We start from the raw sequence: 113,582 nt of genomic DNA on the forward strand, positions 1-113,582 counted from the left end.
AGAGGCCGTCCAGGAATTTTCGTACTGCCATGGGATGTCTTTCGGAAGTCGCTCGGTGTCCGGGAAGGAACGGCGGCCGCCCCAGAGGAAGCGGCCGCCGACAGGGCTTATTGCAGGGCGAGATAGCGATCGAGAATCGCGTTCGCTTCCGGGCTCGCGCCTTCGCGCCAGCCTTTCATCATCTCGAGACCGATGGTCTTCATCCTGGCGGTGACCTCTTCCGGCGCCTTGGCGGCAGACATGCCGTTATCCGTCAGCACCTTGATCTGGGCAGCGGTGGTCTCCGCGCTCATTTCCCAGCCGCGCAGTTCGGCTTTCTCGGCCGCGGCAAGGATGCCTGCCTGATCTTCAGCGGACAGGGCGGCGAAATACTTCTCGCTCACGATGACAGCGTTCTTGGAGAAGATCGCACCGGCATAGGTGAAGTTGGAGGTATTGTCCCATGCCTGGATGTCGATACCGGTCTGCGGCGAGGTGAACAGTGCCTCGATCAGGCCGGTGGAGAAGGCCTGCGGGATTTCCGCGAACGGCAGGATGGTGGCGTCGAAGCCGAGCATCTCACCCATCTTCTGGGTCGCCGTGGAATAGATCCGCAGCTTCTTGCCCGCGAAGTCGTCGACCTTGGTCACCGGGAACTTGGTGTAGAAGCCCTGACCCGGCCACGGTTGATAGAACAGCACCCGCATGCCGGCTTTCTTGAAGATGGCGTCGAAATATTCTTTCTGCAGGTCCTTCAGCAGCCACGCGGCGGCATAATCCGGCGCGATGAACGGCAGGCCGGCGAGGACATACATCGGGTCTTCGTTGCCATAGACGCCGAGGCGAATTTCGCCGATCGGAATCTGGCCGCGCTGCACGGCGGTCTTGATCGCGTCGAGCTTGATCAGGCTGTCATGCGAGTTCAGCTGGATATTGACCGACGTGCTGCCCTTGACGTCCTCGACGAACATCTTGAGGTTCTTGGTCAGGAAGTTGCTGTCCGGATAGCCGGACGCCATGATCCATTCCACCGCCTGGGCACTGCCCGCGGTCGCCAGCATTCCGACGCCCATCGCGGCGGAAGCCAAAAGTGTCTTCATTTTACCCATTTGCCACTCCTGTTCTTGTTTTTTTCAGGCGACCGAACACCGCCTGTAGAGGAAGACAGCGCTTAGCGAGCCATCCCCCGGGGAGAGGCCGCGCAATTCTGCGCCTGCCCCAAGCTTGCAAGAAGGAGTCCAGATTGGACGCCAACTTTATCGTTTCTATTCAGCTGGTTCGGAGATTTCTGCTCTGTCTCCATTGCGTATTCTTGCTTAGTTTCTATGCAATCAGCATACACATGTGATCGCAAACCGGGCAGGCCGTTATGTCAACCGGGCGCCCCGCCCCGCCATTCCGGCAGACCGTTACGTGCCCGCCAGTGATGCGCGATCTCGTCCCGCCGGGCGATCCAGACCCCATCCAGCCCGCTCAGATGCTTCAGAACCGTGTCCAGCCCGCCGATCCGGCCCGGGCGGCCGATGATCCTGAGATGCAGGCCGATGGTCATCATCTTCGGCGCCGTGGCGCCCTCCGCCCAGAGCCAGTCGATGGCATCGATGCAGTATTTCGCGAAATCGTCTCCATAGGTGAAACCGCCGCCACGCTGAAACCGCATGTCGTTGGTATCGAAGGCATAGGGCAGCACCACATGGGCGTGCCCGTCGACCTGCTGCACGAAGGGCAGATCGTCGTTATAGGCGTCGCTGTCATAGAGAAAGCCGCCCTCCTCGACCAGCAGGCGCCGTGTGTTGGGGCTTGAGGCGGACCGGGTGTGCCAGCCGACCGGTCGGACACCGGCGGCGGCCTCGATTTCGGTCACGCAGCGGGCGATGATCTCCCGCTCCTGCTGCTCGCTCATCCCCGCATGGCGTTCCCACAAGTAGGAATGGCATCCGATCTCGTGGCCCCGCTCCACCATGTCCTTCGCCATCCAGGGCGAGAGGGTCAGGGCCCGGGCGCAGCAGTTCATGTAGGCTTTCATGCCATAGCGGTCGAGCAGGTCCATGATGCGCCAGTAGCCGGCACGGGTGCCGTAGTCGAAATGGGTGTCCTTGCAGGGGTCGGGCGCTCCCTCGACCTCCTCGACGATCTCGTAGACAGCCTCGTTCCGCCCGTCGCCGAGGCTGACGGAATATTCCGCCCCCTCCTCGACATTCACCACAAGAGACACGGCAAGCCGCGCCCCGCCTGGCCATTCGGGATTCGGCGGGTTCTTGCCGTAGCCGAGGAAATCGCGAGTGCTCACCTCACGCATCCTCGCCCAGAATGAGCGTCCGCAGCCGCCGCGCCGCCGCCGGCACCGGGCCGATGATCGGACAGGGCGGGTTGCTGGCGGCAAGGGTCTTCGCTGCATCCGCCAGCGGGCCGCCGCCGATCACCACCGCGTCGACATCGCCCCGCGCCACCGCTTCGTCGATCATCTCCCGCAGGGTCTCGACCAGGGCGTCCGGCTCGTTCATCAGAACGTAGATATCCGTCGTCGTGGTCAGCAACGCCGACATCCGGTCCCGAACGCCATAGCGCACGGAGAGCGCGGTGATCGCATCGAACAGGTCCGGCGTCGGCGCCACGATGGCGAAATTGCCGATCGCCGCCGCTTCCAGCATGCCGCTTTCGGCGATACCGGCCACCGGGACCGGCAGCTTGGCCTTCAGTTCCTGCAGGGCCGGATCGCCGAAGGCGGCGACCATCACGCCATCCAGCGGATCGCGCCCCTTGTCGAACGCCTCTACCATCAGATCCGTCGCCAGCTTCAGCCCGGCATCGTCGGTGATGATCGGCGGCGCGCCGACATTGGTCATCTCCTCGACATACCAGTCCGGGCCGAGCACCTCGCGGGCGGCAACGGCCATGCGTTCGGTAACGCTGACCGTGGCATTCGGATTGATCAGAAGAAGCTTGTGTTTGTAGGGCATGGATTAATCCCGGGGCAGGAAGAATATGGTCCGGACGGGCACGCGTCATCGCTCAGCCCAACTCGAAACTGGTGACGCCATAGACCCGGCCGAGATCGATGTCGGGCGCCGGCCCGCGATACATCCGGGCGGTCTCGAAGACCGGCTCCAGCCCCAGCTCGCGGGCAAGCGCCACGGCGTCCGCAGTCGGTTCCGGCACGTCGAGGAAGATCTCGCCGCCCCCGGCGGCATCGATCGCAGCCACCGCAAGCTGCCGGGCAACGGCCGCGTCGTCGGCGAAGAGCGGCCCGATCTTGGCGCCGGACCGGCAGGGCCGGACCAGAACATAACCGGCAAGCACGCCCTCCCGCGTCGCGGCGATGCCGGCATGGCCCGGGGCCGGGATCCAGGCATCCAGAAAGCGGTCGCGCGGCGCCGGAAAAAATGTCCGGTCATAGGCCAGAAGTTCGTCGGAAACGGCGGTCAGGGGCTTCAGAAACGCCGCTTCCGGCACAGACAGCGCTTTCGGCACGCCGCCGAAGCGGATGTTCCGGTAGGCGTATTCGAAGCCGGACCGTTTGTAGTTCTCCTGCTCGGCGACCACGCCATCGAGGCCGACCGTGCGGGAGCCCGCATGCCCCATGCCGGCCTGCCAGAGTGCATAGCCATAGCCCTGCCCGCGAAAATCCGGATGGACGATGTAGAAACCGAGAAAGGCGAAGGCCGTATCGTAATTCACCACGGAAATGGACGCGATCATGCGGTCGCCGAGGAAACCGCCGATGAAGCCTTCCGGATCGACGGATGAGAAACAGGACGCATCCCGGTCGCCCGGATTCCAGCCTTCGGCGGCAGCCCAGCCGACCGCCTCCTCGATCTCGGCGCCGGTCATGGCGCGGATTGCGTAATCTGTTGCTTCCAAGGGCTGGGAACTCCCCTTCTTCAGGGTTTCGGGGCAGCAGCCGCGAAGGCACCGCCATAGGATTTCGGGCGCGGGCTCTCGTAGGCCAGGCGCTTGCAGGTCTTCAGGCCGAGCCCGACCAGTGCCTCGGCGAACTTCACCGCGGCCGCGACGCCGTCGATCACCGGCACGCCGGTTTCCTTCGTCAGCGCATCGGCGAGATCTGTCATGCCCGCGCAGCCGAGCAGGATGGCTTCGGCATGGTCCTCCTCAATGGCGGCGATCACCTCGGCGCGCACCCGGGCCGCAGCAGCGCCCCCCTCTTCCTCCAGTGCCAGCACCGGGATCTCGGCGGACCGGACCCGGCGGCACTGCCGTTCGAAACCGTACTTGAAGGCCAGCGCCTCGATGATCGGCACGGCCCGCGGCAAGGTGGTGACGACGGAAAACCCGTGCCCGACCATGGACGCTGCCGCCATGGCCGCCTCACAAGTGCCAATCACCGGAATCTCGAGCAGCTCACGGCAGGCTTCCAGCCCGGGATCGTCGAAACAGGCGATGACAAGCGCATCGGCACCGTCCGCCGCGCCCTTCCGGGCCTCATCCAGCAGGCCGGGCAGGCAGTAGGCCTCGTCGTAATGGCCCTCGATGCTGACCGGCCCGTCCAGCGGATTGACGGCAACGATCTCCGTGCCCGGCGCGGCGACGGCACACGCGGTCTCACGGATCTTGTCCGTCATGGAAGCGGTCGTGTTCGGATTGATGACGAGGATCTTCATGGCTCTGTCTACACCATACCATTACCCGGGAAGGAGCAAGCTTTCTCCGTTGATCCGCACAGATCCGCAACACTTTAGGATTGCACGACACGCTGGATCAGGAGCCTAACGCACGACACCTGTGCCGGGGACCGGGCGTAGACAGCCGGCGGCGCTTTCTGCGAAGATTGCCGCCCAATCAGCTCGCATCCAGCAGATTCAGTGTAATCGCGGCCGCCAGCCCCGCGCAGCCGCCGAAGGACCCGCAGCCGTGGTCACCAAGCCCGACGACACGCCCCAGCAAGAACCACAGCCCCCGGAATCCGCACAGACCGTTTTCGGCAGGTTCGCGACATATCTCGGCGTGCTTGGAAAACCCGTCACCGTCCCCTTCAGGGCGCTGCCGGGCAATGCGCGCGGCGCCATATGGGTCGCCATCGCCGCCCTGTTCTTCACCGGCATGGTGGCGCTGATCAAGTCGATCGGCGACACCATACCGGTGTTTGAAATCCTGCTGTTCCGGCAGATCGTGATGACCTGCACGGTGCTGCCGATCCTGATTTCCGGCTTCCCGGATATCCTGAAGACCCGCCATGTGGGGCTGCATATGACCCGCGTCGTGCTGGCCCTGATCGCCATGACCTGCGGTTTCACCGCCGTCGTTCATCTGCCGCTGGCGGAAGCCACCGCGCTCGGCTTCGCCAAAAGCCTGTTCGTGACCATCTTCGCCATGGTGGTGCTGGCGGAAATCGCCGGGCCGCGGCGCTGGTTCGCCGTCCTGATCGGCTTTGCCGGCGTGCTGGTGATGGTGCAGCCAGGCCCGGACGGCCTGAACATCTATTCGCTGATGGCCGTCATCGCCGCCGCTTCGGCGGCCGCCGTCATGGTCATCATCCGCAAGGTTTCCCAATTCGACCGCCCGGTGACCATTCTCAGCTATCAGGCCATCATGGTCGGTTTCCTGATGGTGCCGCCGGCGCTGTATTTCTGGGTCACGCCCAGCCTTACCGAATGGCTCATCATGGGCGCCATCGGCCTGTTCTCCGTCTGCGGCCAGCTCTGCAACATCCAGGGATTCAAGGAGGGGGAAGCCTCGGCCGTGGCCCCGATGGATTATATCCGGCTGGTCTTCGCCACGCTGATCGGCTTCCTGGTCTTTGCGGAAATCCCCGATCTCGAAACCACGATCGGCGCCGTCATCATCATTGCCACCTCGCTCTACACCGTGCGGGCGGAAAAGCGCGCGGCGACGGTCAAGAAATGACGTGCCGACACCGGCGGCAATCCGTCACCGGACAGCGTTGCATCCATCCGCGCACCACGGCTCAGTAGGTCAGGAAGATCCGCTCGATCTCCGCCGGATCCCTGGTGACGGTGAGCGCCAGGGACAGCAGGATGCGCGCCTTCTGCGGGTTGAGATTGTCCGCCGCCAGGAAACCGCATTCCTGGAGTTTCGTGCTCTTGAAGGTCCGCCCGCTGCCGGCCCGGCTCGACTGCACGACGGTGACGCCGCGGGATACCGCCTCGCGCAGCGCCGCTTCCTCTCCCGGGCTGCAGGATCCCGGGGGAAAACCGGCCGAGACGATGCCTGCCGCACCGGCATCGAGAAAGGCCCGGGCCGCCGTCCCGTCGGAATCGGCATAGGCATAGACGATATCGACCCGCGGCAGGGCCTCGATGCCGCGAATGTCGAACTCGGTATCCGGGGCATGCCTGCGCAACGGCTTGCGGTAGAAGACGACCGCATCCCCGTCGGCATGGCCGAGACAGCCGAAATCCGGTGAGCGGAAGGTCTGCATCCGGTAGTTGGAGGTTTTCGTCACCTCCCGGGCGCACTGGATTTCGTCATTCAGCAAAGTCATCACGCCCATGCCCCTGGCGTCAGGCGAGCCCGCCGTGCGGATTCCGTTCAGCAGGTTGAATCCGGCATCGCTGGAGAGCGCGCTCGACGGCCGCTGGGAGCCGACCATGACCACCGGAATATCCGCCTTCACCGTCAGATGCAGGGCATAGGCGGTCTCTTCCATGGAAGACGTGCCGTGGGTGACGACAATACCGTCCAGATCCGGGTCCTGCGCCAGCGCGTCGATCTTCAGCACCAGCTCGCGCCATTCGGCAAATCCGACCGCCGGGCTCGGGATCGCCCGGTACGGCACCGGCACGATGTCGGCCGCCCCATGCACTTCAGGGAACATGTCGATGATCTTGTCGACCCCGATCAGGGTCTTGGTGGCGCCGTAATCGAGGATGTCGAGCGAAGTCTTGCCGATAGAGGCGATGGTGCCGCCGGTTCCGATGACCGCGACCTTGGGCTTGCGCATGGTGGTCCCATCCGGAGTTGGAGAAGGAAGGAATTATTCCGCGGCGGACCTGACTCCACCGGCATTCTTGAAGATCTTGGAGCCCAACATCATGGCGTCACGCGCTGAGGATTCACAGCACACATTCGTCACGGTCCCCATGACCAAAAAGTATCGCGGACCCGCGCCGCCTGCAGCAAGCGGAGCTGACCCTATCCGGGCATGCCCAGCGCCAGCAGCGCGAGTGGCATGTCCGGGGCGGCAAGGCCAAAGAGCGCGGCAATGCGATCATCATCGAACCCGCCGACGATGCAGGCCGAGGCGCCAAGCGCAGCTGCCGCCAAGCCGCCGTTCTGCAGCACGCAACCGGCTTCCAGCCATAGGTACCGGTCGCAGCGCCCAGTCGGCGCTTGATCACCGAACGCCTCCCTCAGGGGCGCGAACCTGCCGGCGACGAGGATCACGGCGGGAGCGGCGGCGACCCACTCGGAGGGGCCGACACAGCAGGACTGGATTTGCCTGGGTGTCGTTTCGCCGCCCGGACATGCTGAAACAGTGCCGGATACGGAATCATATTCGTGACCCCCGTCCGAAATCCCGCTGCAGCCCTGCACAGCGACGCGCAGCTTCAACGTATGAAGGCCGCCTGCCGACGGAGCAGTCCGACGGCCTTCCGCGCCGGTCACTCTCTGCATTGCGCGAAGAATCTCGACAAGAATTTCCCGGTCCAGCGGAGCAGAGCCGGAGAATACCCGCCCGGAGCGGCGCTGCTGCAATGCATCCGCCAGGCTGAGGCTCAGTCCATCTGACATTCTTTCGTCCCTGCGTAGCCTCGGCCGGGGACCCGAGCGGGAACCCGGCGCAGCTGTTTGGTCAGACGGCGCCGAACACCTGCTTCACCGCCTTGACCGTGGCGCCGACGATGATGTCCGCCTCGTCCCGGGTCAGGCAGAGCGGCGGCGCGAAGCCGAGAATATCACCCTGCGGCATGGCCCGGGCGATCACGCCCTGATCCAAGAGGGCAGACGCCATGGCCGGGCCGATCTTGCGGGACGGGTCGAAGAAGCTGCGCGTCTCCTTGTCCTCGACAAACTCGACGGCGGCAATCAGCCCCTCGCCCCGGACATCGCCGACATGGGTGTGGGAGCCGAGCGCATCGGCAAGTGCCTTGTTGAAATAGGCCCCCATCTCCTTCGCATTGCCGACCAGGCCGAGCCGGTCGATCAGATCCAGGTTCGCGACACCGGCGGCGGCCCCGATCGGATGCGCCGAGTAGGTCCAGCCATGGCCGATCGGGCCAAGCTCGTCCGTGCCCTGCTCCAGCACCTTCCAGACCTTGTCCGAAATGATCGAGCCGGAGAGCGGTGCATAGGCCGAGGTCAGGCCCTTGGCGATGGTGATGATATCCGCCTCGATGCCGTAATGGTCGCAGCCCATCATCGAGCCGAGCCGGCCGAAGCCGGTCACAACCTCATCGGCGATCAGCAGGATATCGTGCTTCTTCAGGACGGCCTGGATCGCGGCCCAGTATCCGGCCGGCGGCGGCACGATGCCGCCGGTGCCGAGCAGCGGCTCACCGATGAAGGCGGCGATGGTGTCCGGGCCCTCGCGCTGGATCAGCGCTTCCAGCGCGGAGACGCACTGGGCGGTGAAGTCCGCTTCGCTCTGGGCAAGGTCCGGGCGGCGGAAATAATACGGGGCGTCGGTGTGGATGACCTGCGACAGCGGCAGGTCGAACTTCTTGTGGAACAGCTCAAGCCCGGTCAGCGAGCCGGTCACCAGCCCGGAGCCGTGATAGCCGCGCCAGCGCGAGATGATCTTCTTCTTTTCCGGCCGGCCGAGCACGTTGTTGTAGTACCAGACCAGCTTCACGTTGGTTTCGTTCGCGTCAGAGCCGCCAAGGCCGAAATAGACCTTCGACATGTTCGCCGGAGCCCGGTCGAGCACCATCTTGGACAGCGTGATCGAGGCCTCGGTGCCATGCCCGACATAGGAATGATAATAGGCCAGCTCCTTCGCCTGCGCCGCGATGGCCTCGGAGATCTCCGGACGGCCGTAGCCGACATTGACGCAATAGAGACCCGCGAACCCGTCCAGCATCTTCTTGCCGTCCCGGTCCTCGATATAGACGCCGGAGCCGCCGGTGATCACCCGGGTCGGGGTTTCGCCGCGGGCATGCTGGGCAAGATGGGTCGAGGGATGGAAGAAGTTTTCCCGGTCCCACTGACCGAGCTGGTCATTGGTAAGCATCGTCATTCCTTTCGTCTGCGCGCTGGTTGGAGCCGGATGGGCTCAGGGCGACTCAACAGGGAGCCTAGTGCCGGAGAACGCAGAGGGTCTGACTGAAGTGGATCGCTTTGGCAGAGGATTTTTCGGATGAAGGACACGCGCACCGGACGATTTACCTGCCGGTCAGTCACCGGCAAACAGCTCCACCGGAATGGCGGCGCCCGCCTTCACTTCCTTGGTGACGATATAGCTGTAATAGCGCTTCAGTCCGGCCTCGCTCTCCAGCAACCGGTCGATCAGCCGCTGGTAGGTGGTGACGCTGCCGGTCACGACCTGAAACAGGTAATCGAGCCCGCCGCCAAGGGCCCAGCAGCCGATGATTTCCGGCTCACCTCCGACAATTTCCTCGAACCGGGCGAAATCCTCGGTCCGATGATTCTCGAGCTCCGCCGTCACGAAGACGGTGACATGCTCGGCGAACAGCTCCAGCGCGATCCGCGCGCCGTAGCCCCGCACGATGCCCGCCGCCTCAAGCCGCTGCAGCCGCTCCCAGCACGGCGTGTTCGACAGGTTCACCCGCCGCGCCAGATCGGATTTCGAAATCCGGCCCTCTTCCTGAAGGATGGCAAGGATCCTCACATCCCGGGCATCGAGCTTCAGCGCCATGGTCAGGAGGCGATCCGGCTGCCGGCCCCGGCCTGAACCGCCAGGGCAACCACATGGGTGGCGATTGCCGTGTCCTGGGCGCCGGTGCCCGTCAGATCCGCAAAGGTGATGTCCGACGCCGATTTCCGGCCGGGCGCCTGCCCGGCGACAATGTCGCCCAGCTCCGGGAACACCTTGTCCGCATCGACCAAACCGGCCTCGATGGCGGCCCGCAGCTCGCCCTGGACCCGGCACTGGCTGAGCCGGTCCGGCACATAGGCATCCACCCGGCGGAACACCTTCGGATCGATCTCCACCTTGCCCGGCTGGTCCGATCCCATGGCGGTGATATGCAGCCCCGGATGCAGCCAGTCCGCCTGCAGGACCGGAGCCCGCGCCGGCGTGGTGGTGACAACGAGCTGGCTGTCGGCGACAAGCCGGGCGGGATCGGTCTCGACGCGGGCCTCGATGCCGAGCTTTTCCGCCAGATCGGCAGCGCATTTCTTCGCATGCGCCGGGTCCCGCCCCCAGACCAGCACCCGATTGAACGGGCGGACGAGATGCGCCGCCTCGATCTGCAGGCGGGCCTGCACGCCGGTGCCGAACACCCCGGCCGTGTGCACCTTGGGCGCCAGGTGCCGGGCGGCGACAGCGCCGGCGGCGGCGGTGCGAATATCCGTCAGATAGCCGTTATCCAGCAGCAGCGCATCCACAAGCCCGGTCTTGGCCGAGAACAGGATCATCAACCCGTTCAGGCTCGGCAGGCCCAGCGCCGGATTGTCGAAGAACCCCGGGCTGACCTTGATGGCAAACCCGTCGAAGCCCGGGATGTAGGCGGTTTTGACATCGACCTCGCCATTCGCCGCCGGGATCTCCATGGAAAGAATCGGCGGCATGACCACATCGCCGCTGGCCAATGCCCGGAAGGCGCTCTCGATGACATCGACAGTTTCCAGATCAAGCGTCGCCAGCGCACGCAGATCGGTTTCGGTGAGAATGCGGATATCAGGCATGGTAAGGCTTTCCTTCGAGCGTGAGATCACCAAGACGGACACTCCGCCCGGCCATGATATCCGCATGCATGTTCATATCCAGATTGCGCCCGGTAATGATCGTCGCCACGGGTCCCGTCACATCCGGCAGCTTGCCGGCCAGCAGGGCCGCCGCGCCGACGGCGGAGCCACCCTCGCAGACGATCCTGTCCTCGTAGTAATGGCATTGCATGGCCCGGTAAATCTCCGCTTCGCTGACCAGCACGGTATCGTCGATCAGCTCCCGGCATAGCGGCAGGGTCAGCCGGTTATCGATGCCGAGACCGCCGCCGAGGGAATCCGCCAGGCTCGGCACTTCCTCGACCGCGACATTCCGGCCCGCCTGCAGCGACTCATACATTGCCGCGCCCCGGTCCATGGAAATGCCAATCACCCGGATGCCCGGTTTGCGCGCCTTCGCCGCCAGCGCGATTCCGGCCGCCAGACCGCCACCGGACAGTGGGATCAGCAGGGTCTCAAGATCCGGGCGGCTGTCCAGCAGCTCCAGCCCGATGGTGCCCTGGCCCGCGATCACCAGCGGATCGTCGAAGGGCGGGATTTCGGCCAGCCCCTCCTCCGCGACAAGCCGCCGGCTCTCTTCAGCCGCCTCGTCCTGCGAATGACCGATGATCCGGACTTCCGCGCCCAGTGCGCGAATGCCCTCGACCTTGGCGTCCGGCACCAGCGCCGACATGCAAACCACCGCCCGCAACCCGCGTGCCATGGCGGCATAGGCGACGCCGCGCCCGTGATTGCCGGTCGAGCAGCAGGTCACGCCCGGGCAGTCGCCGGGCAGGATCGAGATTGCGTTGGCCGCACCGCGGATCTTGAAGGCGCCGATCGGCTGGGCGATCTCCAGCTTGAGCAACACTTCCGTCCCGGCCAGCGCGGAGAGAAAGGGCGACGGCACCAGCGGCGTTTCCAGCGCCGTGCCGGCAATCGCCTTGCGCGCCGCCGCGACAGTCTCAAGCGAGAGTTCTGCGGGCGATGTCGTCACGGGCAAATTTCCTTCGGTCTGAGGCGAGTTTGTTCTTTCTGTCCGGTTCAGCATCGGCCACATGTGACAGGAATTGTCAAACCGCCCCGATTGATGCTCAATCGCCGGACCCGCCGAATTCTATAACCCGATCAGTGGACTTCGCCCGATGCCCGACGTCAAACTCCCGTTTACCCGCGAAGAATATATCGAGCGGCTGGTCAAGGTCCGGACGGCGATGGCGAAAGCCGGAATCGAGGTCCTGTTCATCTCCGATCCGTCCAACATGGCCTGGCTGACCGGCTATGACGGCTGGTCGTTCTATGTGCATCAGGGCGTGATCGTCGGCCCCGAGGGAGAGCCCATCTTCTGGGGCCGGGGGATGGACGCCAAGGGCGCCATGCGCACCTGCTACATGACGGTGGACAATATCCGCGGCTATTCGGACGATTACGTCATGGCCGCCGACAGCCATGCGATGGAGGATCTCGCCACCGCGATCGCCGAACGAGGCTGGGGCAACCACACCCTCGGCGTCGAGATGGAAAACTACTACTACTCCGCCCGGGCCCACAGCGTGCTGTCGAAGAACCATGAAGGTGCCATTGAGGATGCCACCGGGCTGGTGAACTGGCAGCGCGGCGTAAAATCCGCGACGGAGCTGAAATACATGCGCCGGGCCGCCCATATCGTCGAGAAGATGCATGCGGCCATCTACGAGCTGATGCGCCCCGGCCTGCGCAAGAACGAGCTGGTGGCGGAGATTTACCGCACCGGCCTGATGGGCGGAGAGGATGACGAGGGCAGCTTCGGCGGGGACTACCCGGCCATCGTGCCGCTGCTGCCGACCGGCAAGGATGCCAGCGCGGCGCACCTGACCTGGGACGACACCGAGCTGGAGCCGGACCAGGCCACCTTCTTCGAGATCGCCGGCTGCTACCGGCATTATCACGCCCCGCTCTGCCGCACGATCCATCTCGGCACCCCGCCGATCGACATGCTGCGGGCCGAGGAAGTCGTGCTCGAGGGCATCACGGACGGCATCGAGGCCGCCCGCGCCGGCAACACGGCGGGAGACATTGCCCGCGCCTTCTACAAGGTGCTGGAGAAGCACGGGGTCAAGCGCGAGGGCCGCTGCGGCTATCCGATCGGGCTCAGCTATCCGCCGGACTGGGGCGAGCGCACCATGTCCATCCGGCCGAGCGACAATACCGTGCTGCTGCCGAACATGACCTTCCACTTCATGCCGGCGCTGTGGATGGATGACTGGGGGCTGGAGATCACCGAGACCCTGCGGATCACCGAGGCCGGCCCGGCGGAATGCCTGGCCAATGTCGAGCGCAAGCTGTTCGTGAAGGAATAAGGGCCGAAAATGCATCCGAGCCGCGAGACCACGCTCCAGATCCTGTCCGACCTGATCGGCTTCCCGACCGTTTCCGCCGACAGCAATCTGGCGCTGATCGACTATGCGGCGGACTATCTCGGCAGGCTCGGCGCCAGCGTGCATACATTCCGGGACCCGCACGGGACAAAGGCCAATCTCTTCGCCACCATCGGCCCGGAAGTGGATGGCGGCATCGTGCTGTCCGGTCACAGCGATGTGGTCCCGGTGACCGACCAGGCCTGGTCCAGCGATCCGTTCGACATGCGCACCGCGGACGGACGGGCCTACGGGCGCGGTACCTGCGACATGAAAGGCTTCATCGCGGCTTCACTGGCGATGGCACCGCACTATGCGAAAAGCGACCTTCGGCGCCCGGTGCATTTCGCCTTCACCTATGACGAGGAGGTCGGCTGTCTCGGCGCCCGGGCACTGATGCACGAACTTGCCCTGCTGCCATTCAAACCGGCGGTCTGCGTCATCGGCGAGCCGACGGAGATGCGGATCATCGAGGGCCACAAGGGCTGCTGCGAATATACCGTGACCTTCAGCGGGCTCGAGGGGCACGGCTCGCAACCGGATCTCGGTGTGAATGCCGTTGAATACGCGGTGCGCTATGTCACGAGGCTGATGGAGTTGCGGGAAGTTCTGAAAGGCCGGGCGCCCGGGGGATCGCGCTTCGATCCGCCCTGGACGAGCCTGCAGATCGGCCGCCTGTCAGGCGGTGTCGCCCACAATGTCATTCCAGGTCTGGCCCAGCTCGACTGGGAGATGCGCCCGGTGCAGAACGGCGACGCGGATTTCGTGAAGCGGGAAATCGCCGCCTATGTTAACGACGAATTGCTCCCGGCAATGCGGGCGGTCTCGAAGGATGCGGGTATCAGCACCGAGATCATCGGCGAAGTCGACGGGCTGGAGCCGGTCCCGGACAGCGAGGCCCTGAGGATCGTCGCCGAGCTGACCGGTGCGAACGGCGCGGATCTGGTGGCCTTCGGCACCGAGGCCGGCCTGTTCCAGAAACTTGGCATCTCCACCGTGGTCTGCGGTCCCGGCTCCATCGAGCAGGCCCACAAGCCGGATGAATACATCGCCCTCGACCAGATCGACCAGTGCCTCGTCATGCTGCATAAACTGACGGCCAAACTGACCGTGTGAGTCCAAAGACTCACAATCCCCGGCAGGTATCGACGCGCTCGATCATCGGCCGTCCTGTCCTTCACCGGCATCGTCGGAACTACCGCTGAGAGCAAAATAAGCGAGGCCCGCACCGGCCAGTGCGAGCAGCAGGGGTTTGGAGCGACCTATGGCCGGGGCCATGGTCAGCGCGGCGGAAACCGTATTCAGGCTCTGGCGCCGGATTTCCGCTTCGTGCCGGCGCTCATGGGCGCTGACCGCAGCCGTGACTGCCCAGACCAGAACCGCCAGGGCACCGGAGACGAGAACCAGGATGCCGAGCGCCGCCAGCAGGTCGAGGCGCTGGGCAAGCCAGATCCCGGCTGCGGCAACGGCGGCCCCGTAGGCGGTCAGGCCAAACAGGATGGCAAGACCGTAGAGGGCCGCGTTGCGCCGCGTCCGCGCCGCCAGCCGCCCGGTATTCCAGGCGGCAATGTTGGCGATGTGGGAGACGAGCCGGTCAAGCACGGTTAGCGCCGAACCAGATAGCCGACCGCGAGGCCGATACCGGCAGCGATTGCGAGCGAGCGGATCGGCCGGGCCCGGACATTGGTGCTCACACCCTCCTCTATCCGGTCCAGATCCTCCTTCACCCGCTTGGCGGCGGCGGAGGAATTCGCGGCGATCTTCGCGGCGGCATCGTCGCCACGCTGCTTCAGGTCACCGGCCTTGCTCTTGCCGAGGCCGGACACGCTGTCGGCCAGCGCGGAAAGATCGGCGCGGAGGGCAGCGAGCTGGGCTTCGATGTCGTCGGGTTTCGCAGCACTACCATTTGCTGCGGTCTTTGTCTGGGCGGTAGCCATGGTGATGTCCTTTGTTTTGGAGTGGGAGGCAGGGGCCGGCAAGCCGCCCCCTGGCATTCAGGTCATGAGAATGTCAGCTGCTAGCGAAGGATGATGGCGTCCGGCGCAATGCCGTAATCCTCATCCGAATAGGCCGGATGGGCTTCCAGCTGGGCCAGGGTGAAGGGCACGTGCACCTCGACCTCGCCGTCGGATTCGGCCTTCATCAGCTGGCCGGTACGGGACGCCAGCGCGATCGGCTTCTCGCCAAGGCCGAGGAAACCGCCAACATCCACGACATAGGCCTCGACGCGATCACCGGCACCACGCAGAACCTTGTCGATTTCGCCGATATCCTCGTTGTTCGCGCCATAGACGCGGGCACCGATAAGGTCTTCAGTCTCTACCTTTGCCGGATCGACCGCGACAAGAGTTTCGTCACCCCCGGTCAGTGAAACGATCGCGTCCTTGGAGTGCTTCTTGAAGGACGCGAAGCTCTCGTCGATCTTTTTCATGGTCGGAGCTGCGAAGCCAAGGGTGGCGTAATCATCGAAGGTGCTCCGATCGAAGTCCGGGGCCTTCTTCAGCTCTCCCTTGGTCGCGTTGGCCACAAGGCGACGGCTGTCATCATCCGGAATCCACTGCAGACGGCCGATATCGATCGCGACATCCTTCTCGCCGATGCCGAGCACGCCGCCGACACCGATCACGGCCGCCACGACATTGCCGCCGGTGGTCATGACCACGTCGTTGATATCGCCGATCGGCTCTGCATCCTTGGCCGTGGAGCTATAAACCGACTTGCCGATCAGCACGGAAGCCAGGATCTGGCCTGTCTGCGGCTTCAGGTAGGGTGTGGCTTCGGCCGCGCCGGATACGCTGGAATGCAGCACGAATACACCCGTGCCCTCGGTCGCGCCGGAACCGGCAGCGTTTGCGGTCATCAGGCCGCCGAGGGCAATGGTCGCGCTCAGTGCGGTCGTCGTAAGAAGCTTGCGGATCATGGTTGTTCTCCTCTTCACCTGAAGAATCCTGGAGGTCATTCCCAAGGAGCGACGGTCGTGCGCCGTCCTCAGCAAAGAAACGCGGCCACGCGACGGAAGTTCCAAAAAGATTTGTCGAATTCGGAAAAATCAAACAATTGGAATAAATCCACAAAGTATCACTCAATAGAAATGAAAGAGGGGCGATATAATATCGCCCCTCTTTCTCTATTTTGTTTCGGCAACATTTTATGAATCAGACTGCACACCCGAGCGTTCGCGCGACCGGCCCAGTACGAAGTCATAGACAAGCTTTGCGAAGACCGCGATCGGCGCAGCCAGAAAGGCGCCGGGCATGCCCCAGCACCAGGTCCAGAACAGCATGGAGACGAAAATCAGGATCGGATTGAGTGTCATTGTCCGCCCCATCACCACCGGCGTGACGGCATAGCATTCGACCGCATTGATCAGCGCAAAGGCGGCCGGCACGGACGCAATGGCAAGCCAGGTGTCGAAGCTCGCGAGCCCGGCGAGCGTCAGCACCACCAGCATGGCGAGCGGGCCGACGAACGGCAGGAAGTTCAGGAAGAAGGCAAGCAGCCCCCACATCACCGGGTTCGGCAGGCCGAGCAGCAGCATGGCCAGCGCGGTCAGGGCGCCGACACAGAGATTGATGGCCGTCAGCGCCCGCACATAGGTGGAGAATTTCTCCTGCACCGCGCTCATGAAGGCGACGAAGTCCGACCGGTTGTCGATCCGGCGGACGAATGACCGTGCCGCCCGGCGCCCCTGCGCCAGCAGCATGTAGAGCAGACCGAGCGTCATCACGATCTGCGCCATTGTCAGCCAGGTATAATTGGCCAGCTGCCGCAGGAATGACGGGCCCTCGACCACGACCGTGGCATTCTCTTTGCCGCCGCCGGAACCGTTCTCCGCCATGTCCTTGAGCTTTTCGGTCGCCTGCGAGGCTTCCTCGATGGACTGCCGCAATCCCCAGAACTCGCTTTCGAGCTTCCTGACGATCTCGGGCAATGCGTCGAGCCAGTACATGGCCGGGTCGGAAAGCTGGAACAGGGAGAGACCCGCAAAGCCGACAAGAGTCAGAACCACGACCAGGGCACCGCACCAGTCAGGCAGGCCGATCGCGCCTATGGTGCGGACGGCAGGGTAGAGAATGACCCCGAGGAACAGGGCCAGGAAGATCGGCAGGAAAAGCTCGGAGGCGACATAGAGCGCCGAGCCCGCCGCAAGCACGAACAGACCGATCACCGCATATGACTGGACATCACGCAGCCGCGCCCTCCGGCGGAGGGCGCGGCGTGCCGGCGAAACAGTCTCGGAGCGGTGCTTGTCGCGCGCCGCGTCGGCGGGTTCTGTCATATGCGCCAAGGGGCTAGACCCTGACCCCGGATGCACTGCGCGGGCCGGCGACCATCCAGATGATCAGGCCGATGACCGGCAGAACGATGATCAGCAGGGCCCAGAGCAGTTTATTGACGCCGGAGGCACCGCTGGAAAGCACCTGGATCACCGCATAGATATCGGCGATCAGAATGATCAGGGCGAAAAGCCCGGAAAAGAGGTCCATGGGTTCGACTCGCGTTGTTGACTCTGCCGGAACAACGCGCCGATGCCCGGATGGTTCCCCTGGATACCGACCACGGGTCCCGGGAACAGGCTCAGGTCACGGCGAAGAGCGCGATCTCCACGGCGGACGGAAGCCGGGCCCTAGTCCTTCTTCGACATCGCCTGTCCACAGCCTGTCGGCGGAACCACCGAACCCGTCCGATCAATACGGGCCAGTCCGGCATCGGACAAGACCGAGGCACGAACACCGCGCGTCAGCTTCCTGGAAAAGCGCTCTATGCCACACGGAACGTGACCTAGCCCTGGCGGACCGGGTTCTGACGGCAGGAAAACTGTCAAGAAACCACTCACGTAATAAAAAGCGTGGAATTAAAACTGAATTCACCCTCTTGGCTTGGCTATATTTTTCTTCAAAACGGACGGCCCAATACCTTTCCGCATTAACCGGTATTTCATAAATTATCGGTAAAATTTGATTTAGAAAGCAATCCGCCCCCTATCAATACCTCGGTCCATCCTAATTCAAATTCTGGAATCCCCGAACATGCTCAAGAACGTGAGAATCTCGACCAAGATGTATGGCGGATTTGCCATCATATTCGCCTTCCTCTTGCTAATTGCATTCACCGCCTGGACCAACATCAGCGATGCTGAGCGTGTGTTCAGCAGGTACCGGGCGATTGCCCTGCAGAGCAATCAGGCCGGCCGCGTCCAGGCGAACCTGCTGGAAGCGCGGCTCGCCGTGAGGAACTTCATCATTGACGGCAGTCCGAAAAGTATCGAGACGGTGAACACGCGGGTCGGCAAAACAGTCGCGCTCAAGGACGAATTCGAGAGCATGGTCGAGCGCCCGCAGAGGAAGGGCCTAATCGCCAGTTCAGCCGACTCTCTCAAGACGTACGCTGGATCTTTCGCCGAGGTGACCGACTTGCAGGCGGTGCGGAACGAGCTTGTCTTCGGCACGCTGGACGTGGTCGGGCCACAGATGGAGAAGAAACTGACCGCCATCATGCAAAGCGCTTATGAGGATCAGGATGCCAAGGCCGCTTTCCTTGCGGCGGTGGTGCAGCGGAACCTGCTGCTGATGCGGCTTTATGCCACCAAGTATTTGGTCACAAACGACAAGGCGGCTTTCGAGCGCGTGGTCAAGGAAAGCGCGGAGATGCAGAAGAACGACAAAGTTATGCTCGCGGAACTGCAAGATCCGACCCGCCGGGCATTGGCCGAGGAAGTGGACACCCTTCAGAAAACCTATGATACCGCGTTCAGGAAGGTCGACGAGACAATCACCGCTCGCAACGGCATCATCGAAGACAGACTCGATATGATCGGGCCAAAAGTTGCCCAGGACATGGAAGAGCTCAAGCTCGACATCAAGGCCGAGCAGGACACGCTGGGCCCCCAGGCAAGCGCCGACATGCAGAATGCGGTGACAACAACCGTCACCGTTTCGATCATCAGCCTCATTATCGGTGCCCTCGCCGCCTGGCTGATCAGCAACAGCATTTCGCGTCCGATCGTGATGATCACCGCCTCGATGAAGAATCTTGCCGAGGGCGACAAGGCGTCGGAAATCCCCGGACGGGACCATCGGGACGAGATCGGCGACATGGCGGCCGCCGTTCAGGTCTTCAAGGACAATATGATCGAGAACGATGAGCTGGCGGAGCGCGAGCTGGCGGCGGCGAAGGCCCGCGAGGAACGGGCGGGCGTCATCGAGAAACTGACGCAGGACTTCGATGCCGGTATTTCGGAACTACTGGGTGCCCTAACGTCGTCCGCGACCGAAATGGAAGCAACGGCAGGGTCCATGTCCCAGATTGCCGACCAGACCAACAGTCGCGCCTCGGCAGTCGCGGCGGCGGCCGAGCAGGCCTCCGCAAACGTGCAGACGGTTGCCACCGCCGCAGAGGAACTGTCCTCTTCGATCAGCGAGATCGGCCGGCAGGTTTCCCATTCATCCGAGACGTCAACTCGGGCGGTGAGTCAGGTCAACGCGACCAACGAACAGGTCAAGGGTCTGGCTAAAACAGCACAGCAAATCGGTGATGTGATCAACCTGATCTCGGACATCGCCGAACAGACCAATCTCCTGGCATTGAACGCGACGATTGAGGCGGCCCGCGCTGGAGAAGCCGGAAAGGGGTTTGCCGTGGTGGCCAGTGAAGTGAAGAATTTGGCAACCCAGACGGCGAAGGCGACCGAGGATATCTCGCGGCAGATCGGTGGAGTCCAGTCCGAGACGGATGCAGCCGTGAATGCCATGGAGGGCATCGCCGCAACGATCGGTGAGCTCAACGAGGTTGCGACGGCGATCGCCGCCGCCGTTGACGAGCAGGGTGCCGCCACGGGCGAGATCGCCAGAAACGTCGAAGAAGCCTCAGCCGGTACACGGGAAGTGACGACCAACATCACCGAGGTCACACAGGCAGCCAGCGAAACTGGCAGCGCAGCGTCCGAGGTAACCGGCGTGGCAGCCGAGCTGAACGTCAAGGCGGATCAGCTCCGGGCCCAGGTCGAGAAGTTCCTCACCGACGTCCGAGCTGCATAACATTCCACAATCAACAGCGGAGTCAGGCTTGCAACAAGCCTGACTCCGCTGGCTAGGATCGTCGTCGCACGCCCTACCCAGTGACAGAAACCTGAAAAGCATGAACCGAGGCGAGCAGATCACCCCGGTCGAGATCTGTTTTTCCGGCATGGATGGTCTAGAACTGGCCCGGCTCAGGTCACGGCGAAGAGCGCGATCTCCACGGCGGAAGGAAGCCGTGTGCCGGAGCCGAGAAAAAGCGTGCAGTTGACCCAGTCGTAACGCGGATCGCCAGTCTCCAGACGGGCCGAGGTCCGCATGTAATATTCCTCGGGATCGACGGGCTCACCCTCGGCCAGCCGCGCCAGGACCTCCGGCGGGCCGTGCCGGTAGCCCTGGTTCACCACCTCGATCAACGCGCCGTCCGGCGTCTCGAAGGCATAGCGGGCATCGAGCCAGGCGCAGCCATTGTCGTAAACGGTCTGCCAGTCCGCCCCGACGCCGAGGATGGTGCCGGCCAGCTCCGGCCCCTCGACGCGGCCGCCCGTGATCGGAATGATGCGCTTCTTGCCCGCCCGGCCCCGGCCAAGCTCCCGGACCGGACTCAGCTCCACCGTCAGCGTGCAGACCGGACGCAGGGCGGGCGCGGCGCGCATCTCAGGCGAACCCGAGCAGGCGGGCCGCGTTGCCCTTCAGGATATCGGGGCGGATCTCGTCCTTGATCTTGATCTGCTCGAAATCCGCAAGCCAGCGTTCCGGCGTGATCATTGGCCAGTCGGAGCCGAACAGGACCTTCTTCCGCAGGATCGAGTTGCAGTAGCGGACCAGGATTTCCGGGAAATATTTCGGGCTCCAGCCGGACAGGTCGATATAGACGTTCGGCTTGTGCTGGGCGACGGCCAGCGCCTCCTCCTGCCAGGGGAAGGACGGGTGCGCCAGAATGATCTTCAGATCCGGAAAATCGACAGCGACGTCATCCATGTACATCGGGTTGGAATATTTCAGCCGCATGCCGTTGCCGCCGGGCATGCCGGAGCCGACGCCGGTCTGTCCGGTATGGAAGAGCGCGATGCCACCCTCCTCCTCGATGGCCTCGTAGAGCGGATAGGCCATCCGGTCGTTCGGATAGAAGCCCTGCATGGTCGGATGGAACTTGAAACCCTTGATGCCGAAATCCCGGATCAGCCGGCGGGCCTCGCGCACGCCCATCTTGCCTTTCCACGGGTCGATGGAGGCGAAGGGGATGAGCACGTCGTCATTCTCCGCCGCGAGTTCGGCGACTTCCTCGTTCCTGTAGCGCCGGTAGCCGGTCTCGCGTTCCGCATCGACCGGGAAAATCACGGCGGCGATATTCTGCTCACGATAATGCTGCGCGGTCTCCGGCACGGTCGGCGGATGCTGCCAGGGCGCCCGGAAATACTGCGCCATGGTCGCCTGCAGATCGTCATATCCGTCATCCGTGTGGCAGCCGCACGGCTCCTCGGCATGGGTATGGATATCGATCGCCCGGACCTTGGAAATATCTACCATGTTCGTCTTCCTTCAGAGTGTCGTCACGGCTGCGTCGCCGTCGGAATAGAGCCGCTCAAGAAGCGCGGACCGGCGCTGCAGGACACGGCGGAAATTGAGGTTGCCCTTGGCGGTCATCTCCGCCTCCGGCATCGAAGCGGGTTCAGCCAGCACGATGGCCCGGCTGACACGTGTCGAGCTGCCGGAAAATTCCCGGTCCCGGACGGCAAGCCGGCGGTGGATATCGCCAAGCAGCAGCCTGTCGGTCAGCGCGCCGTCCGCCTCGTCCAGGGCGTAGCCCTCACGCTCCAGCTCGGCGAGATTGGGGAAGATCATCACCCCGATCTCGCCCCGGTCGGCACCGGTCACCACAAGGTCGGCCGCGAGTGGCGCGAGGCAGGACAATAGATCGAGCCTGAGCTGGGCGGCCCGGACCCAGGTCCCGGTCAGCAGCTTGAAATCCTCCGAGATCCGGCCATCGAACCGCAGACCCCGGTTTAAATCCTCGGGGTCGACGAAAATCATCGCATCCCCGGTGATCAGGAAGCCTTCCGCGTCGAACGCCTCCCGGGTCTTCTCCGGTGCCTCGAAATAGCCGGGCATGATGTTCGGCCCCTTGACCCTGACCTCGCAGCGCATATCCGGATCCGGAACCAGCTTCACCGTCACCCCGTTCAACGGCACGCCGACGACGCCGGAGCGTTCCGTCGGCTCCATCTGCATCAGCGCTGCGGGCGCGGTCTCCGTCAGGCCCCAGGACGAGGTGATCAGCGGGATCTCGCCCTTGACCTCGAAGGCCATGCGTTCAAGCCCCTCCCAGACCTCCTGCGGCAGGGACGCCCCGGCATAGAAGATCAGATCCAGCCCCTCGAAGAAGCGCCGACGCAGTGCCTTGTCGTCCGTCAGCGCGGAGACAAGCATGGAAAAGCCGACCGGCACGTTGAAGGAAAGCGTCCCCGGCATCAGCGAAAGGTTTTCGACCGTGCGGTCGAACAACCCCTTCACCGGCTTGCCGTCATCGATATAGAGACTGCCGCCATTGGCCAGCATCATGTTGAAATTGTGCGAGCCACCGAAGACATGGTTCCAGGGCAGCCAGTCGGTGATCCGCGGCGGCCGCTCGCGCAGGAACGGCAGGGCGTCGGCGATCTGGGTCTGGTTCGCGCACATCATCCGGTGGGTGGTGAGCACCCCCTTCGGCTCCGAGGTCGAACCCGAGGTCATCAGGATCTTGCCGACCGTATCCGGCGTGACGGCGGCAAAGGCCGCATCGACCTCCGTCCCGGCCCGCGCCTTCAGCAGATCGTCAAAAGCCGTGATATCGCTCCTTCCCCCGGTTCGGCTGGCAACAATCTCGATGCCGTCGAACATGTCCAGCGCCAAGGCTTCGGCATATTGACCCGCGTCAACGACATAGGCCATGCGCGGCCGGACCAGCTCGACCGCATGGCGGAGCCGGATATGGGCGCCGTGGACCAGGGAATATTGCTCCGCCACGGGAACAATCGGCGCGCCGATATATTGCCCGGCCAGGGCGAGCAGGCCATGATCCACACCGGCACCGGACAGCACGATGATCGGTGTTTCCGGTCCCATGCCGCGCGCCAGCAGCGCCGCCGCCAGGGCCCGGACCTTTTCCAGCACGACGGCAAAAGACTCTTCCCGCCACCCGGCGCCGCTGCGCTCGGCGAGGAAGACCCGGTCCGGCGCTTCGGCGGCCCAGCGATGCAGCCAGTCTCCGGTGCGTTCCACCACCGGGCCGAGCGGATAGGCCGAGCGCAGGATGATGCTGCCATCGGGACGATCCTCCCGTTCGGTGCGGTGGGGGCGGAAACTGGAAGTGCGCTTCATCCCGCCTGTCCTCCCGCCTGCCGGATGATCACCATCGCTTCGGCGACAATCGCCCGCATTTCCGGTGAGAGTCCGCGGAACATCTGCTCCTCGTGTCGCTCGACCGCCGCCATCGCCTTCTCGCAGAGCCGCCGCCCCGCCAGTGTGACGTTGAGGGCATAGGTCCGCCGGTCGGTCGGCACCCGCTCGCGGACGATCAGATCCCGGCCTTCCAGCGCGTCCACCAGCACGACGAGATTCGGCCGTTCGATATCCATCACCGCGGCAAGCTGGGACTGGCTGAGCCCCGGATTGTCCATGATCAGCACCAGGGCGGTGTAGGAGGTCATCCGGAGATCGAACGGGCGCAATGTCTCCGCCAGGTCCGCCTGGACGACATTGAAGGCCCGCTTCATCCGGTAGCCGAGGAAGCGCTGCAGCAGGATGTCGGACGCCCCGCCGTCGGCGGACGGGACCGTGCCGGCCTTCTCTGCTGGCGCCGTCATGCCGCGCCGCCGAATTTAGGCATCCGCTTCTCGAGGAACGCGGCCAGCCCCTCCACCGCGTCCGGGCTGGTCTGGGTCAGGGCCGCGCACAGGCTTTCGGTGAACAGCCCGTCCGCCTTGGACATGTCCTCGATCCGGCTCAGTGCCTGGATCATGATGTAATTTGACAGCGGCGCGTTCGAGGCGATTTTCGCCGCCAGATCCAGCGCCTGTCCCAAAGCCTCGCCCTCGCCCACCGCATAATGGGTCAGCCCGAGGGCCAGCCCCTCTTCCGCCGAATAACGCCGGCCGGTCAGCATCATCTCGATCATCCGGTCGGCACCGAGAATGCGCCCGACCCGGACGCTGGCGCCGCCACCGACGAAGATACCGCGCCGCCCTTCGGGAAGCTGGAAGATGGTCGAGGGCTCCGCCAGCCGGACATGGGTCGCGGTGGCGAGCTCGAGCCCGCCGCCGATCACCGCGCCGGACAGTGCAGAGACCACGGGCAGACCGCCGAACTGGATACGGTCCATCACCGCGTGCCAGCTGCGGGAATGCCGCATCGTCCCTTCCGCGTCCCGGGCCACATGCTCGCTGAGATCGAGACCGGAGCAGAAATGCCCCCCAGCTCCAGTCAGAACCACCGCCTTGATCTCCGGCGGCGGCGCAAGGAAAAAGGCGTCAATCGCCTGCAGCAGCGCGTCGCACATCGCATTGCGCTTGTCCGGCCGGTTCATGCTCAGGACGGCAATCTCGCCACGCGCTTCAATAGTCAGAACAGGGTCGCTCATGGGGATACCTCAGCGCTTCGGCAGCCGGACCGCGCCGTCGAGGCGGATGGTCGTGCCGTTCAGATAGGGATTTTCGACGATCTGCCCGGCGAGCAGGGCATATTCCTCCGGCGCGCCGAGGCGGGCCGGGAACGGGATGTTTTCGGCGATCTTCTTTGCCACCTCTTCCGGCAGGCCCTGCATCATCGGGGTCTGGAACAGGCCGGGTGCGATGGCGACGACACGGACGCCGAACTGGGCGAATTCCCGCGCCGCCGGCAGGCAGAGCGAGGCAATCGCCCCTTTCGACGCGGCATAAGCCGCCTGGCCAAGCTGGCCATCCTCAAATGCCACTGAGGACGTGTTGACGATCACCCCGCGCTCGCCGCCTTCCAGCACCGGCAGTTCGGCGATGTGCCGGGCGGCGTGGCTCATCACATTGTAGGTGCCGAACAGGTTGACCCGCAGCGTGCGCTCGAAGACGTCGATGGAAAGCTTGCCCTCGCGGCCGACGATACGCGCGGCCGTGCCGATCCCGGCGCAGTTCACGACAATGCGCGGGGCGGCGTCCAGTTCTTCGGCAATGCTGTCGATTGCGGCACCGACCGCGTCCGCCTCGCTGACATCGACCCGACGGAACAGACCGCCAATCTCTGCGGCGACTGCTTCTGCCCGTTCCGCATCGAAGTCGAGAATGGCGACCTTTGCCCCCTGCGCGGCCAGATGACGGGCCGTCGCCGCGCCAAGGCCACTGCCGCCGCCCGTCACAAGTGCCGTATTGCCTTTGATCAGCATGATGTGAATCCATGTCGATTGAGTGTGCGCATCGCTTTCGCTCCGCTCAGTAAAGAAGGAACAGCGTGATGGACGGGAACAGCACCAGAAGCACCACGCGGACAATGTCGGAAGTGACGAACCAGAGCACCGCCCTGTAGGTCTCGCTGATCGGCGTTTCCCGGTCCATCACGTTGATAATGAAGAGATTCATCCCCACCGGCGGGGTAATCAGCCCGACCTCGACCACGATCAGCACCAGAATGCCGAACCAGATCGCCATATGTTCCGGGCTCATGCCGAAATCGAGCAGGCTGACCACCGGAAAGAAGATCGGGATGGTCAGCAGGATCATCGACAGGCTGTCCATCAGGCAGCCGAAGACGAGATAGAACAGCAGGATCAGGGTCAGCACGGTCCAGGCGCTGAAACCCTGGCCGACGACCCAGGCCGAGAGCTCCTGCGGCACCTGGCTGAGGGCGAGGAAACCGTTATAGAGCGCGGCGCCGAGGATGATGAAGAAGATCATCGCGGTATTCTGTGCGGTGGCGATGATGCTTTCCTGCAAACGGCTCCAGCTCAGGGCGCGCCGGATGAGCGCGATGGCCCCCGTGCCCGCCGCACCGACCGCCGCGCCCTCCGTCGGCGTGAACCAGCCGAGATAGATGCCGCCGACGACGAGGCCGAAGACCAGCAGCACCGGCCAGACATCGACCAGCGCGCTGAACCGTTCGGCATAGGGAATGGGCTCCCGGGTGCCCGCCGCGTCCGGATGGCGCCGGACATAGAGCGAGATCGTGATCATGTACCCCGCCGCCGCCAGCAGGCCGGGAATGAAGGCGGCCGCGAACAGCTTGGCGATATTCTGCTCGGTCAGGATGGCGTAGATCACCAGGATCACGGAGGGCGGAATGAGGATGCCGAGGGTGCCGCCGGCGGCCAGCGTCGCGGTCGAGAAGCCGCCGGAATAGCCGTAGCGCCTCAGCTCCGGCAGGGCGACCTTGCTCATGGTGGCCGCGGTCGCCAGCGAGGAGCCGCAGATCGCGCCGAACCCGGCACAGGCCCCGACCGCCGCCATGGCGACGCCGCCGCGGCGATGGCCGAGCCAGCTTTCCGCCGCCTTGAACAGGGCGGTGGACATGCCGGACAGGGTGGCGAACTGGCCCATCAGCAGGAACATCGGGATGATGGTCAGCGAATAGCTGGAGAAGGTCGAATAGGTCTCCGACTTCAGCTTGGCCATGAACATGGCGCTGCCGCCGGTGGAGAAATACAGCCCGCCGATGCCGCACAGGAACATGGCGAGGCCGATCGGCACGCGCAGGAAAATCATGACAAGAAGGACAGGAAAGGACCAGAAACCGAGTTCGAGCGGGCTCACTGCTGCATGCTCCCCGACGTGAGGTCGTTCCGCCCGGTCAACAGCCCGGCAACCCTGACCCCGGCCGCGTAGAGCGCGATCACGCCGGCAATGACCGACGCCGCGAAACTCGCGGCATATGCCCACCAGACAGGAAACTGCAGAAGGAAAGTGGTCTCCCCGTTCCTATATTTGCCCTGGAGCCCGTCGAACAGGCGCCAGGCGATCAGCAGAACCACCAGTGTCAGGGCAACCTCCCAGACGGCGACGAGCACGCGGTTCACCGTTGCCGGAAGCTGGTCGGTGAAAATATCCACCGTGGCATGTCCGGCGCTGAGCTGGCAGATCGGCAGGAAGGCAAAAACCGCGAAGGCGATCCCGGCCTCGACGATTTCGAAATCCCCCGTCAATGCGGCAACGCCGCTGGCCAGAAGCGCTTCCGCGAGCCCGGGCGCCACATCGTTCAGCAGCACACTGTGGCCGAGCGTATTGAGCCCCCGGCCCAGCACGCTGATGCAGGTGATGGCGATCAGCGCCAGCAGAACAGCACCGCCGAGCAAGGCCATGAACCGTGCCAGCCGTGTCACGAGGGCAGCCATGGTTTCAACTCCGGAGTTGGAAAGGCGGGAGGAGCGCCCCGGACCGGTAAAGCGGCCCGGGGCAACGCGGCTATTGTGCCGTGTGTTTCTTGATCAGGGCGATGGCCTTGGCCCTGAGCCCGGTACCGTCGAGCCCCTTGCCGTCCATCTCCTTGATCCAGCTTTCGGTCACAGCCTCACCGGCCTTGCGCCACTCGGCCGTCTGCGCCGGGGTCAGATCGATGAGATTGTTCCCCTTCTCGATCGCCGCCTGCCGGGCCGGGCCGTCATCCCGCTGCATCTGGGCACCCGCGAAGGCGGAGAACTCGATGCCGGAATTCCTGTCGATGACGGCTTTCAGATCGTCCGGAAGCGCGCTGTACCGGTCCTTGTTCATGGCGAAGATGAAGGTGGTGGTATAGAGCGAGGCATCGCCGAAGCTGGTGTGGTTCTGCACCAGCTCGGGCACGCGCAGCGCACCGGTCACCTCCCATGGAATCACGGTGGCGTCGATCACCCCCTTGGAAAGCGCTTCCGGCACGGCCGGGACCGGCATGCCGATGGGCGTGGCGCCGAGCGCGGCGAACAGCATGTTGGTCACCCGCGTCGGCGCCCGCAGCTTGACCCCGTTCAGGTCTGCGACGGAGCTGATCGGCGCCTTGGAATGGATCAATCCGGGTCCATGCACCCAGAGCCCCAGCACCTTGAAGGCACTGAAGTCGCTGTCCATCATGGTTTCCTCGGCAAGCTCCCAATAGGCGCGCGAGGTGGCTTCCGCATTGGTCATGGTGAAGGGCAACTCGAAGACCTCGGTCTTCGCAAAGCGACCGGGCGTATAGCCGGAAACGGTCCAGATGATGTCGGCGATACCGTCGATGGCCTGGTCGATCAGCTCCGGCGGCTTGCCGCCGAGCTGCATGGCCGGAAAGCGCTGGATCTCGATGCGGCCGCCGGACTCCGCCTCGACCTTGTCTGCCCAGACATACAGGACGTTTTTCGGGACATTGGCCTGCGCCGGCAGGAACTGGTGCATGCGCAGGGTCACTTCCGCCGCGGCGGAGACGCCCACGCTGAGGGCAAGCACGGCAAGCGCCGTGGCCGCCCGTGTCAGGCTTACGCGAATTAAGGTCATGGTTTCCTCCCCAAATGACCGATGTCGGCGGAGGCTTTGCGCCTCTCTTCCGATTAATTATATAACATAACTATTTTATCTCGTAACTACTCTCATGCGCCGTCATCAGACCGGCAGAGCATGGACCGGCACAGCCTATCCGTTTTCTGAAAATTTATAAATTCCCCGAAAAGGCGCGTCTCGCCGCATGCCTCCCGGCAATATAGGCAAAGGCGATGGCCGGACCGAGATTGATGCCCGGTGCTGGATAGACCCCGCCCATGACCGATTGCATGTCGTTGCCGCAGGCATAGAATCCCGGGATAGGCTGGCCGTCCGCATCGACCAGGCGCGCGTCGGTGTCGGTCAGCAGCCCGGTGGCCGCGCCAATATCCCCCGGCCAGAGCCGGATGGCATAAAAGGGCGGAGTCCGAACCGGGCCGAGAGTTGGATTAGGGCAGTGGGAAGGATCACCGTTGGCCCGCTCATAGACTGTCGTGCCCCGGCCTAAATCGAGATCGATGCCGGTTTCGGCAAAGTGGTTCATGCGCGCAACGGTGTCGGCAAGGCCGGCACCATCGATGCCCAGTTTCTCCGCCAATTCCGACAATGTGTCCGCTTTCACCAGATATCCGTCGGCGAGGAACGGCGCCAGTCCCCGTCCGCCCGGCCGGACCATGCCGAGCCCGTATTTCCTGAGCCCGTCAGCGTCCGTGATCTGGTAAGCCGGGATGGTCGCGCCGCCTCGATTCGCGGCATACATCGCCACCACGAACTCATGATAGGAGCGGCTTTCATTGACGAAGCGCCGTCCGTCCCGGCCGACCGAGAAAATGCCGGGCTTGGACCGGTCGAGAACGAAATGCGGGAACACCGCCATGCTGCCGTCCCTGCGCTGGTGGCGCGACACCGGCGCCCAGAATACCGGCTGCTCCGCACCCTCCCCATACCGGGCACCGAGCCTGAGCGCGATATCATGCAGCGCGCCGGTATTGCCGGGGGCCGCCGGGCTGAATTCCGGCAGCGGTTCGGGCAGCATCTCCCGGCGCCGCTCCGGATGGCGGGCAAAGCCGCCGGATGCGAGGATGACCCCGCCCGACGCCTGCAGGCGCATCTCCCGGTCTCCGGTACGGACCGTCACGCTCGAAGAGCCCGCGTCGGCCGAGATACCGGTAACCTCGGCTTCCATCAGGATCGTCACGCCAAGATCCTGCAGGGTCTTCAGCAACCGGCCTGTCAGGGCATTCCCCATGACAAGCCGGGCGCCGCGCCCATGGCGCAGCCGGTCCAGCGCGTACCCGGCAATCAGGCGCAGGCCGTGGGCCAGGGATTTCAGGGATCGGGTCATCTTCAGCAGATGGCCGATATCGTCCCGGTCGACCATCATCCCGTCCAGGATCGTGAATTCCGGGATCGGCGGCCGCAACAGCACCAGAGCCTTCCCGAGCGTTCCGCCATCGAATGGCAGCGCTTCCAGCGCGCGGCCACCGGCAGCCGAGCCTTCCAGCTCAAAGAGATAATCCGGATGGAAGGGCCGGGCGCGAAACCGCACCGCCGTTTTTTCTTCCAGACAGCGGACCGCTTCCGGCCCGACGCGCAGGAACGTGTCCCGCATCGCCTTCGGTGCCCTGTTGCCCACGGCGGCATCGAGAAACGCGGCCGCCTGCTCCGGGCTGTCCTCTGCGCCAACCGTCGCGGCATGCCGGGTATTCGGAATCCAGACGGTGCCTGCGGACAGCGCCGAGGTGCCGCCGACATGGGCCGAGCGCTCGACCAGAACTGTCCGCGCGCCTTCCAGCGCGGCGAAGATTGCCGCCGCCATCCCGGCGGCCCCGCCACCGAGCACGATCACGTCCCACTCGGTCGATTGATGTTCTGCGTCCGCGAATTCCAGGTCGGTCATTGAGCGCGATCTTCCTGCTGGAGAGTGGGCCACGGGCCGATCATAGAAGTTCTCGACTCAAAACATGATTCAAAATTAGAAACTCTTTCCATTTTCTATCTTTACCGCTTTAATCTACCTCCACCGCCCCCGCTGACCGGAGAGATCCATTGAACGGAGATCAGTCGTGAGCAGCGCTCTTGAGCGCGGTCTCCGCATCCTGGAGCTGATGGTCACGCATCCGACCGGCCTGCCGGTGAGCAGGATCGCCGCCACGCTCGACATGCCTGTCTCCGGCGTCCACCGGCAACTGAAAGAGCTGGCCCGGCTCGGTTATGTCCGGCAGGTCCGGGACCAGGGCGACTATCTGCTCAGCGTCAAACTCTCCGCCCTCGGCCTCAGCTTTCTCGGCCGCTCCGGGGTGGCCGACATCGCCCAGCCGATCCTCGACCGGCTGGCATCCACCAGTGCCGAGCTGATCCGGCTTTCCGTCATCGACGGAGACCGGCTGGTATGGGTCGCTGTCGCACAGGGCGCGACCGGTGGCCTGCGCTACGACCCGGGGCGCGAGCAGGGCGTCGCGGTGCATCTCGCCAGCACCGCCGGCGGACAGGCCTGGCTTGCCAGCATGAGCGACAAGGAGGCTCTGGAACTGGTCCGCCGGCAGGGGCTGCGGCCGACCGAGTTTGAGCCGGGACCCGGAGCGCCGGCGACCCTGAAGGCTCTGCTCGCCGCCTTGAATGAGACCCGCGGCAAGGGGTATGCGCTTACCGTCAACAGCTACATGATCGGCATGGCCGCCATGGCAGTGCCGGTGCAGTCCGGCCCCGGCGGCCCCGTGGTCGGCTGCCTCTCGATTGCCGGCCCCTCCGTCCGGCTCGACCGGGAGCGTGTCGCAGCCCTGGCGCCGGTGCTGACCGAAGCAGCCATCGAGCTTTCCGCCGCCGCCGAGGCCTCGCACTTCTTCGGGCGGCTCGGCCGCACGGACAGCGGAACACCGGAGCGGCACAGCGCCATGTCGGGGAAGTCCGGCTGATGCGCGCCTATTCCCTCGGCTACCTGACCGGCAACGGCGTCGATCCGGTCACGGCCGTCACCATCGCTGCGGAACACGGCTATGACATGGTGAGCTTCCGCCTGCTGCCGGCGGGGCCGGGCGACACACTCTATCCGTTGCTTGAAGACGACACGCTGCTGCGCGAGGTGAAAGCCGCACTCCGGGACACCGGGGTCAGCATGGCCGACGCGGAGATGATCCGCCTGGGCGCAGAAACGACGATCGCGGACTTCACGCCCTTTCTCGACCGGATCGCCGCTCTCGGCGCGCGGCACGTTCTGGTCGCCGTCGACGATCCGGACCCGGTCCGGAGCCAGGACACCTACAGTGCGCTCTGCGCCCGCCTCGGCACCTACCGTCTGACCGCCGATCTCGAATTCATGCCCTGGACCGGCGTGAAGGATCTGGCGCATGCAAGACGCATGGTCGAGACCGCCGATCATCCCTCCGCCGCCGTGCTGTTCGACAGCCTGCATTTCGACCGCTGCGGCTCAACCCTGGAAGAGTTTGCGGATCTGCCGCCAAGCCTGATGAACTATGTGCAGATCTGCGACGGTCCCGTGCCCTATGACCCGTCGGACGCTGAGTTGATCAGGATCGCCCGGACCGTGCGGATGATCCCCGGAGAGGGCGGCATCGATCTCGCCTCCATCGCCGCGCTGGTGCCGAAGGACATGACGGTCAGCGTCGAGGTTCCGAACCATGCCTTGGCGGCATCCGTTGGCGCCTCCGAGGTCGCGCGGCGCGCATTGGAAGCAACGAAGACCCTGCTCGGCGACTGATGGCAGGAACAGCAAAACAATAAACCGAGGGAGTGAAACATCATGGCTTTGACCGGAAGCGCCTTTCTGGCGCTATGGCACGACATCGCCCCGCCATCCCAGACCGAATACATGGAATGGCACACCCGGGAGCATATGCCCGAGCGGCTGTCGATCCCGGGCTTCACCATCGGCAAGCGGCTGATCAATCACGATGTGCCGCGCTACCGCTACGGCACGGTCTATGGCGGTGAGAACGTCGAGGTGTTCCGCTCACCGGCCTATCTCGAACGGCTGAACAATCCGACCGACTGGTCCAACAAGGTGCAACCGACCTTCCGCAATTTCCTCCGTGTGGCCTGCGACCGGATCGCCTCCAGCGGCGTCGGTGACGGCGGTGCAATGGCCACCATCCGGCTCGATTTTGCGGATACGGGCGGACCGGAGAAGGTACAGGCCGGCGCGCAAGCCCTCGCCGATGCCCTGCTCGCGGTCACCGGCGCCTGCGGCGTGCATATCGGCCTCGCCCGGACCGAAGTCTCCGGTGTGAAGACCAGGGAGACCGAACTGCGCCCCGGCATGGCGGAGAAGGAATTCGACGTCGTCGTGCTGGTCGAGGGTAGCGGCGCGCCGGAACTCGAGGCTTCCGTCCCCGAATTCCAGGCTGTCATCGCCGCAAGCGGCATCGGCGTCAGCAGCCCGCAGACCATCGTCTACAACCTCGCCTATCAGCTGACCGCAGCCGATATGGCCGGTGCGGGAGCGGCACAATGAAAGTCCTGATCACGGGCGGCGGCGGGTTTCTCGGCGCCTGGCTCATCAAACGGCTGAACGCGCGCGGCATCGACGCCCGGGTGTTCGACCGCAAGCAAGACCGCTCCATCCTGCGGGAAATCATCGGCGACGCGGCTGACGGCATCGACTGGGTGACCGGCGACATTGCCGACACGGCGAGGGTCCGGGACGCGGCGCGGGGCTGCGATTTCGCGGTTCACCTCGCCGCCCTGCTGACCCCGGACTGCGCCGCCAATCCGGTGCTCGGCGCGCAGGTCAACCTGATCGGCACGCTGAACGTGTTCGAGGCGGCGAAGGCGGAAGACATGCGCGGCATCGCCTATGCCAGCAGCGCTTCGGCCCTGGCGCCGGACGATTGCGCGGATCTCAGCCCGATCACCCATTACGGCGCCTACAAGCTGGCCTGCGAGGGCTGTGCCCGGGCCTACTGGATCGAATCCGGCGTTTCCAGCATCGGTTTCCGCCCGGCCATCGTGTACGGCCCGGCCCGGGAAACAGGCATTTCCGCCGGTCCGTCGCTGGCCTGCCGCGAGGCGGCGGCAGGACGGCCCTACACGATTGGCTATTCCGGCGAAGCCGACCTGATCTTCGTCGACGATGTGGCGGCGCTCTGCGAGGCAGCGGCCCTGAAGCCGTTCGAGGGCGCCCATGTCATTACCCTGTCCGGCGAGCGGGCCGATGTCAGCGCCCTCGTCGAGGCGATCCACAATCAGGTGCCGGGCGCAAGAATTGACTGGGACGGCCCCCTCCTGCCGATTCCGCCAGACATGGAGCCTACTCCGACCGAGGATCTGCTTGGCCCGCTGCCGCGCACATCCCTGAAGGACGGCATCGCGCAGACCATCGCGCATTATCGGCCCGGACGAAACGCGTGACCGGCATGATACGCGACGGGCAAATCGCCCTGGTTCAGCGCTATTTCTCGGCCGTGGACGGCGAGGATCTGGAGCAGGTGCTTGCCACCCTGACGGAGGATTGCCGGTTCTCCGTCGAAACCCATGGCGTGGCCCTGACCGGCCATGCCGAGATCGGCGGGATGATGCGGCAGCTGTGGAGCTGCCACAAAGCCGTCCTGCATGACAGTTTCCACTATGTCTGCGACCCGGAGGGCGGCGCCATCGCCGCCCGGTTCCGGGTCGTCAACACGCTGCATGACGGAACGCTGGTCCAGAAATCGAACTGCAATTTCTTCACCATCAAGAACGGAAGGTTCGACACGGTTGCCGTCTACATGGCCGGAGAGAACACCCTCACCCGCGAGGCCTGACGGCCGTACGGGTGAAACAGCTGCCGAACCGGTCTTCCGGTCACTTCTTCAAGCGGAAACGCTGGATCTTGCCTGTCTGCGTCTTCGGCAATGCCTCGGTGAACACCACCGAGCGCGGATATTTGTAGGGCGCGATCATGGTCTTCACATGCGTCTTCAGCACCTCCGCCTCGGCATCGGACACTTCCACGCCGTCCGCCAGCACCACATGCGCCTCGACGATCTGGCCGCGCGCCTCGTCGGGCGCGCCGATCACGGCGCATTCGGCGACATGCGGGTGGGCGAGCAGGGCCGCCTCGACCTCGGGACCGGCGATGTTGTAGCCGGAGGAGACGATCATGTCGTCGTTGCGGGCGGCGAAGTGGAAATAGCCGTCCTCGTCCTGCACGAAGGTGTCGCCGGTGATGTTCCAGCCATTCCGGACATAGGCCCCCTGCCGGTCGTCGGCGAGATAGCGGCAACCGGTCGGCCCCTTGACGGCGAGCCGGCCGGGGGTGCCGCGCGGCACCTCCTGCATATCCACATCCACCACCATCGCCTCATAGCCGGAGACCGGCTTGCCGGTGCAGGCCGGCCGGGCGTCGCCGAAACGATTGGAGATGAAGATATGCAGCAGCTCCGTCGAGCCGATCCCGTCCAGCATCGGCTTGCCGGTCTTCTCCATCCACTCCTCGAAGACCGGCGCCGGCAGGGTCTCACCGGCGGACACGGCGCAGCGCAGGGACGAGAGATCCGCGCCCTCCTCCATGGCCCGGAGCATGACCCGGTAGGCGGTCGGCGCCGTGAAGCAGACCGTCGCCCTGTGGGTCTCGATGATCTCGATCATGTTCGGCGGCGCCGCGTTCTCCAGCAGCGTCGCCGTCGCCCCGAAGCGGAGCGGGAAAATCGCCAGGCCGCCCAGGCCGAAGGTGAAGGCGAGCGGCGGCGAGCCGACGAAAACATCGTCGGGCGTCACCTGGAGCACCTCGCGGGCATAGCCGTCGGCAACCATCAGCAGATCACGGTGGAAATGCATGGTCGCCTTCGGCGCCCCGGTGGTGCCCGACGTGAAGCCGAGCAGTGCGACATCGTCCCGGCCGGTCCGCACCGTCTCGAAACGCACCGGCTTGCCGAGGGCCGCCCGGTCGAGCTCCGCATCATGGTTGGCGGTGCCGTCGAAACCGATGACCGCCTTGAGAAACCGGCTCTGCTTGCCGCAGGCGACCAGCTCGTCCATCAGCCTTGTATCGCAGAGCGCGAGGGAGATTTCGGCCTTGTCGACGATGGCGGACAGCTCACCCGCGCGCAGCATCGGCATGGTGTTGACGACCACCGCGCCCGCCTTGGTGGCGGCGATCCAGCAGGCGACGAGGGCCGGGTTGTTGGCGGCGCGGATCAGTACCCGGTTGCCGGGCTGCACTCCGTAATCCTCGACCAGGGCATGGGCCAGCCGGTTGGTCCAGTCTGTGAGTTCCTTGTAGGTGCGCTGGCGGCCATTGCCGATCAGGGCGACATTGTCGCCGAACCCCTTGGCCACCATGTCGTCGGTCAGTGCCTTGCCGACATTCAGGAATTCGGGATAGGGAAAATCCTCGAGCAGAAAGTCCGGCTGCATCGCCTGCGGCGGCAGATTGTCCCGGGTGAAACTGTCGACATGTCCGCTCGGTCCCAGCATCGCCTCAACTCCCCAATGCCTGCCGGGCGATGACGATTTTCTGCACGTCGCTCGCCCCCTCGTAGATGCGGAGTGCCCTGATCTCGCGATAGAGGCTCTCCACGATACAGCCCTTGCGCACCCCGTCACCGCCATGCAGCTGCACCGCCTGGTCGATGATCTGCTGCGCCGTCTCGGTGGCATAGAGTTTCGCCATGGACGCCTCCCGGGTGACCCGCGGGGCGCCCATATCCTTGGTCCAGGCGGCGCGATAGATCAGCAAGGCCGCGGCATCGACGCCAAGCGCCATGTCGGCGAGATGGCCCTGCACCATCTGCAGCTCGGAAAGCGGGGCGCCGAACAGCTCGCGCTCCCTGACCCGTTTCAGACTCTCATCGAAGGCCCGGCGGGCGAAGCCGAGGGCGGCGGCACCGACCGTGGTACGGAAGATGTCGAGTACCGACATGGCGATGCGGAACCCGGCGCCCGGCGCGCCGATCATGGCTTCGGCAGGCAGCCGCATATCGGTGAAGGTCAGCCGCGCCAGGGGATGCGGGGCAATCACCTGCAGCCGCTCGGCGATTTCCAGCCCCGGTGTGTCGGCGGGCACGAGAAAGGCGGAAAGGCCCTTCGCCCCCTCGCCTTCGCCGGTGCGGGCGAAGATGGTGTAGAGATCGGCGATGCCGCCGTTGGAGATCCAGGTCTTCTCGCCGTTCAGGACGTAGCCAGTACCGTCCTTGCGGGCTTCCGTCGTGATATTGGCGACGTCGGAGCCGGAAGCGGGTTCGGTCAGGGCAAAGGCCGAGATTGCGGTGCCGGCCCGTGTGCGCCGCAGCCATTCCCGCTGCTCCGGCGTGCCGAACAGGGAAACCGCGCCCATGCCCAGCCCCTGCATGGCAAAGGCGAAATCGGCCAGACCGTCGTGACGGGCCAGGGTCTCGCGGATCAGGCAAAGCGAGCGGACGTCAAGCGTGGCCCCGTCATCCACACCGCTATGCACCAGCAGCCCGCCCTCGCCGAGAGCCCGGACCAGCGCCCGGCAGGCCGCGTCGACATCGCCATGATCGACCGGCAGGGAGGTGCCGCACCAATTCTCCAGCATACCGGCCAGCTCCCGGTGCCGATCCTCGAAAAACGGCCAGGAAAGGAAGCTCGTATCCGCCATCAGTTGCCCTCGAACAAAGGTTTTTCCTTGGCCACGAAAGCCTTGTATGCGCGCTCGAAATCCCGCGTCTGCATGCAGATCGCCTGCGCCTGCGCCTCGCTCTCGATGGCCTGCTCCAGCGACATGCTCCATTCCTGATTGAGCTGCGTCTTGGTGATGCCGTGGGCGAAGACCGGGCCGGCGACAAGGCGCCGGGCGAAGGCCATGGCTTCGGCTTCCAGCGTCTCCGGGCTGTGCAGTTTATTGAAATAACCCCAGGCCAGCCCCTCCTCCGCACTCATGGAGCGGCCGGTATAAAGCAGCTCGGCCGCCCGGCCCTGCCCGATGATGCGGGGCAGGATGGCGCAGGCGCCCATGTCGCAGCCGGCCAGACCGACCCGGGTGAAGAGAAAGGCGGTCTTGCTCTGCGGCGTGCCGAAGCGGATGTCGGAGGCCATGGCGATGATGGCCCCGGCACCGACGGAGATCCCGTCCACCGCCGCGATCACCGGCTTTCCGCAGCCGATCATCGCTTTCACCAGATCGCCGGTCATGCGGGTGAAGGCCAGCAAGCCCTTCATGTCCATGTCGACCAGCGGGCCGATGATGTCGTGCACGTCTCCGCCGGAGCAGAAATTGCCGCCGTTCGAGGCGAACACCACGGCGTCGACATCCTCCGCATAGGGCAGCGCCCGGAACATGTCCCGGAGTTCGGCATAGCTGTCGAAGGTGAGCGGGTTCTTGCGATCCGGCCGGTCCAGGCGGACGGTGGCCACCCGGTCCTCAAGCTGCCAGAGGAAATGTTTCGGCGCCAGCGCGGCCATTGCGGTCATCAATCGTCTCCCTGTCTGCGAATGTCTTTCAGGCGCTCGGAGACAAGATCGGCGTCCTCCGGCGGAACCGACGCGAGAAGCCGGTCGACCCAGCCCTCGTGCGCGGCGGCCATCTCAGCGAATTCCGTTCGCCCCAGAGCGGTCAGCCTGACGAGGGTTGCCCGCTTGTCGCTGGCGACCGCGGCCCGCTCGACAAGTCCGTCCTGAACCAGCCGCTCGACAATGCCGGTGACATTGCCGTTTGAGACCATGAGCTGTTGCGACAAGGCACTCATCTGCAGCCCGTCCGCGCTCCGGTCCAGCGCCGCGAGCACGTCGAACCTGGGCAGCGTATGGCCATTGGCAAGGCGCATCTCCTCCCGCAGCGCGTTCTCGACGAAGCGCGTGGTGCGCAGCAGGCAGAGCCAGAGCCGGAGCCGGGCCTTGCGCGCGGTATCGGTTCCGGCCGCACTCATATCTCGCCCCCGCTGATGGCGATGGCCTGACCATTGATGCTTTCCGAGCCCGGAGCGCAGAGCCAGAGCGCTGCGGCGCTCACTTCCGCAGGCGCGATCAGCCGGCCCTGGGGATTGTTTTGCACCAGCCGGGCCCGTGCCTTCTCCGCGCTCATACCGGTCTTTTCAACGATATTGGCAATGCTGCGCTCGGTCATCTCGGTGTCGAGGAAGCCCGGGCACAGGGCGTTGGCGGTAACACCGGTCTTTGCGACTTCCTGGGCGGTGGCCCGGATCAGACCGACCGCGCCGTGCTTTGCCGCCGTATAGGCGGCGACATAGGGATATCCCTTCAGGCCCGCGGTCGAGGCCACGGCGATCAGCCGCCCCCAGTCCCGCCCCTTCATCTGGGCAAGGCCGGCGCGCAGGGTGAGGAAGACGCCGGTAAGATTGACGGCGATCTGCCGGTTCCAGTCCGCAAGACTGGTCTTCACCAGAGGCGCGCTCTCCGCCATGCCGGCATTGGCGATCACGATATCGACCGGCCCGGCGGCCCGGAACAGGGCGGCAACGGCCTCTTCGTCTGTCACATCGGCAACGACGGGAGAGATTGCGCGGTGCTGCGCGGCCACCGTGTCGAGTGCCGCAGCGCGGCGCCCGGCAATGACGACACGGGCGCCCGCTTCCGCGAAATGCAGCGCCATGTCGGCGCCGACACCGCTCCCGCCACCGGTGATCAGAACCGTTTTGCCCTCGAGGCTCATACTTTTATCGCCACTGTTTCTGTCCGTTCCGCCAGCCGGTTGAGTTGATCCCGGCCGGGATGATAGGGCGCCGGCCAGGCCACCGCCCCGTCACCAAGCGCAGCCGCCGCATGCAGGGTCCAGTACGGGTCCGCGAGATGCGGCCGGGCCAGGCACACCAGATCGGCCCGGCCGGCCAGCAGGATCGAGTTCACATGGTCCGGCTCGTAGATATTGCCGACGGCCATGGTCGCCAGCCCCGCCTCGTTACGGATCTGGTCGGAAAAGGGGGTCTGGAACATGCGGCCGTAAACCGGCTTCGCTTCAACAGAGGTCTGCCCGGCGGAGACATCGACGATATCGACACCGGCCGCGCCGAACAGCCGGGCGATCTCGACCGCCTCCTCGGGCGTCACCCCGTCGTCGCCGGCCCAGTCATTGGCGGAAATGCGGACGGACATGGGCTTCCCGGCCGGCCAGACCGCCCGCATGGCCCGGAACACCTCCAGCGGATAGCGCATCCGGTTTTCCAGACTGCCGCCATACTCATCCACCCGACGGTTCGAGAGCGGCGAGATGAAGGAGGAGATCAGGTAGCCGTGGGCGGCATGCAGCTCGACCATGTCGAAACCGGCCCGCATCGCCATCTCGGTCGCGGCCACGAATGCGTCGCGCACGCGATCCATGTCCGCCCGGTCCATCTCCTTCGGCACGGCGTTCCGCGCCGACCAGGCGATCGCGGACGCGGAGACCAGCGGCCAGTTGCCCTCCGGCAATGGCGCATCCATCTCCTCCCAGCCGCGCTGGGTCGAACCCTTCCGCCCGGAATGGCCGATCTGGGCGCAGATTTTCGCGCCGGTCTCGGCATGCACGAAATCGGTCAGCCGCCGCCAGGCCGCCTCGTGCGCGGGGGCATAGAGCCCGGGACAGCCGTTGGTAATCCGGCCGTCCGCGGAAACACAGGTCATTTCGATGAAGACCAGTCCGGCACCGCCCTTGGCCCGTTCGGCGTAATGGGCGAAGTGCCAGTCTGTCGGACAGCCGTCGACGGCCTTGTACTGGGCCATCGGCGAGACCACGACCCGGTTCGCAAGATCCATCTCGCGCAGCCGGAAAGGCGCGAACATCGGCGCCCGGTGAATGGCCGTGCCGCCGGCCTTGGCCTGAAACCAGGTCTCCGCCGATTTCAGCCAGTCCGGGTCGCGCAGCCGGAGATTCTCGTGACTGATGCGCTGCGACCGGGTCAGCAGCGCGTAATTGAACTGCACCGGGTCGAGATGCAGGTAGCGCTCGACCTGCTCGAACCACTCGGTGGAATTGCGGGCCGCCGACTGCAGCCTGAGCACCTCGACGCGGCGCTCTTCCTGGTAGCGGGTGAAGGCGGCCTCCAGAGTCGGTTCCGCCTGCAGCAGATGCGCCAGCGCAATGGCACTCTCGAAGGCGAGCTTGGTGCCGGAGCCGATGGAGAAATGCGCCGTTGCCGAGGCATCACCCAGCAGCACGACATTCTCGTGATGCCACTTGTTGCAGAGCACGCGCGGAAAATTCAGCCAGGCGGAGCCGCGCAAATGCCGCGCGTTCGACATCAGCGCATGGCCGCCGAGATGCTCCCGGAAGATCTCCTCGCAGACCGCGATGCTCTCGTCCTGAGTCATCTCGCCGAAGCCATAGGCGTTCCAGGTCGCCTCGGAACATTCAACGATGAAGGTCGCGGTATCCCCGTCGAACTGGTAGGCGTGGGCCCAGACCCATCCCCTGTCCGTTTCCTCGAAGATGAAGGTGAAGGCGTCCCCGAATGTCTGCTGCGTGCCGAGCCAGACGAACTTGCAGGCGCGGGTCTCGATCTCCGGCTCGAAGGCACCGGCGAAGGCGGTCCGGGTCCTGGAATTAAGCCCGTCCGCGGCAACCACGAGATCGTATTCTTTCATGTAGACCGCAGCCGACTCGACTTCGCTCTCGAAACGCATCTCGACGCCGAGCTCGCGGGCGCGCTGCTGCAGCAGGAGCAGCAGCTTCATCCGTCCGATACCGCAGAAGCCGTGACCGGTGGAGACGGTGCGCGCGCCGCGGTAATGCACGGCGACATCGTCCCAATAGGCGAATTCGGCGCGGATCGCCTCGGCGCTGACCGGGTCGTTCGCCTTCAGATTGTCCAGTGTCTCGTCCGACAGCACGACGCCCCAGCCGAACGTATCGTCCGCGCGGTTGCGCTCGAACACCACGATCTCGTGGGACGGATCCTGCAATTTCATACTGATGGCGAAGTAGAGGCCGGCTGGCCCGCCGCCAAGACATGCAATCTTCATGGGGAGTGGCTCCGTCAATAGTCGCCGACCATGGATTATGGTTCCATTTTCCCCAATATGGTTCAAGCTTTAAATTTTAAATTTAAAACTCTTCTGGAACCATCCAGCGCAAGATTCTATGATGCCGGCACGAGGAACAGTCCCGGTGCGGGCTGAAAGAAACGGCATGTCCGCGGAGGAGGCCCGATGACCATGATCACCGTACAGCCCGAGGGCTGGGCCAAACCCAAGGGCTATGCCAACGGGATTCTCGCCCGGGGCAGGACCCTGTTCATCGGCGGCCAGATCGGCTGGACCGCAGAACAGGTCTTCAAGACCGACAGCTTCATCGGCCAGATGGAACAGGCCCTGCGCAACATTCTCGCGGTGCTCGAAGCCGCCGGCGGCCGTCCGGAGCATCTGGCGCGGCTGACCTGGTACGTGACCGACAAGAAGGACTATCTCGACAATCAGGGGGCGGTCGGCGAGGCCTACCGCCGGGTGCTCGGCTACCATTTCCCGGCCATGACCATGGTCGTCGTCTCCGCCCTGATCGAGGACGAGGCAAAGATCGAGATCGAGGCCACCGCCGTCCTGCCGGAGTAACGGTCAGGGACCGGCGAAACCGCCCCCGCAGGGTCTAGCGGCCGTCCGGGCGTTCCATTTCGAAGGTATCCCGGCTCGTCGCATAAAGGCTCGCGCCCAACCGCCCGATGGTATCCAGCCCGGCCTGGTCGATATGCAGCGTCTCCTCGTCGAGCACCAGCGCGTCGCGGATGGCGATGCTTCGCACCTCACCGACCACGATCTCGCGGCGGTTGCCGATCTCGAGCGTCGTGTGCCGGGTGCATTCCAGAGCGACCGGCGCCTCGGCGACCCGGGGGGGACTGATGGTCGCGGACGGCTCCACCGTGAAGCCGGACAGCGGAATTTCCGACTCGCCATGCGGCAGGGGTGTCGAGCAGGCGTTCATCTTCTCCGCCATGGCCCGGTCGACGATATTGACCACGAACTCGCGTGTATCCCGGATATTCCGCGACGTATCCTTCGGAGAGCCGTCCGGCCGCGCTTCCAGCCCGAGCACGACCATGCAGGGGTCGAAGGCGATGGCGTTGAAGAAGGAGAACGGCGCGGCATTGACCACCCCGGCCTCGTCGATCGTCGTCACCAGGGCGATCGGCCGCGGGGTGACCACATTGCGCAGCAGCTTGTAGGCATCCGCCACCGACAGGTCGGCCAGATTGAAGCTCTTCATCTACGGATTCCGTTTCTTGGCAGGGGAATGATGCTCTATCCAGTGTCGGGCGATATCGACCCGGCGCGTGACCCAGACAGATTCATGCGACAGCACATGGTCCAGAAACCGGGCCAGCGCCCGTGCCCGTCCCGGGCGGCCGACCAGACGCGTATGCAGGCCGACAGACAGCATCTTCGGCGCCTCCGCCCCTTCTTCGTATAACTGGTCGAAACTGTCCTTCAGGTGGTTGAAGAAGTCATGGCCGGAGCCGTAGGAGGCCGGCGCGCCGAACTTCACGTCATTGGTGTCGAGCGTGTAGGGGACAACCAGATGATCCCTGCCCGCGACGGTCTCCCAGTATGGCAGATCGTCGGCATAGGAATCGGAATCGTAGAGGAAGCCGCCCTCCTCCACCAGCAGGCGCCTTGTATTGTCGCTCGGTGCGTACCGGCAGTACCAGCCGTGGGGCCGCTCCCCGGTCAGGCGCCGGATGCTCTCGATCGCCTTTTCGATATGCGCGCGCTCGGTCGCCTCGTCCAGCTCGTAGTGGTTGATCCAGCGCCAGCCATGGCCGGCAATATCGTATCCGGCCCCGGCGAAGGCTTCGGTCAGGGCGGGCGCCCGCTCCAGCGCCAGGGCGCAGCCGAATATCGTCATCGGAATGCCGCGCTCCCGGAACAGGCGCAGGACGCGCCAGGCGCCGGCCCGCGGGCCGTAATCGTACAGGCTCTCCAGTCCGAGATCGCGCAGTCCGGCCGGATGCCGCCCGCCGACGACCTCGGACAGGCCACCCTCGTTGCGCGCATCGCCATGCAGGATATTGGTCTCCGATCCCTCCTCGATATTGAGGACGAAATTGACGGCAATCCGTGCCCTGCCCGGCCATTTCGGATCAGGAGTCCGGCCCGCATAGCCGTTCAGGTCACGGGGATAGGGGTCGGACATTTCGTACCTCGTTCGCATGACGGCAAGGGAGAAGCAGACAGGATTCGTGCGGGAACGGGCCACCGCCCGTCGCAGACCTTCAGGATGAAGCCTGTATCGCATCGCCGCAAGGGCAACCGGCCCGAAACCCGGCAGAGGACCCTGTTGGTCCCGGCAGAAAAAGAGGAGGCACCCTCTCGGGTGCCTCCTCCAGTCTCAAGCAGACCGGACGGTGTGACCGCCTGCTATTTCTTGAATTTCCTGATTTCGCCCGACTTCAGGCGCGCGACATAGGAGGTCATCTCGTTCTTGACCACGCCCATCAGGAAGTAGAGGCCGATGATGTTGACCACCGCCATGGCGAAGATCGCCGCGTCGGAGAAATCGATCACCGGGCCGAGATTGGCCGCCGCCCCGATCACGACGAAAACGCAGAACATCAGCTTGAATACCAGCTCCGCCTTCTTTCCTTCGCCGAACAGATAGGTCCAGCTCTTCAGTCCGTAATAGGACCAGGAAATCATGGTGGAAAAGGCGAACAGGACCACCGCGATGGCCAGCACATACGGGAACCAGCTTACCGCAGAGCCGAAGGCGGCCGATGTCAGGGCGACGCCCGTATTCCCGTCCACCGTCGCGATGTGCGAGCCATCGAGGATGTAGTTCCCCGTTGCCGGATCCGAGATCAGCTGCCCGGAGATGGTGATCACCAGGGCTGTCATGGTGCAGATCACCACCGTGTCGATGAACGGCTCCAGCAGGGAAACGAAGCCCTCTGTGATCGGCTCTTTCGTGCGCACCGCGGAGTGGGCAATGGCAGCCGAGCCGACGCCGGCCTCGTTCGAGAAGGCGGCCCGCTTGAAGCCCTGGATCAGGGCACCGACGAAGCCGCCGGCGATGCCGAGTCCGGTGAAGGCACCCTCGAAGATCTGGCCGAAGGCCCAGCCGATATTCTGGTAGTTCACCGCCAGGATGACGATTGCCGCCGCGACATAAAGAATGCCCATGAACGGCACGACCTTCTCGGTCACGCGGGCGATCGACTTCATGCCGCCGACGATGACAAGGAAGACGACGGCGGCAAACACCAGGCCGGTGATCCAGCCCGGGAAGTCGCCGACGATACCGGAGATCTGTGCGTGTGCCTGGTTGGCCTGGAACATGTTCCCGCCACCGAGCGCGCCCAGGATGCAGAAGACCGCGAACAATGCCGCCAGGAACTTGCCGCCGGGAAGGCCCTTTTCGGCAAAGCCCTTGGAGATATAGTACATCGGGCCACCGGAGACGGTACCGTCCGCATATTCGTTCCGGTACTTCACGCCGAGCGTACATTCGGTGAATTTGGACGCCATGCCCATAAGGCCGGCCAGGATCATCCAGAAGGTCGCTCCCGGACCGCCGATACCGACGGCAACGGCGACACCGGCGATGTTGCCGAGACCGACCGTACCGGACAATGCGGTGGCAAGGGCCTGGAAGTGGCTGACCTCACCGGCATCGTTCGGATCGGCATAGTCGCCTTTCACAAGCTCGATCGAATGCTTGAAGAAGCGGAACTGGACGAAGCCGAAATAGAGCGTGAAGATCGTCGCCGCGATGACCAGCCACATGACGATCCAGGGAAAGCTGGTCCCCGGAATCGGCGCGAAGATCAGGCTGACGAACGGGCCCGTGGCCGTGGCAAAGATCGCATTGACCTTTTCGTCCAGGGTTTGAGCGTCCTGCGCGAGAGCCGGGGTGCTGATCACCCCCATGAGCAATGCGAACATCGCCCCCAGATTGAATCTTTTCATTGTCGCCCCCCTCCCTTTAAGCAACGACCGTTACCGGTACATCCGCATGCATGACCAGATTCGCCGTGACGCTGCCGAAAAGACGGCTGGCAATGCCTCCTTCGGAGGTCCGCCCGACAATGATCTGATCTGCCTTTTCGTCGCCGGCAATGGCGATCAGCGTGTCCGCCACGTTGCCATGCCGGACCAGGCCGCGCGCATTCATGCCCGCCTTTTTCAGGCTTTCGACCGCGGGGACGACAACCCGTTCCGTGGCGAGGGCGATCTCTTCCTCCCGCCGCTTATGACGCTGGGCGTTTTCTTCCGCTGTCTGAAAGGAGAAGGGTGACCATTCAATCACATAGACCACCAGGAGCTCGCAGCTTCCGGTAGCGGATGCCAGATTCTGCCCGAACTGCAACGCCCGTTCTCCAGAACCGTGGCCATCCAGGCCGATAATCAACTTCATTCTCGTACCCCCCATTTTCACCCGATTGGAAAATCCCCCATCGGTTGTTAATCATCAGTCTAGGCCATGCCCTATGGGGGGGTCCATGTAGAATGCACAAAATTTGTGCACAGGAACAAAGGGCATGACCGGAGAGGCGTGCCTGTTAGGTCTTCCGGTGCAATCGGGAAACCGGCACTGCGGGACAATTTCGCCTGCATTCCGCCAGCGACTTCGGCCGGCCTCGATCACCAGTTCCGGTTGCGCGGTTTCAGGCCGATCCGGCGGCCCGTGCCGGACGCCATCCCTCGATCCGCAGCCAGAGGAAGACGGCGACAGAGAGATTGAGCAGGTTCCACGCCACGCCGTTCAGGAAGGCCGCATCGTAGGACAGGGTCAGGTCGTAGATCTTGCCCGACATCCAGCCGCCGAGCGCCATGCCGAGCAGCGTTGCCGACAGCACAAGACCGACCCGGGTCCCCGCCTCCACCGCCGGGAAGACCCGCCGTACGATGAGTGCGTAGGTCGGCACGATGCCGCCCTGCGCCAACCCGAACAGGGCCGAGACCGCATAGAGCGAAACCAGTCCCGTAAAGGGCAGGAACAGCAGCAGCGACAGGCCCTGCATGACGGAGGACAGGACCAGCGTCCGCAAGGCGCCGATCCGGTCGGCAATCCAGCCGAAGAGAAGGCGGCTGACAATGCCGGTGGCCAGCATCAGGGAGAGCATTTCCGCCCCGCGCGCCGTGCCAAAGCCGAGATCGGCACAATAGGCGACGATATGGACCTGGGGCATGGCCATGGCGACACAGCAGCTGATGCCGGCGACCAGCAGCAATCCTTGTATGGCCGGCCGCGGCAGGGATGTTTCGACACTTTCCTGCGCAGGCGCCGCCATTGTCCCGGGAACCGGCGCGGGCGCCCTGGGGCTGCGCTCACGCAGCGCCGCCGAAAGCGGCAGAAGGGTACAGAGGCAGATGCCCGCGATGATCATATGCGTGTCGCGCCAGCCATAGGTTTCGACGAAAGACTGCACCAGGGGCGGCCAGACCGTGCCGGCGAGGTAGCTGCCGCTGGCCCCGATTGCGACGGCAATCCCGCGGCGGCGCTGGAACCAGTGGGTGACGTCGGAAATCACCGGCCCGAAGCTGGCCGAACTCCCGAGCATGCCGATCAGCAGCCCCTGGAGCAGCGCGAATTGCCAGAGATTGTCCGCCAGGGCCGTGAGCGCGTAACCGAGCGCTAGGGCAACCGCGCCGAAACGCAACGGCACCACGATGCCAAAGCGGTCGGCCAGCCGCCCCATCAGGATGCCGCCGACGGCAAAGCCGATCATGGTCATTGTATAGGGCAGAGAGGCATCGGCCCGGGCCAGGTTGAAGTCCGCCTCGACCGCCGGCAGGATCACCACGACGGACCACAGGCCGACACCGCCGATCATGCTGATAAGCAGCGACATGGAAAGGCGGAACCAGGCATAGGGACTGTCGACTTCCCGTACCGCAAGAATGGATGCGATGTTCATTCGGTGACCGGCCTAGGCTGAAGGATGTGTCGGTGTCGCCCGGAATGGGGGCGCCGAAAGACGGTACCCGAGACGCCTGGCGCCGCAAAGCGGCGTCTTTTGGCCACCGAATTTGATGAACAGGCAAATCACCCCCTCGGCATCCAGATAACCGCATCAAAATCGGCACTACCCGGGGCAATCCGTTCATCATAGAAGAGAAGCAAATGACCGGATGCGATGCCCCGGTTGAACAATTGCGAAACGCAAGGAACAGCAGGGAGCCAGCGCATGAGAGCCTTCAAGGGCGTGAGAGTCATTGATTTCAGCCGGGTTCTTTCAGGCCCGGTTGCGACACAGATGCTGGGCCTGCTCGATGCCGACGTGATCAAGATCGAACCGCCTGGCGACGGCGACCAGCTGCGCGGCGTTCTGACCGATCCGGAAATGGCGGCGAAGCGGATGTCCCCCGCGTTTCTCACCGTCAATCTCAACAAACGCAGCATCGCGCTCGACCTCAAGTCGGACGCCGGCCGGGCGGCCGCGCTCAAACTGGTCGAGAATGCTGATGTGGTGGTGGAGAATTTCGTTCCGGGCGTCGCCGCCAAGCTCGGTATCGATTACGAGAGCGTGCGCGCGGCCAACCCGAAAGTGGTCTATTGCTCGATCAGCGGCTACGGCCAGAGCGGCCCGAAAAGCACAGAGCGGGCCTACGATGTCGCCGTGCAGGCCGATTCCGGCATGATGTCCCTGACCGGCCATCCCGAAACCGGCCCCACCCGCGTCGGCTTCATGCTGATCGACATGACCACCGGCATCTCCGCCGCCTACGCGATCGCCTCCGCGCTGTTCCGGCGTGCGGTCACCGGCCAGGGCCAGTATCTCGACGTCGCGATGTACGACACGGCCCTTCAGATGATGTCCTGCCAGGCCGCGGATTACATGATGCGCGGCAATCTGCCGGGCCTGCTCGGCAACGGCTCGCCGATGGCGCAGCCCACGGCAGGCGCCTTCGAGACGGCCGACGGTCTCCTGCTCCTCGCAACCCTGACACCGGCGCAACAGGAAGCCTGTTTCCGGGCCCTCGGGCTTGAGGAAAGCCTGCGGGACCCGCGCTATGCCACGGAGACCGCACGGCAGGAGAATTTTGGATCGGGTCGGGAGCTGGTGCAGGCCGCCATGAAAGCCCGGACCGCGGAGGAATGGCTCCCGGTCCTGAAACAGCACGGCGTCGCGGTGCAGCAGGTGCGCGGCCTGGAAGCAGCGCTCTCGGACCCGCAGCTCGCGCACCGGGGCATCCTGGTCAATGCATCCGGTGAGGGTCTTGGTGAAGAAACAGAGCTGGTCGGCGCCCCGTTCCTGGCCAATCAGGACGGCCCGCTGAAAGAAGCCCGCGCCCCGGTCAGGGTCGGCCAGGACAGCCGCGCCATCCTGGAAGAGCTGAACTGCACCGCGGAGGAAATCGACGCCATCCTCGCCGGGGCGGAGTGAGCGGCTTCCCGCCCTCTCCGCCCTTTATCCGGTCTTGGTCGGCGTTCAGATCTCGACGACAACCTTGCCAATGGCCTGCCCGCTGGTCAGCCGGTCATAGGCCTGCCCGACATCGGCCAGACCGAACGTCTTTTCATCCAGCAGGGGCGTCAGCTTGCCGGCATCCACGATTGCGGCCAGTTCCGTCAGGATGGCCCCGTGCTCTTCCCGCTTATGATCGTGGATCATCGGGATCAGCATGAAGACGACATGCAGGGACAGCCCCTTGAAGTGCACCGGCGTCAGATCCAGCTCGACCATGGACACCGTAGTGGCGACGTTGCCGTTCAAGGCAGCCGCTTCGAAGGAGTTTGTCAGGTTGGGACCGCCGACCGAGTCGTAGACGATTTCGAACCCGGCACCGCCTGTGTGCTTCTCCACATATTCCGCAACGGTCTCGGTTTTGTAGTTTATGGCGGTGGCGCCGTATCCTTCGACGATCGCAGCCTGCTCCCCGCCGGAAACCGTTGCGTAAACCTCAGCCCCGGAATGCTTGGCAAGCTGGACGGCAACATGTCCCACGCCACCCGCGCCACCATGAACCAGAACCTTCTGGCCGGCGCCAACGTTGGCGCGCTGCAGGCCCTCAAAGGCAGTGATTCCAACCAGAGGCAGCGCCGCCGCCTCGCGCATCGAAAGGGATTTCGGCTTGTGCGCGATCAGCTTGCTGTCTGCCAGAATGTATTCCGCGAGCGCTCCCTGCAAATCCATCAACCCTCCGGCGCAGCCATAGACCTCGTCGCCCGGCGCGAAACCGGTGACACCCTCGCCAACCGCTTCAACGATACCGGCGAAGTCCATCCCGAGCACTGCCGGCAGATCGGGTGAAATCGGCAGATTTTCCTGCCCCATTTGACGGATCATCGTATCGACCGTGTTCACGCTTGTCGCAGCGACACGGACCAGCACATGTCCAGCCTTTACGGAAGGCTTGGCGAGGTCGGTCGGTTTGAAGGCGGCGTTGTCGCCGTATTCGTCGAGAATCATTGCTTTCATGGGACTGCTCCTGCGGGAAAACTGTTCAGGCCACAGGATATGAATTTTATCTTATCGATATAAACGTGTCTTATTTCGAATCAGTATTCCGGTTTTCCATATAATATTTGAAAATGCCGCTGATACCCCGTGCAGCCCGCCCTCATCTTTCCCAGAGCGGCGGATTACCGATCTTCTCCAGAAGAAAATCGATGAACACCCGGACTTTCGCCGTCAGGACATTCGACTTTGGATAAACCAGCCAGATCGCGGATTTGTCCTCGATCTCGTAGTCGGGCAGAACTTGCACGAGGGATCCTTCCCGGATTTCCCCGTGCACGCTCCAGATCGAATTCACCGAAATTCCGACACCGGCTTTGGTCGCGATGCGCATGCTCGCGCCGTCATCGCAGCCGACGCGCTTTCTGGCGCCGGGTGGAGGGAACATGCCGGCCGGTTTACCATCCCGGGCCAGCAGATTGCGCGCCGTGCCTTTCATGAACAGCAACAACTGATGCTGCTCCAGATCCTCGGGGACCAGGGGCGTGCCATGCCGCGCCAGATACTCCGGAGAGGCGCAAAGAATGCGCGTGTCGTCCGCCAGCTTGCGGGCCCGGAGACTGCTGTCCTCGATGGCATAGTTGCGGAGGGCCAGATCGAAGCCGCCTTCTATCAGGTTTATCTGTGTGTCGGAGAGGTTCAGCTCGAGATTCACACCCGGATAGCGGTCGAGGAATTCCGGCAGGATCGGCGCGATGAAGAGCTGGGCGAAGGAACTGGATGCGGCAAAGCGCAGGGTTCCCCTGACTTCCGGACTGCCATGTCCCAGCGCCGCAAGCGCGGCGTCTTCCTGCGCCAGGATTTCCCTGGCAAAGGGCAGGAACTCGGCACCTTCCAGCGACAGGGACACCTTCCTTGTGGAGCGATGCAGCAGATCCGCGCCAACCTGGTTTTCCAGCTTGGCAAGCCGCGCGCTCGCAACAGCGGGCGCCAGACCGAGCTGGCGTCCGGCGGCGCTGATATTGAGCATGTCCGCTGCCTTTACGAAAAGGCGAATGCCTTCAGTGTCCATCAGATTATGTCCAAAACACGAAAACAGGCGCCAACATCACCAGCCTTTAGCCGGTCAAACAAGGGGAAACGAGCGACGAGAAACGAGCGAGACAGTCCCCGGCAGCAGGCCTCCTGCCAGAGTTTTGATTATTGCCGTGGCCCAAGGCCCGAGCAGCGTCGCAAGATGACGTCTCTGCAAATGCAGTGCGTGCGCCGTCACGCTGAACAATCATCCACCTCGGGTCGATCGGTTGTTTCCCCCGCCGATTTCTCTCAATGGTTTGCCCGACCGCTCAATGCGGGTATCTCCTGGAATTTCTCCTCAAGAAACGCCTTGAACAATCGGACGCGTGGCGGCTCGATGCGGGCAGGAGGACGAACGGCGTAGACATTCCATTCGGCCAGGACCGTATAGTCGTCGAGCACCCTGACCAATCGCCCGGACGACAGATACTCCGCGATTTCCCATGTGCACTTTCGTGCAATGCCGACGCCCGCAAGCGCGGCTTCCGTTACAGCCTCCGCCAGATTGGAGGCAAAACGGCCGTTCACCTTCACCTCGGTGACCGAGCCGTCCGACCGCCGCAGGGACCAGGTCCGCAGGTCTCCCCGAATGACGCATTCATGCTTGCTTAGCTCTTCTTCGTCGCGAGGCGTTCCGGCCCGCTCAAGGTACGAAGGTGCTGCAACCAGAATCCGGGGGCTTTCCGCGAGCTTGCGGGCTTTGAGGGTCGACGGCGACAGGTTTCCAAGGCGGATCGCGAGGTCGTAACCATTCTCCACAATATCGAAAGACCCGTCGCTCAGATGAAGCTGAACGGATACATTCGGGTTCTGCCCGAGAAATTCACCGATATAGGGTGCGATATACTTCCGGCCGAAAGACGCTGGACCGGCAACCCGGAGTTTCCCCTGAACAGTCTGGGGACATGCCTGTACATCCGACACGGCATCTTCCAGGCTCTCAAGAATGCGCTCCGCATGCGCAAAGAATATCTCACCGTCTGACGATAAAGAGACGGACCGTGTGGAACGGTGCAAAAGCTGCGTGCCGATGGACGCTTCCAGGGCCTGAATCCGCTGGGTCGCCGCCGTGGGAGAAAGGCCAAATTCCAAACCGGCTTTGCCGATCGCGCCCAGCTTGGCGACCCTGACGAAAAGTTCGAGAGATTTCAGGTCTTTAAGCATTATTTGCCTCAGGCAAATAGAGTTTTTTGGAATTTCCCCATTATATCGCCCAAAGCAAACATTAACTCAAGCCCTGTCCGCCACAGGATCGCTCGCGTTCACACAGAATTGGAAACCCCGATGAAATCAGGAAAAGCCTTGCTCGCATGCGCCATGGCCGCGCTTGCCCTTACAAGCCCGGCCGTCGCCGCCGGTGGAATTGACGCCATTTGGGAGTCTGCTTTGACCTATCAGCCGCTCAACCCCGCACGCGGCGATGCCAGCCCGCAAGCCGGAGTCCTCTGGGGGGACCTGCATGCCGATACACCGACTGGCGCGATCATCAAGTTCAAGCCAGGTTTTTCATCACCGCCGCACATTCACAACATCACCTATCGGGCGATTGTGATTGAAGGCGCGGTGCACAACGACGATCCGGATGCAAAGGCAGTGTGGATGGGCCCCGGATCTTTCTGGACCCAGCCAGCGGGCGAAAACCATATCACCTCAGCCATTGCCGGCGACGGGGCGACGATCTTCCTGGAAACCCTCGCGGGGCCGTATCTGGTGCAGCCTTCAGAGGAAGCCTTCGACAATGGGGAAAGGCCGATCAATGTCGATTCCGGCAATGTCTTCTGGCTGAATGCGGAAGATATTACCTGGGCATCGGTCGGGACAGACACAGCGCCGGGCGCAGAGCTGGCGTTCCTTTGGGGGTCTTTGAAGGACAACACAAGGAACGGCACGTTCCTGAAGATTTCCGCCGGAACCACCGGCCAACTGCAGGATAACGGATCGCAACTTCACGCCGTTCTGATCAAAGGATCTGTCTCTTATACCAGGAACGGTACCGAGGCTGATAGTGCGCTGCTTCCCGGGAGCTATTTCAACTCCAGGGAAGGTATGACGCACCAGATTGCCTGCGACGCGACGGCAGACTGTGTGTTCTATATCAGCACGGAAGGCCGCTACGCATTCTCGTCCCGGTAACCCACGACAGGCCACCGGCGTGTCAGGCGGCCACGGCACGTTGCGTGGCCGCCTTCACGAAGAGACGCGTGCCGTCAGTGTCCATCACATTATCTCCAAAACACGAAAACTGAGCGCAACGGCAACCGCCTTCAATGGAGCAGACAAGTAAATTGAACGGTCCACGTGCCCGGGACAAATCAGCAGCCAGATAAAAGCCAGGCTGCCCCGATCGTCGTTGGCAGGGAAATTCAGCTGGTCTATGGATTACGGACGGGCGCTCCGATACACCGATTTCCCCGCTAGGACATGGCCATGAAGTTCCGCTTCCCCATCGTTATCATCGATGAAGATTTTCGTTCCGAGAATTCTTCAGGCCTGGGCATCCGCGCAGTCGCGCAAGCCATTGAAAATGAAGGTTTCGAGGTGCTGGGGGCGACCACCTACGGTGACCTGTCGCAATTCGCCCAGCAGCAGTCCCGGGCCAGCGCCTTCGTGCTGTCGATCGATGACGAGGAATTCACCCCGGGCCCCGATCTCGATCCAGCGGTCCTGAACCTGCGCAACTTCATCGAGGAAGTGCGCTGGAAGAATTCCGAGGTGCCGATCTATATCTACGGCGAGACCAAGACCAGCCGCCACATCCCGAACGATATTCTGCGCGAGCTGCACGGCTTCATCCACATGTTCGAGGACACGCCGGAATTCGTGGCGCGTCATATCATCCGCGAGGCCAAGAGCTATCTCGAGAGCATTCAGCCGCCCTTTTTCAAGGCGCTGCTCGATTATGCCGAAGACGGCTCCTACTCATGGCACTGCCCCGGCCATTCGGGCGGCGTCGCCTTCCTGAAAAGCCCGATCGGGCAGATGTACCACCAGTTCTACGGCGAAAACATGCTGCGCGCCGACGTCTGCAATGCCGTGGAGGAGCTGGGCCAGCTGCTGGACCATAACGGCGCCATCGGCGCCTCCGAGCGCAACGCCGCCCGCATTTTCAACGCCGACCATTGCTACTTCGTGACCAACGGCACCTCGACCTCGAACAAGATGGTCTGGCACCATACGGTGGCGCCGGGCGATGTGGTCGTGGTGGACCGTAACTGTCACAAGTCGATCCTGCACTCGATCATCATGACGGGTGCGGTCCCGGTCTTCCTGAAACCGACGCGGAACCATCACGGCATCATCGGCCCGATCCCGCAGGCCGAATTCGAGATAGAGTCGATCAAGGAGAAGATCCGGGCAAACCCGCTGCTCGAGGGTGTCGATCCCGACCAGGTCAAGCCGCGCATCATGACGCTGACCCAGTCCACCTATGACGGCGTGCTGTACAACACCGAGACCATCAAGGGCATGCTCGACGGCTACGTGGACAACCTGCATTTCGACGAGGCCTGGCTGCCGCATGCCTCCTTCCACCCGTTCTACGGCACCTATCACGCGATGGGCCGCAAGCGGGAGCGGACGAAGCACTCGGTCACCTATGCCACCCAGTCCATTCACAAGCTGCTGGCCGGGATCAGCCAGGCGAGCCATGTGCTGGTGCAGGATTCGCAGGAGACCAAGCTGGACCGGCACCTCTTCAACGAGGCCTACCTGATGCATACCAGCACCAGCCCGCAATACAGCATCATCGCCAGCTGCGACGTCGCCGCCGCCATGATGGAGCCCCCGGCGGGCACCGCCCTGGTGGAGGAAAGCATCGCCGAGGCACTCGATTTCCGCCGCGCCATGCGCAAGGTCGACGAGGAATTCGGTGAGGACGACTGGTGGTTCCAGGTCTGGGGACCGGACGCGCTGGCCGATGAAGGTATCGGCAGCACCAAGGACTGGGTGCTGAAGAAGACCGATGCGGATGGCGTCCAGGCCGCCGATGGCGAGGATTCCTGGCACGGCTTCGGCGACATGGCGCCGGGCTTCAACATGCTGGATCCGATCAAGGCGACGATCGTCACCCCCGGCCTGAATCTCGACGGGCGGTTCGACGACTGGGGCATCCCCGCCTCCATCGTGACCAAATACCTGGCCGAGCACGGCGTGGTGGTGGAGAAGACCGGCCTCTACAGCTTCTTCGTCATGTTCACCATCGGCATCACCAAGGGCCGCTGGAACACGCTGCTCACCGCGCTGCAGCAGTTCAAGGACGATTACGCAAAGAACCAGCCGATGTGGCGCACCATGCCGGAATTCTGCGCTACGCAGAAACGCTACGAGAACATGGGGCTGCGCGATCTCTGCCAGCATGTTCACGCGCTCTATGCCAAGTATGACGTGGCCATCCTGTCCACCGACATGTATCTGAGCGACCTGACACCGGCCATGATCCCCAGCGAGGCGTTCTCCCACATTGCCCGCCGCACCACGCAGCGCGTGCCGATCGACGACCTCGAGGGACGCATCACCACCAGCCTCGTCACGCCCTACCCGCCCGGCATTCCCCTGCTGGTTCCGGGCGAAGTGTTCAACGGGAAGATCGTCGAATATCTGAAGTTCAACCGGGCATTCGCCCGGGAATGTCCGGGCTTCGAAACCGATATCCACGGCCTCGTGCAGGAAGTCGGCGAAGACGGGCTGATCCACTACTTTGCCGATTGCGTGGCCGAGTGAACCGGATGGTCAGGCCAGTGCCGTATCTGCGCTTCTAACGTCGAAAGCGGCCCTGACCTATACGGCACCATAACCGTGATCAGGGCTTTGCATCCTCATTGAGCTCAGCCTCGGCTTCCGCCTGATCCGCGGCCCAGACACCTGCGGCCTCCACCGCCACGGGCGAGGCGCCGGGCACAATTCCCAGATAGCTTTCGGTCTCCTCCACGGGGACAACCGCACGCTGCGTCATGCGGTAGAGGGCATAGAGCGCGATGATGCTGAAGATCGCACCCAGCACAAGCCAGAACGCGAACGGACCAAACCCCTGCATCATCCAGCCGGTGACCATCGGGCCCGCGATGGCGCCCAGCCCGAAGGTGAAAACGAGCCCCCCGGATGCGGCCGGCATGTCTTCGGCCGAGAGAGAGTCATTGGTGTAGGCCAGAAAAAGAGCATAAAGCGGCGTCGTGACCCCGCCGGCGAGAAAGGCAGCCGCCATCAAGGTCCAGAGATTGCCGTCGGAGAGCCAGCCCAGCATGCAGGATACCCCGCCGAAAGTCGCCGCCCCGAAGATCAGCTTGCGCCGATCCATCCGGTCCGAAAGCCATCCGACGGGGTATTGCAGCACAAGCGCTCCGGCAAACAGCATGGCGACGAACAACGCGATCTGGTCTGCCGTCAGCCCGGTCTCGGTGCCGAAGACGGCGCCCATGCCCGACTGGGTGGCGTAGACGGTGCCCAGCAGAAAGATCCCGACCGTGCCGAGCGGCGAGCCCAGGAACAGCTCGCGCAAGCCCATCGGGCGGGCAACCTCGACTGTCGGGGCAGTGGTCACGGACAGCAGGATGGGCGCGAAGGAAACCGAGACGAGGATCGACGCGCCGATGAAGAGGACGGCCGTTCCCGCATCGCCCAGCGTCAGCAGCCCCTGCGCCCCAATGATACCAAGTGTCTGCGCGATCATGTAGGCCGACAGCACCTTGCCACGATTCTCGTTGGTGGCGGCATTGTTCAGCCAGCTCTCGGCAGTGACATAGACCCCCGACATGCAGAAGCCCACCAGCAGCCGCAAGACTGTCCAGGCCCAGGGCTCGGTCACCAGCGGAAAGGCGATCAACCCCGCCGACATGAAGCTGCCGAGTGCGGCAAAGACCCGGACATGCCCGACCCGCCGGATCATCGACGGGGCCAGACGCGCGCCCGACAGGAAGCCTATGAAATAGCCTGAGGTGACGACGGCAAGTTCAGCTGTCGAAAAACCCTCGATGCCTCCGCGCAGGCCAATGAGGGTGAATTGCATGCCGTTGCCCAGCATGATGAAGACAATGCCGAGCAGAAGGGCCCAGATACCTGAAAATACATTGACCATGCAGCACCTTTTGCATCCGGCAGCCTTCTAGGCGAACCGGTTTGCAACACGGATCCATGGCCTCGGCTTTCGCTGCAGCGTCACATGATTGTCCTGTTGCGACAGCGGATCAGATCCCGAGCCTGTCCCTGAGCGCGTACCACCATGATCCGGCCGCCGAATAGGGCACCCGGAACATCCTTCCGCCCGGGAACGGGTACCACGGCACCTTCTCGAACACGTCGAACCGGGCGCGGTCGCCGTTGATGGCTTCCGACAGGATGCGGCCGAAGGTGTGGGAGCCGGTGACGCCGTGGCCGCTATAGCCGTGCGCGAAATAGGTATTGTTGCCGATCCGGCCCATCTGCGGCACGCGGCTGAAGGACAGCGCGAAATTTCCGCTCCAGGCGTAATCGATCTTCACGCCCTTCAGCTGCGGGAACACCTTGTTCATGTTCGGCAGCAGCTTGGCCCGGATATCGTGCGGATCCGTGCCGCCATAGACCGTGCCGCCGCCGAACAGCATGCGCTTGTCGGCGGACAGCCGGAAATAATCGAGAATGTAGCGCACATCCTCGACGCAGACGTCGGTCGGGATCAGTTCGGCCGCGCGCGCCTCGCCCAGCGGCTCGGTCGCCATGACCTGGGTCGAGACCGGCATGACCCGCGCCGTCAGCGTCGGCACCACATGGCCCAGATAGGCGTTGCCGCACAGCACCAGCGTCGTACAGGTGATCGCGCCGTCCGGCGTCTTCACCACAGGCTTTGCGGCGTCGGTATCGACATGCACGGCGGGCGTCTGCTCGTAGATCACCCCGCCCAGTTTCTCGAACGCGGCCGCCTCGCCCAGCGCCAGATTAAGCGGGTGCATGTGGCCGCCGGAATGGTCGATCACACCGCCGGCATAGACGTCCGAATTGACGTGTTTGCGGAGCTGCTCCCTGTCGAGCATTTCCTGGTTGTTGATGCCGTAGCCCTGCCAGAGCTTCAGCCGCGCCTCCAGCTCGCGCATATGCGCGCCGGTATAGGCCGTGAAGACGTTGCCGTCCTTCAGATCGCACTGGATATCGTAGGTCTTGATGCGCTCGCGGATGATCTCGCCGCCTTCCTGCACCAGCCCGGCAACGAAATTGGCGGTGTCCGCGCCATAACGCTTTTTGATGGTCTGCAGGCTGGCATTCAGGCCATTGACGATCTGCCCTCCATTCCGCCCCGACGCGCCCCAGCCGACCCGGGCCGCCTCGATGATCGCGACCTTGTGCCCCTTCTCGGCCAGATGCAGCGCGGTCGAAAGACCGCTATATCCCGCGCCCACGACAAGAATATCGACCGTGATATCACCCTTCAGCGGCGGGCGCTCCGGCGACGGGTTGGCGCTGGCGGCGTAGTAGCTGCCGGTATGCGCGGTCTCGCCCTCGAAGAGCTTTTCCGGGCGGCTCATCACACCACCTCCAGATAGGTGTCATATTCGAAATCGGTCACCTGGCGGGCGAAGCGTTTCAGCTCCTGCGTCTTGCTTTCGACCAGCATGGTCTGCAGCCGTTTCGAATAGACATTCTGGACACTACGGCCGCGCCGGAAGGCCTCGATCGCGGTGGCCCAGTCGAGCGGCAGGTGATCCAGCTTCATGGAATAGGCATCGCCGCTGATCGGCTTCTCCGGCTCCATCTCCCCTTCGATGCCGATGAAGGCGCCACCGAGAATGCTGGCCAGCACCAGATAGGGGTTGGTGTCAGCGCCCGCGACCCGATGCTCAATCCGGCGCGCCTTGGGGCTGCCGCCCGGAATACGGATGGCGGCGGTGCGGTTCTCATAGCCCCAGGCAACGCTTGTCGGCGCATGGGCGCCGGGCAGCAGCCGGCGGTAGGAGTTCTCATGGGGGGCGAAGACCAGCGTGTTTTCCTGCATGGTCGCCAGCAGGCCCGCGACAGCGTTCCGCATCAGCGGCGCGCCCTCGTCGGTGCCATCGTCGAACAGGTTCTCGCCTGCTTCGTTCTCCAGCGAGAAATGGACATGCAACCCGCTGCCTGCACGCTCACCATAGGGTTTCGCCATGAAGGTCGCGGCAAGGCCGTGCTTGCGGGCGATGCCCCGGACCAGACGCTTGAACAGCACCGCGTCGTCGGCCGCTTTCAGGGCGTCGGCCACATGCATCATGTTGATCTCGAACTGGCCGGCGCCATTTTCGGAAATGGCGGCGTCCGCCGGGATGCCCTGTTCGGCGCAGGCATCGTAGACATCGTCCAGAAACTCGTCGAAATGCTCAAGCTCGTCCAGCGACAGCGCGCCATCGGAATCCAGCCGCTTGTCCGTGATCGGCGAGCGCGGCGGCTCCGGCTGCGTGCCGCTCGGGTCATAGAGATAGAATTCCATCTCGGTCGCGACCACCGGGGTCAGACCCCGCGCCTTGTACCGGTCGACAATTTCGGCCAATGCCCGGCGCGGATCGCCCATGAAAGGCTTTCCATCCTCTTCCCGCATCCACAGCATGGCGAGCGCGGAGGGCCGGTTGGTCCAGTTGATCAGAACGATCGGGCGCCCGGTGAAATCGCAAATCCCGTCGGAATCCCCGGTCTCAAAGACAAGCTCGCTGCCTTCGATATCCTCTCCCCAGACATCGACGCTGAGGGTGGAAAGCGGCATGCGCAGGCCGCCTCCGAGAATTTTCACCGCCTGCTCGATCGGCAGGCGCTTGCCCCGCATCGTGCCGTTCAGGTCACAGACACAGGCGAAGACGGCTTCGATTTCGGGGTTTTCCAGCAGCAAGCTGTTCAGATTGTCGACAGACACGATCGGGCCTCTTTCAGGCGCATGAAATCAATGCGGGATATCCATGATTTGCAGCGCCTTTTCGAGTTCTGTCAAATCCAATATGAGTGCATGGAAAGGCCTCTCCGGAATATCGGACCGGCACGCATGCATATGCGCCGTGGTTACGGCCTGTTGCCTGAACCCGTAGAGACGCCGGGCCATCACGTCCCCGGTTTCTGGCCCCGGAATGCCCACAGGCGCAGGTCCGCACCGACCTTGACCGCCGCCAGGACGACCAGCGTGCAGAGCGCGACCTTGGAGAATGTTTCCATTGTCCCCTCGATCAGCAGGGCATGAACGACGCTGCACAGCACGATCACGGCCGCGAGGACCGTATGGCCGAGGCGCCAGGTGCGCGGCCGCAGCCGGAGCCGCCGGCGCAGCGCGGCCAGTATCGCAGAGGCGAAGACGGCCCACATGGCGATCACGCCCCAGTCCGAGAACGGTGTCGGCGAAGCGAAAAGCAGCGCGTCCACCACGTCAGGCGGGCTGGAGATCCAGAGTCCCCCGACATGTACCGCCAGCGCGATGACAAGAGCGGCGCCTGTGACCCGATGGACCCGGCGTCCGCGCGGACCTGACAGGCCCGGCAGGTATCCACCGATCAGCAAAGGCTGAATAAGCAGGAGAACCATCCCGATAATTCCCGCGAAACCGGCCGCGATATAGACCGGATCGCGCCATGCATGCAGCGGGCTGGCCGCCGCCGCGGCGATCGGCACTGCGATGGCAACAACGAGAACAGCCCAGATCAGGGACTTGCGGGCCGTATTCATTCCTTTCGACGTTCTCCGCTCAAGCCGGCCGGAGAACGAAATCCGCGCGGAGGCTGGTATCTTTCGAGCTCGACATCACCGGACGCAGGAAGACGGTTTCAAATTCGTCGCTGTCATAGGCGAGATGCCCGTGCGGCTGACCAAAGGCTGGAACGATCTGCGGCATTTCGAGCCGGAATTCCCCGTTCTCGTCGGTCAGCGTGGCGCCGTGACTGTGCGGGTCACTCTCGTACCCTTCGGTCGTATGCGCCCAGATCTGGATGCGCTGGCCCGCAAGCGGCGCACCGTCGCCGGCACGGCGGACTGTTCCTGTCATCCAGAATCCTCCGCCGCCGATCCGGTCGACGATCGGTGCATTGGGGATATAGTTGTTGGAGCCGCCTCGCATGGAGGGCGTCGGCGCCAGGCCTTGCGCGTGGGCGGGCACCAGAGGACCGGCGGCCCAGCTTGCCGCCACGGCGCCGCCGGCGGCGAGCAGGGTCCGGCGTGTGAACATATCAATGGGCATATGGAATCCTCCCATCCGGCGCGGTGTCCATCGGCCCGCCACCCTGGACCCGGCACGACTATCGCTGTTCGATGGCGCTGTTGCGAGCATTTCTGACTTAAGAGGGACAGGACGGGCGTTAACCCCTGCTCACGGCTTCGTGATGCCGGATTTCCGGCCGCCCGGGTCCGGCGCATGGGCTAGATTTCATCGGCATAGGCAGTCGACTCGAAGGATCTGGTGCGTTGCAGCGCATCCAGCCAGTAGCCGGAGCTGATGATCTCGATTTTGACGACACCGTCACCGGCCGCTTCCGGGCGCACGATCCAGACGACCTCGGCGGCATTCGGGAAGGACTTGCCGGACAGCTCATCACCATACAAGCGATGCAGGATGGCATGGCCGTCCATGCCGTCGGCCAGCAGCCGCACCAGGAAAGACTCGTTGCTGACGTTCTTCAGCAGATGCTTTGCGCTCGCGCCGGTCGCCGTGACGTCAAGCTCTATGCGGACCGCATCGGGTTTCGGGAAAGACTTGGGGAAAGCCGCGTACAGCAGGCTACCGGCATTGAAGAACCGTTCATGCAGGGTGGAGTTCGAATATTCCTCCCAGAGTTTCTCTTCAAGCATTTCGCCGGCGACGTTCCGAATCTGACCGTCGCGCAGCACGTCGCCCATATCGTGCTTCAGCACCAGATAGGCCGCCTCCTCGGGCTCCCGGTCCTGCAGCGACAGGATGCACAGGTCCCGCTTCTCCTCGTCGCTCAATCCGGACTGGCTGCCGTATTCCATGGCCTCGAGCAAAGCCTCGAAGTCACGTGTCGTTCGCGCGCCTTCAATCTCGAGAATGTTGGAGAAGTGCAGCACCTGAACGCTGTATGCATTGGTCATTGATGGTCCGCTTTCTTTCGCGCAACGGGATCGGTCGACGCACTACGATTCTGTGCCGGCCGTCGGAATCGCAAGGGAAATTTCCGCAAAGGTTAGGCCCGGATCGGGCGCCATGCCTTGCACTACGGCTGCTTGGTATCGTCCAGCGCCCTGATGACCCGGCGCATGATCTTGCGCCGTGACCGATCATCGGCGGCGGTTTCCAGTTTCTCCCTGAGGCGAAGAGTGAATTCCGCCAGATCATTGTGCCAGTCCGGCCCGCGAACGGCCTCCGGCGCAAGCCGCCTGACCTTCTTCTTGAACCGGATTTCGGCGTGACCGGTCGACAGATCCACGGCGTCATCCAGCTGCGGAATCACGATCCGCTCCGGATCGACTCCCCTGGCCTGCAAACCGTCCCGCATGGCGGACAGGGCCTCTTCCTCACCATGGGTCAGGAAGATGGCGGATTTCACCGGCAACCGGTCCGTCAGCCAGTCGATCAACTCGTCGCCGTCCGCATGTCCGGAATACACATCGATCTGCCGGATTGCCGCCTGCACGCGGAGTTCTTCGCCGAAAATCGTGACCGCTTCCACCCCGGACGCCAGCAGTGCCCCGAGTGAGCCGGGTGCCTGGTAGCCGACCAGCAGCACCGTCGCATTGGACCGCCACAGATTCTGCTTCAGATGATGGCGGATACGGCCTGCGTCGCACATGCCGCTGCCGGCGATGATGATCGCACCGCCCTTCACCCGGGCGATCAGCTTGCTTTCATCGACCGACTCGGTGAAACGGATGTTCGGGCGCCGGAAGCTGGCTCCTTTGGCCGGGAGATCCTCGAGATCGGAGGCGTTCTTCTCGAACACTTCCGTCGCCCGGATCGCCAGCGGCGAGTCGAGGAAAACCGGCGCCTGAGGGATACGTCCCTGGTCAAACAGCGCCCCCAGATCGAGCAGAAGCTCCTGCGTGCGTTCGACTGCGAACGCGGGAATCAAGAGGTTACCTCCGCGCGCCAGTGCCGTGTTCACTTCCTCGGCAAGCACAGTCCGCCGGTGTTCGGGTGTCACATCGACACGAGGCCGCCCGCCATAGGTTGCCTCACAACAGACCCAGTCCCAGTTTCCGGGAGCTTCCGGGTCGGGATGGAGCAGCTTGTGGTCCGGTCCTATATCGCCGGAGAACAGCAGCCGGGACAGTCGCGCATCCGGATTATCGGACGAAACCTCGACTTCGATCGAGGCCGACCCGAGAATATGCCCGGCATTCCAGTAGCGGGCGCGCACGCCAGCGCCGACCTCGCGCCACATTTCGTACTCGACTGCGGAGAAGGAGCCGAGCGCGGCCTGTGCATCTTCCTTGTCGTAGATCGGGGTGACCGCCGGCCGGCCGCGCCTGGCGTTCCGCCTGTTCAGCCGCTCGACCTCCATCTCCTGGATCCCGCCGCTGTCCGGCAGCATGTAGGTCAGGAGATCGATTGTCCCGCTCGTGGCAAAGATCTGTCCGGCGAAACCCTGCTTGACCAGTTTCGGAATCAGGCCCGAATGATCGATATGCGCATGGGTGAGCAGGACAAAGGAGATCTCCTTCGGATCGAACGGAAAGGGCCCGTAATTGAGCTCCTTCAGGGTTTTCGACCCCTGAAACATCCCGCAATCGACCAGGAACTGGCAGCGGTCCGTTTGCAGCCAGTAGCACGAGCCGGTGACGGTTCCGGCGGCGCCGCAGAATGTCAGGATCATTCGACCAAACTCCATCGATCAGGCTCAGTCCGACCATGTTTGACCGGGATCCGCAAGGCGGTCCAGTTCCTCCGTTGAATGCGACCCTATTACCGCTTTGGTGTGGCTGATTGGCGCACGGCCGGTCAATTGACAAAACGCTATAAAGTTAGATGATTGGATAAAACACGGGTCGTCGCGTCATGCACAGGTGACCGACGGGATGACAGACAGCCGCGAAATCGCGCACGGGAGAGCCAGATGGCAGCATGGCAACCGCCTCGAATTTACGATCCGTGGCCGGAGGGCGTCCAGCCAAGCGTACCGATCGAGGGCTATCCCAATACCTGGACCTTCACCCCGTCGCGCCCCGCCATCCACCGGCCGCTGACGCGGACCGAGGCGACAGGACCGATGGAGCTCTGGCGCAAGCTTGAGTGCGGCACGAACAACCTGGCCGTCTCGCCATCCGGAAAACCGGCGCTCGGGCAGATGATCCGGATCTTCGGACAGGTCCTGAACGAGGACGGCCGGCCGGTTCCGGATGCGGTTGTCGAGATCTGGCAGGCCAACGCCGCCGGCCGGTACAGCCACGCGCATGACGACAGCACCGCGCCGATCGACCCGAACTTCCTCGGCAACGGCCGTGTCAGATCCGACGAGAACGGCTTCTACTCCTTCCTGAGCGTCAAGCCGGGCGCCTACGCGGTTCCGGTCAAGGACAACTGGTGGCGTCCGCCGCATGTCCATTTCTCGGTACTCGGTCCGAGCACTCTGTCCCGCCTCGTCACGCAGATGTATTTCCCCGGAGACCCGATGAACGACTGGGACCGCATTCTCCAGTCCGTCAACGATCCCGCGGCGCGCAACCGGCTGATCGCGACACAGATGCATCCGACGGAAACCGGCAGCGAACACCTCGCATATCGCCACGACATCGTCCTGCGCGGGCGGCTCGCGACTCCGGAGGCATGATGAAAAACGCCCAGCCACACAGACGGTTTCCGATCTCGCAGCACACGATCGGACCGTTTTTCCCGCCGAATTTCTTTCAGAACACGGACAACGACCTGACGCGCGTTTCCGAGGCGGCTGATCCGACAGGGAACGGTGATACCGTCGAGCTCAGCGGCGTCGTGATGAAGGAAGGCCGGCTTCCCGTCGCCAACGCCATTCTCGAAATCTGGCAGGCCGATGCGGCCGGACGCTTCCGCCATCCGCTCGATCCCGAGAGTGAGCAGGCGGACCCGGATTTCCTCGGCTGGGGACGCGCGCGGACCAATACCGACGGCGTCTTCTCCTTCCGCTCCATATTGCCCGGACCCTATGAGGAAGATGGCCGGCGCCGCGCGCCGCACCTCAACATCCTGATCATGGCGGCGGGTCTCATGCGCCCGGTCGGAACCACCCTCTATTTCCCGGATTTTCCCGAAATGAATGCCGAAGACCCGGTTCTCTGCCTGGTGCCGGAAGACATGCGCCAGCGGCTGGTGATGCGCTCAGGCGGCAGCGCAGACGGTTTGAAATCCTACCGGTTCGATATCCTGCTCCGGGGTCCGGCGGATGAAGAAACGCCGTTTTTTGAAACCTGAAACAAGGCCATTGCCGGTCTCGGCAGACCGGCATGGGCGCAATGACGGCGCGTCAGGCACGCCGCTCGCGCAGATTCCGGTCGAGCAACCGTGCCAGACCGCAGATGCCGTCCATGACCGGCGTCGGCTGGTCGAGATGCCGGGCCAGCTCGACCAGAGCGCCGAGGATCGGGCCGATCTCGATCTCGCGTCCGGCCTCGACATCCTGCAGCATCGAGGTGCGGATGGCGCCCAGTTTGCGGGTCTCGTTGATCCGGCCCTCGAAATCATCGAAGCCCGAAAGGCCGATCCTCTCTCCCAATGCAGCCATCTCCCGCATCATCGCAATCACCAGGCGGCGGCCGCCGGGATCGTCGAGCAACTGCGAAGCGTCGGCGCGCGCCAGGGCCGTCAGGGGGTTCATGTTCGAATTGCCCCATAACTTGCTCCAGACTTCGCGGTGTATCTGTTCCGTGGCGCTCGCGGGAACGCCGCCGGCCGTCAGTTGTTCTGCGACTTGTGCGGCGAACCCGCCGTCTCCGGCATCCCCGAGCCAGACCCGATCGGCCTTGATCAGCCGGATTTCACCGGGCGCCTCGACGCGGCTCGCGGCATGGACGACCGTTCCGACAACCCGCTCGGCCGGCATCAGCCGGGCCAGCGCGCCGCCGGGATCCACCGCCTCCAGAGTGAGGCCGCGGGCCGGACCGCCGAAATGGTCGAAGAACCACCAGGGCAGGCCGTTGATCGCTGCAGCGACGAAGGTTTCCGGCCCGAGAGCTTCCGTGATGAGCGGCGCAGCGGCAGGCAAATCATGGGCCTTGAGCCCGAGCAGGAGTAGATCCGCGTCGCGCAACGCATCAGGCCTGTCCGTCACTTCAACAGGGTATTCACGGCGCGTTTCGCCACTGGTCACCGCAATGTTGCCCGATCGCCGCAGGGCCTCAAGCGTTGCCCCGCGCGCCAGGATTGTCACGGTCGCGCCTGCTCCGACAAACGCTGAGGCGAGCCAGCCTCCAATCGCTCCCGCTCCGATGACTGACACACGCATACGCTTTCCCTCCGCCCCGTTCGATCCCTGCAAAATACTCACATCTTTCGGCAATTGACACGAGCAGCAGATGCGCCCCTCCGACATCAATGACAACGCGGCACGCGACGTCTTTTCCAGAGTTCTGACGCGCGGCGATGCCAGGATCGAATATCGCATTGCGGGATCGGGACCGTCGGTTGTCCTGATCCCGTCGCTCGGACGGGGCGCCGAGGATTTCGACCTGCTGGCAGCGGATATGGCCCAATCGGGCTACCGCGTCCTGCGGCCGGAGCCGCGCGGGATCGGCGGCTCATCGCCTCTGCGGGAAAGTGACACGCTGCATGACATGGCTGCCGATATCGCCGCCATCATCGAGGCTGAGAATTCGGCCCCGGCCATCCTTGTCGGCCATGCCGCGGGAAACTGGGTGGCCCGGGTGCTGGCCCACGATCGCCCCGATCTGACCAGGGCCGTCGCGCTGGTCGCCGCGATCGTGACCCAGGCTCCCTCCGACGACATCCGTGCCTCGATCTCCGGCAGCTTCGATCCGTCGCTGTCCGATGCCGAGCGCCTTGTGCATTTGCAACGCGCCTACTTCGCGCCGGGCGCGGATGCGCGGGTCTGGCTGGATGGCTGGTGGCCCGGGGTGGCAAGGAAACAACGGGAAGCGGCCCGGCTGACAACGGACAACTCCTGGAAACCTGTCGCGCAGGCGCATCCGACATTCTATCTGGGCGCCGCCGACGACGTTATCTCGCCGCCGCCAACACTCGGTGAACTGCGCGCTGCGATCGGCCCCAACGCATCCCTCGCAGTCGTCCCGCAGGCCGGACATGCGCTGCTGCCCGAACAGCCCCGGGCCGTTACAGCCTGTCTGCATGAATGGATGTCGCGACTTGATCCCGTCAGTGACGATTGACGCCCCGGAAATTTCCAATTGCATGGAACTAAAAACCTATATACCTAGCTTTTAGTAATTGATGAAGAAAGCGCGCATTTTCCATCCGGTCTGCAGATCGGAAAATGTCCTGCCAGGGGCGTCGCCAAGAAGCGGAGCGCGGTCATTTACAGCATGAAAAGGTTGCACTGATGGCACGCAAATCCGGCACCAGGACCTTGCAGGTTTCACGCAGGGGCTACGACCTGCACGCGGAAGCATTGGCGCCGGACCGGGCCGGCGCACCCTGGATCGTGTTCGGCAATTCACTGGTTACCGACCTGACGGTCTGGGATGCCCAGGCCGATGCCCTGGCCGGGCGATACGGAATTCTCCGATACGATCAGGCGGGGCACGGCCGCTCCGGACTGCCGGAAACGCAGGTCAGCTTCGGCGATCTCGGGGACGATCTGCTCGCCGTCATGGATGAAGCCGGAATCGACAGCGCCGTCTATGTCGGGCTCTCCATGGGCGTGCCGACCGGCCTTGCGGCACACAGGCGCGCGCCAGAGCGCTTCACCGCGCTGGTTTTCTCGGACGGACAGGCTAAGACCGCCCCGGGCGGCGCGGCAGGATGGGCCGAGCGCATTGCCGGAGCGGAAGAGACCGGGATGGAGGCTTTTGCCGCCGCCACGGCAGGCCGTTGGCTGACCGCGACAACAGGAAATGAGCGCCGGGGAAAGCTGGTGGCGATGATTGCCGCGACCTCCTTCGAGGGTTTCCGCACCGGCGCCACCGCCCTGATGGATTACGATTATTTGGATGAACTGAAACAGATCCGCCGGCCGACCCTGCTGATCGCGGGCGCCGAGGATGGTGCGATGCCGGAGGGCATGGCCTCGAAGCTGAAACCCGCCATTGCCGGGTCCACCATGCAGGTCATTCCGCAGGCCGGCCACGTTCCCTGTTTCGAGCAACCAGAGGCCTTTACGGCCGTGCTCGACGACTTTCTGGCAAAATCAGACGCCCAAGGCGCATAGGAGGAAACATGCAGCTTCACTGGTCTCCGCGATCCCCGTTCGTGCGCAAGGTCAATATCATCCTCGAGGAGTGCGGCATGACCGACACGGTCGAGCGCATCCGCTCGGTCGCCGTTTTCGCCGCCCCGCCGAACCCCGAGATCCTGCGCGACAATCCGTTGGGCAAAATTCCGGTTCTGATCACCGATGACGGCCAGAAGCTTTTTGATTCCCGCGTGATCTGCGAATACCTCATTGCCCGCGCCGGACGGGACGACCTGCTGCCAACCGACCCCGCCGCCCGGATCAAACACCTGCGCTGGCAGGCACTGGGCGATGGATTGACCGATATCCTGCTGCTCTGGCGCACTGAGCGCGCGCGCGGTGCCCATGCCGATCCGGTCGTTGAGGCAGCCTTCGAAACCAAGACCCGGGCCGCCCTGGCAACACTGGACGCGGAAAGCGCCGATCTTTCTGCCACCCCGTTCGGGCTCGGCCATATCTCGGTTCTCTGCGCCCTGGGCCAGCTGGATTTCCGCTATGCCGGGTGCGGTTGGCGGGACGGTCTGCCGCGCCTGGCCGCCTGGCACGCGACGATCGCAGACCGGCCGTCGGTCGCCTCCACGGTCGTCGTCGACGATGGCGGCGGGCCGGCCGGTGCGGCCGACGAGGTCCCGGCATTCACCTATGGGGTCAGCCCATGAGCGGCCCTCTCAGTCATGTTCGCGTTCTCGACCTGTCCCGGATCATGGCGGGGCCCTGGTCCGGGCAGATCCTTGCCGATCTGGGCGCCGAAGTCATCAAGGTGGAGCGGGCCGGCGCCGGAGACGACACGCGGCGCTGGGGACCACCCTATCTGAAGGATTCCGACGGAAAGCCGACGGGAGAGTCCGGCTATTTCCTGTCGGTCAACCGCGGCAAGAAATCGGTCGAGATCGACCTCGCCTCCGCCGAGGGACAAGCCGTGGTGAAAGCCCTGGCCGCCGAGTCCGACATCGTGCTTGAGAATTTCAAGGTCGGCACGCTTGGCCGCTACGGCCTCGGATACGAAGACCTGAAGCAGGTCAATCCCCGCCTGATCTACTGCTCGATCACGGGATTCGGGCAGGACGGTCCGTATGCTGACGAGGTGGCCTATGATTTCATGATCCAGGCCATGGGCGGATTGATGAGCATCACGGGTGCGCCGGACGGCAGTCCCGGTGCGGGCCCGCAGAAGGTCGGCGTGCCGATCATCGACATTGTGACCGGGATGTACGCAACGATCGCCGTACTCGCCGCGCTGTCGGAGAGAGACAAGAGCGGCAAAGGCGACTTCATCGACCTCGCCATGCTCGACACGGCGACAGCCATCCTGTCGAACCAGGCGATGAACCATCTGGTTTCCGGGGCGACGCCGGTCCGGCGCGGCAACAAGCATCCGAACATCCAGCCGCAGGACGTGTTTCCGGTACGCGACGGGCATATTGTTCTGGCCGTCGGCAACGACGAGCAATTCCAGAGATTCGCCAAGGCAATCGGGAACCCGGCGCTGGCCGAGGATCCCCGCTATTCCACCAACCGTGAACGGGTCAACAATCTCGACAGACTGCATCCGCTCATTTGCGAACGGCTCGCCGAGAAGGATCTGTCCGACTGGATCGGGATCTTCAATGCCGAAAAGGTCCCCTGCGGGCCGATCAACAGCGTGCCGATGGTCTTCGACGACCCGCAGGTCCGGCACAGGCAGATGCTGCGGGACCTGCCGCACCCGCTTTCCGGCACGGTGCCGTCGGTCGTCAGCCCCATGCGCTTCGAACGCTCGGCCCTCAATTTCGACAAGGCACCACCGCTGCTCGGTGCCCATACAGAAGAGATTCTTGCAGCGCTCGGTCTGAGCCAGGAGGACAAGACATGACCCAACCCCGGATCCCCCTGCCCGGTCCCGACGAGATGAACGACGCCCAGCGCGCCGTCTACGACAAGATCGTAAGCGGCCCGCGCGGGACCCTGGTCGGCCCCTTGCGCGCAGCGCTTCACAATCCGGCGCTGGCCGACCGCTGGCAGGCCTTCGGTCAGGTCCTGCGGTTCGAGACCTGCCTGCCGAAGAACCTGAACGAACTCGCAATCCTCGTCGTCGCCCGCCACTGGAACAGCGAGCTGGAATGGACGATCCATGCCGGCGATGCGCGACGCGCCGGTATTGACGATACGACCATTGAAGCCGTGCGGACGGGCGCGGTGCCCGGTTTCGCCAGCGAGGACGAGCGTGAAATCTACGAGTTCAGCCGGCAATTGCTGGAAACAGGACGGGTCGGGGATGCTGCCTATGGCGCTGTCCAGGATCGCTGGGGAGCATTGGGGGTCGTCGAACTGACAGCGCTTGTCGGCTATTACTCCATGGTGGCAATGACGCTGAATGCCCACGGCATTCCACTGCCCGATCATATTCCCCCCGAACTGAACAGCACGCCCGCAACGCGGACATCCCTGCCGCCGGCAACCGGAGCGGCTGCGGAGTAAGGATAAGCAAGAAACTGAATCTGCCCCCACGGACGATCGGAGAGTGCGCTCGGAGCCCTGATTCTGTTGCATGAATCCAAATAAACATAATAAGCTAGTTCAACTAGCTGATAGACATGATCCATGTCCTCATCCGCGACGCGAACATTGGAGCACATGCATGCAGAACGCAGGGTCAAAGTCCCGGACCGCCGTTGCCCTGCGCAAGAGCGCCGTGGCCCGCTATCTGCAGCTGGCGGCCCTGTTCCGCCGCCGCATAGAAACCGGTGAATGGGTCGTCGACGCGCGCATTCCGACGGTCGACGAGCTGGCCAAGGAATGCGGCGTCGCGAATATGACGATCCGCCAGGCACTGGGCATTCTCGAGCAGGAAGGGCTGATCGAGCGCTTCCGCGCGAAAGGCACGTTCGTGCGGAAACGCAACCGGCACGACCTCTGGTGTGAGGTACAGACCGACTGGAGCGGTCTGTTGATGTCGCGCGACAACGCCCAGATCAAGGTGATCAACGTCGAAAATGGTGTCAGGCCCGCCGATTTCCCCAGCGACGTCGGTGAGCTGGCGCCTGAATATCTGCATCTTCGCCGCGTCCATAGTCGCGACGGCGAAGCCTTCCTGCTGGCCGACGTCTATATCGACGAGCGGATCAGCGCCAGGATCGACAAGGACGATCTCACTCGCAAGACATCCATGCGGCTGATCGCAGACGTGCCGGGGATCAAGATTGTCGACGCACGGCAGGTCCTCACCATCGGCCTGGCCGATCCCGAGATCAGCGAGCTGCTGGGTGTCCCGCTCGGCGATCCCGTTGCCTACGTCAAACGCGTCGCCGTTGCCGAAGACGGAACCATGGTGCTGATCGCAAACGGCATCTATCGCGGCGACATGGTCCGGATCGACATCAAGCTGCTGACCGGAGAGTCCCCCGGCCAACCGGACTGACATCGTCAGGAGCCGGCCGCGTCCCGCGCCGCGCGCATCTCGTCGAGAATTGCACTGCGTCTTTCCAGCGCCGACGCCGTTGTCCGGTCGTAGATGCTGTTTCCGTGCGCATCGATCCCCACGGTCAACGGGCCGAGGCGTTCAACCTCGATCCTGGCGATCCGGTAATGGGAAATCATCTCGGGCCAGCCGATGCCCGTTACCTTGCGAATGGCTGCCGTGATGATCTGCGCGCCGCCGCCGAGGAAGGACAGGTAGACACAGCCGCACTCCGCCATGGTCCGCGCACATGCCGCATCCAGCCCGCCCTTGCCGCCGGTTGCCCGAAGGCCCAGACCGGGAATCAGACGGGGCATGTGGCCGTTGAACCGGGTGCTCGTTGTCGGGTTCATGTAGATGATGCGAAGAGAACCATCCTCGGCCTCTTCGTTCAGGCTGCCGAGCTGAAAAAGCGCGCCGCCCTGCATGTCGAACGGAAGCGGCTCGACGCCGTCCAGGCATCCGAGAAGGCGATCATGTGTCGGCAGGCCCGCCGTCGCGAAGATTTCCCCGGTGAGATAGACGAAGTCGCCCGCGTTGAGACTGCGGACAGCCGCCTCGTTCAGCGGCAAGGTGAGCTCATGCTCGACAACCGTCATTCCGACCACTCCACACGTCCGTCACCCCAGAGCCGCGCCTTGGCGCGCCTGTTGATCCAGCAATTGAAGCAGACGGCCACGGGGGTGAAGCCGTGGCCGCTCGCATAGTCGACATGGACCGCCAGGACGGTCGTGTCCCCGCCTGTGCCCATCGGACCGAAACCCAGTGAATTGACCGCCTTTGTCAGACGCTCTTCCATGGCGGCCAGGATCGGTTCCGGGTTCTTCTCGCCGATCGGCCGCAGGGTCTGTTTCTTCGCCAGACCGGCGCAATGGTCGAACGAGCCGCCGATGCCGACCCCCATGATGACCGGCGGGCAATGCTGTGCGCCTGCCTTGATCGCGACATCGAGGATATAGGTTTCGATCTGCTCGAGGGATGGAAAGGTGAAGAGCTCGAGGGATGCCCAGCGGCCCGATCCAAGGGCCTTCGGCGAACAGGTCATCTCGACATAGTCGGCGCCGCTCTCGAAATCGTAGCTGACGATCGGCATGTCCTTGCCGTGGTAGCCGCGCTCCAGCGTGAGGGGATTCGTCACATGCTTCAGGAGCGGCGGCTCGATGGTCTCGACCAGTTCTTCGTAGCCCTCCCGGATCGCCAACTTGAAATCGCAGTCAAGCGCGGCCTTGCTGCCGACCTTCACGAAATAGGTCGGCACCCCGCTGTCGGAGCAGACAAAGCGGTCGGTCCGCTCGGACAATTCGGCGCTTCTCAACTGCAGCAGCAGTGTCTGCCGGGCTGTTTCGCTGGTTTCGGTCTCCATCGCGGCCGCAATGGCCGTCTTGGCATCCTCGGGAACTTTCCGGAGCGCGCGGGAATACAGCTCCTTCGTGGCATTCCGGATCATTTCGTCTGTGATTGGCATGTCGCCTGGTCCGTCCCCCGTCCCCGGATGCATCGCCCGAAGACATGTTTTCATTGAAGAGATGCCCCGGCACCTGAACGGGCGGTCCGGGTGCCCTGTGGGCACCGGCAATCCCTGCCGCGGAACATCTTTTTGATGAGCTACGTTAGTTCCAACCGGATCAAAAAATCAATAATATGATCTTTTGACGTTACGAGCGCAGAATTTGCTCCAGCGCGGCCGCGAGATCCCGCCTGTTCTCGCGCGTGAAAACCGAGGCATGGGGCTGCAGAATGCAGTTCGGGAGCTCGAGAAAAAGCGGGTTCGGCACCGGTTCGTTCTCGAAAACATCAAGCGCCGCGCCTGCGATCGTCCCGCGCTCGAGGGCTTCGATCAGCGCCGCCTCGTCCACCACGGATCCTCTGGACACATTGACAAGATATCCCTGCGGGCCGAGCCGTTCGAGCACCGCCGCATTGATGATGCCCCGCGTCGCCTCGCCGCCGGCACAGCTCAGGACCAGGACATCCGCCTGCCGCGCCAGTTCCGCGAGATCCAGCTCGAACCGCCATGGCCCGTCCTTCCGGCTTGGTCCCGAATAGGCGATATCGCAGCCGAGGGCCGCCAGTTTGCCCGCGATCCGGCTGCCGATCCGTCCGAGGCCGACAATGCCGATCCTGCGCCCGGATATCCGGTATCCGAGAGGCGCCCGCCCCGCCGACCAGGCGCCGCGCCGCACGAACCCGTCATTGCTCACGATGTTCCGGAGCAAAGCGAAAACAAGACCGACGGCGAACTCCGCCGTGTCTTCGGTCATCACGTCCGGCGTCGGATGCACCGCGATCCCCCGCGCCGAAAGCCATGGCAGGTCGAACCGGTCCATCCCGGCGCCGACGCTGGCGATGGCATCCAGGCCGGGCAGGTCCTCCAGCATTGCGTGGTTCACACCGCCCATGGCGGAGGTCAGACCATGGGTGATGGCCTTGCGCCGGTCGTCTGGCAAAGCCGGCAGACTGTCTTCGTCGATCAGCTCGAACTGTTGCCGGAGCGCGGTTGAAATATCGGCGGGAATGGATCCCAGAAGCGCAACAGGAGGACGGGAGCCCTCACTGTCGCCTTGGCCGCTTGTCGTCATGTCAGGTTCCTTCCGATAAGGCGCATTTGAATGGTCCATTGCCGGCGCGCCCAGTTTGCCCGCTGCCGGCGAAAGGACTCTTCCAGGTTGGCTAGGGCGTGAACGTTGGCGCGCGCTTCTCGCGGAATGCCGCCATCGCTTCCTCGGTATCCTCCGAGGTGGACAGAGCCTTGGTCTGGCCCTGCTCGAACCGGTAGCCTTCGTAGATCGACAGGTTCTCGGTGATCTGGAAGGAGGCCTTCGCGGCCCGGACCGCCGAGGGGCTGGCCTTGGCGATGTCCCGGGCGATCCCCAGCGCCGTCTCCAGCAGGTCTTCCGGCGCGGTGCAGGCCGAGGCGACGCCCATCCGCAGCAGATCGGCCCCGTAGAGGCGCCGCGCGGTGAACAGCATCAATCGCGCGTCGGATTCCCCAAGATGCCGCCGGACATGGGCAACCCCGCCGGCAAGGCCGACATTGACCTCGGTCATCTGCAGATAGCCCTTTTCGGAAAAGACCAGGATATCGCAGCACAGCGCGGTCACGCAGCCAGCGCCGATCGCCGGCCCGTTGACCGCCGCGATGATCGGCTTCGGGCATTCGAGCAGACAATCGAAGCTGGCCCTGACCCGCCGGTTGTGCGCGGTGTAGTTTCCGGGATCCTGCGTCGGCCGCTCGGACAGATCGGCACCGGCCGAGAAGGCCTTGCCCTCTCCGGTCAGCACGATGGCGCGGACATCCGTCCGGTCGCCGAGACTGTCCATGACAAGCTGTATTTCTTCGCGAAGCCTGTTGTTCTGCGCGTTCACCGGCGGCCGGTTGATCGTAACAAGCGCTATATAGTCGTCGACCTTGAGGTTGATGGTCTCAAGCTGCATCTGTGAAGGTCCCCAGTTGTTCCGCATGACAATGCATGGCGCCCCACTGGAATAACAACGCCCCCGGTAAAATCAAACAGCTATTTTTATAGCTTTTCAAACAGGCGACACCGTCATCGGCGCCGGTCCCCCGCCGGTCATTGTCCCGGGGCCAGAGGAATACCGCGCGCGCTGTATGGATCTTCAGGACCAGCGGTATCCGGATGTCTGGTAGCCTTTCACCGGTTCGCTGAAGATCTGCTCCGCTTTCATGCCGGCTTCCAGAGCGGCGCCGACACAGACATGCAGCGGCAGCAGGTGCTCCTCCCGCGGGTGACAGAACCGGGCACCGGGAACCTGTTCCCAGTCGATGAGACGTTTGGCCCGGTCGCCCGGCCCCAGACCTTCGGCGCAGACGGCTTCGTCGATCCGGGCGTGGAATTCCCGCGCCTTGGAATATCCCGCCTCAAGATCCACTCGGGAGCGGCCAATCAGAGCTTCGATATTGTGAAAGCTGAAACCCGAGCCAATCAGGGTGATGTCCTGCTCAAGCAGCCCGGCCAGAGCCCTCCCCATCCCCAGATGCTGTTCAGGATCAAGCGAAGACATCAGGGACATCTGCAAAATCGGAATATCGGCTTCGGGCCGGATCAGCATCATCGGCACGAACGTGCCATGGTCGAATCCCCGCTCCGGATCACGGAGCGCGCCGGTGCCCTGTGCCTCGAGCGCCGAGACCACAGGCTCTATGAGATCGGTTGCCCCGTGGGCCGGATAGGTGAAGCGATAGGATTCTTCCGGAAAGCCGTAATAGTCGAACAGCATTTCAGGGTGCGGCGCCGTCGACAGGCATGGCAGGTCAGCCTCCCAATGCGCGGTGACGAGCAGGATCGCCCTGCTGGCGCCTACTGTCGCGTGCAGGGAGCGAAGTGCGTCCGCCAGCCGTGCATAACCGGGATCGCCAAGCAGCGGCAGCGGCCCCCCGCCATGCGGTATGAAAAGTATCTGCCCCATTACCGGATCTCCCTGGACGCCCACCTGCTTGTGCCTGGGCCGATCATACTCACAAGCCCCGGCAGTTGATCCAGCCGAAAAGCTGCTTCGCCTCCTCCGTCTATCGCCCCCACAAGTGGGAGCGGTCGGCGAAAGCCTCTCCTTTGACCCGGCATCGCGGAAGCCGGGAATACGGCATTAATCGGCCAACATGATCCGTTCCGAGATCAACGGCAACCTGGAACGAATCATTCACAACAGGAGCAATGTTTGACCGGTCCCTTCTATTCTCACGGCCCAACCTAGCAAATCGGGAATGAATTTTATATCTACCGTCGAACAGACCAGAAAACTCGCCCGGCCTGTGGACTGCCGCGCATGGCAAGGTCCGGCCGTATGAAAGAATGGAACGCGACAATGAAACCGATCATCACAGCATTGATCGCCTTGGTCGCCCTGTCCGGGGCAGCCGTGGCCCAGGTGGCGACACCCCTGGTCAGCGTCGACTGGGCTGTGGCCAATATCGGCAAACCCGGGATCGTGTTTCTCGATGTCCGCGGCACGCTCGCCGGCGCCAGCGAGGAAGATTATAAGCGCGGCCACATTCCCGGTGCGATCTGGACGAACTATCTCAAGGACGGCTGGCGCAATCAGGACGGAAACGGCACCATCGCCCAACTGCCGAATGTTGCCGTGCTTGAAACACTGATCGGGGATCTTGGCATCGCAAACGAAGACCATGTCGTCATCGTGCCCGCCGGCGGCGCGGCAATCGACGTCGGAACCGCGACGCGGGTCTACTGGACGTTCAAGGTCCTCGGCCATGACGCGGTCTCGATCCTGAACGGCGGCATGAAGGCATATACTGCGGAAATCGATGCAGACACCAAGGCACCGCTCAACCCGATCGAGCAGGGCGAGGTCAAGCGTGACCCCGAGATCTTCTCTGCCGAACTTCGCCAGGACATGCTGCTGACAAAAACTGACGTGACAACGGCCTGGAGTGCCGGCGGCGTGATGATCGACAACCGCCCCTACGCCCAATTCCTCGGCATTACCAAACACGGCAAGGCGAAACGCTCCGGCACCATTCCGGGCGCCCACAACCTGCCGGAAGACTGGCTGACGGAAAATGGCGGCGTGCTGAAGGACAAGGCCGGGATCGAGAAGCTTTACAAAATCGCCGGTGTACCGACCTCCGGGAAGCAGATCAATTTCTGCAACACCGGACATTGGGCCAGCCTGGGCTGGTTCGCCTCGCACGAGATCCTGGGCAACAAGGACGCCAAACTCTATGACGGCTCGATGGTCGAATGGACCGCCGATCCGGCGCTGAGCGTCCAGTCCGCGATTGCGCAACAATAGGCGGCACTTTGCCGGGTACAGCCGCAGCACACGCATCCGCGGGCGCTGGACCGCTTAGATAAACTTTTACAAGGCAGGCTTCGGCCTGCCTTGCGCGTTTCCGGCAGAGGCCATCGATGGTGTGCTGCGGATGAATGCGGCGAACATTCAGAGTGCACATATCGACGTCGGCAGTTGACCAGGATTCAAGATCTGGCGGTCAGGGTCGATGGAGCCGGAAAGAGGATCGTCACGACAGTGCCACGACCCGGCTCGCTGGCGATTGACAGCTCACCATCGTGCAATTCCAGATAACGTTGAACGAGGGAGAGTCCGAGGCCGGTACCTTCGTGCATCCGCGCATAACCGGTATCAAGCTGCACGAAGGGCTGCAGCGCCTGCCCGATCTTGCCCTCCTCCATTCCGACGCCATGGTCATGCACCGCCACTCCAACCCGATTGTCGGCGGTCGTCACGTGCCGGACCGTGACCGCGCCCCCCGGATTCGAGAATTTGATGGCGTTGCCAATCAGGTTGAGGAGGATCTGGCGCAGCAGCCGTGTGTCGGCAAACAGAGTCGGCGCATCCGCCGGTACCTCGTTGACGAGTGCAATGCTCGATGCATCCGCCCGTTCCTGGAGGATATGGAAGCATGTCTCGGTGATGGCCCAGGCAGAGACCGCTTCCCGGGACACATCCACATGTCCGATTTCGACCTTGGAGAGATCGAGAATGTCGTTGATGACCGCCAATAGATGCTGGCCACTCTGGTGGATATCTTCGGCATAACCGACATAGCGTTCGCTCAGGGGACCAAAGCTCTTCCTTGTCAGCAAACTGGAAAACCCGATCACCGCATTGAGCGGCGTTCTCAGTTCGTGGCTCATATTGGCGAGAAACTGGGTCTTCGTCTGGTTGGCCAGCTCGGCGGCAAATTTCGCGGAGCTGAGTTCCTCGATGACCCGGTTGCGCTCAGTAACGTCGGTATATGTCGTCACCATCCCCCCGTTGGGCAACGGACGGCCGAATATTTCCAGGACCGTGCCGTCTGGACGGGGGCGCTCGAAATCACGCGACTGGAGCAGACTGGCTTCGGCTACCCTCTCAGCGACCTGCGCATCGATATCACCCGGACCATATTCGCCTCGCTCAGCATTAAACCGCACGAACGCTTCAAAAGGATCACCAGGCGCGAACCGGTCTGGCGGAAAATCGAGGAGTTCCAGATAGCGCTGATTAAAGGCGACGGCCTTTAGATTCGCATCAAACACAGTGATGCCCTGGGCCATATGGTGAAAGGTCGCCTCCAGCAGCGCATGCTTCTCCGCCGCTTCGCGCCGTGCTTCGACCGCTTCCGAGATATCGGAGCCAGCGCCACGATATCCGGTGAAACAACCGCTCGCGTCGAACACCGGCTTGCCGTTGACACGAAAGTGTCGATCTTTGCCATCCGGCCCCCGGAACACGTACTCGAAATCGCGGAACGGCCGGTGCATCTCCAGATCATCGAAATGGCGATGCCAATTCTTATCGATCCCCGCGGTTGCAAAATCCCGGCGCTTCCGGCCCAGAAAATCCGCCGTCGAAAGCCCGGTGATCTGCTCGAAACGCTTGGACAAATAGGTGTAGCGGTGGTCTGCATCGGTTTCCCAGACCCAGTCGGCGGCGATCTCCACGATGTCCGCCAACCGGGACTCGCGATCGCGTATCGTATCGCGCGCCGCTTTCAGCCTGCGCCCGACCAGGGCACCGATCACCCAGACCAGGATCGTCAGCAGTAGGCCCAGCGCCAACAAACCCCATGAGATAAAAGAAGTCAGCGACCGTGCCGTGGAGCCCAGCTGTTGCGAGAAGATCTCCTCCAGCTGGATCAGGTCGGCGTCGATCAGCTCGATCTCACGGACCAACTCGCGACGGGCATCGAGATTTTCGGGGGTGGTCAGGATGAGCTGCCGAAGCTGATCCGCCAGTGCATCGATCTGTTTGACCCGTTCGTCTGCGAGAACCCAGGTCTCGCGCGCCGGCTTGAAAAGCGGGTTTTCCTTGAAGACCCGATAAAGCCATGCCATGCGCACAACATCATTGGGATGATTGCTTCCCTGGATGAGAAAGGCATAGCTGTCAGTGATGGGCAGGTCCTCGGCGTCGAGGATCTCCCGCGCTATCCCATCGCTGATCGTCGGGTGAAAGCGGCGGCGGTATTCGTCATAATCCTGCTGGTCTCCAGTCCGCGCGAACCGGAACAGGGACGTTACCGCACTGAGATGTCCCTTGGCATAGTGGGTCGCCCCGTTGCTATATCCACGGATGATGTCGACGACCGCAACACCGGCAGTACCGGCGGCGATGGTCACGCCGATGACGATCGTCATCATCGTCAAAAACAGCGCCACGGGGCGAATCACTGCACGAGGCATATTGGGGTGCTCTTGCTCACGGTTAGGTGGCAATCCTACAAGAATATGGTTAGCAATGGATTAAAGACCGCTCAGCGATTGCTGATTTGCGTTAGCTATGATGCGATCCCTGGCCGTGAGGGGAAATGGACCGCCGATCCGGCACTGAGCGGCCAGTGCGCATGCTCCCGGCCTTTCGATCCCTGTCTCCGGGCCTCCGCTGGCTGATCCCGTGCATCTGTCCATCCCGACGGGCTCACCGCAGAATTTTGTCCCCGCATTGATCTGCGGCGCAGCGGGTGCCGTAACAAATCCAATAGCAAGACGCCGAGAAACGCCGTGTCAGACAGGCGCTGGCGCCGACCGCCCCATAATCAATTGAAAGAGACAGGATTTGACGGATCACGAAACCAAACCGGTTGTGTTCTTTGACGGCTCCTGCCCGCTCTGCAGGGCCGAAATCGGCATGTATGAAAACAGCGCGCCGGAAGGAGCGCTGCGTTTTGTCGACATATCCGAGCCTGCAGCCGCTTTGCCCCCGGATCTTGACAGGGAAAAGGCGATGGCTCGGTTTCATGTCATCGGGCAAGACGGGAGGATGCTTTCGGGAGCCGCGGCCTTCGTCGCGCTTTGGCGGCACCTGCCCGGATGGCGCCGGGTGGCCGGAATTGCGTCGCTGCCGGGCATGACGCCGCTCCTGGAATGCGGCTACCGCCTGTTTCTGCACGCGCGTCCCGGCCTCGTGCGGCTGTTCGTCGCCGCCCGGCGGCTGAGACCGGCACGGTAACGCCAGGATGCAGAAGATACCGCCGTCCCGCGACCCGCATGCAGGCATCCGCCTCACATCATTCGATCCCGACGGGGTCGCCGTAATTTTCGGCGCGTCCGGCGGCATTGGCGCGGCACTCGTGTCTGCTCTGGGCGCGGCAAACCACTTCAAGACGGTCATCGGCTTCAGCCGCGGCAGCGCCATTCCCGTCGATCTTGCCGATGAGGCCAGTCTGGAACGGGCGGCGAAGACGGCTGCGGCAGCGGGAACCATCCGCCTTGTCGTCGATGCAACCGGCTTTCTCAGCGATCCGGGCCAGCCCCCGGAGAAAACCTGGCGCGACCTCGAAGCAAAGAAGCTCGCCCACGCTTTCGCAATCAACGCCATCGGCCCGGCGCTGCTGATGAAACATGTGCTGCCAAGGCTGCCCCGTTCCGGCAAGGCCGTGTTCGCCACATTGTCGGCGCGCGTGGGCTCCATCGGCGACAATCGCCTGGGCGGCTGGTATGCCTATCGCGCCTCCAAGGCCGCGCTCAATCAGTTCGTCCGGACAGCGTCCATCGAACTGGCGCGCCGCGCGCCCGAAGCAGTCTGCGTCGCCCTGCATCCGGGGACTGTCGACACATCCCTGTCTGCCCCGTTCGCCAAGCAGGGACTTTCCCTGCACACCCCGGCTGCGGCAGCAGCGGATCTGCTCACCGTTCTGGACGGGCTCGAGGCCGGCGACAATGGGGGGTTCTTCGACTGGCGCGGCGATCAGGTGCCTTGGTGACGGATAGATCCGGGCTTCGGCAAACAACCGGCCTGCGGTTCCCCGGGGTGAAGACGCTCCGCATATCCAGATCCCGCCCCTAGATATTTGAACTGTTCGAGATTTCCACGTACCTATGCAGGTCGACCTGACAGTGCCCGCGCGCCCCCTGCCTCCGAACGGTCAGGGTCGGCAGCCCGGGCGAAGCAATTCGAACTTTGCGCGAGTTTAGTCTATTAAGCTTGCCCGACGCCGTGACCGGCCGGGATTTATCAGCCAGCACCGGCTGGCCACTTTAGAAGAGAGAATACTTTTAAATCATGAAGCTCCGCCGCTGGCAGCAAAGTGTTATCGACGATTTCCAGTCCATACGCGACCGCTACAAACGCTTTGTTCTCAAGGCCCCGACCGGGGCCGGGAAAACCGTTCTTGCCCGGGAAATCATCGACCGGTTCTACGACGGCAAGAACGTGCTCATCCTGTGCCACCGGCTGGTCCTGCTGGACCAGCTTCAGGCGGCGCTGGCCAAGGGGCGGCGCGTCAGAACGCTGAACGTTTCGGACAAGGGCGAGGCCTTCACGGATTACGACGTCCTCCTCTCCACCAGCATGCGGGCGCGGGAAGTGCTCGAGGACGCCATCCCGAAGGCTGACCTGATCATTGTGGATGAGGCGCACCGCGTCTCGCCGAACGGCAGGGGCTACAAGCGGATCATCGATCTGTTTCGCGAGAAGGGAAAGGCCGGCGCCCATTTCATGGGCCTGACGGCATCACCCGAACGCCGGACCGGCGATCAGCGTGACCAGCTGAGCGCGGCGTTCGACGCCATCATCGACTGTGCCGACATCCAGGACCTGATCAGGGAAGGCATCCTGGTGCAGCCGCGATACCGGCCGCATTTCGTGCATGACCTGAATCTCGACGGCATCGAAGTCAGCTCCGGCGAGTATCCCGTGTCCCGGCTGACCGACGAGATCATCCGGTCGTCGATGCTCGATTACGCCACGCGGGCCTATCTGGAGGAACGGGAGAACATTCATCCGCTTCCGATATCCGCCTGGTTCTGCCCGGACATACGGGTCGCCGAATTTACCGAGGAACGCCTGCGCGGCATTGGAATCAAGACGGCAATCATAACGGCGGGAACGCCTCTGCGGGAGCGGCGCCAGATCCTCGCGGCGCATAACAAGGGCGATATCGAGGCGCTGATCTCGGTCGGCGTGCTGATCGAGGGATGGGACAACCCGGAGTGCAACATCATCGTGCATATGCGGCCGACCCTCTCGAAAGTCCTCTGGGGCCAGTCGATCGGGCGCGGGCTGCGCTCCTCGCCGAGCAAGAGTGAATGCATCGTCATCGATGTCAGCTCGAACTGGACGACCTTCGGCCCGGTCGAGAACCTGAAATGGACCCTGTGGAGCCCTCCCCGGTCCTTCCTGCAGTTTCAGAACCGGTTCAACTGGATCGGCCAGCAACAGGACGACGAGGAGAATCCGGAAACCTATCTGCTCTGCAAGAACGAGCTGGGCGGCGGGAAATCATGCTCCCACATCTACCGGAAGGGTCTCTTCGAGGGCGACACATGCCCGGCGTGCAACAAGTATGCGGCCGTCGATATCTACAAGGCGCAGAAACTGGACCTGACGCTCAACGACAACAAGCTGCACCGGATTTTCTTCTCGAAAGTGCCGGAGATCTATCAGAGCCTGAACGTCTCGATCTGGGCAACGCTTGAAGGCAGCGCCTGGCGCACGGCAACCGAGAAGGAGATCGCGTTTCTTGTCTTCTGCCTGGCCTTCGTGAAGTCCTCCCCCGAGGTCGCCAGCACCGAAGGGCTCTATTGGGAGGACACCCTCAGGACGGAAGCGGAAATCCGCCGCGAGCTGATCGATAACAAACGCTTTGTCGTCAAGAAGATGGAATTCGAGCTGGGCTGGCTGGCCGACGGTCTGGATAAACGGCGTCAGATTCGCACCCTGCAAGCCGACTACGGCGTCTCCCTCATGGGGCCGCTGCTCAACGATCTGTCCCGGGCGGAATGCGAGGCGAAATACCAGCGCGCCGTGAAAATAACGGAACGGATCGTCACCCTGGGATGTTCGACCAGGGACGATCTGCCGTATTTTGTCGCCTAGCCGGTGGTCTCACAGGCTGGAACGCCCCCATTGCGGCCGTCACGCCAGGGTAACGATGATCAGCTCGGGTCTTCCAGTTTCACATTGTACTTCTCGAGAATCCTTCTTTCCGTCTCCCCCTTTATCGCCCGGCGGCCCTCATCCCAGATCCTTATGAGGTCCTGTCTTTTCGCGGCCGGGATCTTTGCTGAAAAGATCGGTCTCTCGACAAGTTTTCTCTCCAGGCCGGGATGCACGATCTGCAGGTCGTCATGCAGGTTCAGCCGGTTCAGAACGTGCTGAAGCACCAGCTCGTTGTCGGCATACAGGTCGACCCTGTCTTCGACGATCATGCGGAAAATACGGTCGAACACATCATCGTATCCGGCGATCACCTCGACGAGGTCCGCATTTTTCGGATCTTCGATATAGTCCTGGTAGGGGACGCTCATTGAGCTGTAGTCCCAACCGGGGCCGGTTGCGACGCGTTTTCCCCTGATCGACTGGATGCCGTTATAGCGCCACGGGTCGTCCCGCCGTATGACAAAGGCTGTCGTGTAGGCAAATGTCGGCTCGTTGCCGTACACAAACGCGTTCTCTGCGTGCGTCGAGCCGACATATTCGGGCAGAACATCACAGAGACCGTCCGACACCATGGCGAGCCCGCGCGCCAGTGGAACTTCGTAAAACTCCAGCTCATATCCCTGCGCAGTATAGATCTCGTCGAACATGTCGATGACGACGCCCCGTGCGGAGGCCCCGTTCGACGGGAAGATTGTCAGCGGCGACCACTGGTCGTAGCAAACCTTCAACGTCTCCGCATGTCCGGCGCTGCCGATGCCGGATCCTGCAAGCAGGAGCAGCAGGAAAGACAGGCGATGCAGCATTTTAGATCTGGACACGATCACGACCTTTGTTTTTTGCCTCGTAAAGTTTCAGATCGGCGCGCTTCAACAGCGCGTCCACCGAAATGTCTCTTGGCTCGGATGATGCGACACCGAGACTGATGGTGCAGGTGACTGTCTTGCCGTCGACATCCAGAACGGAGGTCCCTACGGCCTTCCGGATTTCTTCTGCAAGCCGGGAGGCTTCATCAAGATCCGTATCAGGCAGGAATATGGCGAATTCCTCTCCGCCGATTCTTCCGAAAAGGTCCGGCTTTCTCAGCAGGTCCCGGGTGACATGCGTAAAATGGACGAGCACCTTGTCGCCGACGAAATGCCCGTGCGTATCGTTTACTGACTTGAAGTGGTCCAGATCCATCAGAATGAATGATGACGGCATGTTTCTGCGCAGGGAAAGCGCGAGCAGAGGGTCTGCATGATCATAAAAGCTTCCGCGATTCAATATACCGGTCAGTGAATCCTTTGCCGCAAGGTCTTTCAGCTTTTCGTTGGCGACAAGCAATTCCTCGGTTCTCTTCGCAACAGCATCTTCCAGCCAGATTCGCTTCGCTTTCTCGTCCTCCAACAGACGTTCCTGATGCGTCTCTATGTCGGAAAGCATCACGTTCATATGGTCCTGCAGCTGCCGGAGTTCGTTGTTCTCGACGACCGAGAGACTTATCCGTCTGCCGGTTTTCCGGTTCAGCCTCAGGTCGTCAATCTGCGATATCAGTTCGCTCAAGGGGACGGCCAGAAACCGGTCAAACGCCCATATAAAGGAGAAAAACAGAATTGAGATATTTATGACGGTACCGATAAATATCAGGAAAAAATTAAACAATATCCTGTCAAAAACGACCTTGGAAGATGAGTGTATTTTCAAAGATCCAAGGTATGTCCGTTTATTATTTGACGACCACATCAAGCTGGAATCGATACTGAAAATGGACAGTGGCGCGGATGCCATTGTATAAGTCTTTTTGGACACGATTACATCTGCCCGCTGGTCAATAATTTCGATTCCTTCAACAATCGGCATGTCAAGCAGCCCGCTGGCGAGCGATTCAACCTGTTTTTCATTGTATTGCCAAAGACTGGTGGAAAGAGGTGCGCTGACAGTTTGCGCCAACTGCTCCAATTCCTGCAAAATTGACTCTTTGGTCTTTACATATTCTGTCAGGAACTGGATACCCGTGATCAACAGGGTAACAGCCAAGTAAATGGAAAAAATAACACGCAATAATTGTTGCGACAGATTGTTAGGTCGAAAAAATCTAGAACGCATTTTTCATTCCGGGCAGGCTTTGGGATTACCGTAGATGACCCTAGTATTAATGGCATAATTTTCAGTTAATGCGCACCCGGCAATGTGCGCGTGAACAGGGCCGCCCGAACCGCCAGGACACTTCGTCTGCGGGGCGCCTTTGGTGAATTTCGGTACCGGATTACGAACGGCGGTTCGCATAGGAATATTTGTCGATATTTCCGGGTTCCGGCGGCGGCGCGGAGCACGGTAGTCAGCCCGGGACGGTGCAACCGAACGGAGCCAGCGACGCTAGGCGGCTAATCAAGTCGCATTTTCTGATTGGAGAAATGGTAGCGGAGGAGGGACTTGAACCCCCGACACGCGGATTATGATTCCGCTGCTCTAACCAGCTGAGCTACTCCGCCCCATGGGGCTCGCGGGGGCCTGGCCGAAGCCGTCTTGCCCGCGCGGAAGCACGCATATAGGCGAGCCGGGCCGGGCTTGTCAACAGAGGGGTGCCCTGCCCGGCTGAATTCTTTACCGGCTCTCCCCGCCGGCGATCAGCTTGCGCCGCAGCCAGCTTGACGCGCCGTCCATCATGAACACCATGACGATGATCAGGCTGATGATATAGAAGGTGTTTTCCCAGTCGCGCGAGGTCCGCATGGTCTCCACCAGGACAAGGCCGATGCCGCCGGCACCGAGGGCGCCGATCACCGTTGCCGAGCGGGTGTTGGATTCCACGTAATAGAGGAACTGCGAGGTGAAGACCGGCAGGATCTGCGGGATCACGCCGAAGCGGTAGCGCTGCCAGCGGGTCGCGCCGGTGGCGGAAACCCCCTCCACCTGCTTGCGGTCGATATTCTCCAGCGCCTCGGAGAACAGCTTGCCGAGGGAGCCCGTATCGGTGAAGGCGATGGCGAGCGAGCCGGTCAGCGGGCCGAGGCCGAAGGCCCGGATGAAGATCAGCGACCAGATCAGCATGTCGATGCCGCGGACGAAATCGAACATCCGGCGCACGACGAAGCGGATCGTGCTGTTCGGGTTGAAGTTCGATGCCGCCACGAAGGCCAGCGGCAGGCCGCAGAAGGCCGCCGTGACGGTACCGAGGACCGCCATCAGGATGGTCTCGAACAGGGCCACGGCGACATGGCCGTGCTGCCATTCCGGATTGCCCCAGAAGCTCGCCAGGATGTACTGCCAGTTCGCCTGGCCCGGGGTCAGACGGTCTCCGGAAGCGGCGAGTGCGGCCAGCTCACCGACGCTCTTGCCGTGCAGCTCCGAGGTAAAGGGGAACCAGAAATTTTCCCAGCCGTAATTGAACTTGTGGATCTCGATCTTGGCCCGGGTGAATTGCACCCTGCGGGAGAAGGTCGGCCGGGCATCGAGCTTCACATCGCGGGCATTGAGCCAATCCGGCACCGGTCCGTCGGGCAGCGTGGCGACGATCTTCTTGCCCACCAGTTCGGCATGGATGGTGCCGTAACCCGGCACCTCGAAATCGACGCTCTCACCCTCGACCCGGACGACATATCCCTCGCCGAGATCGACGGTGAATGTGTCGGCATTGCCCGTCACCCAGTCCGGCAGCGTCTCGAAAGTCGCATGCCGTTCGCCCTCGATGGCGACCTCGAAGTCGCCCCGGCGGAAGCTCTTGGTGACGTGGGTCTTGTAGGCCACCGCATCGGAAATCAGCAGCGCGCCCTTGGAGAGCTGCGCCCGGGAAAGCAGCGCCGTGATGTCGAATGCGGTCCAGGCATAGAAGAGATACAGCACCACGCCGGCCAGCAGCAGCATTGGCGTGGCGGAGGCCTTTTTCACCGCGATGCGGACCGGTTCGGCCATGAGCGCAGCGCCCTGATCGGAAATGACAGCCATATCCGCCTCCCCTAGCTGAAATTCTCTGAGCCGACGAAATGCCGGCGCAGATATGAGGAAAGCTGATCAATGGCGACGATCGACAGGAACAGCATGAGGAAGAGCGCGGCGGTCTCCGACCCGGCGCCCCAGCCGATGGCCCGGCTGAGTTCGGATCCGATGCCACCGGCGCCGACAAAGCCGAGAATGGCGGAAGCGCGCACATTGATTTCGAAACGCAGCAGGAAATAGCTGCTGTAGTTCGGCAGCACCTGCGGGATGACACCAAAGCGCACACGTTGCAGCCATGTGCTGCCGGTCGCCTTAAGGCCTTCCAGCGGCTTTACGTCGATATTCTCGTTCACCTCGGAGAACAGCTTGCCGAGCGCGCCGGAAGTATGGAACGCAACCGCGATGGCAGCCGGCACCGGGCTGGCGCCGAGCACGAAGATCAGGAACAGCGCAATGATCAGTTCCGGGAATGCGCGCATGATATCCATGATGCGCCGCACGACCGGAATCACGGCCCCCGGAACCTCCAGATTTCGGCTGGACAGCAGCGACAGGATCATGGCGAAGACAGCGCCGATCAGCGTGGCCACGGCCGCGATGTTCAGGGTCTCGATCAGGGCCGGCAGGAATTTCGGGAACAGGGCCCAGAAGCCCCATCCCTGATCCCAGGCCTGCATGACGATCTGCGCCGGGTAGTCGAAGAACTTGGACAGGCCTTGCAGGAAGCCGCCGGAATTGAGCGAAGAGGCCTCGCTATAGCCGGAAAGCACGATGGCGAGCAGCAGCGCGAGGGAAAGCCCGGTGTAAAGTCGTCGGCGCCCTTCGAGCGCGATCACTTCCTGGCGCATCACTTCGACCATGGGTATGTCCTGCAAATTGGGAACTTGAGATTTTCGGACCCGGGGCCCGGAACGTGACCGGGACCGCGCAGAGGCGATCCCGGTCCGTGTTCAGTCAGCAAGGCAGAGCCTTACTTCATCTTCCGCTTGCGCGCTTCGATGATGACTTCGTAGGTCTCGTGGGAAACCGGGGCCATGCCCTTGATTTCACCGGCCATGAAGCTGTAGGCGCATTCCGGATCGAGGGAAGCGAGACCGGCGATCAGGCCCGTCACCTTCAGCTTGACGTCGGACGGCAGGTCCTTGCGGAGCACGACCGGGCCTTCCGGGATCACCTTGGACTTCCAGATCTGCACCAGCTGGGTCATGTCGACGAGACCGGCATCGGCAGCCTTGCGCAGGGCGCCGCTGTTGTAGCCTTCTTCCCACGCACCCAGGCCGTCGGCCCAGGTCACGCCGGCGTCGATGTCACCGTTGGCGACCGCAACGATGGTCTGCTCGTGACCGCCGGTGAAGACGACCTCACCGAAATACTTGCCGCTTTCCATCGGGAAACCGGCAGCCGGGATTTCGATGGACGGGATGAGATAGCCGGAGGTGGAGTTCGGATCGCCGAAACCGAACTTCTTGCCCTGCATGCCGTCGAGGGACGTGATGTTGCTGTCAACGCGGGCAAAGCCGATGGAGTGATAGCCCATGGAACCGTCGACATTGATCTTCACCAGGACCGGCTCAACAGCTTCCGGGTCCGTGATGTAGGTCTTGGCATAACCGGACGCACCGAGCCAGGCCATGTCCAGGTTGCGGCCGATCAGGCCTTCGATGACGCCGTTATAGTCGGCCGGCGCAAAGATCTTCGTCGGCACGCCGAGCAGCGCTTCGACCTTGCTCCGGACGCACTCGTTGGAGCGCATGCGGTCGGACTGGTTCTCACCGCCGAGCACGCCAATGCGGAACTCGGAAATCTTGTCTTCGGCATGGACGGAAGCGGCGCCAATCGCCGTCATGGCGACGGCCGCGGCCACCGCAAAATTGCGAACGAACTTCATCCCTAACTACTCCCTGGGTTGGAACTGCTGCCACGGAACATCGGCGGTAGCCGCATTCAGGCCGTGGCCGCATTCGCCTCAGCAACCCCGGCCCCCTGGCCCGGCACTGAGGGATTGGATTTGGCCCGCGCCGAAGCGCCGGCCGAAATGCTAGTCGAGGTCACCGCCTCGTTCAGGGCTTCGTCGGCCCCGTAGATCTCGCGCGCCGCTTCCGGGGTGAGTTCGTCGGCCGTGCCGTCGAACACCACACGGCCCTGGCGCATGCCGATGACCCGGTCGCAATAGCTGCGCGCGGTATCGAGCGTGTGCAGGTTGCACATCACGGTAATGCCGTCCCGGTCATGGATTTCCCGGAGCGAGCCCATGACCACCTCGGCGCTCAACGGATCGAGCGAGGCAATCGGCTCATCGGCGAGAATGATTTTCGGCTGCTGCATCAGGCCGCGGGCGATGGCCACGCGCTGCTGCTGCCCGCCGGACATGGTCTCCACCCGCTGCAGGGCCCGCTCGGCCAGGCCGAGACGGTCGAGCGCCGCCAGCGCATCGTCGATATCGCGCTGGGAGAAAATCTTGAACATGGAGCGCAGCGTGCCCTGCTGGTTCAGCCGGCCGAGCATCACGTTGGTGACGACATCAAGGCGCGGGACCAGATTGAACTGCTGGAAGATCATCGCGCAGTCCTTCTGCCAACGCCGCTTTGCGTTGCCTTTCAGATTGAGCACATCGGTGCCCTCGACGAAAATCTGTCCGGAACTGGCATTGGTGAGGCGGTTGAACAGCCGCAGGAAGGTCGACTTCCCGGCGCCGGAGCGGCCGATGACGCCGATCATCTGCGGCTTGTCCACCGTGAAGGTCACGGAATCGACCGCGACCATGGTGCCGAAAGCCTTGGTAACGTTTTTGAACTCGATCATGCCCACCCCTAAGCCTCGCGCCATGCGGCGCTGCAACGGCCGCCAACCGGTCACAGTCGTGACTGGCAACCCGGACAACACGGCTGGAGAAATCACACCGCGCGAGATCCGACTGCAGCGTTGGTATCAATCGTGCGGGTCGTTCTGGTGACGCTTTTGCTTCAGTTTCATGAAGCTGCGCCTTGGCAGGGTCGGATCAGTTTCTGGCGACCGACAGGGAGAGGCGTTTTTGATCAGCGGCGATGAAGGTTTCGTAGTCCGCGTGGGTGACGGCAAAGGTGCCGGTAACGGGCAAGCCGAGAGCCATTGCAAGGCAGTCCGGCGCTGTCTCGCCGAGAGAGGCGATCCGGTCGGTCACGATCTGCTTGATGTTTTCGGGGAGCGCCGTGCGCAGAACCACCGGGCCGTTCGGTATCAGCGGCGAGTGCCAGAATTCGGTAAATTGCGCATGCGAGGTAACCAGAAAGCGCTGCAATGGCCCGGCGCCTGGGGCAGAAGCGGAGCCGGCATCGGTGCGCCATGTCAGTGCTACATCGATTGCGCCACTTTCCAGCGCGGTGAATATGGCGTTATAGCCACCGCCGACGCGGACCGACGTCAGATCCCGTTCAATATTCAGCCCCGCGCGCGCGAGCGCGACGGAGGGCACAAAATAGCCCGGCAAGGAGCGCCGGTCAGCGAATCCGATGTTTTTGCCTTTCAGCTTTTCCAGTGCGTCGATGTCCGCATCCGGCCGGGTGAGCGCAACCGCGCGATATCCTTTGGACCCGCCTCGGCCGCGCATGGCCAACACCGGCTGCACCGCCCCCGGCTTCGTCCGCGAGAGCGCGCCGTAGGCCCGGGCAGAGAGGACAGCCAGATCGACCGCATCGGCGATCAGGGCCTGCCTCAGACCGTCGCCGGATGGCAGGGCCAGGATCTGTACCGGCGCCGCCAGGCTTTCCGCAAGATCGTGGGCCAGGCATTTCTGCGCGGCAAAATCGTCGGAGGTGGCCTTGCCGCCAAGAACGCCGATCCGGAGAACATCCGCCCCCGTTGCCGGCGCCGGGAACAGAAATCCGGCAAAAGCGGCAATGCATGTCGCCGCAATCACTGCACGCGCAAATGCCTGTCTCATCGCTCTATCCATTTTCGTTCCGAAGCCAGCCGCCTGCCGATCCCGGCATGCGGATTCCATCCAGCCTTTCGATGCACTCTAGACCAGGAGCTTGACCGTTTGATGACGCCCGGTGGATTGGCGCGTCAGACCGCGTTCCAGTCTTCCGTGGCCGCGATTTCGGCCTCGATGAAGCCAATGAAGGACCGGACCTTCCGGGACAGGTGGCGGTTGGCGAGATAGAGCAGGGAGACCGGCAGGCCGCGTTCCTCGAACGGCTCCAGCACAGCCTCGAGACGCCCGCTGCGCAGATCGTCCGCGACCACGTAGCTCGGCACGATTCCGATCCCCTCGCCGGACAGCAGCAGGGTCCGGACAGCCGGAGCGCTGTTCACCCGGACACGCGAGCGGACGGCCACCGTGAGATCTTCGCCGCCGTCGCGAAACGTCCACTGCACCGGACCCCGGCGATTGGTGTCGAAGATACAGCGATGGGACACGAGCTCAGCCGGGTGCGCGGGGCGCCCGGCCATGTCGAGATAGGATGGCGCCGCGCAGGCGATCAGGCGGATCTCGCCCAGACGCTTCGCGATCAGTCCGGAATCCTGAAGCACGCCGATACGCAGCGACAGATCGACCCCCTCGTCGATCAGCGACATATACCGGTCGCTCAGCCTGAGATCGACCGTCACGCCGGGATTGGCGGCCAGATACTTCCCGACCACCGTCATCAGATACATTTCGCCGAAAAGAACGGGGGCGGTCACAACAAGATTGCCACTGGGGGCGGCCCCCTCGTCCCGCATGACCGAGCGCAGCTCGTCGAAATCCTCTATCACCCGGTTGCAACGGGGCAGATAGGCCCGGCCGCTCTCCGTCAGCGTGACGACCCGCGTCGTCCGGTGCAGCAGCAGCACGCCAAGCGTGTCTTCGAGCGCGCGGATATTCTTGCTGACATTCTGGGCGCTGGTGCCAAGCCGCTCGGCGGCCTTTGAAAAGGATGTTGTCGCGGCTACGGCGGAGAACATCCGCATCTGCTCTATGGAATCCATATTAACAACATATCGTTTATATTCATTCAATCAATGAGGATCTTCTGGTTTATAATGAGTGCAATTAACTAAGTCGGACAGGCGGCGCGGTGTGCCGCCCTTTTCTCCAGACGAAAGGACGATCCGATGACCAACCAGAACACCGCGCCTTATGCCGCGCTTATCCTCCGCATCTCCCTCGGCGTGCTCTTCCTCGCCCATGGCGCCCTGAAGCTCTTCGTCTTCACCCCGGCCGGCACCGTCGGCTTTTTCGGCAGCCTCGGCCTGCCCGCCATCTTCGCCTATCTGACGATCCTTGCCGAAGTCGGCGGCGGTATCGCACTGATCGCCGGTTTTGCCACCCGGCTGGTCTCCATCGCCACTCTGCCGATCCTGCTCGGTGCCGTGTTCATGGTGCATGGCGCGAATGGCTGGCTCTACACCAACCCGAACGGCGGCTGGGAATTCCCGGCATTCTGGGCGGCTACCCTCGTGGTCCAGGCCCTGCTCGGTGACGGCGCCTACGCGGTCCGCACGCCGAAGATCCTGTCCCTGACGCCCGACAGCTTCGCCCGGCAGAGCTAGATCCATGACAAGCCTGCCCAGCCTCTTCCTGCCGCACGGCGCCCCCGACCTGCTGCTCAGCAACCACGTCTCGAAGGATTTCCTCGGGACGCTGGGCAGCCGGGTCGGGCGCCCGGCGGCGATCCTCATCGTCTCGGCCCACTGGGAAGCGGCACAGCCGACGCTGACCACGGCCGAGGCTCCCGAAACCGTGCATGACTTCGCCGGCTTTCCGGACGCGCTCTATCGCATCCGGTATCCGGCCCGGACCGCATCGGACCTGGTCGACTGGGTCGATGCGCTTCTGACAGATCAGGGGATCGCGGCCGCAAAGGACCCGGACCGCGGATACGATCACGGCACTTGGGCTCCGCTCTCGCTTGTCTATCCGGAGGCCGATATCCCCGTCGTGCAACTCTCGCTGGTGCGGGGCGGCACGGCGCGGCAGCATTTCGAGATCGGCCGTGCACTCGCTCCGCTGCGCGACCGGGATGTGCTCATCGTCGGCTCCGGCTCGGTCACCCACAATCTGCGGGAACTCGGCCCCGAGGGCGCGCCGCCCCCGGCCTGGGCTACGGCTTTCGACGACTGGGTGTCCCTTGCGGTCGAATGTGCGGACTGGGACAGCCTGCTGCGGTTCCCGGACGATCCGGAGACCGGCCGCCGGGCCCACCCGACGCCGGAACATTTCCTGCCGTTCTACGTGGCGGCAGGTGCCGGAATGCCGGAGCGCGGCACGAAGCTGCATTGCAGCTTCAGCCACGGCTCCATCAGCATGTCCGCCTATGCCTTCGGCGGCGAACTAGCCGCCGCCTAGACACATCGGACCTACGCTCGCCCGGCGGCCCGCTTCAGGGCCTTGCGGGCGAGCGACCAGCGATGCACCTCGGACGGGCCGTCATAGATCCGGAAGCCGCGTACCTCGCGGAAGATCCGCTCCACCGGCAGGTGGGCGCTGGTGCCGGCACCGCCGAGGATCTGCACCGCGTTATCGACGATGCGCCAGATCGCCTCGGAGCACTGCACCTTGGCCATGGAGCTTTCCTCCGCCGCGTTGTCACCCTGATCGAGCAGCCAGGCCGCCTGCATCAGGGACAGCCGCGCGGTGCGGATATCCATCTCGTTATCCGCCAGCATGAAGCCGACACCCTCATGCCTGCCCAGTTTCTGGCCGAAAACTTCCCGGCGGTTCGCATAGTCCAGCGCCGTATCGTGCGCCCGCCGGGCGGAACCGAGCCAGCGCATGCAGTGGGTAAGCCGTGCCGGGGCGAGCCGGACCTGGGCCTGCCTGAAGCCGCCGCCGGGCTCACCCAAAATATCGTCCTGATCGACCTTGAGATCCTCGAAGCGCATTTCCCAGTGCCCGCCGGCGAAGGAGCTGTCCAGCGTGTCCATCTGCTTTTCCAGATGGATACCCGCCCGGTCGCTCGGCACGATGAACATGGTCGCCCCGCCGTCCGCAGGGCCGCCCTCGATCTTCGCCATGATGATGACGAAGTCGGCACCCTCGGCTCCGGTGATGAACCATTTCCGTCCGTTGACCACATAGCCGTTGCCGTCCACCTTCGCCGTGGTGGCGAGCAGCGAGGGATCGGCGCCTGCGCCGTCCGGCTCGGTCATCGCGAAGCAGGAGCGCGCGCCCTTCGCCAGCGGGGCAAGGAACTGCTCCCGCTGCGCCGGGCTGGCCGCGACATCGAGCAAATGCGTGTTGCCCTCGTCCGGGGCGCCACAATGCAGGGCTGTCGGGCCGAGCAGGGAATAGCCCGCTTCCTCGAAGACGAAGGCCCGCTCCAGATGCCCGAGGCCGAGGCCACCGAATTCCTTCGGCGCATGCGGAGCGAACAGCCCGGACGCCTTGCCAAGATCCGTCAGCTCCGTGCGCAAGTCCTCCGTCGGACCGTGCCCGGTCCAGCGCGGGTCGCTCTCGAACGGGATCACTTTCTCGGCGATAAATCGGCGGGTCTTATCCGCCAGGTCGGCGATATGCAGCGGCGTCGAAAATTCCATGGCTCTTGTTCTTCCTTCCCGGACCGCCCTCGCGGCGGCGTGCTTGGGTAGGCAGAATAATCAGTTCTCCGAGCGCGTCCAGCGAGCGGCGTGCTAGCGGAACAGGCTGAGCACCACCTCGTTCGATCTGGCGGCCAGGGAGACACTCTGGATGGCGAGGTTTTCGCGCACCTGGGCAGCCGTCAGCTCGGCACTGTCACGCCCCAAGTCCGCGTCCACGATGTTGCCCAAACCTTCCAAATGCGCATCGACGAATTCCTGAGCGATGTCCCGGGCCTGGTCAATCTCACGCGATTTCGAGCCGTAATATCCAAGGGCATTGCCGATCTCGCGTTCGGCCGCATCGATCTGTCCGAGGGCCGAGGTGATGTTGTTCAGTTGCGGCGGGCGCAGCCCGATATCGGCGGCGAGCAGGGAACGGAACTGGATATCGACGACTTCCCCGTTCAGTCCCTTCAAAACCTCGAATTCACCCTGGGTCCCGCTCTGACCGGTCGGCGTCAGGGTGAAGGTGTAGTCGGTATCGACATTCGGTGACCCTGTCTTCTGGACGGTAAAATTCGCCGGGCCGCTCGCATCATATTGGAAGGTCAGGCTGCCGGCTGTGTTTGGCGGGTTCACCGCATCGGAATCGACGGTCGTTCCGTTATAAATGAGTCTGATTTGCCCGCCGCCCGTGCCTGTGGCGGTATAATCCACCTGCAGCAGGCCCGGCTGCGTGCCAAGCGCATGGGTGTTGCTGCCAGCGCCATTGAAGGAAAAGACCGTTCCCTGGTCCGCCGGTGGGGTAAATACCAGGTCGGCCTGATCGGTATTGATGAAGTTGGTGCCGTTGATGCTCGAGCCGTTCGCCATCAGATCGATCTGGTCGAGGATGGCGTTGATGTCCGCCTCGACGATCGGCTGGCGCGCGGCATCGACCGCGAAATAATCAACGAACTTGCCTTTCAGTGTCCCGAGCAGATCGGAGATGTTGGTCGCACCGGCCACGGCGACCTTGACCGCGCCGGACACATTGCCGAGCCCTTGGTTGACCGCCTGCCAGGCTCGCACCTCGGTGCGCACTCCCTGGGCAATGGAGAAATTGGAGGCATCCTCGAGCGCGCCGGCAACGCGCAATCCGGTCCCGACCCGTTTTGCATAGAGGTCGAGCGTGCGCTGGGCGCTTCCGTGATTTCTGACCGCGACATTTGCTGTCGCATTGGTCCGTAAGGTCAACATCGCAACACTTTCTATGTGCGAGAATTGGAGCAGAAGCGTTTTGCTTCTGTATTTAAGTGGATTTTTATATATATTTTGTTAAATGTCAATAAATAGCGGTTTCGTGCGCAAAAAACCCTCCTACAGAGTCACCGAAAATTGCAGTTCTTGACCACTCTCAGTGATCGGGAGAGGACCAAAAAAAGGCGGCCCGGAGGCCGCCTTTCTTTCGCCCAATATCTCACCGGATCACCCCGGCCCCTGCCGCATGTTGTCCGGCAGCCAGGTGGCGATTTCCGGGAACCAGATCAGCACGAACACCATCAGCACCATGATCATGAACATCGGAATCGCGCAGCGGGCGATGAAGCCCATCTCGTGCCGGGTCATGCCCTGCAGGACGAACAGGTTGAAGCCGATCGGCGGCGTGATCTGCGCCATCTCGACCACCACGACGATGAAGATGCCGAACCAGAGAAGGTCGATGCCGGCCTGCCGGATCATCGGCTCCACCACCGCCATGGTCAGCACCACCGAGGAGATGCCGTCAAGGAAGCAGCCGAGCACGATGTAGAAGACCAGCAGCGCCATCAACAGCTCGAACCGGCTGAGATTCATGTCGGCGATCAGGTTGGCAAGCCCACGCGGCAGGCCGGTGAAGCCCATCGCCAGGGACAGGAAGGACGCGCCGGCAAGGATCAGCGCGATCATGGCCGAGGTTCTGGTCGCCCCCATCAGGCTTTCCAGGAAGGTCTTCCAGCTCAGCGAGCCCTGGCTCGCCGCCAGGATGAGCGCGCCGATGACGCCGAACGCCGCCGCCTCGGTCGCCGTGGCGAAACCGAGATACATCGAGCCGATGACCACCGCGATCAGGCAGAAGACCGGGATCAGGAAGCGCGAGTTCTTTACCTTGTCGGCAAAGCTCATGTCCGGTTCCTCGTCCGGGTGATAGTCCTTCGAGACTTTCGAATAGATCGCGACATAGGCCATGAACATGGCCGCCAGAACGATGCCCGGAACGATGCCGGCAATGAACAGCTTGGTGATCGACTCGTTGATGGTCACGCCATAGACGATCAGGGTCAGCGAGGGCGGGATCATCAGGCCGAGCGTCGCCGCCCCGGCCAGCGTCCCGATCACCACCTTCTCCGGATAGTTCCGCTTGCGCAGCTCCGGGATCGACATCTTGCCGACCGTCGTCAGCGTGGCCGCCGAGGAGCCGGACACCGCCGCGAAGACGGTGCAACCGACGATATTTGTGTGGATCAGTCCGCCGGGCAGTTTCGCCAGCCAGGGCGCCAGCCCCTTGAACATGTCTTCCGACAGGCGCGTCCGGTACAGCACCTCGCCCATCCAGATGAACAGCGGCAGGGCGGCCAGCGTCCAGGACGAGGAATGGGTCCAGACGGTGGTGATCATGACGTCGCCCACCGGGCGCGTGGTGAACAGCTCCATGCCGACAAAGGCGACGCCGAGCAGGGCCAGCCCGATCCAGACGCCCGATCCCAGCAGCAGGAACAGGACGAACAGGAACAGGGCAATGATTCCGATATCTTCCATATGCCCTACTCCGCGTGGGATTCGACCGTCTCGTGCACGATCCGGTGACGGCCGGTAAAGACCATGTGAATGAGAAAATCGGTCAGGGAGATCGCCAGGATGACCGCGCCGATGACCATCCCGGTCTGCGGCATCCAGAGCAGGGTCATGTCCTGTCCCTGGCTGATATCCTTGAACTTCCAGGACCAGTAGACGAATTTCACCGCATACCAGACGAAGTACCAGCCGAGCGCCGTGCCGATGGCGAAGCACCAGATCTCCATTGCCCGGCGCATACCGGCGGGGACCACATTCAGCAGCATCGAGACCCGGATATGGGCGCCACGCTGCAGGGTGTGGGCGAAGGCGAAGAACGAGGCGGCGGCCATGCAATAGCCGACATATTCCGCGGCCCCCGGAAACACCTCACCGGTCCAGCGCGCCAGCATCTGCAGCACGATCAGGCTCAGGATGGCGATCAGGAACAAGGCGCCGAGCGCGCCGGCGGCGAGATAAAGCCGGTCCAGCCCAGCTCTGAGTTTTGCCAGAAAAACCATGAGATCTCCTCGGGAGGCGACACGATCCCGGGCCGGACGGGCCGGAACGGGGCGTCAGATCTGAGAACAGACCGGGGGCGGCGTCACGCCGCCCCCGGTCGCGTGTGAGGAGTTACTGCATCGCCTTGAAGGCGTCGACGATGGCCTTGCCTTCGGCACCGGCCGATTCCAGCCATTCGTTGGTCATGGTCTCGCCGATCGCCCGCAGCTCGGCCTTGAGGCCGTCATTTGCCGGTCCGACGGTCATGCCGCCGGCCTTCAGGCCGTTCATGGTGAACTGGGTGTATTCGACCGCACGCCAGGTACCGGCATATTCGGCCAGCTCTGCACAGCCGCGCAGGACGCCCTTCTTGGCATCGTCGAGACCGTTCCAGGCATCGCCGTTCACCATCACATAGTTGCGCGGCAGCCAGGCATCGACTTCGTAGAAGTGGGTCAGGCTCTCCCAGACCTTGCGGTCATAGCCGGTCGCGCCGGAAGAGATCATGGAGTCGGCAACGCCGGTGGCGAAGGCCTGGCTGATCTCGGCCGCCTCGATCTGCACCGGCAGCATGCCGGTCAGCTCTGCCAGCCGTGCGGTGGCACTGTTATAGGACCGGAACTTGATGCCCTTCATGTCGGCAACGGAGTTCACTTCCTTCTTGAAGTAGAGCCCCTGCGGCGGCCACGGAACGGCATAGAGCAGAACCAGATTCTGCTCCATCAGGACCTTTTCAAGGGTCGGCTTCGCCGCTTTCCAGAGCTTGGCCGCATCGTCGAACGACGTGGCCAGGAACGGGATCGAGTCAAAACCGAAAAGCGGGTTCTCGTTCTGGTGCGCGGACAGCAGCCGTTCGCCGATCGGCGCCTGGCCGGTCTGGACGGCACGCTTGATGTCGTTGCCCTTGAAGAGGGAGCCGGACGGATGCGTCACGATCTCGATGCCGCCGCCGGTACCGGTGGTCACGCATTTGGCGAATTCGGCGCCGGTGGCGGAGTGGAAGTTGGAGCCGGAATATGCCATCGGCATATCCCACTTTTCGGCCATGGCACCGGCAGAACCGGCAACCGCGAACGCCGCGGCGGCAATTGCAGTTGTTAGTTTCTTCATTTCAAGTCTCCCATTTTTGGCCCTGTTCGGCCAGTCATACTCCCCTCAGCCGGCGAAGCGTGAGGGCGAGTAACGCGTCAAGTCCATGTTCGGCTTTTTGCCGCCGATCAGTTGGGCAAGAATCCGCCCGGTTTTCGGCCCACCCGTCAGGCCGACATGCTGGTGCCCATAGCCGAGGAAAGCCCCCTTGGTGCCCGGAACTTCCCCGATGACCGGGATCGAGTCCGTCGTTGCCGGCCGGTGCCCCATCCATTCGGTCTCTTCGGTGAACGTCAGATCCGGCATCGCCTTGCGCACCGCACGGCGCAACAGCGCAAACGGCGCCTTGGACGGCCCTGCCTCGAGACCGCCGAACTCGACCACACCGGCCGCCCGGAGGCGGCCTTCCATCGGGGTCAGCACGAACTTGCCGGACGCAACCATGATCGGCGTCTTCGGCATCACCGACGGCTCCCAGAATTCAAGATGATAGCCGCGCTCGGATTCAAGCGGAATATTCAGCCCGAGCATTTTCGACAGTTTGCCGGACCAGGCGCCCATGGCGACCACGACGGCATCTCCCGCGATCGTCTCGCCGCCGGCGCGCACGCCGGTCGCCGCGCCACCCTCCCGGACGATATCGGTCACCTCGGCCTGCACCAGCTTGCCGCCCTCGGCCACGACATGGGCCGCGAGCGCCTTCACATAGGCGCCGGGATCGGAAATCCGGCCGTGATCCAGCACCCGGACGCCGAACCTGATGTCGGCGCTCAGGGCCGTTTCCTGCTCAAGCAGCGCGGCGCCTTCCAACTCCTCGAACCGGACACCGTGATCCCGCCTGATCGACCAGGCGAAGGCATCGCCCTCGAAATGCGCCCGGTCGTTATAGGCGACCATGTATTCCTGCGGCTTTATCCACTGCTCCGCGCCGGTGCCGGCGGCCAGCGCCTGATGGTCGGCCACGCTGTCGCCGATAATGTCGTGCAGGGCACTGGCGATCCGCCTGGTATCCGCCGCGTTCGCATGGCTCAGATATCTGACCAGCCAGGGCAGCAGTTTCGGCAGGTAGGACCAGCGCAGGAACAGCGGCTGGTCCGGGTTGAACAGCATCTTCGGCGCCTTGCCGAGCAGCCCCGGCCCGGTGACCGGAACGATGGAGCCGGAGGCCAGGAGCCCGGCATTGCCGTAACTCGTGCCGGCTGCCGGTCCTTCCCGGTCCACCAGGGTGACCTGGTGGCCGTCGCGCTGCAGCCAGATCGCGGTCGAGACGCCGACGATCCCGGCACCGACCACAATCACATGTTTCTTCCTATCGCTCACCTGCCCGCCCCCACGGTCGATCTGACCGCATAGTGCGCCAGCTTTTCATGATCCGGAAGTATTCCGAGACCGGGCGTGTCCGGAATTGTGACAACGCCGCCCTGGTTGGGGAATGCTTCGGTGAGGATGTCCTCCTTCAGGTAATATTGCGCGTGATAGAACTCGCAGCCGAGCCGGATTTCCGGCGTCGCCGCGATCATGTGCGCGCCGGCCAGATGGGCGATACCGCTCTCGAACATATCGCCGCCATAGGCCGACAATCCGGACGCCGCCGCCATGCGGGCGACCGTCTGCCCCCGGCGCAATCCACCGGCTTTCATGATCTTGATGGAAACCCCGTCGCAGATCCCTTCGGCAACGGCCCGGCTCATGTCCTCCGGGCCGAAGACGCTCTCGTCGGCCAGCAGCGGCACGTCGATGGCGGCGCGGATCTCGGCCATCAGGTCGAAATGGTGATAGGCCACCGGCTGCTCGATGAAGGTCGGCTCGAAGGTGGCGACATCACAGACTTTAGCGATAGCGCCCTCAATCGCGAGCCCCTGGTTGAAATCGACACGGATGTCCAGATTTGGCCAGTCGGAACGCAGCTTCTCCAGCCGCATGATGTCGAACGCGTGGTCCTTGAAGCCGGCCTTCAGCTTGACGATCCCGACACCGTCCCCCACCAGCCGCTCAACCAGCCGGAGATCCGCCTCGAAATCGGGATCCGCAAGCGAGACGGAGAGCGGGATCGTGTCCCGCGCCTTGCCGCCGAGCAGCGCCCAGACCGGCACGCCCGCGATCCGCCCGTTAAGATCGAGCAGCGCGCTTTCGAGCGCCGCCTTCGCTTCCGTGCAATGGGCCACCGCCTTGGCCGCGACCTCCATGATCGCCGCGATGTCGCCGACCCTTTTGCCGACCACATGCGGACGGATATAGCGGTCGAGCGCGGCGTAGCTGGCTTCGGGAGAGCCGGTGAAGACGGACCAGGGCGAAGCCTCGCCATAACCGACCGCGCCGCTTTCCGAGGTCAGCCGGACAACGACGATCTCGATTGCATGATCCACCGAGCCGATGCCGTGGTCGCGGCGGGAGACCACCGGCAAGGCGAGATGCCAGAGGTCGAGACCGGTGATCTTTTCGTCCGCGCGGAACATGATCAGGCAATCCATTCCGAGACCGGTGCCGCGGCTTCGTGCAGCGGCTGGGAGATAACGTCGACCAGGGTCGGCCCGTCATGCTCCAGCGCCTGCTTCATCACCGATCTGAATTCCGCCGGGTCCTCCACCGTCCAGGACTTCACGCCGAATGCCTCGGCGACGGCGGCATGGTTCGTGCGGCTGAAATCGACATTGTAGAAGCGCTTGCCAAAACCTGAATCCTGCCCGGCCTTGATCCAGCCGAAGACAGAGTTGGAAAAGACGATGCTCTTGATCGGCATTTTCTCGCGCACGATGGTCTCGAACTCGCCGCAGCAGAAGTTGAAGGAGCCGTCGCCCATGACCGCGAGGGTCTGGGAGGACGGGCGGCCGATATAGGCCCCCATCGCGGCGGCAAGCGAATAGCCGAGTGCACCGTGCGCCCGGTTGGTGATGAAATGCCGGCCGGCCCGGGGCCAGCGGTAATGCGCCGAGAAATACGGGCATGGCGTGCCCGGATCGGCAACGATTGTGGCATCGTCATCCAGCAGGTCCATCAGGTCCGCGATCACCCGTTCCGGCCGGATCGGCCGCTCCGACGTCGTCGCCAGGGGCAGGAAATTCTTCAGCTTGCCTTCCCAGGCCAACGCGGCACGGGCCTTGCCGCTCTGCATGGTGCGATCGGCGATCGCCTCGACTTCCACGTTCAGCGCCTCGAGCGCCAGCCGCGCGTCAGAAACAATGGAAACGGCGGTGTTGTAGTTGGCACCGATCACCATCGGGTCGCTGTCGATATGGATGATGGTCTTGTCCTGGGCGGGCGAGCGCCAGCGTTCCGTGGTCACGGACCCGGCCCGGCAACCGATGAAAAGGATCACATCCGCCTCGTCCGTCACCGCCCGCGCGCTCGGCACGCCGCCATTGGAGCCGACAACGCCGACCGCGTTCGGATCGGTCTCCGCAATGGCGCCCTGGCCGGAAACGCTTGTGGCGACCGGCAGATCGAGCAGTGCAGCCAGCCGGCCAAGGGCTTCGGTCGCCCCGGCGATCACCGGTCCGCCGCCGCAGACGGCCACGGCGGATTTCGCACCGGCCAGAATCCTAGCTGCTTCCTTCACCGCCGCCATGTCCGGGCCGGACGGTTCCGCCGGATAGGTCCGGTGCCCCGGGTCGGCCCAGATCTCCGCATCCTCCACGGCGCCCTTCTGGGTATCGAACGGCAGCGCCAGATGAACGGCACCCGGACGGCCCGTCGTCATCGCCCGGAAGGCGGTGCGCATCATCGCCGGCAGACGCGAAGCGTCGTCCAGCGAGGTGTTCCACTTGGTCAGCGGCCGGAACATCGCGACCTGGTCTAGCTCTGTCAGCGGATAGCGTCCCCGCGCCGTCGTCGAGACGTCGGTGGTGATCGCCATGATCGGCACCGAGCTCTCATTTGCTTCGACCACGCCGGGAAGAATATAGGTCGCCCCGCCGCCGGACGGCCCCTCGCAGACACCGGGACGGCCGGTCACGCGGGCATAGGCGTCGGCCATATAGCCGGCATGACGCTCATCGCGGGTCAGGATGTGCTTGATCCCGTGATCGAGCCGGGCCATCGCGTCATAGAAGGGCAGCGTGGTGTCGCCGCAGAGCCCGAATATGTGCTTCACACCATGGGCTTCAAGCATACGGACCATGGCTTCCGCGCCGGTCATCCGGTTGCCCATCGACTTATCCATTGTATCACTTTCCTCGGGTGGCGCGCGGAATGCGCTGGTGGAGATTGCTTGAACACAGTACTGTATACAGGCCTGCATGTTGTAAAAGGGCGGCGCCGGAGTCAAGGCGCATCGGCAAGAAACTGTTCGGATGAAACACCATGAGTGAAGGCCGGGTCGAAGAGGCCTACATGCGGCTGAAGGAACGGGCGGTGAATTTCCAGTTCCGGCCGGGAGAGCGGATTAACGAGATCGGGATTTCGCGCGAACTGTCCGTCAGCCGGACCCCTCTGCGCGAGGCGCTGAACCGTCTCGTCACGGAACAACTGATCGATTTCAAACCCGGACTTGGCTTCTTCTGCCGGGAGCTGGATGCGCGCTCGGTCTATGAGCTGTACGAGCTGCGCGAGATCCTCGAGCTGGCCGCCGTCCGCAAGGCCTGCGAGAGCGCCAGCGATGCGGACCTGAAGGCCCTGAGCAACGATCTTCACGCCAACGGCCTGATCTATGCGGGCAAGACCGTGCGCGAGATGACCGAGCGGGACGAGGCGTTCCATGTCGCCATCGCCGAACTCTCCGGCAACCACGAACTCGCCCGCCATCTCGGGCAGATCAACCAGCGGATCCGCTTTATCCGCTGGCTCGACATGGCCAGCCGGGTGAAGGAGACCAAGGGCGAGCACAAGGCAATCATGGAGGCCCTGCTGGCCCGCGACGCGGACCGGGCCGCCTGGATCCTCGGCAAGCATATCCGCCGCCGGATGGACCAGATCGTCGCCTCGGTGAAGGAAAGCTTCTCGAATATCTACATGGCCGGCCCGGAAGAGCTGTTCGACCGGCTGTTCGAACCCCAGGAAGATTGAAGATCAGGAGACCGGAGATGAAAGTACGCGGCGGGAAGGCAATCTATGGCGCCTCTGTCGGCATCCTCATGCTGGAGGCGCAATTCCCGCGCATTCCGGGCGACATGGGCAACGCGACCACCTGGGATTTCCCGGTGCATTACCGCGTCGTTCGCGACGCCTCTCCGGACCGGGTGGTGCGGCGCGGCGCCGAGGGCCTGCTGGACAACTTCATCGACGCCGCCCGGGGCCTGGTTGCCGACGGTGTTGACGGCATCACCACCAATTGCGGCTTTCTCTCTCTGTTTCAGGAAGAGCTGGCCAGCGCAGTCGGCGTTCCCGTCGCCACCTCGTCGCTGATGCAGGTGGACATGGTGAACCGGCTGCTGCCCGCCGGAAAGCGGGCCGGCGTGCTCACCATCTCCGCCTCGAGCCTGACGGACGCGCACCTTGAGAAAGCCCGTGTTCCCGAAGGTACGCCGATCGGCAGCACCGAGGGCGGCCGGGAATTCACCCGAGCCATCCTGAATAACGAACTCGAACTCGATGTCGCGGCCGCGCGCGAGGACAATGTCGAGGCCGCGCTGAACATGCAGAAGGACCATCCTGAAATTGGCGCGCTCGTTCTCGAATGCACCAACATGCTGCCCTATGCCGCCGACATCAGGGACGCCACCGGCCTGCCCGTCTATTCCATGCTGAGCTTTGTCTCCTGGTTCCAGTCCGGCCTCGTCCCCCGCCGGTTCTGAGGCCCCTATTCCACTTCGCGGGAGACTTGCGCGTAGGAGATGAAGCCGAACAGAACCGTGCCGCCGATAATGTTTCCGATCAGCGCGGGTATGATGAAGCCGAAGATGGCGGGGCCGATTGCCAAGCCTCCGGTCAGGACAAGAGCCGCGATCTCGACAGTCCCCGCGACCACATGGGCGAAGCCGCAGAGCGCGACGATATAGGTCACAATGAAAATGGCCAACAACTGACCACTCCGCATGTTCGCCAGCGCCCAGACCATCGAGGCGATCAGGAATCCGGCCCCGATGCCTTTCACCGCCGTCACCACGAAGCCGTCATGGGCAACGTGACGCCCCAGCTCCAGGATCTCTCCACGGGCGGTCTCCGGAAGCGCCGGTGTCAACATGACGAAGGCAGCGAACAGGCTTGCGCCAACCAGATTCGCGGCCAGCACGACCGACCAGTTCCGGGTCAGCGCGAGCAGATTTTTGCGGGTCGGTTCCTTGCAAATGGGCAGAACCGGTGTGATCGTATTCTCGGTGAAAAGCTGCAGCCGGCCGAGAACAACAATAATAAATCCAACCGTATACCCCATATTGCCAACAAGCGGAGCCCAATCGGCATCCCCCGGCAAATGTCCGGCGAGGACCGCTTCAGCAACGACGGAAAACCCGAGCGCAAGGCCCGCTGCCAACCCGGACCAGGCAAGCGATACCGCCGGTCGGCGCAACTCTTCGAGACCGCTCTCGCTGACGACCTTGAAGGTTTCTCCAGACGTCAACGGACGATGCTCGTCCACTCTCTCCGCCGAATCCGACTTGCTCTTCATCTCTGCCTTCCCTCCGGGTTGTTGGCCGTCCGAAAGAGAAAACTGTCCGACCCGGTAAAAGTTCCCGACCGGCGATAGCTTTTTCCGCCTTTCGGAAAGAGGCCGGCATGGAGTGCCGGGAGCGTACGAACGCGCGAAGGCCGGCCCGCGATCGGGCCGGCCTTCGCCGTAAAGTCTTTATCGGTGCTTTCAGGCAGCGGCGCGTTCGGCCGCCGTTTCCGTCTCAGTCTCGACCAGAGCCGCATGCAGCGCCGTGATGGCCGTCTCGAACTGGCCTTCTTCCATGATGAACATCATGTCCACCTTGCGGGACAGGCGGTGCACGCCGAGCAGCTCGATACCCGCTTCCGTCAGCGCCAGCAGCGCGGTTGCGTCAAGTCCGGGTACGGACATGTCGCTGCCGATGGCAGAGACGATGGCGACGTTCCGGGTGGAGATTTCCGCCGTCGGGAAGGCCTCGCCGAGATCCGCGATCACCCGCTTCACCGCCTTGCGCGAGCCGGCCAGGAAGTGCGTGATGGTATTGGCGTTCGAGCTCTTGGTGACAATGCGAACATTGTGCCGCTTCAGCGCCTCCAGGATCCCGGTGTCGTAGCCTTTGACACCGACCATTTCCTGCTCGAAGAATTCCAGCGCATGCACGTCCTTCAGACCGGTAACGATCTCGACGCGCGGCTCTTCGGAAACGTAGTCGCCCTCGAACATGGTGCCCGGATCGGCCGGGTCGAACGTGTTCCGGACCCGCAGCGGGATACCCGCCTGGCGCAGCCCCTTGGCCGCGTTCGGATGCACGGCTTCCATGCCCATGTTGGAGAGCTGGTCCGCCACGTCGTAATTCGTGTGGCCGATGGTCCGGACCTTGTCCTCGCCGACCAGCTTCGGATCGGCGCTGGACAGGTGGAATTCCTTGTGGATCACGGCTTCCCTTGCTTCCGTGACAACGGCAAGGCGGGAGAATGTCACCTCGGTATAGCCACGGTCGAACCGGCGCACCATGCCTTCGCGGCAATGGGCATAGCCCGTCACGATCGGCAACTCGCGAGTAAAGTCGATGTCTTCGAGCGCGCCGGAGATCCGCTCGTCCAGCGTCGGGTCGCTTTCGTCCCGCCAGCCGGTCAGGTCGACGAAAACGGCATTGATGCCGTTATCCTTCAGCAGCAGGGTCGTATTGAAAGCGCTGTGCGCTTCGCCGAGCCCGGCCAGCATTTCCCGCACCGTCTCCATATGGTGGTCCAGCCGGAAATGGCCGTGGGTGCATAGCCGCTGCAGATCGAGCAGGCAGTTACGCACGCCCTCGACCCGGTCGCGCACGAAACCATCGGCAAGACGGCGCGAGGCCGGATCGGCCAGCACATCCGCATTCTTGGCGATCATTTCGTCGGCAAGCTCGGTCAGGGAATCGCCCCAGGCCCAGTCGGACTCGGAACCCGCATAATGCGCGAAAACGCCAGGCGCTCCGGTTTTCTTGTATTCCAGCAACCGGTCGGTCATCCCGGCATAGGCCGAGACCACGAAGATGCGGTTATAGGGATCCGCATCCGCGTGGCTGCGCAGAAAGACGTTTTTCAGGACCACGTCGGTGTTGGCAATCGACGTGCCGCCGATCTTCTCCACCGTGTGGTGCGGCTCGATTGGCTCTAACATACTATCTCCAGAGGAGTTGCGTCTGCGATGCGGCGCGGCCCGATCAGGCCGCGTCCTCGACATCGGCAGCATAGGCACCGGTCTCGTCATGCACTTCCCGGCCGGATACCGGCGGGTTGAAGCAGCAGGCCACGACCATGCCTTCCGGGCCGCCCCTCAGGACATGCCGGTCATGCAGGTTCAGCGCGTACATGGTGCCGACCTTGATCTCATGGGTCTCGTCCTTGGCCAGATCGGTGATGGACCCGCCGCCGGAGACGCAATAGACGGACTCGAAATGGTTCTTGTATTCGAACGTGTGCTCGCTGTTCGGGAAGATGGTGGTGATGTGGAAGCTGAAGCCCATCTTGTCGTCCTTCAGCAGCATGCGCACGCTTTCCCAGCCCTCCGTCACAACATGGCGGTCGGTATCGCGGCACTCATCGTAGGAACGAACAATCATCTTTAACTCTCGTATCTTGAAGTGAATTGAAATGCGTTTCGGGTCTTAGGCCGCGGCGGAAAGCCGGGCCTTGACCACAGTAGCGGCAGCCTTTGCCATGATGTCGAGACCGCGCTCGAACAGGCCGACCTCGATGGTCAGCGGCGCCAGCACCTTGACCACTTCGCCATGGGCGCCGGAGGTCTCGATGATCAGGCCGTTCTCGAAACATTCGCGGCAGATCTCGTCCGCCATCTCGCCGGAGCCGACATCGACGCCGCGGAACATGCCGCGGCCCTTGAGCTTGCCGCCGGTCTTCATGGCGATTTCCTTCAGACGGCCTTCCAGCAGTTCAGCTTTCGCCTCGACCTTCTGGGAGAAGCTGGCATCGGACCAGAATTTCTCCAGCGACACGCGCGCCGTGACGAAGGCGTGGTTGTTGCCCCGGAAGGTGCCGTTATGCTCGGCCGGCGACCAGATATCGAGTTCCGGGCGCAGCAGCGTCATGGCAAAGGGCAGGCCCATGCCGGACAGCGATTTCGCCATGGTCACGATGTCCGGGGCGATGCCCATCTTCTCGAAGGAGAAGAAGGTGCCCGTCCGGCCGCATCCGGCCTGGATATCGTCGATAATCAGCAGCGAGCCCAGCTCGCGTGCCAGCCGTTCGACGCCCTGCAGCCACTCGGCGCTGGCATCGTTCAAGCCACCCTCGCCCTGAACCGTTTCAAGGATGAAGGCCGCCGGCGCCTCGAAGCCGCTGGACGGATTACGGTACATTCCCTCAAGCACCTTGAGGGAGTCGATGTCCTTGCCGAGCGCGCCTTCGTACGGCATGCGGTCGACACCATCGAGCGGACGGGACGCGCCCTTGCGGTGATAGCCGTTGCCGGTACAGGCCAGCGCACCAAGCGTCACACCGTGAAAGCCGTTGGTGAAAGCAACAATCCGGTCGCGCCCTGTGACCTTGCGTGCCAGCTTCAACGCCGCTTCCACAGCGTTGGCGCCGGTCGGGCCGGTGAATTGCAGACGGTAATCCATCTCGCGCGGCTGCAGGATGATCCGGTCGAACGCTTCCAGAAAGGCGCCCTTGGCTTCGGTATGGAAATCCAGGCCATGGGTGATGCCGTCACTGGTGATGTAATCGACCAGCGCCTGCTTCATGTCCTCGTCATTATGGCCGTAATTCAGCGACGAGCAGCCGGCCAGGAAGTCGATATAGGTCTTGCCGTCCGCACCGGTGATCTCCGCGCCGGAGGCGCTGGTGAAGCTGACCGGAAAGCTGCGGCAATAGCTGCGCACGTTCGATTCGACATTCTCGTAAACGGAAAGATCGTTCGTCATTTTCGGCTCCTTGTGGCCTGATTCTTCTTGGATGGGCAAACGCTGAAAAGCGCACGGCGGAGGCCGTCAGGCCGCGCTGGCGTAGCGTTCGCTCTCGATCGGCCCGATGCGGACCAGATGTTCCGTCGCGTGCTCGCCATCGAAATGCTGGTCGCGCCGGAAATGGGGATTGTGGTTGAGATCGCCTTCAATCTCTCCGGCAATCGACCGGAAGAGAGCCCAGGACGCTTCGTTGTCCTTGGTAATGGTGCTCTCCATATGCGTGACGTCCTCACAGGCGCCCCGCTTCAGCAGATTGCGCAGCATGGATTTCGCAAGCCCGCGTCCGCGTGCCTGGGGCGCGACGGCAACCTGCCAGACGAACAGGGTTCCGGGCTTGGCCGGGGGAAGATAGGCGGATACCCAGCCGACCACATCCCCGTCCAACTCCGCAACCACGCAGGTCTCCGCGAAATGCGTGCACTGCAGGAGATTGCAGTACATGGAATTATCGTCGAGCGCGTCCAGACCACCGATCAGGTTCCAGACGGCCGCGCCGTCCGTCGACGTCGGACGCCTGAAAGTCACACCTTTGGGCCCCGTCGCGTTGCGCGGAGCATTTTTCGAAATATCGATTTGCATAACCACCCCTTTGAGTAGGTGACCATTAATTAGTTCATCTAACTAAATTTGTCAAGACGCGACGCCGGGTCGGCCTGAGGATAAATTAGAGAAAAATGCACTGTAAATTGAACCTATGAACAGCATGCTTGCCTCAGTGCATGTCGCAATTACGCTCATTTACGACGCCTGGCGAAAGGGGTTACCCGAGAAAGAGTGATTTTAGTTAGGTAATAAAACTATAATAAGTTCGCGGCGGCATCGATCGGGTTCATACTCGCGCCGCCCGCATCCGGAGTAACGATGGACCACGAATCACAACATGCCCTGGTCGTCCTGCGCCGCATCCTGCGGGCCACGGAAAACCGGGCCCGGGCGCTATCCCGGGAATCGGGCCTGACCGCCTCACAGCTCCTGCTGTTGCAGACCCTGGCGGACGAAGTGGAATGTACGGCCGGCGCCATCGCCGCCCGGCTCGGCATCACCCAGGCGACAACCACATCCCTGGTGCACAAACTGGAAGCCAAGGGGCTGGTGGTGAAAAAGCGCGGCGACAGCGACCGCCGCCAGGTCTGGCTCAGCCTGAGCGACAGCGGCCGGGTCAAGCTGGCGAACGCGCCGGACGACCTGCAGGAAGTCTTCCGGCAGCGCTTCGACACGCTGGAGGACTGGGAGCAGATGATGCTGGTGGCGAGCCTTGAGCGGATCGCAACCATGCTCGACGCCGAGGAGATCGATGCCGCACCGGTGCTGGATTTCGGCGCGCTCGACCGGGAGGCCTGAGGCAGGTTACTCCCCGCCCCTGCCGGACACGGATCCGCAAAGGCATGAACGCGTCCGGGCGCACCCTTCTGCCGAAAAAATCTGGGACAACAGATACGGTTCCGCTCGACAATGCGCTCATTCTGTCGAAAGGTTCGCTTTCGAATGAAAATCAACATCTTCAAATGAAAATGCGTTTCCGCTAAGGGAACGCGAATTTGATAAACACAGGGAGGTTACCCGTTATGAACAGACGCGGGATTTTCGGTTTCGCTGCCGCTGCTTTTGGCGCTTTGACCATGGGATGGTCGGGCATGTCTCACGCCCTGGACGCACGTTTCCAGGACACCAACGGCGATCTGGTCGCAGACACGCCGACCGATCCGAGCCAGCAGGTCGACCCGAGCACGCTCATCTTCGCTTATACGCCGGTCGAGGATCCGGCCGTCTATGCCAAGGTGTGGGACGGGTTCCTGCGTCATATGGAAGATGTGACAGGCAAGAAGGTCCAGTTCTTCCCGGTCCAGTCCAACGCCGCCCAGATCGAGGCGATGCGCGCCGGCCGCCTGCATGTCGCGGGCTTCAACACCGGATCCAACCCGCTGGCCGTGAATTGCGCCGGTTTCGTCTCCTTCGCCATCATGGCGTCGAAGGACGGTAACTTCGGCTACAACATGGAAATCATCACCTATCCGGGCAGCGGCATCGAGAAGGTCGAGGATATCAAGGGCAAGAAGATGGCCTTTACCTCGCAGACCTCGAATTCCGGCTTCAAGGCGCCGTCCGCCATCCTGAAGGCCGATTACGACATGCTGCCGGAGCGCGATTTCGAGCCGGTTTTCTCCGGCAAGCATGACAATTCCATCCTCGGTGTCGCCAACAAGGACTATCCGGCCGCCGCGATCGCCAACTCCGTCTGGCACCGCATGGTCGCCCGCGACGTGATCAAGCAGGATCAGGTTGTCTCCGTGTACAAGTCGCAGACATTCCCGACGACCGGTTTCGGCTACGTCTACAACCTGAAGCCGGAACTGCAGGAAAAGATCAAGGAAGCGTTCTTCACCTTCAACTGGGAAGGCTCGGCTCTGAAAGAAGAGTTTGCCCGCTCCGGCGAAGAGCAGTTCATCCCGATCACCTACAAGGAATACTGGGACGTGATCCGGAAGATCGACACGGCCAATGGCGTTTCCTACGCCTGCAAGTAATCCAACCGACCACACCTGATAAGCGATCGCGTCAAGCGATCGCGAAACGAATTGAGGAGCGCCCTTAATGTTGCGACTTGAAGGTCTGTCAAAAGTCTATGGGACAGGCGATCGGGCGCTCACCGATGTTAGCCTTACGGTAGAGCCCGGTCAGGTCATTGGCCTGATCGGGCCGTCGGGAGCCGGAAAGTCCACGCTGATCCGGTGCATCAACCGCCTGGTCGAACCCTCGGCCGGAAAAATTTCCCTGGGCGATATGGATATCACCGGGCTGAGCCGCGGCGGCCTGCGCCAGGCCCGCCGGCGGATTGGCATGATCTTCCAGGAATACGCCCTGGTCGAACGCCTCACCGTGATGGAGAACGTGCTCTCGGGCCGGCTTGGCTATGTCGGTTTCTGGCGCAGTTTCTTTCGCAAGTTTCCGCCGCAATCCGTCGAGAACGCTTATCGCCTGCTCGACCGCGTCGGCCTCAGCGCGCATGTAAACAAGCGGGCCGATGCCCTGTCCGGCGGCCAGCGCCAGCGCGTCGGTATCGCCCGGGCGCTGGAGCAGGATCCGGACATGCTGCTGATCGACGAGCCCACCGCCTCGCTCGATCCGAAAACCTCGCGCCAGATCATGCGACTCATCATCGAGATCTGCGACGAGCGCGGCCTGCCGGCCATCATCAACATTCACGACGTCGCCCTGGCCCAGCAATTCGTGCGCCGGATCATCTGCCTGCAGGGCGGCAAGGTCGTGTTCGACGGCAGCCCGGACGAGCTGGATGCCGAGGTCCTGACCCGGATCTACGGTGAAGAAGACTGGTCCGCGACCATCCGCAAGGTGGATGAGGACGGAGAAGAAACCGGAGACAGCGCCGAGGAAATTGCCGCGGCGGCGCTCGATCGTGAACGCCTGGCGGGCCTGGCATGACCGCAGCCAGCCCAACCCAGTTTCCGACCACCTGGTCGCGTCCCCCCTTCATCAAGCGGGCCTGGCTGCGCTGGGCACTGTATTTCGGCGCATTGGTCTACATGGTGCTCTCGATCGGCTCGGTCGAGGTCAACTGGGTCCGGGTCTGGGAGGGACTGGATCGCGGCCTGCGTTTCGTCCAGGGCTTCCTGGTGCCGGATTTCACCAGCCGCTGGGATGACATCCTGATCGGCATGGAGGAAAGCCTGACAATGACGGTTACCTCCACGGTGGTCGGCGTTGCCATTTCGGTGCCGATCGGGATCGGCGCGGCGCGGAACATCGCCCCGCTGCCGGTCTATGCCGTCTGCAGGGCCATCATCGCCCTGTCCCGCAGTTTCCAGGAAATCATCATCGCTATCCTGTTTGTCGTGATGTTCGGTTTCGGCCCCCTGGCGGGCTTCATGACCCTGTCTTTCGCCACCATCGGCTTCCTTGCGAAGCTGCTGGCCGAGGATATCGAGGATATCGACGAGAGCCAGGCCGAGGCGGTCCGGGCCACCGGCGCCGGCTGGTGGCAGGTCGTGACCTACGCCATCCAGCCGCAGGTGATGCCGCGCCTGATCGGCCTCAGCCTGTACCGGCTGGACATCAATTTCCGTGAATCCGCGGTCATCGGCATCGTCGGCGCCGGCGGCATCGGCGCCACGCTGAACACCGCCATGGACCGGTATGAATACGATTCAGCGGCCGCGATCCTGATCCTGATCATCCTGATCGTCATGGCGGCGGAATATTCCTCAGGCTACGTGCGGAAATGGCTTCAGTAATGACACACACATCTTCCGGACAAGTCTGGCGCAGACGCACAACCAAGCAGGAGCTCTGCCTGTGGCTGGGCTGGCTGGCCCTCGCCGCT

At 63.2% G+C, this 113,582-nt stretch carries 110 protein-coding genes and 1 tRNA gene (2 of these 111 only partly in view); 34 read left to right on the forward strand and 77 right to left on the reverse strand.

Translation table 11 applies throughout. The features are described from left to right. The 6 genes from RH950_RS20385 to RH950_RS20410 form a co-directional block, all read right to left on the reverse strand. Nucleotides 1-31 carry the beginning of a TRAP transporter small permease gene (locus RH950_RS20385; protein WP_350059589.1) on the reverse strand. Its footprint begins 494 nt before the window's first position, so only the first 31 of its 525 coding nucleotides appear in the window; its start codon is at nt 29-31; its stop codon lies off the left edge, out of view. Between the two features lie 76 nt (nt 32-107). Beyond that, nucleotides 108-1,088 carry a TRAP transporter substrate-binding protein gene (locus tag RH950_RS20390; RefSeq protein WP_350059590.1) on the reverse strand — a complete coding sequence of 327 codons (981 nt, stop codon included), beginning with the start codon at nt 1,086-1,088 and terminating at the stop codon, nt 108-110. Nucleotides 1,089-1,351: 263 nt separating this feature from the next. Beyond that, on the reverse strand, nt 1,352-2,269 hold the full coding sequence (locus RH950_RS20395) for a polysaccharide deacetylase family protein (RefSeq protein ID WP_350059591.1): 918 nt from the start codon (nt 2,267-2,269) through the stop codon (nt 1,352-1,354). A gap of 1 nt (nt 2,270) precedes the next feature. Beyond that, nucleotides 2,271-2,939 (reverse strand): aspartate/glutamate racemase family protein, encoded by a 669-nt coding sequence (locus RH950_RS20400; RefSeq protein WP_350059592.1) that lies wholly within the window; start codon nt 2,937-2,939, stop codon nt 2,271-2,273. 52 nt (nt 2,940-2,991) lie between these two features. After that, nucleotides 2,992-3,840 carry a GNAT family N-acetyltransferase gene (locus RH950_RS20405; RefSeq protein WP_350059593.1) on the reverse strand — a complete coding sequence of 283 codons (849 nt, stop codon included), beginning with the start codon at nt 3,838-3,840 and terminating at the stop codon, nt 2,992-2,994. A gap of 20 nt (nt 3,841-3,860) precedes the next feature. Further along, nucleotides 3,861-4,598 carry an aspartate/glutamate racemase family protein gene (locus RH950_RS20410; RefSeq protein WP_350059594.1) on the reverse strand — a complete coding sequence of 246 codons (738 nt, stop codon included), beginning with the start codon at nt 4,596-4,598 and terminating at the stop codon, nt 3,861-3,863. A 250-nt stretch (nt 4,599-4,848) separates the two neighbouring features. Here RH950_RS20410 and RH950_RS20415 point away from each other — a divergent pair, with 250 nt between their 5' ends. After that, nucleotides 4,849-5,841, forward strand: a complete 993-nt coding sequence (locus RH950_RS20415) for a DMT family transporter (RefSeq protein WP_350059595.1) — start codon at nt 4,849-4,851, stop codon at nt 5,839-5,841. A gap of 61 nt (nt 5,842-5,902) precedes the next feature. On the opposite strand, the gene RH950_RS20420 is transcribed toward RH950_RS20415, so the two are convergent. The 6 genes from RH950_RS20420 to eutB form a co-directional block, all read right to left on the reverse strand. After that, nucleotides 5,903-6,898 (reverse strand): asparaginase, encoded by a 996-nt coding sequence (locus RH950_RS20420; protein WP_350059596.1) that lies wholly within the window; start codon nt 6,896-6,898, stop codon nt 5,903-5,905. 191 nt (nt 6,899-7,089) lie between these two features. After that, the gene (locus RH950_RS20425; RefSeq protein ID WP_350059597.1) at nt 7,090-7,689 is read right to left on the reverse strand and encodes a nitroreductase family protein; all 600 of its coding nucleotides are present in this window, start codon (nt 7,687-7,689) and stop codon (nt 7,090-7,092) included. 61 nt (nt 7,690-7,750) lie between these two features. Further along, nucleotides 7,751-9,133 (reverse strand): aspartate aminotransferase family protein, encoded by a 1,383-nt coding sequence (locus RH950_RS20430; protein WP_350059598.1) that lies wholly within the window; start codon nt 9,131-9,133, stop codon nt 7,751-7,753. Between the two features lie 156 nt (nt 9,134-9,289). Next, nucleotides 9,290-9,772: an Lrp/AsnC family transcriptional regulator gene (locus RH950_RS20435; RefSeq protein WP_350059599.1), complete on the reverse strand. Its 483-nt coding sequence runs from the start codon at nt 9,770-9,772 to the stop codon at nt 9,290-9,292. Between the two features lie 2 nt (nt 9,773-9,774). Further along, nucleotides 9,775-10,764, reverse strand: coding sequence for a cyclodeaminase (locus RH950_RS20440; protein WP_350059600.1), 990 nt, complete (start codon nt 10,762-10,764; stop codon nt 9,775-9,777). After that, nucleotides 10,757-11,779 (reverse strand): hydroxyectoine utilization dehydratase EutB, encoded by a 1,023-nt coding sequence (gene eutB / locus RH950_RS20445; RefSeq protein ID WP_350059601.1) that lies wholly within the window; start codon nt 11,777-11,779, stop codon nt 10,757-10,759. Before eutB ends, RH950_RS20440 begins: the two co-directional genes overlap by 8 nt. A gap of 148 nt (nt 11,780-11,927) precedes the next feature. On the opposite strand from eutB, the gene RH950_RS20450 reads away from it, so the two are divergent. Next, a complete protein-coding gene (locus tag RH950_RS20450) occupies nt 11,928-13,121 on the forward strand; it encodes a M24 family metallopeptidase (RefSeq protein ID WP_350059602.1) in 1,194 nt (397 codons plus the stop codon). A gap of 9 nt (nt 13,122-13,130) precedes the next feature. Next, the gene (gene argE, locus RH950_RS20455) at nt 13,131-14,294 is read left to right on the forward strand and encodes an acetylornithine deacetylase (RefSeq protein WP_350059603.1); all 1,164 of its coding nucleotides are present in this window, start codon (nt 13,131-13,133) and stop codon (nt 14,292-14,294) included. A gap of 42 nt (nt 14,295-14,336) precedes the next feature. Here argE and RH950_RS20460 read toward each other — a convergent pair whose 3' ends face one another. The 5 genes from RH950_RS20460 to RH950_RS20480 all read right to left on the reverse strand — a co-directional run bounded on the left by RH950_RS20460 (nt 14,337) and on the right by RH950_RS20480 (nt 17,665). Then, a complete protein-coding gene (locus RH950_RS20460; protein WP_350059604.1) occupies nt 14,337-14,780 on the reverse strand; it encodes a hypothetical protein in 444 nt (147 codons plus the stop codon). Between the two features lie 2 nt (nt 14,781-14,782). Further along, on the reverse strand, nt 14,783-15,115 hold the full coding sequence (locus RH950_RS20465; RefSeq protein WP_350059605.1) for an ElaB/YgaM/YqjD family protein: 333 nt from the start codon (nt 15,113-15,115) through the stop codon (nt 14,783-14,785). A gap of 80 nt (nt 15,116-15,195) precedes the next feature. Then, a complete protein-coding gene (locus RH950_RS20470) occupies nt 15,196-16,098 on the reverse strand; it encodes a PRC-barrel domain-containing protein (RefSeq protein WP_350059606.1) in 903 nt (300 codons plus the stop codon). A 228-nt stretch (nt 16,099-16,326) separates the two neighbouring features. Next, on the reverse strand, nt 16,327-17,457 hold the full coding sequence (locus RH950_RS20475) for an AI-2E family transporter (protein ID WP_350059716.1): 1,131 nt from the start codon (nt 17,455-17,457) through the stop codon (nt 16,327-16,329). Between the two features lie 13 nt (nt 17,458-17,470). After that, nucleotides 17,471-17,665, reverse strand: coding sequence for a PLDc N-terminal domain-containing protein (locus RH950_RS20480; RefSeq protein ID WP_350059607.1), 195 nt, complete (start codon nt 17,663-17,665; stop codon nt 17,471-17,473). 543 nt (nt 17,666-18,208) lie between these two features. Here RH950_RS20480 and RH950_RS20485 point away from each other — a divergent pair. Then, nucleotides 18,209-20,215 carry a HAMP domain-containing methyl-accepting chemotaxis protein gene (locus RH950_RS20485; RefSeq protein WP_350059608.1) on the forward strand — a complete coding sequence of 669 codons (2,007 nt, stop codon included), beginning with the start codon at nt 18,209-18,211 and terminating at the stop codon, nt 20,213-20,215. Nucleotides 20,216-20,388: 173 nt separating this feature from the next. Here the strand turns inward: RH950_RS20485 and RH950_RS20490 are convergent, their stop codons facing one another. From RH950_RS20490 to RH950_RS20535, 10 genes are all read right to left on the reverse strand, one after another. Beyond that, a complete protein-coding gene (locus RH950_RS20490) occupies nt 20,389-20,850 on the reverse strand; it encodes a DUF3237 domain-containing protein (protein WP_350059609.1) in 462 nt (153 codons plus the stop codon). 1 nt (nt 20,851) lies between these two features. After that, complete coding sequence (locus tag RH950_RS20495) at nt 20,852-21,724, reverse strand: amidohydrolase family protein (RefSeq protein WP_350059610.1); 873 nt, start codon at nt 21,722-21,724, stop codon at nt 20,852-20,854. 12 nt (nt 21,725-21,736) lie between these two features. Further along, on the reverse strand, nt 21,737-23,554 hold the full coding sequence (locus tag RH950_RS20500) for a feruloyl-CoA synthase (protein WP_350059611.1): 1,818 nt from the start codon (nt 23,552-23,554) through the stop codon (nt 21,737-21,739). Beyond that, a complete protein-coding gene (locus tag RH950_RS20505; RefSeq protein WP_350059612.1) occupies nt 23,551-24,039 on the reverse strand; it encodes a MarR family winged helix-turn-helix transcriptional regulator in 489 nt (162 codons plus the stop codon). The genes RH950_RS20500 and RH950_RS20505 overlap by 4 nt, the downstream gene beginning before the upstream one ends. Continuing rightward, nucleotides 24,036-24,812 carry a crotonase/enoyl-CoA hydratase family protein gene (locus RH950_RS20510; protein WP_350059613.1) on the reverse strand — a complete coding sequence of 259 codons (777 nt, stop codon included), beginning with the start codon at nt 24,810-24,812 and terminating at the stop codon, nt 24,036-24,038. Before RH950_RS20510 ends, RH950_RS20505 begins: the two co-directional genes overlap by 4 nt. A 9-nt stretch (nt 24,813-24,821) precedes the next feature. Then, entirely contained in the window at nt 24,822-25,586 is a 765-nt protein-coding gene (locus RH950_RS20515; protein ID WP_350059614.1) for an SDR family NAD(P)-dependent oxidoreductase, read from the reverse strand. Between the two features lie 46 nt (nt 25,587-25,632). Then, nucleotides 25,633-26,946, reverse strand: a complete 1,314-nt coding sequence (locus tag RH950_RS20520) for a TRAP transporter large permease (RefSeq protein WP_350059615.1) — start codon at nt 26,944-26,946, stop codon at nt 25,633-25,635. Next, nucleotides 26,943-27,524, reverse strand: coding sequence for a TRAP transporter small permease (locus tag RH950_RS20525; protein WP_350059616.1), 582 nt, complete (start codon nt 27,522-27,524; stop codon nt 26,943-26,945). The genes RH950_RS20520 and RH950_RS20525 overlap by 4 nt, the downstream gene beginning before the upstream one ends. A 70-nt stretch (nt 27,525-27,594) precedes the next feature. Beyond that, nucleotides 27,595-28,635 (reverse strand): TRAP transporter substrate-binding protein, encoded by a 1,041-nt coding sequence (locus tag RH950_RS20530; RefSeq protein ID WP_350059617.1) that lies wholly within the window; start codon nt 28,633-28,635, stop codon nt 27,595-27,597. Between the two features lie 154 nt (nt 28,636-28,789). Then, nucleotides 28,790-30,517, reverse strand: coding sequence for an FAD-dependent oxidoreductase (locus RH950_RS20535; RefSeq protein ID WP_350059618.1), 1,728 nt, complete (start codon nt 30,515-30,517; stop codon nt 28,790-28,792). Between the two features lie 166 nt (nt 30,518-30,683). On the opposite strand from RH950_RS20535, the gene RH950_RS20540 reads away from it, so the two are divergent. Genes RH950_RS20540 through RH950_RS20560 form a run of 5 tightly spaced genes read left to right on the forward strand, consistent with a single transcriptional unit; the run spans nt 30,684 to nt 34,376 of the window. After that, complete coding sequence (locus RH950_RS20540) at nt 30,684-31,532, forward strand: IclR family transcriptional regulator (protein ID WP_350059619.1); 849 nt, start codon at nt 30,684-30,686, stop codon at nt 31,530-31,532. Then, entirely contained in the window at nt 31,532-32,335 is an 804-nt protein-coding gene (locus RH950_RS20545; RefSeq protein WP_350059620.1) for a sugar phosphate isomerase/epimerase family protein, read from the forward strand. The genes RH950_RS20540 and RH950_RS20545 overlap by 1 nt, the downstream gene beginning before the upstream one ends. 42 nt (nt 32,336-32,377) lie before the next feature. Further along, nucleotides 32,378-33,088, forward strand: a complete 711-nt coding sequence (locus tag RH950_RS20550) for a hypothetical protein (RefSeq protein ID WP_350059621.1) — start codon at nt 32,378-32,380, stop codon at nt 33,086-33,088. After that, nucleotides 33,085-33,984, forward strand: a complete 900-nt coding sequence (locus tag RH950_RS20555) for an NAD-dependent epimerase/dehydratase family protein (RefSeq protein WP_350059622.1) — start codon at nt 33,085-33,087, stop codon at nt 33,982-33,984. The genes RH950_RS20550 and RH950_RS20555 overlap by 4 nt, the downstream gene beginning before the upstream one ends. 5 nt (nt 33,985-33,989) lie before the next feature. Next, complete coding sequence (locus tag RH950_RS20560) at nt 33,990-34,376, forward strand: nuclear transport factor 2 family protein (protein ID WP_350059717.1); 387 nt, start codon at nt 33,990-33,992, stop codon at nt 34,374-34,376. A gap of 40 nt (nt 34,377-34,416) precedes the next feature. On the opposite strand, the gene RH950_RS20565 is transcribed toward RH950_RS20560, so the two are convergent. The 6 genes from RH950_RS20565 to RH950_RS20590 are packed head-to-tail and all read right to left on the reverse strand — an operon-like array spanning nt 34,417 to nt 41,469. After that, entirely contained in the window at nt 34,417-36,030 is a 1,614-nt protein-coding gene (locus RH950_RS20565; protein WP_350059623.1) for an AMP-binding protein, read from the reverse strand. 4 nt (nt 36,031-36,034) lie between these two features. Then, nucleotides 36,035-37,174, reverse strand: a complete 1,140-nt coding sequence (locus RH950_RS20570; protein ID WP_350059624.1) for an acyl-CoA dehydrogenase family protein — start codon at nt 37,172-37,174, stop codon at nt 36,035-36,037. Then, nucleotides 37,174-37,986 (reverse strand): enoyl-CoA hydratase family protein, encoded by an 813-nt coding sequence (locus tag RH950_RS20575; protein ID WP_350059625.1) that lies wholly within the window; start codon nt 37,984-37,986, stop codon nt 37,174-37,176. The genes RH950_RS20570 and RH950_RS20575 overlap by 1 nt, the downstream gene beginning before the upstream one ends. Further along, the gene (locus RH950_RS20580; protein WP_350059626.1) at nt 37,986-38,441 is read right to left on the reverse strand and encodes a MarR family winged helix-turn-helix transcriptional regulator; all 456 of its coding nucleotides are present in this window, start codon (nt 38,439-38,441) and stop codon (nt 37,986-37,988) included. The genes RH950_RS20575 and RH950_RS20580 overlap by 1 nt, the downstream gene beginning before the upstream one ends. Continuing rightward, nucleotides 38,438-39,184 carry an SDR family NAD(P)-dependent oxidoreductase gene (locus RH950_RS20585; RefSeq protein WP_350059627.1) on the reverse strand — a complete coding sequence of 249 codons (747 nt, stop codon included), beginning with the start codon at nt 39,182-39,184 and terminating at the stop codon, nt 38,438-38,440. The genes RH950_RS20580 and RH950_RS20585 overlap by 4 nt, the downstream gene beginning before the upstream one ends. After that, nucleotides 39,181-41,469 (reverse strand): bifunctional salicylyl-CoA 5-hydroxylase/oxidoreductase, encoded by a 2,289-nt coding sequence (locus RH950_RS20590; RefSeq protein ID WP_350059628.1) that lies wholly within the window; start codon nt 41,467-41,469, stop codon nt 39,181-39,183. Before RH950_RS20590 ends, RH950_RS20585 begins: the two co-directional genes overlap by 4 nt. A 186-nt stretch (nt 41,470-41,655) precedes the next feature. Here RH950_RS20590 and RH950_RS20595 point away from each other — a divergent pair, with 186 nt between their 5' ends. Continuing rightward, a complete protein-coding gene (locus RH950_RS20595) occupies nt 41,656-42,054 on the forward strand; it encodes a RidA family protein (RefSeq protein WP_350059629.1) in 399 nt (132 codons plus the stop codon). A gap of 34 nt (nt 42,055-42,088) precedes the next feature. Here RH950_RS20595 and RH950_RS20600 read toward each other — a convergent pair whose 3' ends face one another. The 5 genes from RH950_RS20600 to RH950_RS20620 form a co-directional block, all read right to left on the reverse strand. After that, complete coding sequence (locus RH950_RS20600) at nt 42,089-42,703, reverse strand: flavin reductase family protein (protein ID WP_350059630.1); 615 nt, start codon at nt 42,701-42,703, stop codon at nt 42,089-42,091. Next, nucleotides 42,704-43,630 (reverse strand): allantoinase PuuE, encoded by a 927-nt coding sequence (puuE, locus tag RH950_RS20605; protein ID WP_350059631.1) that lies wholly within the window; start codon nt 43,628-43,630, stop codon nt 42,704-42,706. Between the two features lie 224 nt (nt 43,631-43,854). Continuing rightward, nucleotides 43,855-45,402, reverse strand: coding sequence for an alanine/glycine:cation symporter family protein (locus tag RH950_RS20610; protein ID WP_350059632.1), 1,548 nt, complete (start codon nt 45,400-45,402; stop codon nt 43,855-43,857). 16 nt (nt 45,403-45,418) lie between these two features. After that, the gene (locus tag RH950_RS20615; protein WP_350059633.1) at nt 45,419-45,850 is read right to left on the reverse strand and encodes a universal stress protein; all 432 of its coding nucleotides are present in this window, start codon (nt 45,848-45,850) and stop codon (nt 45,419-45,421) included. Nucleotides 45,851-46,100: 250 nt separating this feature from the next. After that, nucleotides 46,101-47,354 carry an MFS transporter gene (locus tag RH950_RS20620; RefSeq protein ID WP_350059634.1) on the reverse strand — a complete coding sequence of 418 codons (1,254 nt, stop codon included), beginning with the start codon at nt 47,352-47,354 and terminating at the stop codon, nt 46,101-46,103. 270 nt (nt 47,355-47,624) lie between these two features. Between RH950_RS20620 and RH950_RS20625 the strand changes: the two genes are divergently transcribed. Next, nucleotides 47,625-48,824 carry a CaiB/BaiF CoA transferase family protein gene (locus RH950_RS20625; protein WP_350059635.1) on the forward strand — a complete coding sequence of 400 codons (1,200 nt, stop codon included), beginning with the start codon at nt 47,625-47,627 and terminating at the stop codon, nt 48,822-48,824. 45 nt (nt 48,825-48,869) lie between these two features. Here RH950_RS20625 and RH950_RS20630 read toward each other — a convergent pair whose 3' ends face one another. From RH950_RS20630 to RH950_RS20640, 3 genes are all read right to left on the reverse strand, one after another. After that, nucleotides 48,870-49,859, reverse strand: a complete 990-nt coding sequence (locus tag RH950_RS20630) for a zinc-dependent alcohol dehydrogenase family protein (protein ID WP_350059636.1) — start codon at nt 49,857-49,859, stop codon at nt 48,870-48,872. 142 nt (nt 49,860-50,001) lie between these two features. Then, nucleotides 50,002-50,910: a LysR family transcriptional regulator gene (locus RH950_RS20635; RefSeq protein ID WP_350059637.1), complete on the reverse strand. Its 909-nt coding sequence runs from the start codon at nt 50,908-50,910 to the stop codon at nt 50,002-50,004. 254 nt (nt 50,911-51,164) lie between these two features. After that, entirely contained in the window at nt 51,165-52,007 is an 843-nt protein-coding gene (locus RH950_RS20640; protein ID WP_350059638.1) for a LysR family transcriptional regulator, read from the reverse strand. On the opposite strand from RH950_RS20640, the gene RH950_RS20645 reads away from it, so the two are divergent. Together RH950_RS20645 and RH950_RS20650 are read left to right on the forward strand one after the other, a co-directional pair. Next, nucleotides 51,927-53,048: a DUF4437 domain-containing protein gene (locus RH950_RS20645; RefSeq protein WP_350059639.1), complete on the forward strand. Its 1,122-nt coding sequence runs from the start codon at nt 51,927-51,929 to the stop codon at nt 53,046-53,048. The two genes, RH950_RS20640 and RH950_RS20645, sit on opposite strands and share 81 nt — an antisense overlap. Nucleotides 53,049-53,342: 294 nt before the next feature. Beyond that, complete coding sequence (locus RH950_RS20650) at nt 53,343-55,634, forward strand: Orn/Lys/Arg family decarboxylase (RefSeq protein ID WP_350059640.1); 2,292 nt, start codon at nt 53,343-53,345, stop codon at nt 55,632-55,634. 79 nt (nt 55,635-55,713) lie between these two features. Here the strand turns inward: RH950_RS20650 and RH950_RS20655 are convergent, their stop codons facing one another. From RH950_RS20655 to RH950_RS20685, 7 genes are all read right to left on the reverse strand, one after another. Further along, a complete protein-coding gene (locus tag RH950_RS20655) occupies nt 55,714-56,985 on the reverse strand; it encodes an MFS transporter (protein WP_350059641.1) in 1,272 nt (423 codons plus the stop codon). A gap of 109 nt (nt 56,986-57,094) precedes the next feature. After that, complete coding sequence (locus tag RH950_RS20660; protein ID WP_350059642.1) at nt 57,095-58,405, reverse strand: NAD(P)/FAD-dependent oxidoreductase; 1,311 nt, start codon at nt 58,403-58,405, stop codon at nt 57,095-57,097. Next, entirely contained in the window at nt 58,405-59,754 is a 1,350-nt protein-coding gene (locus RH950_RS20665) for a glutamine synthetase family protein (RefSeq protein ID WP_350059643.1), read from the reverse strand. Before RH950_RS20665 ends, RH950_RS20660 begins: the two co-directional genes overlap by 1 nt. A 182-nt stretch (nt 59,755-59,936) precedes the next feature. Next, nucleotides 59,937-60,551 (reverse strand): ferric reductase-like transmembrane domain-containing protein, encoded by a 615-nt coding sequence (locus tag RH950_RS20670; RefSeq protein ID WP_350059644.1) that lies wholly within the window; start codon nt 60,549-60,551, stop codon nt 59,937-59,939. Between the two features lie 19 nt (nt 60,552-60,570). Further along, nucleotides 60,571-61,059 carry a peptidase associated/transthyretin-like domain-containing protein gene (locus RH950_RS20675; protein WP_350059645.1) on the reverse strand — a complete coding sequence of 163 codons (489 nt, stop codon included), beginning with the start codon at nt 61,057-61,059 and terminating at the stop codon, nt 60,571-60,573. A gap of 179 nt (nt 61,060-61,238) precedes the next feature. Beyond that, entirely contained in the window at nt 61,239-61,928 is a 690-nt protein-coding gene (locus RH950_RS20680; protein ID WP_350059646.1) for a hypothetical protein, read from the reverse strand. Nucleotides 61,929-62,050: 122 nt separating this feature from the next. Continuing rightward, nucleotides 62,051-63,649, reverse strand: coding sequence for an MBL fold metallo-hydrolase RNA specificity domain-containing protein (locus tag RH950_RS20685; protein WP_350059647.1), 1,599 nt, complete (start codon nt 63,647-63,649; stop codon nt 62,051-62,053). A 240-nt stretch (nt 63,650-63,889) separates the two neighbouring features. Between RH950_RS20685 and RH950_RS20690 the strand changes: the two genes are divergently transcribed. Both RH950_RS20690 and pcaG read left to right on the forward strand, forming a co-directional pair. Then, a complete protein-coding gene (locus RH950_RS20690) occupies nt 63,890-64,603 on the forward strand; it encodes a dioxygenase family protein (RefSeq protein ID WP_350059648.1) in 714 nt (237 codons plus the stop codon). Next, a complete protein-coding gene (gene pcaG / locus RH950_RS20695; protein WP_350059649.1) occupies nt 64,603-65,220 on the forward strand; it encodes a protocatechuate 3,4-dioxygenase subunit alpha in 618 nt (205 codons plus the stop codon). Before RH950_RS20690 ends, pcaG begins: the two co-directional genes overlap by 1 nt. A 52-nt stretch (nt 65,221-65,272) precedes the next feature. On the opposite strand, the gene RH950_RS20700 is transcribed toward pcaG, so the two are convergent. Beyond that, nucleotides 65,273-66,250, reverse strand: coding sequence for a ketopantoate reductase family protein (locus RH950_RS20700; RefSeq protein ID WP_350059650.1), 978 nt, complete (start codon nt 66,248-66,250; stop codon nt 65,273-65,275). Between the two features lie 70 nt (nt 66,251-66,320). On the opposite strand from RH950_RS20700, the gene RH950_RS20705 reads away from it, so the two are divergent. The 6 genes from RH950_RS20705 to RH950_RS20730 all read left to right on the forward strand — a co-directional run bounded on the left by RH950_RS20705 (nt 66,321) and on the right by RH950_RS20730 (nt 71,570). After that, nucleotides 66,321-67,151, forward strand: coding sequence for an alpha/beta fold hydrolase (locus tag RH950_RS20705; RefSeq protein ID WP_350059651.1), 831 nt, complete (start codon nt 66,321-66,323; stop codon nt 67,149-67,151). 170 nt (nt 67,152-67,321) lie between these two features. Further along, a complete protein-coding gene (locus RH950_RS20710) occupies nt 67,322-68,149 on the forward strand; it encodes an alpha/beta fold hydrolase (RefSeq protein WP_350059652.1) in 828 nt (275 codons plus the stop codon). Nucleotides 68,150-68,157: 8 nt separating this feature from the next. Then, nucleotides 68,158-68,832, forward strand: coding sequence for a glutathione S-transferase family protein (locus tag RH950_RS20715; RefSeq protein WP_350059653.1), 675 nt, complete (start codon nt 68,158-68,160; stop codon nt 68,830-68,832). Beyond that, nucleotides 68,829-70,025, forward strand: coding sequence for a CaiB/BaiF CoA transferase family protein (locus RH950_RS20720; protein ID WP_350059654.1), 1,197 nt, complete (start codon nt 68,829-68,831; stop codon nt 70,023-70,025). The genes RH950_RS20715 and RH950_RS20720 overlap by 4 nt, the downstream gene beginning before the upstream one ends. Further along, a complete protein-coding gene (locus RH950_RS20725; protein ID WP_350059655.1) occupies nt 70,022-70,630 on the forward strand; it encodes a carboxymuconolactone decarboxylase family protein in 609 nt (202 codons plus the stop codon). Before RH950_RS20720 ends, RH950_RS20725 begins: the two co-directional genes overlap by 4 nt. A 160-nt stretch (nt 70,631-70,790) precedes the next feature. Then, the gene (locus RH950_RS20730; RefSeq protein WP_350059656.1) at nt 70,791-71,570 is read left to right on the forward strand and encodes a GntR family transcriptional regulator; all 780 of its coding nucleotides are present in this window, start codon (nt 70,791-70,793) and stop codon (nt 71,568-71,570) included. Nucleotides 71,571-71,575: 5 nt separating this feature from the next. On the opposite strand, the gene RH950_RS20735 is transcribed toward RH950_RS20730, so the two are convergent. The 5 genes from RH950_RS20735 to RH950_RS20755 all read right to left on the reverse strand — a co-directional run bounded on the left by RH950_RS20735 (nt 71,576) and on the right by RH950_RS20755 (nt 76,037). Then, nucleotides 71,576-72,208, reverse strand: coding sequence for a fumarate hydratase C-terminal domain-containing protein (locus RH950_RS20735; RefSeq protein ID WP_350059657.1), 633 nt, complete (start codon nt 72,206-72,208; stop codon nt 71,576-71,578). Continuing rightward, nucleotides 72,205-73,074 carry a fumarate hydratase gene (locus RH950_RS20740; protein WP_350059658.1) on the reverse strand — a complete coding sequence of 290 codons (870 nt, stop codon included), beginning with the start codon at nt 73,072-73,074 and terminating at the stop codon, nt 72,205-72,207. The genes RH950_RS20735 and RH950_RS20740 overlap by 4 nt, the downstream gene beginning before the upstream one ends. Nucleotides 73,075-73,264: 190 nt before the next feature. Then, entirely contained in the window at nt 73,265-74,188 is a 924-nt protein-coding gene (locus RH950_RS20745; protein WP_350059659.1) for a 2-hydroxyacid dehydrogenase, read from the reverse strand. 91 nt (nt 74,189-74,279) lie between these two features. After that, on the reverse strand, nt 74,280-75,044 hold the full coding sequence (locus RH950_RS20750) for an enoyl-CoA hydratase/isomerase family protein (RefSeq protein WP_350059660.1): 765 nt from the start codon (nt 75,042-75,044) through the stop codon (nt 74,280-74,282). Nucleotides 75,045-75,227: 183 nt separating this feature from the next. Continuing rightward, the gene (locus RH950_RS20755; RefSeq protein ID WP_350059661.1) at nt 75,228-76,037 is read right to left on the reverse strand and encodes a DODA-type extradiol aromatic ring-opening family dioxygenase; all 810 of its coding nucleotides are present in this window, start codon (nt 76,035-76,037) and stop codon (nt 75,228-75,230) included. Nucleotides 76,038-76,433: 396 nt separating this feature from the next. Between RH950_RS20755 and RH950_RS20760 the strand changes: the two genes are divergently transcribed. Next, on the forward strand, nt 76,434-77,381 hold the full coding sequence (locus RH950_RS20760; RefSeq protein WP_350059662.1) for a sulfurtransferase: 948 nt from the start codon (nt 76,434-76,436) through the stop codon (nt 77,379-77,381). Nucleotides 77,382-77,566: 185 nt separating this feature from the next. Here RH950_RS20760 and RH950_RS20765 read toward each other — a convergent pair whose 3' ends face one another. Next, nucleotides 77,567-79,753: a PAS domain-containing sensor histidine kinase gene (locus RH950_RS20765; protein WP_350059663.1), complete on the reverse strand. Its 2,187-nt coding sequence runs from the start codon at nt 79,751-79,753 to the stop codon at nt 77,567-77,569. 397 nt (nt 79,754-80,150) lie between these two features. On the opposite strand from RH950_RS20765, the gene RH950_RS20770 reads away from it, so the two are divergent. The 3 genes from RH950_RS20770 (at nt 80,151) to RH950_RS20780 (ending at nt 83,411) form a co-directional block, all read left to right on the forward strand. After that, on the forward strand, nt 80,151-80,543 hold the full coding sequence (locus tag RH950_RS20770) for a thiol-disulfide oxidoreductase DCC family protein (protein WP_350059664.1): 393 nt from the start codon (nt 80,151-80,153) through the stop codon (nt 80,541-80,543). 7 nt (nt 80,544-80,550) lie between these two features. After that, the gene (locus tag RH950_RS20775; RefSeq protein ID WP_350059665.1) at nt 80,551-81,297 is read left to right on the forward strand and encodes an SDR family NAD(P)-dependent oxidoreductase; all 747 of its coding nucleotides are present in this window, start codon (nt 80,551-80,553) and stop codon (nt 81,295-81,297) included. A 299-nt stretch (nt 81,298-81,596) separates the two neighbouring features. After that, complete coding sequence (locus RH950_RS20780) at nt 81,597-83,411, forward strand: DEAD/DEAH box helicase (RefSeq protein ID WP_350059666.1); 1,815 nt, start codon at nt 81,597-81,599, stop codon at nt 83,409-83,411. A gap of 59 nt (nt 83,412-83,470) precedes the next feature. Here RH950_RS20780 and RH950_RS20785 read toward each other — a convergent pair whose 3' ends face one another. The 9 genes from RH950_RS20785 to RH950_RS20825 form a co-directional block, all read right to left on the reverse strand. Beyond that, the gene (locus tag RH950_RS20785) at nt 83,471-84,292 is read right to left on the reverse strand and encodes a substrate-binding periplasmic protein (protein WP_350059667.1); all 822 of its coding nucleotides are present in this window, start codon (nt 84,290-84,292) and stop codon (nt 83,471-83,473) included. Beyond that, on the reverse strand, nt 84,279-85,559 hold the full coding sequence (locus RH950_RS20790; RefSeq protein ID WP_350059668.1) for a GGDEF domain-containing protein: 1,281 nt from the start codon (nt 85,557-85,559) through the stop codon (nt 84,279-84,281). The genes RH950_RS20785 and RH950_RS20790 overlap by 14 nt, the downstream gene beginning before the upstream one ends. A 309-nt stretch (nt 85,560-85,868) precedes the next feature. After that, nucleotides 85,869-85,945 (reverse strand) — tRNA-Met (locus tag RH950_RS20795). 112 nt (nt 85,946-86,057) lie between these two features. Beyond that, the gene (phnE, locus tag RH950_RS20800) at nt 86,058-87,398 is read right to left on the reverse strand and encodes a phosphonate ABC transporter, permease protein PhnE (protein WP_350059669.1); all 1,341 of its coding nucleotides are present in this window, start codon (nt 87,396-87,398) and stop codon (nt 86,058-86,060) included. Between the two features lie 11 nt (nt 87,399-87,409). Further along, nucleotides 87,410-88,249 carry a phosphonate ABC transporter, permease protein PhnE gene (gene phnE / locus RH950_RS20805; protein WP_350059670.1) on the reverse strand — a complete coding sequence of 280 codons (840 nt, stop codon included), beginning with the start codon at nt 88,247-88,249 and terminating at the stop codon, nt 87,410-87,412. Between the two features lie 110 nt (nt 88,250-88,359). Next, nucleotides 88,360-89,277 (reverse strand): phosphonate ABC transporter substrate-binding protein, encoded by a 918-nt coding sequence (gene phnD, locus RH950_RS20810; protein ID WP_350059671.1) that lies wholly within the window; start codon nt 89,275-89,277, stop codon nt 88,360-88,362. 56 nt (nt 89,278-89,333) lie between these two features. Next, entirely contained in the window at nt 89,334-90,191 is an 858-nt protein-coding gene (phnC, locus tag RH950_RS20815; RefSeq protein ID WP_350059672.1) for a phosphonate ABC transporter ATP-binding protein, read from the reverse strand. A 196-nt stretch (nt 90,192-90,387) separates the two neighbouring features. Next, nucleotides 90,388-91,308, reverse strand: coding sequence for a phosphate/phosphite/phosphonate ABC transporter substrate-binding protein (locus tag RH950_RS20820; protein WP_350059673.1), 921 nt, complete (start codon nt 91,306-91,308; stop codon nt 90,388-90,390). A 125-nt stretch (nt 91,309-91,433) separates the two neighbouring features. Then, entirely contained in the window at nt 91,434-92,339 is a 906-nt protein-coding gene (locus RH950_RS20825; RefSeq protein ID WP_350059674.1) for a LysR family transcriptional regulator, read from the reverse strand. A gap of 126 nt (nt 92,340-92,465) precedes the next feature. Here RH950_RS20825 and RH950_RS20830 point away from each other — a divergent pair, with 126 nt between their 5' ends. Together RH950_RS20830 and RH950_RS20835 are read left to right on the forward strand one after the other, a co-directional pair. Continuing rightward, on the forward strand, nt 92,466-92,903 hold the full coding sequence (locus RH950_RS20830) for a DoxX family protein (RefSeq protein WP_350059675.1): 438 nt from the start codon (nt 92,466-92,468) through the stop codon (nt 92,901-92,903). Nucleotides 92,904-92,907: 4 nt separating this feature from the next. After that, nucleotides 92,908-93,699: a DODA-type extradiol aromatic ring-opening family dioxygenase gene (locus RH950_RS20835; RefSeq protein ID WP_350059676.1), complete on the forward strand. Its 792-nt coding sequence runs from the start codon at nt 92,908-92,910 to the stop codon at nt 93,697-93,699. A gap of 11 nt (nt 93,700-93,710) precedes the next feature. Here the strand turns inward: RH950_RS20835 and RH950_RS20840 are convergent, their stop codons facing one another. From RH950_RS20840 to RH950_RS20875, 8 genes are all read right to left on the reverse strand, one after another. Next, the gene (locus RH950_RS20840; RefSeq protein ID WP_350059677.1) at nt 93,711-94,889 is read right to left on the reverse strand and encodes an acyl-CoA dehydrogenase family protein; all 1,179 of its coding nucleotides are present in this window, start codon (nt 94,887-94,889) and stop codon (nt 93,711-93,713) included. 93 nt (nt 94,890-94,982) lie between these two features. Beyond that, nucleotides 94,983-96,110: a flagellin N-terminal helical domain-containing protein gene (locus tag RH950_RS20845; protein WP_350059678.1), complete on the reverse strand. Its 1,128-nt coding sequence runs from the start codon at nt 96,108-96,110 to the stop codon at nt 94,983-94,985. A gap of 228 nt (nt 96,111-96,338) precedes the next feature. Further along, entirely contained in the window at nt 96,339-97,649 is a 1,311-nt protein-coding gene (locus tag RH950_RS20850) for a TRAP transporter large permease (RefSeq protein WP_350059679.1), read from the reverse strand. A gap of 5 nt (nt 97,650-97,654) precedes the next feature. Then, nucleotides 97,655-98,185, reverse strand: a complete 531-nt coding sequence (locus tag RH950_RS20855) for a TRAP transporter small permease (RefSeq protein WP_350059680.1) — start codon at nt 98,183-98,185, stop codon at nt 97,655-97,657. A gap of 112 nt (nt 98,186-98,297) precedes the next feature. Continuing rightward, nucleotides 98,298-99,275, reverse strand: a complete 978-nt coding sequence (locus RH950_RS20860) for a TRAP transporter substrate-binding protein (protein ID WP_350059681.1) — start codon at nt 99,273-99,275, stop codon at nt 98,298-98,300. 45 nt (nt 99,276-99,320) lie between these two features. Then, entirely contained in the window at nt 99,321-100,574 is a 1,254-nt protein-coding gene (locus RH950_RS20865) for an NAD(P)/FAD-dependent oxidoreductase (protein ID WP_350059682.1), read from the reverse strand. Further along, entirely contained in the window at nt 100,571-101,710 is a 1,140-nt protein-coding gene (locus RH950_RS20870) for an enolase C-terminal domain-like protein (protein ID WP_350059683.1), read from the reverse strand. The genes RH950_RS20865 and RH950_RS20870 overlap by 4 nt, the downstream gene beginning before the upstream one ends. A 2-nt stretch (nt 101,711-101,712) precedes the next feature. Further along, nucleotides 101,713-103,413, reverse strand: coding sequence for a thiamine pyrophosphate-binding protein (locus tag RH950_RS20875; protein WP_350059684.1), 1,701 nt, complete (start codon nt 103,411-103,413; stop codon nt 101,713-101,715). Nucleotides 103,414-103,553: 140 nt separating this feature from the next. Between RH950_RS20875 and RH950_RS20880 the strand changes: the two genes are divergently transcribed. After that, nucleotides 103,554-104,255: a GntR family transcriptional regulator gene (locus tag RH950_RS20880; protein ID WP_350059685.1), complete on the forward strand. Its 702-nt coding sequence runs from the start codon at nt 103,554-103,556 to the stop codon at nt 104,253-104,255. Nucleotides 104,256-104,272: 17 nt separating this feature from the next. Beyond that, nucleotides 104,273-104,983, forward strand: a complete 711-nt coding sequence (locus RH950_RS20885) for an aspartate/glutamate racemase family protein (protein ID WP_350059686.1) — start codon at nt 104,273-104,275, stop codon at nt 104,981-104,983. 5 nt (nt 104,984-104,988) lie between these two features. Here the strand turns inward: RH950_RS20885 and RH950_RS20890 are convergent, their stop codons facing one another. The 5 genes from RH950_RS20890 to ectA form a co-directional block, all read right to left on the reverse strand. After that, nucleotides 104,989-105,795 (reverse strand): formate/nitrite transporter family protein, encoded by an 807-nt coding sequence (locus tag RH950_RS20890; RefSeq protein WP_350059687.1) that lies wholly within the window; start codon nt 105,793-105,795, stop codon nt 104,989-104,991. A 189-nt stretch (nt 105,796-105,984) separates the two neighbouring features. Then, nucleotides 105,985-107,439: an aspartate kinase gene (locus RH950_RS20895; RefSeq protein ID WP_350059688.1), complete on the reverse strand. Its 1,455-nt coding sequence runs from the start codon at nt 107,437-107,439 to the stop codon at nt 105,985-105,987. A gap of 43 nt (nt 107,440-107,482) precedes the next feature. Beyond that, nucleotides 107,483-107,881, reverse strand: coding sequence for an ectoine synthase (locus RH950_RS20900; RefSeq protein ID WP_350059689.1), 399 nt, complete (start codon nt 107,879-107,881; stop codon nt 107,483-107,485). A 45-nt stretch (nt 107,882-107,926) separates the two neighbouring features. Continuing rightward, a complete protein-coding gene (gene ectB, locus RH950_RS20905; protein ID WP_350059690.1) occupies nt 107,927-109,201 on the reverse strand; it encodes a diaminobutyrate--2-oxoglutarate transaminase in 1,275 nt (424 codons plus the stop codon). 66 nt (nt 109,202-109,267) lie between these two features. Further along, entirely contained in the window at nt 109,268-109,768 is a 501-nt protein-coding gene (gene ectA / locus RH950_RS20910) for a diaminobutyrate acetyltransferase (protein WP_350059691.1), read from the reverse strand. A 336-nt stretch (nt 109,769-110,104) separates the two neighbouring features. Between ectA and RH950_RS20915 the strand changes: the two genes are divergently transcribed. The 5 genes from RH950_RS20915 to phnE (RH950_RS20935) all read left to right on the forward strand — a co-directional run. Continuing rightward, the gene (locus RH950_RS20915; RefSeq protein ID WP_350059692.1) at nt 110,105-110,584 is read left to right on the forward strand and encodes a MarR family winged helix-turn-helix transcriptional regulator; all 480 of its coding nucleotides are present in this window, start codon (nt 110,105-110,107) and stop codon (nt 110,582-110,584) included. A gap of 293 nt (nt 110,585-110,877) precedes the next feature. Next, nucleotides 110,878-111,768: a phosphate/phosphite/phosphonate ABC transporter substrate-binding protein gene (phnD, locus tag RH950_RS20920; protein WP_350059693.1), complete on the forward strand. Its 891-nt coding sequence runs from the start codon at nt 110,878-110,880 to the stop codon at nt 111,766-111,768. A gap of 67 nt (nt 111,769-111,835) precedes the next feature. Continuing rightward, nucleotides 111,836-112,684 (forward strand): phosphonate ABC transporter ATP-binding protein, encoded by an 849-nt coding sequence (gene phnC / locus RH950_RS20925; RefSeq protein WP_350059694.1) that lies wholly within the window; start codon nt 111,836-111,838, stop codon nt 112,682-112,684. Then, nucleotides 112,681-113,493, forward strand: a complete 813-nt coding sequence (gene phnE / locus RH950_RS20930; protein WP_350059695.1) for a phosphonate ABC transporter, permease protein PhnE — start codon at nt 112,681-112,683, stop codon at nt 113,491-113,493. Before phnC (RH950_RS20925) ends, phnE (RH950_RS20930) begins: the two co-directional genes overlap by 4 nt. Continuing rightward, a protein-coding gene (gene phnE, locus RH950_RS20935) for a phosphonate ABC transporter, permease protein PhnE (protein WP_350059696.1) crosses the window boundary here: on the forward strand, nt 113,493-113,582 show its 5' portion. 720 nt of this gene lie beyond the right edge of the window; only the first 90 of its 810 coding nucleotides appear in the window; its start codon is at nt 113,493-113,495; its stop codon lies beyond the right edge, outside the window. Before phnE (RH950_RS20930) ends, phnE (RH950_RS20935) begins: the two co-directional genes overlap by 1 nt.

The organism is Nisaea sp. (genome assembly GCF_040217065.1).
Lineage (GTDB): Bacteria > Pseudomonadota > Alphaproteobacteria > Thalassobaculales > Thalassobaculaceae > Nisaea.

What these genes read in the sequence shown, in the direction of transcription:
- RH950_RS20390 (WP_350059590.1), bottom strand. Translation starts at nt 1,088, where the DNA reads ATGGGTAAAATGAAGACACTTTTGGCTTCCGCCGCGATGGGCGTCGGA.
- RH950_RS20400 (WP_350059592.1), bottom strand. Translation starts at nt 2,939, where the DNA reads ATGCCCTACAAACACAAGCTTCTTCTGATCAATCCGAATGCCACGGTC.
- RH950_RS20410 (WP_350059594.1), bottom strand. Translation starts at nt 4,598, where the DNA reads ATGAAGATCCTCGTCATCAATCCGAACACGACCGCTTCCATGACGGAC.
- RH950_RS20420 (WP_350059596.1), bottom strand. Translation starts at nt 6,898, where the DNA reads ATGCGCAAGCCCAAGGTCGCGGTCATCGGAACCGGCGGCACCATCGCC.
- RH950_RS20425 (WP_350059597.1), bottom strand. Translation starts at nt 7,689, where the DNA reads ATGTCAGATGGACTGAGCCTCAGCCTGGCGGATGCATTGCAGCAGCGC.
- RH950_RS20430 (WP_350059598.1), bottom strand. Translation starts at nt 9,133, where the DNA reads ATGACGATGCTTACCAATGACCAGCTCGGTCAGTGGGACCGGGAAAAC.
- RH950_RS20435 (WP_350059599.1), bottom strand. Translation starts at nt 9,772, where the DNA reads ATGGCGCTGAAGCTCGATGCCCGGGATGTGAGGATCCTTGCCATCCTT.
- RH950_RS20440 (WP_350059600.1), bottom strand. Translation starts at nt 10,764, where the DNA reads ATGCCTGATATCCGCATTCTCACCGAAACCGATCTGCGTGCGCTGGCG.
- RH950_RS20450 (WP_350059602.1), top strand. Translation starts at nt 11,928, where the DNA reads ATGCCCGACGTCAAACTCCCGTTTACCCGCGAAGAATATATCGAGCGG.
- argE (WP_350059603.1), top strand. Translation starts at nt 13,131, where the DNA reads ATGCATCCGAGCCGCGAGACCACGCTCCAGATCCTGTCCGACCTGATC.
- RH950_RS20465 (WP_350059605.1), bottom strand. Translation starts at nt 15,115, where the DNA reads ATGGCTACCGCCCAGACAAAGACCGCAGCAAATGGTAGTGCTGCGAAA.
- RH950_RS20470 (WP_350059606.1), bottom strand. Translation starts at nt 16,098, where the DNA reads ATGATCCGCAAGCTTCTTACGACGACCGCACTGAGCGCGACCATTGCC.
- RH950_RS20475 (WP_350059716.1), bottom strand. Translation starts at nt 17,457, where the DNA reads ATGACAGAACCCGCCGACGCGGCGCGCGACAAGCACCGCTCCGAGACT.
- RH950_RS20480 (WP_350059607.1), bottom strand. Translation starts at nt 17,665, where the DNA reads ATGGACCTCTTTTCCGGGCTTTTCGCCCTGATCATTCTGATCGCCGAT.
- RH950_RS20485 (WP_350059608.1), top strand. Translation starts at nt 18,209, where the DNA reads ATGCTCAAGAACGTGAGAATCTCGACCAAGATGTATGGCGGATTTGCC.
- RH950_RS20490 (WP_350059609.1), bottom strand. Translation starts at nt 20,850, where the DNA reads ATGCGCGCCGCGCCCGCCCTGCGTCCGGTCTGCACGCTGACGGTGGAG.
- RH950_RS20495 (WP_350059610.1), bottom strand. Translation starts at nt 21,724, where the DNA reads ATGGTAGATATTTCCAAGGTCCGGGCGATCGATATCCATACCCATGCC.
- RH950_RS20500 (WP_350059611.1), bottom strand. Translation starts at nt 23,554, where the DNA reads ATGAAGCGCACTTCCAGTTTCCGCCCCCACCGCACCGAACGGGAGGAT.
- RH950_RS20505 (WP_350059612.1), bottom strand. Translation starts at nt 24,039, where the DNA reads ATGACGGCGCCAGCAGAGAAGGCCGGCACGGTCCCGTCCGCCGACGGC.
- RH950_RS20510 (WP_350059613.1), bottom strand. Translation starts at nt 24,812, where the DNA reads ATGAGCGACCCTGTTCTGACTATTGAAGCGCGTGGCGAGATTGCCGTC.
- RH950_RS20515 (WP_350059614.1), bottom strand. Translation starts at nt 25,586, where the DNA reads ATGCTGATCAAAGGCAATACGGCACTTGTGACGGGCGGCGGCAGTGGC.
- RH950_RS20525 (WP_350059616.1), bottom strand. Translation starts at nt 27,524, where the DNA reads ATGGCTGCCCTCGTGACACGGCTGGCACGGTTCATGGCCTTGCTCGGC.
- RH950_RS20530 (WP_350059617.1), bottom strand. Translation starts at nt 28,635, where the DNA reads ATGACCTTAATTCGCGTAAGCCTGACACGGGCGGCCACGGCGCTTGCC.
- RH950_RS20535 (WP_350059618.1), bottom strand. Translation starts at nt 30,517, where the DNA reads ATGACCGACCTGGAATTCGCGGACGCAGAACATCAATCGACCGAGTGG.
- RH950_RS20545 (WP_350059620.1), top strand. Translation starts at nt 31,532, where the DNA reads ATGCGCGCCTATTCCCTCGGCTACCTGACCGGCAACGGCGTCGATCCG.
- RH950_RS20550 (WP_350059621.1), top strand. Translation starts at nt 32,378, where the DNA reads ATGGCTTTGACCGGAAGCGCCTTTCTGGCGCTATGGCACGACATCGCC.
- RH950_RS20555 (WP_350059622.1), top strand. Translation starts at nt 33,085, where the DNA reads ATGAAAGTCCTGATCACGGGCGGCGGCGGGTTTCTCGGCGCCTGGCTC.
- RH950_RS20560 (WP_350059717.1), top strand. Translation starts at nt 33,990, where the DNA reads ATGATACGCGACGGGCAAATCGCCCTGGTTCAGCGCTATTTCTCGGCC.
- RH950_RS20565 (WP_350059623.1), bottom strand. Translation starts at nt 36,030, where the DNA reads ATGCTGGGACCGAGCGGACATGTCGACAGTTTCACCCGGGACAATCTG.
- RH950_RS20570 (WP_350059624.1), bottom strand. Translation starts at nt 37,174, where the DNA reads ATGGCGGATACGAGCTTCCTTTCCTGGCCGTTTTTCGAGGATCGGCAC.
- RH950_RS20575 (WP_350059625.1), bottom strand. Translation starts at nt 37,986, where the DNA reads ATGACCGCAATGGCCGCGCTGGCGCCGAAACATTTCCTCTGGCAGCTT.
- RH950_RS20580 (WP_350059626.1), bottom strand. Translation starts at nt 38,441, where the DNA reads ATGAGTGCGGCCGGAACCGATACCGCGCGCAAGGCCCGGCTCCGGCTC.
- RH950_RS20585 (WP_350059627.1), bottom strand. Translation starts at nt 39,184, where the DNA reads ATGAGCCTCGAGGGCAAAACGGTTCTGATCACCGGTGGCGGGAGCGGT.
- RH950_RS20590 (WP_350059628.1), bottom strand. Translation starts at nt 41,469, where the DNA reads ATGAAGATTGCATGTCTTGGCGGCGGGCCAGCCGGCCTCTACTTCGCC.
- RH950_RS20595 (WP_350059629.1), top strand. Translation starts at nt 41,656, where the DNA reads ATGACCATGATCACCGTACAGCCCGAGGGCTGGGCCAAACCCAAGGGC.
- RH950_RS20600 (WP_350059630.1), bottom strand. Translation starts at nt 42,703, where the DNA reads ATGAAGAGCTTCAATCTGGCCGACCTGTCGGTGGCGGATGCCTACAAG.
- puuE (WP_350059631.1), bottom strand. Translation starts at nt 43,630, where the DNA reads ATGTCCGACCCCTATCCCCGTGACCTGAACGGCTATGCGGGCCGGACT.
- RH950_RS20610 (WP_350059632.1), bottom strand. Translation starts at nt 45,402, where the DNA reads ATGAAAAGATTCAATCTGGGGGCGATGTTCGCATTGCTCATGGGGGTG.
- RH950_RS20615 (WP_350059633.1), bottom strand. Translation starts at nt 45,850, where the DNA reads ATGAAGTTGATTATCGGCCTGGATGGCCACGGTTCTGGAGAACGGGCG.
- RH950_RS20620 (WP_350059634.1), bottom strand. Translation starts at nt 47,354, where the DNA reads ATGAACATCGCATCCATTCTTGCGGTACGGGAAGTCGACAGTCCCTAT.
- RH950_RS20625 (WP_350059635.1), top strand. Translation starts at nt 47,625, where the DNA reads ATGAGAGCCTTCAAGGGCGTGAGAGTCATTGATTTCAGCCGGGTTCTT.
- RH950_RS20630 (WP_350059636.1), bottom strand. Translation starts at nt 49,859, where the DNA reads ATGAAAGCAATGATTCTCGACGAATACGGCGACAACGCCGCCTTCAAA.
- RH950_RS20635 (WP_350059637.1), bottom strand. Translation starts at nt 50,910, where the DNA reads ATGGACACTGAAGGCATTCGCCTTTTCGTAAAGGCAGCGGACATGCTC.
- RH950_RS20650 (WP_350059640.1), top strand. Translation starts at nt 53,343, where the DNA reads ATGAAGTTCCGCTTCCCCATCGTTATCATCGATGAAGATTTTCGTTCC.
- RH950_RS20655 (WP_350059641.1), bottom strand. Translation starts at nt 56,985, where the DNA reads ATGGTCAATGTATTTTCAGGTATCTGGGCCCTTCTGCTCGGCATTGTC.
- RH950_RS20660 (WP_350059642.1), bottom strand. Translation starts at nt 58,405, where the DNA reads ATGAGCCGCCCGGAAAAGCTCTTCGAGGGCGAGACCGCGCATACCGGC.
- RH950_RS20670 (WP_350059644.1), bottom strand. Translation starts at nt 60,551, where the DNA reads ATGAATACGGCCCGCAAGTCCCTGATCTGGGCTGTTCTCGTTGTTGCC.
- RH950_RS20675 (WP_350059645.1), bottom strand. Translation starts at nt 61,059, where the DNA reads ATGCCCATTGATATGTTCACACGCCGGACCCTGCTCGCCGCCGGCGGC.
- RH950_RS20680 (WP_350059646.1), bottom strand. Translation starts at nt 61,928, where the DNA reads ATGACCAATGCATACAGCGTTCAGGTGCTGCACTTCTCCAACATTCTC.
- RH950_RS20685 (WP_350059647.1), bottom strand. Translation starts at nt 63,649, where the DNA reads ATGATCCTGACATTCTGCGGCGCCGCCGGAACCGTCACCGGCTCGTGC.
- RH950_RS20690 (WP_350059648.1), top strand. Translation starts at nt 63,890, where the DNA reads ATGGCAGCATGGCAACCGCCTCGAATTTACGATCCGTGGCCGGAGGGC.
- pcaG (WP_350059649.1), top strand. Translation starts at nt 64,603, where the DNA reads ATGAAAAACGCCCAGCCACACAGACGGTTTCCGATCTCGCAGCACACG.
- RH950_RS20700 (WP_350059650.1), bottom strand. Translation starts at nt 66,250, where the DNA reads ATGCGTGTGTCAGTCATCGGAGCGGGAGCGATTGGAGGCTGGCTCGCC.
- RH950_RS20705 (WP_350059651.1), top strand. Translation starts at nt 66,321, where the DNA reads ATGCGCCCCTCCGACATCAATGACAACGCGGCACGCGACGTCTTTTCC.
- RH950_RS20710 (WP_350059652.1), top strand. Translation starts at nt 67,322, where the DNA reads ATGGCACGCAAATCCGGCACCAGGACCTTGCAGGTTTCACGCAGGGGC.
- RH950_RS20715 (WP_350059653.1), top strand. Translation starts at nt 68,158, where the DNA reads ATGCAGCTTCACTGGTCTCCGCGATCCCCGTTCGTGCGCAAGGTCAAT.
- RH950_RS20720 (WP_350059654.1), top strand. Translation starts at nt 68,829, where the DNA reads ATGAGCGGCCCTCTCAGTCATGTTCGCGTTCTCGACCTGTCCCGGATC.
- RH950_RS20725 (WP_350059655.1), top strand. Translation starts at nt 70,022, where the DNA reads ATGACCCAACCCCGGATCCCCCTGCCCGGTCCCGACGAGATGAACGAC.
- RH950_RS20730 (WP_350059656.1), top strand. Translation starts at nt 70,791, where the DNA reads ATGCAGAACGCAGGGTCAAAGTCCCGGACCGCCGTTGCCCTGCGCAAG.
- RH950_RS20735 (WP_350059657.1), bottom strand. Translation starts at nt 72,208, where the DNA reads ATGACGGTTGTCGAGCATGAGCTCACCTTGCCGCTGAACGAGGCGGCT.
- RH950_RS20740 (WP_350059658.1), bottom strand. Translation starts at nt 73,074, where the DNA reads ATGCCAATCACAGACGAAATGATCCGGAATGCCACGAAGGAGCTGTAT.
- RH950_RS20745 (WP_350059659.1), bottom strand. Translation starts at nt 74,188, where the DNA reads ATGACGACAAGCGGCCAAGGCGACAGTGAGGGCTCCCGTCCTCCTGTT.
- RH950_RS20750 (WP_350059660.1), bottom strand. Translation starts at nt 75,044, where the DNA reads ATGCAGCTTGAGACCATCAACCTCAAGGTCGACGACTATATAGCGCTT.
- RH950_RS20755 (WP_350059661.1), bottom strand. Translation starts at nt 76,037, where the DNA reads ATGGGGCAGATACTTTTCATACCGCATGGCGGGGGGCCGCTGCCGCTG.
- RH950_RS20760 (WP_350059662.1), top strand. Translation starts at nt 76,434, where the DNA reads ATGAAACCGATCATCACAGCATTGATCGCCTTGGTCGCCCTGTCCGGG.
- RH950_RS20775 (WP_350059665.1), top strand. Translation starts at nt 80,551, where the DNA reads ATGCAGAAGATACCGCCGTCCCGCGACCCGCATGCAGGCATCCGCCTC.
- RH950_RS20780 (WP_350059666.1), top strand. Translation starts at nt 81,597, where the DNA reads ATGAAGCTCCGCCGCTGGCAGCAAAGTGTTATCGACGATTTCCAGTCC.
- RH950_RS20790 (WP_350059668.1), bottom strand. Translation starts at nt 85,559, where the DNA reads ATGCGTTCTAGATTTTTTCGACCTAACAATCTGTCGCAACAATTATTG.
- phnE (WP_350059669.1), bottom strand. Translation starts at nt 87,398, where the DNA reads ATGGCTGTCATTTCCGATCAGGGCGCTGCGCTCATGGCCGAACCGGTC.
- phnE (WP_350059670.1), bottom strand. Translation starts at nt 88,249, where the DNA reads ATGGTCGAAGTGATGCGCCAGGAAGTGATCGCGCTCGAAGGGCGCCGA.
- phnD (WP_350059671.1), bottom strand. Translation starts at nt 89,277, where the DNA reads ATGAAGTTCGTTCGCAATTTTGCGGTGGCCGCGGCCGTCGCCATGACG.
- phnC (WP_350059672.1), bottom strand. Translation starts at nt 90,191, where the DNA reads ATGATCGAGTTCAAAAACGTTACCAAGGCTTTCGGCACCATGGTCGCG.
- RH950_RS20820 (WP_350059673.1), bottom strand. Translation starts at nt 91,308, where the DNA reads ATGAGACAGGCATTTGCGCGTGCAGTGATTGCGGCGACATGCATTGCC.
- RH950_RS20825 (WP_350059674.1), bottom strand. Translation starts at nt 92,339, where the DNA reads ATGGATTCCATAGAGCAGATGCGGATGTTCTCCGCCGTAGCCGCGACA.
- RH950_RS20830 (WP_350059675.1), top strand. Translation starts at nt 92,466, where the DNA reads ATGACCAACCAGAACACCGCGCCTTATGCCGCGCTTATCCTCCGCATC.
- RH950_RS20835 (WP_350059676.1), top strand. Translation starts at nt 92,908, where the DNA reads ATGACAAGCCTGCCCAGCCTCTTCCTGCCGCACGGCGCCCCCGACCTG.
- RH950_RS20840 (WP_350059677.1), bottom strand. Translation starts at nt 94,889, where the DNA reads ATGGAATTTTCGACGCCGCTGCATATCGCCGACCTGGCGGATAAGACC.
- RH950_RS20845 (WP_350059678.1), bottom strand. Translation starts at nt 96,110, where the DNA reads ATGTTGACCTTACGGACCAATGCGACAGCAAATGTCGCGGTCAGAAAT.
- RH950_RS20850 (WP_350059679.1), bottom strand. Translation starts at nt 97,649, where the DNA reads ATGGAAGATATCGGAATCATTGCCCTGTTCCTGTTCGTCCTGTTCCTG.
- RH950_RS20855 (WP_350059680.1), bottom strand. Translation starts at nt 98,185, where the DNA reads ATGGTTTTTCTGGCAAAACTCAGAGCTGGGCTGGACCGGCTTTATCTC.
- RH950_RS20860 (WP_350059681.1), bottom strand. Translation starts at nt 99,275, where the DNA reads ATGAAGAAACTAACAACTGCAATTGCCGCCGCGGCGTTCGCGGTTGCC.
- RH950_RS20870 (WP_350059683.1), bottom strand. Translation starts at nt 101,710, where the DNA reads ATGTTCCGCGCGGACGAAAAGATCACCGGTCTCGACCTCTGGCATCTC.
- RH950_RS20875 (WP_350059684.1), bottom strand. Translation starts at nt 103,413, where the DNA reads ATGGATAAGTCGATGGGCAACCGGATGACCGGCGCGGAAGCCATGGTC.
- RH950_RS20880 (WP_350059685.1), top strand. Translation starts at nt 103,554, where the DNA reads ATGAGTGAAGGCCGGGTCGAAGAGGCCTACATGCGGCTGAAGGAACGG.
- RH950_RS20885 (WP_350059686.1), top strand. Translation starts at nt 104,273, where the DNA reads ATGAAAGTACGCGGCGGGAAGGCAATCTATGGCGCCTCTGTCGGCATC.
- RH950_RS20890 (WP_350059687.1), bottom strand. Translation starts at nt 105,795, where the DNA reads ATGAAGAGCAAGTCGGATTCGGCGGAGAGAGTGGACGAGCATCGTCCG.
- RH950_RS20895 (WP_350059688.1), bottom strand. Translation starts at nt 107,439, where the DNA reads ATGTTAGAGCCAATCGAGCCGCACCACACGGTGGAGAAGATCGGCGGC.
- RH950_RS20900 (WP_350059689.1), bottom strand. Translation starts at nt 107,881, where the DNA reads ATGATTGTTCGTTCCTACGATGAGTGCCGCGATACCGACCGCCATGTT.
- ectB (WP_350059690.1), bottom strand. Translation starts at nt 109,201, where the DNA reads ATGACGAACGATCTTTCCGTTTACGAGAATGTCGAATCGAACGTGCGC.
- RH950_RS20915 (WP_350059692.1), top strand. Translation starts at nt 110,105, where the DNA reads ATGGACCACGAATCACAACATGCCCTGGTCGTCCTGCGCCGCATCCTG.
- phnD (WP_350059693.1), top strand. Translation starts at nt 110,878, where the DNA reads ATGTCTCACGCCCTGGACGCACGTTTCCAGGACACCAACGGCGATCTG.
- phnC (WP_350059694.1), top strand. Translation starts at nt 111,836, where the DNA reads ATGTTGCGACTTGAAGGTCTGTCAAAAGTCTATGGGACAGGCGATCGG.
- phnE (WP_350059695.1), top strand. Translation starts at nt 112,681, where the DNA reads ATGACCGCAGCCAGCCCAACCCAGTTTCCGACCACCTGGTCGCGTCCC.